The organism is Sphingomonas changbaiensis NBRC 104936, assembly GCF_000974765.1.
Classification (GTDB): Bacteria; Pseudomonadota; Alphaproteobacteria; order Sphingomonadales; family Sphingomonadaceae; genus Sphingomonas_B; species Sphingomonas_B changbaiensis.
Genome location: NZ_BBWU01000029.1, coordinates 1 through 112,739, shown reverse-complemented (window position 1 = coordinate 112,739; position 112,739 = coordinate 1). Strand labels below are relative to the sequence as shown.

The window sequence follows — 112,739 nt, the reverse complement described above, 5'->3', positions numbered from 1 at the left end:
AGCGGATGAACCGCCAGGCCTGGGAAGACGTGATCGACACGAACCTGGGCGGCTGCTTCAACATGGCGAAGGCAGTGTGGGACGGGATGAACGCGCGCAAATATGGGCGCATCGTCAATATCGGCTCGATTAATGGCCAAGCCGGTCAGTACGGGCAGGTCAATTATGCGGCGGCCAAGTCCGGCATCCACGGCTTCACCAAGGCGCTGGCGCAGGAAGGCGCGCGCGCCGGCATCACCGTCAACGCGATCGCGCCCGGCTATATCGATACCGACATGGTCGCCGCGGTGCCGCCCGACGTGCTGGAGAAGATCGTCGCCAAGATCCCGGTCGGCCGGCTTGGCAAGGCAGAGGAGATCGCGCGCGGCGTGACGTTCCTGTGCGCGGAGGATGCCGGATTTGTGACAGGGTCGACGCTGTCGATCAACGGCGGGCAGCATATGTATTGACGGGTAGGCGGGCGGCATAATGCCGCCCGGCCCCGAACATTATTCGATGGTCACGCCGGCAACGCGCCAACCATTGCCTTCGCGCTCAAGGCTGACCTTCTCGATCGCATTCGCCTTGTTTGCGAAGGTCGTGCGAAATTTGACCACTTCATAGCCGTGCGGCGGTGTCGGCACGTCGTCGTGACTGATCATCGTGCGTGAAACCAGCGCGCCGAGCGGCGGGCGGGCCTGTTCCGACACTTCGGCCCAGACTTTGCTGGTGTTGAGCTTTTGGAACGATGCGGTGGTCAGCGCATAGCTTTCCTCCCATTTGCCTTGATCGATCAACATGAGAAACTGCCGCGCGGCCGCCTCAACCTCGGCGGTCCGAGCGGTAGCGGAGGAAGTGTTGTCGGCGGGCGCCTGCATCGCCTGCGGCATGGAGGCAATGGCGGCGAGCGCCAGAATGAGGGACATGAGTGCGACTCCTGCGATGATCCAGGCGGGACGCTTCGCCCCGCCGCCGTTCTCCGGCGATGACTGCTGTCCCACAGCTTCGCCGAGCAGCGCTTCCCCGATTTGCTTGTCCCCCACGGAATAGGGGGCCGCGCCTTCACGTTCGAGCAGCAGGCGCGCGGCTTCCCGGCTGCTCGAAACGGCAAGCTTGCGCCTGGCATCGCGCAGCCGTTCGTTGATTGTATGCACCGAAAGCCCGAGGTGACGCGCCGTCGACTTGGCATCGTGGCCGCGCACGATCAGGCGCAGCGTCTGCTTTTCCTTCTCGGTCAGCGCCGTATAGCCGTCCGTAATATGGTCCCGCATCATCGTATCGATTACGGTTCTCCCGCGACGTCAGCCACCCTCAAAAAATTGTATCTCTGGGGCGCAGCCTATTAGGCTCCTGCGCGATGCCCGTGCCCTACTCGTCCCCCGTCAAGCGCTCGATCACGATCGCCGGTCATCCGACCTCGGTGAGCCTGGAGCCCGTCTTCTGGTCGGCACTGGAGGAAGCGGCGCGCCAGGCTGAGTTGCCGCTTTCCGCGCTGGTCGCCCGTATCGATGCGGAGCGCATCGCCGCGCCTGATCCATCCAATCTCGCCAGCGCGCTCCGCGTCTGGCTTTTCACGCGCGCCCCACGCTAAGTCTTCGCATCCATAACGGGGGTTCCTAAATGCGCCTGCTCGCCCTTGCCCTTCTGCTCACCACTGCGAGTGCTTCCGCCCAGATGACCACGACTGCCGTTTCGCCCACTGCGCTCGCCTATCCCAACACCGAGACCGTGCCGCTGGTTGAGGATCATTTCGGCATCCAGGTGTCGGACCCTTATCGCTGGCTGGAGAACGACGTCCGCCAAGACCAGAAAGTCCGCGACTGGGTGACGGCCGAAAATGGCGTCACCGAGCGCTATCTGGCGACGCTGCCGGCGCGCGACGCGTTCAAGGCGCGGCTGACGGCGCTGTTCGATTATGAGCGGTTCGGCGTCCCTGCGAAGAAGGGCGGGCGCTATTTCTATCAGCACAACAGCGGTTTGCAGAACCAGTCGCCCCTCTATGTTCGCGACAGCGTCGACGGGCCGGCGCGGCTGCTGATCGACCCGAACCTGTGGGCGAAGGACGGGGCGACGGCACTGGCCGAATGGTTGCCCTCTGAAGACGGCCGCCATCTCGCCTATGCTGTGCAGGACGGCGGCACCGACTGGCGGACGATCAAGGTGCTGGATGTCGGGACGGGCAAGGAGACCGGCGACAGCGTCGAGTGGGCGAAGTTCACCGGCCTTGCCTGGGCCAAGGACGGCTCCGGCTTCTTCTATTCGCGTTTCCCGAAGCCCGAAGGGGCGCAGTTCCAGGCGCTGAACGAAAATCACGAAGTCTATTTCCACAAGCTCGGCACGCCACAGAGCGCGGACCGCAAGGTCTTCGCGACGCCCGATCACCCGAAATGGAACAACACTGCCGAAGTGACCGACGACGGCCGCTGGCTGGTGGTCACGTCGTCCGAAGGGACGGACGAGCGGTATCAGGTCAGCGTGATCGACCTGCAATCGGCAGACCTGACGCCACGCACGCTGATTCCGGGTCTCGACAACAATTGGCAGCTGATCGGCAACGCCGGCAGCAATTTCTATTTCCTGACCAACAAGGATGCGCCGCGCCAGCGTATCGTCGCGATGGCGGCTGGCGGCACGGAGCCGCAGCTGCGGGAGATCGTGCCGCAGGATGCGGCCACGCTGCAGGGCGCGTCGATCGTCGGAAATGAGATCGTTGCGTCCTACCTCGTCGATGCGAAGAGCGAGGTGCGGCGATACGGTGTCGACGGCACGCCGAAAGGCAAGCTGGCGCTGCCCGGCATCGGCACGGCGGCGGGTTTTGACGGCGAGGCCGGCGATCCGGAGAGCTTCTTCTCCTTCACCAGCTTCGCGACGCCCACGACCATCTATCGCTATGATGCGAACACAGGGAAGGCGATCGTCTGGGAGCAGCCGAAAGTCGCGTTCAACCCGGCCGATTATTCGGTCGAGCAGCGATTCTATGCGTCGAAGGATGGCACGCGCGTGCCGATGTTCGTGGTGCGGAAGAAGGGGGCAACCGGCCCGGCGCCGACGTTGCTCTACGCCTATGGCGGGTTCAACGCGTCGATGCTGCCGGCTTTTTCGGCCTCGCGCCTCGCCTGGGTGGAGGCGGGCGGCACCTTCGTGCTGGCGAACATCCGCGGCGGCGGCGAATATGGCAAAGCCTGGCACGATGCCGGCCGGCTCGCGCACAAGCAGAACGTGTTCGACGATTTCATCGCCGCCGGCGAGTATCTGAAGAAGGAAGGGCTGACCGGTCCCGACCAGCTCGCGATCCAGGGCGGCTCCAATGGCGGGCTGCTGATCGGGGCGGTCGTCAACCAGCGGCCGGATCTGTTCGCGGCGGCGCTGCCGGCGGTCGGCGTGATGGACATGACCCGCTTCGACCGCTTCACCGCGGGCCGCTACTGGGTCGACGATTATGGCTATCCGTCGAAGGAAGCCGATTTCAGGACGCTCTGGGCCTATTCGCCCTATCACAATGTGAAGGGCGGGCGGGATTATCCGGCGATCCTGGTGACGACGGCCGACACCGACGACCGCGTCGTGCCCGGCCACAGCTTCAAATACACCGCCGCGCTCCAGAATGCCGCGACCGGCCCGAAGCCGCATTTGATCCGCATCGAGACCCGCGCCGGCCATGGCTCCGGCAAGCCGACCGACAAGATCATCGAGGAAACCGCAGACCAGTGGGCGTTCATCGCCAGGTGGACAGGGTTGGAGGTTGGACATCCTCCCCGGAACGGGGAGGGGGACCGCGCCCGCTAGGGCGTGGTGGAGGGGTCGCGAGCGATAGCGAGCCCTACGCCGAACCGGCCCCTCCATCAGCCTGCGGCTGGTCCCCCTCCCCGTTCCGGGGAGGAGCTCGGTTATTCATGCGCCACTCATTTGGAACCGCTATACCGCTCCGGGTTTGTTTCTCGGGGATTTGGGAGTGGTTCCTATGAAGAAGCTGGTTCTGTTCTCGGCGGTGGCGGCGATGGTCAGCAGCACGGGCGCGTCCGCGCAGGTCGTCGATCCCGCCCTGTCACACGACATTGGCCGCGCGGTCGGCCAGGCGGCGGTTGCCGCAGAGCGCGCCGCGGCCGAAGCGCGGATCGCCGCGCGCGAGGCGATGCGCGCCGCACGCCAGGGTTATGCCGAGGGAACGGCCGAGGCCTATGGCTCGGCACCGGCCGGCGGCTATGCCCGCCCGGCGATGATCGACACCGAGGACGAGGCGGTCGACGCCTGCGCGATGGCGGCCGAGGACCGCGGCTATGGCGACGGCTATCGCGCCACCGTCCGCGATATCGACGGTGTCGACCGCCGGCCTGACGGCTGGGACGTCGACGGTTCGCTGGACGCTCGCCGCAGCTGGCGCGACCAGCCGGCCAGCTGGGGCTTCCGCTGCCAGGTGCGGGGCGGCCAGGTGGTGAACGTCGATATCGGGCACGACCTCGCGCGGCGGTAGGCGCGTTCCCCTCCCGCAAGCGGGAGGGGAGGTTTGGGCTTTCCCCTCTCGCCTCTTCTGCTAACAGCCTCGGCGCATGGATACTCATGCGCATGACTCGATCCTGATCATCGACTTCGGCAGTCAGGTTACCCAGCTGATTGCCCGGCGGGTGCGCGAGGCCGGCGTCTATTCCGAGATCGCGCCGTTCAATGCCGCCGCCGAGGCATTCGAGCGGCTGCAGCCGAAAGGCGTGATCCTGTCGGGCGGCCCTTCGTCGGTAATGTGGGAAGATTCCCCGCGCGCGCCGCAGCACATCTTTGATGCCGGGCTGCCGATCCTCGGCATCTGCTACGGCCAGCAGACCATGTCGCATCAGCTGGGCGGGATCGTCGCGCCGTCGGAGAACCGCGAGTTCGGCCGCGCCTATATCGAGATCAGCGGCCGTTCCGCGCTGTTCGACGGCTTGTGGAGCGAAGGCGAGAAGCACCAGGTCTGGATGAGCCACGGCGACCGCGTCGAGCGGCTGCCCGAAGGCTTCAGCGTCGTCGCCCAGTCCGAAGGCGCGCCCTATGCGATTGCGACCGACGAGGCGCGGCGCTTCTACAGCCTGATGTTCCACCCCGAAGTCGTGCACACGCCGGACGGCGGCCGGCTGCTCGCCAATTTCGTGCGCCACATCTGCGGCTGCCCCGGCGACTGGACGATGGCCGAATACCGCCAGACCAAAATCGCCGACATTCGTCAGCAAGTGGGCAAGGGCAAGGTGATCTGCGGGCTATCGGGCGGGGTCGACAGCGCCGTCGCGGCGGTGCTGATCCACGAGGCGATCGGGGACCAGCTCACCTGCGTGTTTGTCGATCACGGCCTGATGCGCAAGGGCGAGGCGGAGCAGGTCGTTGGTCTATTCCGCAACAGCTACAACATCCCGCTGGTACACGTGAACGCGGAGACGCTGTTCCTCTCCGGCCTGAAAGGCGTTTCGGACCCCGAAGCCAAGCGCAAATTCATCGGCAAGACCTTCATCGACGTGTTCGAGGAGGAAGCGAAGAAGATCGGCGGCGCCGATTTCCTGGCGCAGGGCACGCTGTATCCGGACGTGATCGAAAGCGTCAGCTTCACCGGCGGCCCGTCGGTGACGATCAAGAGCCACCACAATGTCGGCGGCCTGCCTGAGCGCATGAACATGAAGCTGGTCGAGCCCCTGCGCGAGCTGTTCAAGGACGAAGTGCGCGAGCTCGGCCGCGAGCTGGGCCTGCCCGATGCGTTCGTCGGCCGGCACCCGTTCCCCGGCCCGGGCCTCGCGATCCGCATTCCGGGCGAAGTGACCAAAGACAAGTGCGACATCCTGCGCAAGGCCGACGCGATTTACCTCGAGGAGATCCGCAACGCCGGTCTGTACGACGCGATCTGGCAGGCGTTCGCGGTGCTGCTGCCGGTCAAGACCGTCGGCGTGATGGGCGACCACCGCACCTACGAGCATGTCTGCGCGCTCCGCGCCGTCACCTCGACCGACGGCATGACGGCGGACATCTTTCCGTTCGACCCCCACTTCCTCGCGCGCGTCGCGACGCGGATCGTCAACGAAGTGCAGGGCATCAACCGGGTGGTCTACGATTTCACGTCGAAACCGCCGGGGACGATCGAGTGGGAGTAAACCGATCTGCGTTACCCTTACGCGCGGATTGTAATCTCGATTGCACTTGCAGGGACCATGAACCTGGCTGCGAGACCTTGCTTAGCCTCTTCGATCGTAAGCGGCTTGATGTAAGGTGCGTCTTTGAAGTCCACGCGATTGCGAACTACACGAGCGAAGGTTACTGACCGCCGCTTCATATCCACATCCTGGGTTTCCCACCCGACTGATTGCCAACCAGCATTCTGGGCATCGTTGCCGTCGAACCGATTGGCCCACCAAGGACGATATTCGAAAGCGCTCTTCGGAAGCGTACCCCCAAGCAGATCATTGATCTGAGAAAAGGTCATTGTCACGGCATCGGCCTGCTGCTCAGAAAGGTGGCGTGCGAGTGGGTCATATTTGGACATGAACTTTCTCCCATACAAATACGCTCGTACTATAAGTGTATTTGTATGTCAATAGCAGAATAACAGGACGAGGTATGAGAGCGACCCTTTACGGCATCAGGAACTGCGACACGGTGAAGAAGGCGCGGGCGTGGCTCGATGGGCGCGGAGTCGCTTACGTGTTCCATGACTACAAGATGGTCGGCGTCGACGAAGCGCGATTGCATGGTTGGGCGGCGGAGCTGGGCTGGGGGACGCTGCTGAACCGCGCCGGGACAACTTTTCGCAAGCTGCCCGAGGCTGACCGGCAGGACTTGGACGAGGACAAGGCGGTCGCGCTCATGGTTGCGCAGCCGTCGATGATCAAGCGGCCGGTGCTGGATCTCGGTGACCGGCGGCTGGTCGGGTTTAAGGAAACAGAGTGGGCTGAGGAGCTCGCAACATAGTCGGCGAGCAGGTGCGTCCAGCTCTGTTCCGAATTCCATCGTCATTCCCGCGAAAGCGGGAATCCCGCTTCTTTGTGCTCTTCGTGTTCTTCGTGCGAGCCAAAATAATCTCGCACGAAGAACACCAAGGACACAAAGAAGCGGAGAAGAAGCGTCATTCCCGCTTTCGCGGGAATGACGGGAGTGGTTCGGAGCAAACCGATCCTGCTCTAGCGGCCCCTCGACAGCGCGCTTTGCGCTCCGCTCGGGACGAGCGATTAGGGTTGGTGCGTGGTCTGGTTCGGGGGGCGGCTGCAGACGTCCGTCCATTCTGCGCCGATCAGGCTGGCCAGCCGCTCCGGCGGCAGCTCGACCGAGCTGGTCAGCGAGCCCGCCGCGGGGAAGACGGTTTCGAATGCCCTCAGCGACAGGTCGCAATAGATCGGCAGCGGCGTCGCGAGCCCGAATGGGCAGACGCCGCCGATGGGGTGGCCGGATACTGCCAGCGTTTCTTCGGGAGACAGCATCCGCGGGCGCTGGCCGAAGGCGGCCTTGGCCTTCGCATTGTCGAGCCGAACGTCGCCGGCGGCGAGCAGCAGCACGATCCGGTCGCCGAAGCGCAGCGCCAGCGTCTTGGCGATCCGCGCTTCCGGCACGCCGAGCGCGAGCGCCGCGTCGCGCACCGTCGCGGTGCTGACGCCGTGATCGATCAGGCGGAGGTCGGGCGCATGTTCGGAAAGCCAGGTGCACGCGGATTCGAACGACATGGCGGCCTGTTAGCGCGACTTGATACAAAAATCGCCGCCGGTCGGGTGACCGGCGGCGACTTTGTTCGGTTACCGTCGACGCTTACGCGAAGGTAACGGCAGTCGTCTGAGACCGGCGACGCATCGCGGCGCCGACGAAGCCGAATCCCGCGATCATCAGCGCCCAGGTCGCCGGCTCCGGCACGCCCATCGCCTGCAGATAGATCTGCGCGGTGCTGCGGGTGTAGCCGAGGTTGTTGAGGACGTCGAAGTTCAGGTTCCAACCCATCGCGTCATACGCGGCCAGGTCGAGGCCCTTCACCACGCCCATTTCCCCGTAGCAGAAGGTCGGGTCGAGGATGCCCAGCTGCTTGAAGCCGCTGCAGCCGCCCTGCGCGCTCGCCGTGTCCTTGAAGTGCGAGGCCTGGCGGCCGTCGCCATTGTAGGCACCCGTCGAGAAGCGCGAGTCGGCGCCGACCTGGGTCAGGCCGCCGTCGATCGAGAAATAGCTCGCGGTGCCGACGGTCAGGTCACGGGTCGGGCCACCGCCCGGCGCCAGGTTGTTCGGATCATTGCTGTACCGGAACATGTCCAGCGCCGAGAAGATCGACGTGTCGTTCAGGTCGTAGCCGAGCGTGCCCGCGCCGGGACCGTTCGGATAGCCGTAAGCATCCAGGAAATCGACGCCCGAGACGAAGCCGAGCGCGTGGCCGATCTCATGGATCGCGACGCCGATGAAGTCCATCTTGCCGGCGGTGATGCCGTCCGTCGGATCGAAATCGAAGTTGAAGTTCGTGCTGAACGTGACGTTGCCGTCGCGCTGGTTGGCGGGACCGTTATAGATGCCGACCGCCTTCTGAACCGACGTGTTCAGATACAGGACCTGGCTGCTGTGAGACGTGCCATCGTCATAGACCTGGATGGCCGTGTCGTTGTTGCCATCGGCGCGCGCGCCGTTGGTGACGAAGCTGGCGCCGCCCTGGGCATTCAGCGTCGGCAGAACGGCGGTCTGGTCGAGCGAGAAGTTGCTGCGGGTCGCGATGACCGCATTCTTCCAGGCGGCAACGGTCGTGTCCGCACGCGTGCTGCCGGTCGAGCCGATCACATTCGGTGCGAGCGGCGCGAACTTGACGCCCAGGTTGATCGTGGCGTTGTTGGCGAGCGTCTTGCCCCAAAAATAGGCGGCAGTCTTGAAGCCTTGTTCAGCCTGCGACCCGGTCACCCCACCAAGGTCGATCAGGTTGATCGTGGCCGCGTCGGCGGTGGACGCAAGCAGTCCCGCTGCGGCAATGCCGCAGAAAAGCATACCCTTCTTCATGTAACCCCTCTTCCCCTTCACCCGGAAATAAGCCCGGGCTGAGCGTGGGAGATTGTCGCGGTGAACAGCCAAGGTCAACGTGCTTAATCAAATATTTACAGTTAACACCGTGACTGTGCCGTTATCGGACAGGGTCGCGCCGACTTGCCGGTTGGCGCTGGCAGAGCAGGGCCGGGCTCCGCTAGAAGAGAGCCATGACCGCTCCCTGGATGACCGATGTCGAAAAGCTGAGGCAGGCGCTGGCGGCCAAGGACAGGGCCGGGGCGAATGACGCCGTCGCCGCGCTCCTCGATGCGAAGGCGCCGCTCGGCCAGCAATGGCGGCAGATCGCCGAACTGATGCGCGTGAGCGGAGAGCTGACGCTGGCGCTGCGGGCGATCGATGCGTTCGTGGCTGCGGCGAAGGGCGCGCCGGCGGCGCGCTACTCCAAGGTCGTGCTGCTCACCCAGGCGGGGCGGCTGCGGGAAGCGCATGAGCTGGCCGAGACGTTGCCGGCGCACATCCCGGACCCGGCGGGACGCGCGTACCTGCTCGGCAACACGGCCCTTACGCTGGGACGGGTCGAGGAAGCCCGTGCCTATCTGCTGACCGCGGTCAAGCATCGGCCCGGCTGGGGCCCGGCCTGGCTGACGCTCTCGTCGAGTGGATCGCTCAAGGACAACCCGATCGGCGAGCAGATGCTGGCCGATCGCGCCGCCGCGGAGCGTCAGCCGGAAGGCGATCTCGCCCGCTATTGGTATGCGGTCGGCAAGCTCCACGCCGATCGCGGCGAGCATGACGACGCGTTCGCGGCCTTCGCGCAGGGCGCCGCCCTGCTGCGCAAGCTCACCCCCTATAGCCGCCAGGGCAACGAAAAGGCGGCGCATGCGGCGATGAGCGGCTTTCCGGCCGGTTTCATCGAAGAGCTGAACAGGCAACAGGGCATCGACACCAGCCGCCCGATCTTCGTGACCGGGCTGCCGCGGTCCGGCACCACGCTGGTCGAGCAGATCCTCGCCAGCCATTCGAGAGTGGCCGACGGCGCGGAACTGAACCTTCTTCATCACGCCGCGGTCGCGACCGGCGGTGTTTCGGGAGAGGCGATCGCGCAGCACCTGGCGGCGGGCGGATCGATCGAGAAGCTGGGCGGCCTTTACCTGCACCTGATGGCGGAGCGGTTCGGGCCGGAAGGACGGATCGTCGACAAGACGATCGACGCCAGCCGCTTCCTGGGCCTCGCATCGTCGATCCTGCCCGAGGCGCCGCTGGTCTGGATGCGCCGCGATCCCCTCGATTCCGCCTGGTCGTGCTTCCGCACCTTCTTCATCCACGGCGTCGCCTGGAGCTATGACCTGACCGACATCGCGCATCACTTCATGCTGGAGGACCGGCTGCTCTCCTTCTGGCAGGAGCGGCTGGGCGAGCGGCTGCTGGTCGTGCCCTATGCCGAACTGGTCGACGCGCCCGAAAGCTGGACGGCGCGCATCGTCAAGCATTGCGGGCTTGGCGAGGAAGCGGGCGTCTATGCCCATCACGAAACCGATCGCGCCGTGGCGACCGCCAGCTCGCTGCAGGTTCGGCGGCCGATCAATCGCGACGGCCTGAACGTCGCCGCGCCCTATCGGAAGCACCTCCAGCCCTTCATCGACGCCTATCGCGGCTGAGGCGCGGGCACCCCGAAGGACGATCAGGCGGGCTTCGGCTTGCGTGTCTTCCTGAGCGCCGCGCCGACCGCTGCGAACCCCGTCAGCATCAGCGCCCATTCGGCGGGCTCCGGCACCGGCGGGGGCGGTGGAGGCGGCGGCGGCGGGGGAGGTGGTGGCGGCGGAGGCGGGGGCGGCGGCCCCATGCCGCCCGGCGTGAACACGCCGACGGTCAGCAGGTTGAAGTTGGTCGCGACCGGCACCGCGTTGCCCTTGCCGGTCGTGGCGGTATCGCTGTCGAACACGTCGAACAGCAGCTGGAACCGGTAATCGTGTCCGCCTTGCAGCGTATTGCCGGGCAGGAACACGCTGGTCGCCGATGGATCGAGCGCGCCCGAGCTGAACTCCGGCATATTATCCGTCAGGTCAAAGATGTCGAAGAACGTCAGTCCGCCCGAGGTCGAGGGATCGGGCGTGAAGCTGTTGAAGCTGATCGTGACGTCCTGGCTCGGATCGAGGTTTTGCAAGGCATCGAAGGTCGACGCGGTCAGCATCGGGCGTGTGCTGGCATAGACGTCGTCCGGCCGCAGGAAGATCGACACCGTGTCGAAATCGGCGGTCAGACCATTGACGACGGTCAGCGTGTAGAGCTCGTTGTTAGGGTAGGCTGCGTCCATCGCGCTCTTCGTGATCGGCGGGCTTCGGTAGCGCTGAAACGCCCCCTGCGGCGACACGCCCGAGCCGTTGAACAGGTATGAATCGACGGAGTTCGACACGTCGCCGCCCTCGAAATCACCCGGATTGGGATAGAAGGCCCGCGCGAGGAAGAAGGCGTTGCTGCCGCCGAACGACGGCGCGATCATCGTCCCGCTTGTCTGATCGAATTGCAGATTCTTGGCGAGATCGGCAGCGGTGATCGCGGCAGCAGTGGCCGGGGTGATCGCGGTGCAAGCGAGGCAGGCGGCGAGCAGCGAGCGCATGGTTCCAACCCCTTATTTCGCGCCCAGGCCCAGGCTGAACGGCGCGTGAATGTTTCGGGAGCCGAACACCCTTACGCATCGCGCGAACTCTGGTTCCGGGCGCCTGCGGGTTGGTCAGGCGGCGGAAAAGGCGCCCGGCGGTGTCGCCGGGCGCCCCGTTCAGGTCATGTCCTGGCGTGGTCGCAGCACGGCATGTCGCAGTCCGGCATGTCGCACGAACCGCAATCGCAGCAGGCGGCGATCGCCTTGTTCACGGCTTCGGGTGCCGCGGCATAGGCGGCCGATCCGGCCGAGAGCAGCGCGAGGGCTGCGATGACGAGTTTCTTCATGATGTGAACTCCTGTTGGAGAAATCGGAATGAACAGACTGTCACCGGGCCCGCGGCGGCGGCGGATCGGGTGGGGTCACGCGCCCGGACAGGCTGGCCAGGCTGGGGCGGAACAGGAGGGCTTCGGCCGGAAGGGGCGCTCGCCCGGCCTGCCGCACGTCGCGGAGTGCCGCGCAGCCGACGCACGTCATCGCGCCGGCATGACCGGCCTTGGTCTTGCCCGGCTGATCGGGGCAGGCATTTTCGCTGTGCGGCGTCTCGGCGGACGCGATCCGCGCCATCGCCATTTCCGGCATCGCGCACCCCATCATCGCGACGGCAAGCGCAGCGCAAAGGGCAATCCAGGCGCGACGAAGGAGCATCGCCGCGACCTTAGCGCGGAAACGGCCGCCTGGCCATCGCCAGGCGGCCACCCTTGATCAGGCAAAGGTCACGTTGGCCCGCTTGCGCCGCCGCACCGCCATGCCCAACAGGCCGAAGCCGCCGAGCATCATCGCCCAGGTCGCCGGCTCGGGCACCGCGGGGCCGCTGATCAGGTAGAATGCCGGCGTCTGCGCGCTGGCGCCGCTGTTGCCGAGATTGCTGCCGCCCCAGCCGAGCACGTCCAGCGCCGTCAGATCGACCGCGGTCAGGTTCTTGCGCTGGCCCTTTGAGATAAAGGCGTCGGAGACGTCGTGCGTGGCGGACGTGGTCAGCCAGTCGCCGCGATCACCGCCGGTGCTGCTGTTGTTGAACGTGGCCAGGCGGGTCCGCCCGCCGTCGATCGAGAAATAGGATGCCTGGTTGTAATTGTAGCTGAGCACGCCCGGCGCGCTGTAGCGGAACAGGTCGAGCGGCGACCGCCAGCTGCCATTGTCGACGCCGCTGATCCGGCCGAGCACTTCCGCCAGCTCGTGCGCGGCGACGGCCTGGAAATCATAGACGCTCGCGGTGGTCTGCGACGGAGTGAACGCATAGCCCGAGGGGCTGCCGGCAAAGCCGATATAAGCGTCGGGCGAGCTTTGTGTCCCCGATACGATGCCGAGCGCCTTGGCGTTGGCCGAGGTGATCGCGAAGTTGGTCGGGCCCGAGGTGAGCGACGCCGGCATCGAACGCAGCGCGGTCGCCAGCGACGTGTCCGACGGGTTGCTCTGCGATGCGCGGGTCAGATAGCTCTTCACCTGCGAATAATTGAAATAGCCGTAGAGATTGTTTGAGCTCGCGCCGACCGCCGTGCTCGGCAGCGGCGAGCCGGCGACCTTGCCCCAGCTCACGCCGACATTGACCGTGACCGGCGAGACGAAGGACTTCGCATAGTCGTTCGCGATCGTGTTGAACGCGCTCTGGATTTGCGCCGAATTCGAAAGCGACGTGATGCTGCTGTCATAGATCGGCCTGATGACCAGCGCGGACGCCGGCGCCGACACAAGCACGGCTGTGGCGCTGGCGGCAAGCAATGAAACACGCATGATGTGGACCCCGGAATTCTGCGCCGTTCCTGCCGAGCGACGCTCGCGCCCAGATTAGGAAGTCTTGCACTAAATCAAATGTTTGGTCGCCAAGCTGCGCTGAATTTCCGACTATCGGCGGGCGTATTCGATTTTTTCGGTAGGACTCCGGGAACGAGCGCGGCTTGACGGAGCCGAAGTGCCGGCGGATCGGGACTTGTGATCCAGAGTCTCTTCCCCACTCTTCGCGCCGGGTTTCGCGGCGACCTGTTCCGGCCCGCGCTGATCGAGGCTTCGGGCGCTGTGCTGTCCTATGCCGACCTGCTGGCCCGGTCCGGTGCAATGGCGGCGGCGCTTCTCGCCCGCGGCCTCAAGGCCGGCGACAGGATCGTGGTGCAGACGTCCAAATCCGTGGACGCGCTGCTGCTTTACCTGGCGGCGCTGAGGGCGGGCATCGTCTATGTGCCGCTGAATCCGGCCCACACCCGTGCGGAGCTGGACTATTTTCTTGAGGATGCGGAGCCGGGGCTGTTCGTCGACGATGCGGAGCTGGCGCGGCTGGCGGCGGCACCGGTGGCGGACTTTGCCGAGCCGGCGCTCGGGCCGGACGACCTGGCCGCGATCCTCTACACGTCGGGCACGACCGGGCGGTCCAAAGGCGCGCTGCTGAGCCAGGGAAATCTGGCGTCGAATGCGGCGACGCTGATCCGGGAATGGCGGTTCACGGAAGCGGACCGGCTGATCCACGCGCTGCCGATCTTCCATGTCCATGGCCTGTTCGTCGCGACGCACTGCGTGATCGGATCGGGCGCGGCGATGCTGTGGCAGCCAGGGTTCGACGCCGATGCGATCGTACGCGCGCTTCCCGACGCGAGCGTGCTGATGGGCGTGCCGACCTTCTATACCCGGCTGCTGGCGAAGGACGGGCTGACGCCGGACCTTTGCGGCAATATGCGGCTGTTCGTCTCCGGATCGGCGCCGCTTTCGGCGGAGACGCACCGGGAGTGGCAGGCGCGGACCGGGCACCGCATTCTCGAACGCTATGGCATGACCGAGACGGGCATGCTGAGCTCCAACCCTTATGACGGCGATCGCCGCGCCGGGAGCGTCGGGCCGCCTCTGCCGGGCGTGGCGATTCGGATCGCCGGGGCAGATGCGGACGGCGTCGGCGGGATCGAAGTGAAAGGGCCGAACGTCACGCGCGGCTATTGGCGGAACGCGGAGAAGACGGCGGAGGCGTTTACCGCGGACGGTTGGTTCGAGACCGGCGACCTCGGCCGGTTCGACGGCGACGGCTATCTGTGGATCGTCGGGCGCGCCAAGGACCTGATCATCTCGGGCGGGTTCAACGTGTACCCCGCCGAGGTGGAAGCGGCGATCGAAGTGCTGGACGGCGTGGCCGAGGTCGCGGTGATCGGCGCGCCGCATCCCGATTTCGGCGAAGGCGTGGTCGCGGTGGTGGTGCCGCGTGCGGGCGCGGAGGTCTCGCCCCACGCCGTGAGTGACGCGCTGCGCGAGACGCTCGCGGCATACAAGCGGCCGAAGACCGTGCTGATCCGCGACGCCCTGCCTCGCAACGCAATGGGCAAGGTGGAGAAAGCGGTGCTGAGGCGGGAACTGGCGAGCGCGTTTGACTGAAGAATCCAGGCCGTCGGCTCACGCAGATTGGACGTTATGTAATCTCGTCATCCTGGGCTTGACCCGGGACCGACCTGCTTTTCGACGCCAGGCGTTCGCAACAGAGGCTCAAATCCGAAATCCTCGGCCAGGTCGCGCCACGTCGGATTGTCGGCCTCGATCAGCGCATATTTCCACTCACGCCGCCAGCGCTTGATCCGCTTCTCCCGCACGATTGCCTCTTCCATCGTTGCGTGAATCTCGAACCAGACCAATCGCTTGCAACCGTGTTCGGCGGTAAATCCGCGAAAAGTTCCGTTCCGATGCTGATAAACGCGGCCGGGCAGGTTCGACGTGACGCCGGTGTAAAGCGTGCCATGAAAGCTGTTTGTGACGATATAGACCGCAGGCGTACGTTCCACAGCCACAAGGAAGAAGAAGGTAGGTCCCGGGTCAAGCCCGGGATGACGACGGTCAAGCCCGGATGAGGGTCAGGGCGTCTGCGGTACCGGGCCATCCGAGGTGGCGTCGAGTTGAGAGTCGCCGCCCAGGGTGCGGTAGAGCTGGACCAGGTTCTGGATCTTGAGGAGGCGGGTGGCGACCAGCGTGCGTTCGGCGCTGTAATAGCTGCGCTGCGCGATCAGCGTGTCGAGGAACGGGTCGATGCCACCGCGGAAGCGCGCTTCGCTGAGCTGATAATTATCCTGGGCGGCCGCGAAGAAATTGCGCTGGGCCCGGAGCTGTTCGTCGATCGTGCCGCGGCGGGCGAGGGCGTCGGAGACTTCGCGGAAGGCGGTCTGGATCGCGCTTTCGTACTGCGCGACCGCGGCGTCGCGCTGGGCCTGGGTCAGGCGGACATTGGCCTTTGCGGCGCCCCCCTGGAAGATCGAATAGCTCGCCTGCGGGCTGATCGACCAGTTGAAGCTGCCGCCCGAGAACAGGTTCGACAGTGCCGTGCTCGCGAAGCCCAGCACCGCGGTCAGGCTGATCCGCGGGAACAGCTCGGCACGGGCTGCGCCGATCTCTGCATTGGCGGCGCGGAGATTGTATTCGGCCTGCACCACATCGGGGCGGCGCAGCAGGATCGTCGAATCGAGCCCGGCGGGCAGTTCGGCGACGCTGTTCTCGACCTCGGCAATCGAGGCTGGAAGCAGGGCGGGATCGACGGGCGCGCCGACCAGCAGCTGCAGCAGGTTGGCGTCCTGCGCGAGATTGGTCCGGCTTTGGGCGACGTCGGCGCGCGCCTGCTCGAGCGTCTGCTCGGCCTGGCGCAGGTCGGTGCGGGGCGCGATGCCGCCGTTCAGGCGGGCGCGGGTGAGATCGACCGATCGCTGGGCGGACGCGACCGTGCGCTCGCCGACGGCCAGCAGGTCCTTGTCCGCCGCGTAGGTGAACCAGGCATTGGCGATGTCGCCGACCAAAGTGAGGCGCGTCGCGCGGGCACCGGCTTCGGTCGCGAAATAGCGGTTCTGCGCCGCTTCCGAGAGCGCGCGGATGCGGCCGAACAGGTCGAGCTCGAACGCGGTGATGCCGCCCTGCACGCTGTAGGTCGTGCGCCGGCCCGAGGCTGCGCCGCCGACGCCGCTCTGGGCGCCGCTGCCGCGATCGGCCTCGGTATAGGTCGCGTTGGCGCCGATGTCCGGCAGGATCTGCGCGCGCTGGATGCGGTACTGCTCGCGCGCGGCGGCGATGTTGGCGGCCGCGAGGCGCAGGTTGCGGTTGTTGACGAGCGCCTCCTCGATGATCCGCTGCAGGCGCGGGTCGCGGAAGATGTCGCGGTAGGTGACTGCCGGCAGCGCCGCCTCGCTCTGGCGGAGATAGGCGTCGCCGACCGGCCAGGATTGCGGCACCGGCGGCGCGGGCCGCTCGTAATGCGGAATCATCGAGCAGCCCGGCAGGCTGACGATCAGGGCGAGGGCGACGGCGCGCTTCATGCCGCACCCTCCGCGCGGTGCCGGCGGCGTTCGCGGAACCAGGCGAGCGTGTCGCGCGTGCCGCGGCGGACCAGCACGAAGAACAGCGGGATGTAGAAGATCGCCAGGATGGTCGCGGTCAGCATGCCGCCGATCACGGAGGTGCCGATCGCAACGCGGCTCTTGGCGCCCGCGCCGGTCGAGATCGCGAGCGGCAGCACGCCGAAGATGAAGGCAAGGCTGGTCATCAGGATCGGCCGCAGGCGGATGCGCGCGGCTTCCAGGGCGGAGTCGATGACGCGCTTGCCGGCCTTTTCGGCGGCTTCGGCAAACTCGATCATCAGAATCGCGTTCTTGGAGGCGAGGCCCATCGTCGTCAGCAGGCCGATCTGCAGATAGACGTCGTTTTCAAGGCCGCGCAGCGTCACCGCGAACACGGCGCCGACCAGGCCGAGCGGCACGATCAGCAGCACCGCCACCGGGATCGACCAGCTTTCGTAGAGAGCGGCGAGGCAGAGGAACACGACCAGCAGCGACAGGCCGTAGAGCAAAGGCGCCTGCCCGGTCGACAGGCGTTCCTGATACGACAGGCCGCTCCAGGCCACCGACACGCCCGGAAGCTGCGACGCGAGCTCCGCGATCCGGTCCATTGCCTCGCCCGAGCTGGCGCCCGGCGCCGCCTGGCCCTGGATTTCATAGGCCGGCACGCCGCCGAAGCGGCCAAGCGAAACGGGGCCCGTCTGCCACGACGTGGTCGCGAACGACGAGAAGGGCGCCATCTCGCCCGTTTTGCCGCGAACGAACCACTGGCTCAGATCTTCCGGCGCCGATCGGAAGGGCGCGTCGCCCTGGACATAGACGCGCTTGACGCGACCGCGGTCGACGAAGTCGTTCACATAGCGGCCGCCCCAGGCGGTCGAGAGCGTGCTGTTCACGTCGGTCTGGGCCAGCCCGAGAACAGAGAGCTTCTGCTGGTCGATATCGACGTGCAGATTGGGCGTGTCGGGAAGCTCGCTGGGCCGCACGCCGGTCAGCTTCGGGTCGTTCTCGGCCATTTGCAGCAGGCGGTCGCGCGTCGCCTGAAATTCGTCGCGGGTGAGGCCGCCGGTATTCTGGAGTTCCAGCGTGAAGCCGTTGGATTGGCCGAGGCCGCGGATCGCGCCCGGCACCAAAGCGAACACCTGCGCGTCGCGCAGGCCGCCGAACGCCCGGCTCATCCGCTCGGTGATCGCGTCGGCGCCGTTCTGCTTGCCCGGCCGTTGGTCCCAATCCTTCAGGTTCAGGAAGGCGTTGCCCGCATTCTGGCCGGACGGACCGCCGCCGCCGCCGCCCGCAACCGTGAACAGCACGTTGATGTTCTTCGATTCCGGGCCGCGCAGCAGATAATCCTCGACCCGCTTCTGAATCTCCTGCGTGCGCGCAAGCGTCGCGCCCGGCGGCAGGCGGATCTGCGCACTGGCGAAGCCCTGGTCCTCCGTGGGCAGGAAGCTGGTCGGCAGCCGGAAGAACAGAATCACCAGCAGCACGGCGGTGAGCGCATAAATGCCGAGGAAGATCAGCTTCCTGTCGATCACCCGCTGCACGCCCACCGTGTAGCGATCGACCATCGTCGCAAAGCCGGTGTTGAACCGTTCACGTGCGCGCTCGGTCGCTGCCGCCAGCCGCGGGAAGCGTTTGGAATGGACGGTGCCGTCGTGCTCGCGGCGTTTCAGCAGCGTCGCCGTCAGCGCCGGACTGAGCACCAGGGCGACGATCACCGACAGCACCATGGCCGAGACGATCGTAAGCGAGAATTGGCGATAAATGACGCCGGTCGAGCCGCCGAAAAACGCCATCGGCAGGAACACGGCAGACAACACCATCGCGATCGCGATCAGCGCGGTCGAGATTTCACTCATCGACTGGATCGTCGCCTCGCGCGGCGTCATCTCGGGATTCTCGTCGAGCAGGCGCTCGACATTCTCCACCACCACGATCGCATCGTCGACGAGCAGGCCGATCGAGAGCACCAGCCCGAACAGGGTCAGCGTGTTGATCGAAAAGCCCGCGATCGCGAACACGCCGAACGTGCCGAGCAGCACGACGGGAACGGCGATCGCCGGAATGAGAGTCGCACGCCAGCTCTGCAGGAAGACGAACATGACGATGACGACGAGGAGGATCGCCTCGAACAGCGTCTTCACCACCTCATCGATCGACAGCTTGATGAAGGCCGTCGAATCGTTCGGATAGGCATAGGCGAAGCCGGGCGGGAAATTCTTCGACTGGCTGGCGACTTCCGCCTTCACCAGCTCCGCCGTGGTGAGCGCGTCGGCGCCGGGCGCGAGCGAGACCGCGAAGCCGGCGCCCGGATGGCCATTCACGCGGATGATCGAATTGTAGTTCTCCGAACCAAGCTCGACCCGGGCGACATCGCCTAGGTGAACGGTGGCGCCGTCCGGCTGCGTCTTCAGGATGATGTCGCGGAATTGTTCCGGCGTCTGCAGCCGCGACTGGGACGTGACCGTCGCGTCCAGCATCTGCGTCGCCGGCATCGGCTGCGCGCCGATCTCGCCCGCCGTGATCTCGGTATTCTGCGCCTGGACAGCCGCGACGACGTCGCTCGGCATCAGCTGGAAGGCAGCCAGCTTGGCGGGATTTAGCCAAATCCGCATCGCATATTGCGAGCCGAACACATTGGTGTCGCCGACGCCGGGCAGGCGGCTGATCGGGTCCTGAAGGTTCGACGACAGCCAGTCGGACACGTCGCGATTGGTCTGACGGTCGGTCGTGTCGTAGACGGCGACGATCATCAGGAAGTCGGGGTTCGACTTGCTGACGCGCAGCCCCTGCTGCTGGACCTGCTGCGGCAGCCGCGGCAGCGCCTCCTGCACCCGGTTCTGGACCTGGACCTGCGCCGTGTCGGGGTCGGTGCCTTTCTTGAACGTCAGGCTGATGCCGACCGAGCCGCGCGAGGAGGAGGTCGAGGTGAAATAGAGCAGCCCGTCGATGCCCGAAAGCTGCTGCTCGATGACCTGGGTGACGCTGTTTTCGACCGTCTGCGCGTTCGCGCCGGGGTAATTGGCGCGGATATTCACCTGCGGCGGTGCGATGTCCGGATATTGCTCGATGGGGAGCGAAAACACGCTGCCGAGCCCGACCAGCATGATCAGGATCGCGATCACCCACGCGAAGATCGGGCGGTCGATGAAGATGCGGGAGATCATCGGCGGGACCTACGCAAACGCATCGTCACCCCGGACTTGATCCGGGGTCCATCTTCCTTCTGTCCCGCCGCCGGGAAGAAGGTGGATCCCGGCTCAAGGCCGGGATGACAGGACATTCCCGCGTTCAATGTTCAGCCCCGCCGCCCGCCGTGGCGGCCGCCGGGCGCCGGACGGTTCGGGTCGATCTTCTGCGGGGTGCTGGCGGGAACGGCGTGGACCGGCTGATTCGCCCGCACCTTGTTCAGGCCCTGGGTGATGATCTTGTCGCCGGGATTGAGCCCCTCGGTGACGACCCAGAACGGGCCCTGCGTGCGCTCGGTCTTGACGGTCTTCTGAATCGCCCGGTTCTTAGGCCCGACGACCATCACCGTCGCGTTGCCCTGCGGATCGCGGCTGACGGCTTCCTGCGGCACCAGGAAGGCGCGCGTGTCGATCGCCTGGGCGAAGACCGCGCGCACGAACATGCCGGGCAGCAACACGCCCTTGGGATTGGGGAATGACGCGCGCAGCGTGACGGTGCCGGTGTTCGGGTCGACGACGACTTCGGCGAACTCGATCGTGCCGGCGAGCTCGTAATCGCTGCCGTCCTCCAGCTTCAGGTGGATCGCAGCCTTTGCCGGCATCACATCGCCCCGGGCGAGCGACCGACGGAGCGCGAGCAGCTGTGCCGTCGATTGCTGGATATCGACATAGATCGGATCGAGCTGCTGGATCGTCGCCAGCGGGTCGGCCTGGTTGGCGGTGACCAGCGCGCCGACGGTCACCGCCGAACGCCCGATCCGGCCGCTGATCGGCGCCGGCACCCGCGTGAAATTCAGGTTGATCTTCGCCGTCTGGAGTGCCGCCTTTTGCTGCTCCACCGCGGCAGCCGTCTGACGCGCCTGAGCGGCGGCGTTGGTATATTCCTGCTGGCTGACCGCCTGCATCTGGGCGAGCGGCTTGTAGCGATTGGCGAGCGTGCGCGCCGCTTCGGCATTCGCCTGCGCGGCCGAGACATTCGCTTCTGCCTGGGCCGCGCTGGCGCGGTAGAGGCTTGGATCGATCTGATAGAGAGTCTGGCCGGCGTGGACGAAGCTGCCTTCGGTGAACAGCCGCTTCTGGATGACGCCCGACACCTGGGGGCGAACTTCGGAGACGGCGTGCGGCACGGTGCGGCCGGCGAGCTCCGTGGTCATTGCGACGGCGGTCGGCTGGACGACGACGAAGCCGACTTCGGGCGTGCCGCCCTCGCGGCCGCCAGCTCCGCGGCCGCCCTTCGTTTCCGACGAACTGCCGCAGCCAGCGAGGACCGCGATTGCCAGGAAAAGGGAGAGTGCCGACGCCGCGCCTTTGTACATTATGTCTGAAATCCGGAACGAGTCGACACGGCCGTCCCCGTTAATGAATCCACGCGATAAGTCGAGACGGCGCGCCCTGGTTCCCGGACGTTCATCGCACCCTTTGGACGTTCAACCCGGCCGGCGGCGGATCAGCCCGATCGAGGTCAGCGTCATCACGGGTTTGTCATGTTGATTGAACACGGTCGTGCGGCCCCGGTACGATCCCATGTCCGGCCGGCTTCGGGACGGCGTCTTGTCCAGAACCTCGCTTTCGGCACGAAGCGTGTCGCCGGGATAGACGGGCTTAAGCCATCGCAGCTCGTCGATGCCCGGCGAGCCGAGCCCGGCCTGCTGCTCGGTCTTCATATGATCGACCAGCATCCGCATCAGCATCGCGCAGGTGTGCCAGCCGGATGCGGAGAGGCGGCCGAAATAGGTCTGGGCGGCGGCGTCGTCGGACAGGTGAAAAGGCTGCGGATCGTATTTCGACGCGAACGCGATCACTTCGTCGCGCGTCACTTCATAGCGGCCGAATCTGGAGCGCGCGCCGACCTCGATATCTTCCCAGTAACGCAAATTCCCCTCCCGCTTGCGGGAGGGATAAGGGGTGGGCGAGCCCCGCCCACCGCGCGCTTCACGTCAGGCCCACCCCCGCCCCCTCCCGCAAGCGGGAGGGGAGATCAATGCTTGAGAGCCCGCGAAAAGGTGGCGATCGTCCCGTCGCCGGGGTTTGCCTTCACGCCGGCGAGGCGCGCGATGAGCGGATACACGTCGACATTGTCGAAAGCGCCGACCTTCACGCCGGGCCGGAACGCGGGGCCGTTCGCGATGAACAGGGCCGTCATTTCCGTGTAGCGCGGATCGTATCCGTGCGCGCCGCCCGCCCGCGGCTTCTCGGCGGCCGTCTTGCGGATCGTCCAGCCGAGATCGGCGAGGCACTGGTAGGGTGGCACGCGGGGGTTGGCCCCGTAATGAAGGGCTGGCGGCAGCTCCGATTTCTTCATGCAGCGGACATGGTCATGGGGCCTGGACAGAGCGGCCTCCAGCGCCGCTTCATGGCCCGGCACCGCGAACAGGGATGCGTAAGGGCCCGTCTCCAGCAGCCGGTAGTCGGCGGGATCGGCGAGCTGATCCATCGGGATCGAGCGATCGGCGCTGATCGGCGCCATGCCGTGATCGGCGACGATGACCAGATTGACGGGCTGTCCGAGCGCGGCGAGGCCGGCGCGGAGCTTGCCGATCGCGATGTCGACGTCGTGCACCGCCTGGGTCGTGCGGGGATCATCGGGGCCGTATTCGTGACCGGCGGCGTCGACCTCGTCGAAATAGAGCGTGATCAGCTTCGGCCGGATCGCGGCCGGGCGGCGGAGCCAGTCGAACACGGCGTTCACTCGCTGCTCGTCCGACACATAGCCGCTGAATTGCTGCCAGTCGGCCGGGCGCACGCCGCCTTCGAACGGACTATGGTAGCGGTTCGCCTTGTGACCGCCCCAGGTGACGTTCGAGCCTGGCCAGAACATCGTCGCGGTGCGGATGCCCTGCTTTTCGGCGCTCACCCAGATCGGCTCGGCCTCATCCCACCAGAACGGGTCTTCGCTGGCCATCGTGAACACTTCGCCGGGGCGGCGCGGGTCTTCCATCGTGTTGCCGACGATGCCGTTGCGGTCGGGACGGCGGCCGGTGACCAGAGTCCAGTGATTGGGAAAGGTGAGGGACGGGTAGGACGGGTGCATCGGCCCGGTCACGCCCGCCTTTGCCAGCGCCGACAGGGTCGGGCTGGCGCCGCGGTTCAGGTAATCGGACCGGAAGCCGTCGATCGAGACCAGGATCGTGACCGGCGTGCGTGCGGGCTGGCGCGTCGCCTTCGCCGGTGCGGCGGAGGGCAGGAACAGGGCGAGGAGGGCGAGGAAGGCACCCACCCAACTCCGTTCGCTTCGAGCGAAGTCGAGAAGCGCAGCTCCGCGCTGGTGGCGCACTCGTTTCTCGACTTCGCTCGAAACGAACGGATTTCGTTGCGCATGCAGCATCTTATACATTGAACCGGAACAGCATGACGTCGCCGTCCTGCACCACATAATCCTTGCCTTCCTGACGGAGTTTGCCGGCTTCGCGAGCGCCCGCCTCGCCGCCGTATTTGACGTAATCGTCGAACGCGATCGTCTCGGCGCGGATGAAGCCGCGCTCGAAATCGGTGTGGATCGCGCCGGCGGCCTGCGGGGCCTTGTCGCCCTTGTGGACGGTCCAAGCCCGCGCTTCCTTGGGGCCGGCGGTGAAGAAGGTGATCAGGTGCAGCAGCGCGTAGCCGGCGCGGATCACCCGGGCGAGGCCGGTTTCGGCGAGGCCCAGATCGGCCAGGAACGCCTGCCGCTCTTCGGGATCCAGCGTGGCGATCTCCGCCTCGATCGCGGCAGAAACGACCACGGCTTCGGCACCTTCGGCCTTCGCTTTTTCGAACACGCGGGCGCTGAGCGCATTGCCTTCGGACGCGTCGCCCTCGTCGACGTTGCAGACGTAGAGCACGGGCTTTGAGGTGAGCAGCTGCGCCTGATCGAAATGGCGGCGCTCTTCTTCGTCCTTGGGCTGGGTGAGACGTGCGGGCTTACCCTCGCGCAGCAGTTCCAGCGCCTGCCCCAGCACGGCGGCGGCGATTTTCGATTCCTTGTCGCCGGCCTGGCCGCGCTTGACGAGGTTCGGCACACGCTTCTCGAGGCTTTCCAGATCGGCCAGCATCAGCTCGGTCTCGACCGTCTCCGCGTCCGCAATCGGATCGACCTTGCCCTCGACATGCGTCACGTCGCCATCCTCGAAGCAGCGCAGCACGTGCACGATCGCGTCCACTTCGCGGATGTTGGCGAGGAACTGGTTGCCGAGCCCCTCGCCCTTCGACGCGCCGCGCACCAGGCCGGCAATGTCGACGAACGCCAGCTGCGTCTCGATCTTCTTCGCCGACTTCGCGATCTCCGCGAGCTGGTCGAGGCGCGGATCGGGGACGGCGACCTGACCCACGTTCGGCTCGATCGTGCAGAACGGGTAATTGGCCGCCTGCGCCGCCGCCGTTTCGGTCAAGGCATTGAACAAAGTGGACTTGCCGACATTCGGCAAGCCGACGATACCGCAACGAAAGCCCATTGGTCGCCTGGATTTGTGGAAGCGCGCAGGCGATAGCGGCGACACACCGCGAATGCTACCGCGAAGTTTGGGGAGGGGGCATGGAAGAGTACGAGGAGCAACGGCGATCTTTGGGCGCGCGCATTGGAATTGCTGTCCTCAATATACTGACGCCGGGCTTGGGACTGCTGCGACTGGGGCGGTTGCGCCTCGGTCTTGCATTTGCCTTTGGCGGGCTTGCGCTGATCCTCATGCTGACGGGGGCCGCAGCGGTGCTACCGGAACTTACGCCGAATGCTCTACTGGCGCTCCTGCCCGTTTTGCTGATCGCGTTTGGGGTCTTGTATGTGGCACCGATCCTGATTGGCTGGAAGCAGAGCCGGACAAGACCCGCACGTCGTGCATGGTGGTCCAAATGGTACAGCCTGGTGGCGCTGTTCGCACTGGCCGCTGTACTGAGTTCGCCCGCAATTGATTTGGCGCACAGCTACTATCGACCTTTCTATATTCCAGCGGAATCGATGGAACCGACCTTGAGCGTCGGCGAACGATTTGTGGCGGACATGCACAACAAGAGCTTGCCGAAGCCGGGCGAGGTCATTCTCCTGAATGTGGGCGGACAGATTTACATTAAGCGGGTCGCCGCGATGCCCGGTGACAGGGTGGCCATGCGCGGCGGCGTGCCGATCGTGAATGACATTCCGGCCATGCAACGCCAGATCGGCAAAATGCCGGTGAAAGATCTCGGAGGCGTCCTCCAGGCGCGCATTCTGGTCGAGCGACTGCCGAGCGAGGTGGGCGAGCACCGCGTCCTTGACCTCGGTGAGAGCCGTACAGATGACATGGCGGAAACCACGGTTCCGCCTGGCCACCTGTTCGTGCTGGGCGACCATCGCGACCGCTCCGCCGACAGCCGGGTCTCGCGTGACGAGGGTGGTGTCGCAATGCTGCCCATTGGCGACGTCCTTGGTCGGCCGTTGTTCAAGACCTGGACAAAGTGGCGCTGGTTGGGAACGCCGATCCGCTGATCAATCCTTTGACAGCCGCAGCGCCACGTCGTTCATGAAGCGCGCGTCATCGCCTTTGGCCAGCCATTCGGCTTCGGCGGCGATGGCGCCGAGCAGGTCGGAGAGGGGGTCGATCTCGGCCTTTGCGAAATTGCCGAGGACGTGGCCGGTGACCCTGTCCTTGTGGCCGGGGTGGCCGATGCCTAGCCGCACGCGGCGGAAATCCGGCCCGAGGTGGGCGTCGAGGCTGCGGATGCCGTTGTGGCCGGCGGTGCCGCCGCCCGTGCGGACCTTCACCTTGAACGGGGCGAGGTCGAGTTCGTCGTAAAAGGCGGTCACGTCTTCGGGCGCGAGCTTGTAGAAGCGCATCGCCTCGCCAGCGGCGCGGCCGCTTTCATTCATGAACGTCGCGGGCTTGAGGATCAGGATCTTTTCAGCCCCGATCCGGCCTTCCTGCACCCAGCCCTGGAATGCGCGCTTCGGCGCCGAAAAACCGTGCACCTCGGCGATCGCATCAACCGCCATGAAGCCGACATTGTGCCGGTGCATCGCATACAGCGCGCCCGGATTGCCGAGGCCGACCCAGATTTGCATCGTGCTGGCGATCGCTCGCAATCGTCATCCCGGGCTCGACCGGGACCCACCTGCCTTTCAAAGAAGGTGGGCCCCGGATCAAGTCCGGGGTGACGAATGGGGATCAGCCTTCTTCGCTCTCGCCTTCGGCGGCGGCGGCGGTTTCGTTGTCGCCTTCGGCGCTCTTCAGGCCGGACGGCGCGACGATGGTGGCGATGGTGAAGTCGCGATCCTCGATCGCCGACTTGCTGCCTTCGGGCAGGGTGACGGCCGATACGTGCACCGAATCGCCGACATCATAGCCCTTGAGGTCGATCACGATCTCGTCGGGGATGCTCGCCGCGTCGCACACCAGCTCGAGCTCGTGGCGGACGATGTTGAGCACGCCGCCGCGCTTCAGGCCCGGCGATGCCTCTTCGTTCTCGAAGCGGACGGGCACGTTGACGTGCACGGTCGAATGCTCGCCGATGCGGAGGAAATCGACATGGAGCGGACGGTCGGTGACCGGGTGGAACTGGACGTCCTTCGGCAACGTGCGCATGCCGTTGATCATCACGACCGAGTTCATGAAGTGGCCGGTGTTCAGGAGCTTCATTAGCTCCCGTTCCGCCACATGGATGCCTTGCGGTTCTTCCTTGTTGCCGTAAATGACGGCGGGCACGCGGCCTTCGCGGCGAATGGCACGGGAGGCTCCCTTGCCCGCCCGATCGCGCGCCTCGGCCGACAGCGTCAGCGTCTCGCTCATCGCATGTCTCCAAATAGCTGGTTGAGTTCAGTTCGCTCCGCCACGCCTCCAGGGATGACCATGACGGAAGCCGGCGCGCATAGCGGGGGAGGGGGGAGAATGCAACAGAGGGTGTTGGGAGGGTGGCTGGCTTGTACCACAGCACCCTCTCCCCGCTCGGCCCCGCAGGGCCGAGTCGCCCTCTCCCCTGGAGGGAGAGGGGTTGGGTTACTGCACGCGTTCGACTTTCAGGCCCTGTTTTTGCAGCAGGTCGATGACCGAGCCCTTGCCGGCGAGGTGGCCGGCGCCGACGGCGACGAGGACGGTGCCGGGCTTGTCGAGGCGGTGTTTCAGCCAATTTGCCCAATTTGCGTTGCGTTGATCAATTAGGACGCGGGCGATTTCGGGCGCGCTCTTCAGCTCGTCGTCGAAGGTGCGGGCGATGGCTCCGGTGTTGCCGGACGACCAAGCCGCGACCATTTTCCGGAAGTCCACATCGGCGTTCTTCACGTCGTCGACCATGCTGACCAGCAGCTTGCGCTGGACTGCTTCGGGCATGGTATCGAAATAGCCGAGCTGCTGCGCGGTCGTCTCGAGGCCCGCGACCGGCTTGTCCTTGAAGCTGGACCGGAGCTGGCTTTCGACGCCGTTGTCGACCGAGGCGCCCATGCCGGCATACATCGACGCGCCAAGTGTTACCGCGACCGCCCAGGTTTCCATGCCGTCGAGCTGCGCGGGCTTGAGCCCGGCCTTCTCGATCGCGGCGGCGAGAGCGGCGCGCTTGTCGGCGGGAACGCGATCGAGGATCGGCGGCAGGCCCGGCGAGAAGGCGATCCGTTTGTAGAGCTGAGCGATCGCGGCCTTGTCGCCCTGATCGTTGATCTCGAGCACCAGCTCCTTGGCCTGGCCGACCGTCTGGTCGAATCGCGTGGTCCGCCATTTGAGGTCGCTGGGCAGCACATGGACGGTGCCGAACAGGTAGATGGTGGTGTCCGGATCAGACAGCTTCCACATGGCGGGCTTTGCCTGAGGAGCGGCGGGCGCCGCGCTGCCGCAAGCGGCAAGGGCGATGGTGAGGAGGAGGGAGAGAGGCTGGCGCATCGCGCGGGCTTATCGCCGCAAGGATGAACGAAGCGCAACCAGGGTCGGGAAAACGGCTCGTCCGGAGGGAACCCGCGTCAGCGCCCGATCGCGCCCTTGCACCCTTCGCCGTTGCCGCGCGGAATGAGGAATGCGGGAATCGTCGGCAATGTGCGGTCGACGCAGCGTTCGGCACGCTGGATCAGCACCGGGCGCAGGCCGGCCGGAAGCCCCGGCTGGCGAGCCAATTGCCGATAAAGCGCCTCACGCCATTCGAGACCGGTCATGCCACCCATGCCGCCTCAAACGTGCGGCGCAGCTTTGGGATGCGGTCGTTACGGGGCCGCGCGAAAGATTTTCGCGCGTTCGTCCAATCAGTTGGTGCGGCGCGCCGAGATGATGACGACCGGCGCGGCAAGGAACTGCCCCTTCATCACGCCTTCGCCCTTGTTCGGGTCCGTCGGGGCGGCGAGGATCTGCCTGATCAGGTCCATGCCTTCGGTGACGTGGCCGAAGGCGGCGAAGCCCTGATTGTCACCGCTCTGCGCCGGATTGGCATCGAGCGCGGGCGTGTCGCCGACGATGATGAAGAAGTCGCCGGCGCCGGTGCCGGGTGCATTGCGGGCGAGCGAAATGGTGCCGTTCTTGTGCGTCAGCCCGGTCTTGGTGGTCGGCTCATGCGCGATCGGCGGCAGGGTCCTTTTCGGGTCGTTCTGCGTGCCGAACTGGACGAGGCCGTATTCCGGCGCGTTCGGCGCCTTGGCCGCGCGGTAGAAGGTCGTGCCGTCCAGCCTTTTCTGGTCGACATAGCGCAGGAAATTCGCGGTCGTGATCGGTGCGCGCTCCTTTTCCAGCTCCAGCACGATCGGGCCCTGACTGGTTGTCAGCGTGACGCTGGTGGTCGCCGGAGCGGGCGTCGGAGCGGGGCTCGGCGCTTGCGAAAGGGCCGGCGTGGCGAGCGCGAAGGCGCAAAAGAGGGTAAATAACCGGTTCATTCGTCGCTTTTAGCTGGACCCGCGGCCGGTTGCGACCGTCTTGAAGTGCCATGCGCTCAAGCACATATCCGTTCGGGCCAGATGAGTGGTCCACAGTTAACGATGATTGGCGGGGAACGAGCCCGCACATTCGGCATTGTGGTTTCGGGAGCGAGGGCTAACATGGCCCGAGCTAGCGATGGCCTGCGCTCAGCGGGCTCAAGGGTGAACTGATGACGAAATTGAGCGGCGGGGATTCCAAGAGCACCCTCTACTGCTCCTTCTGTGGGAAGTCGCAGCACGAGGTGAGGAAGCTCATCGCGGGCCCGACCGTGTTCATCTGCGACGAATGCGTCGAGCTCTGCAACGACATCATTCGCGAAGAAACCAAGTCCGCGCTCGTCTCCAAGAAGGACGGAGGCGTGCCGACGCCGCAGGAAATCTGCGACGTGCTGGACGATTATGTGATCGGGCAGAAGCAGGCGAAGCGCGTGCTCTCGGTCGCGGTGCACAACCATTACAAGCGGCTCGCTCACGGCGCGAAGGGCGCCGACGTCGAGCTTGCCAAGTCGAACATCCTGCTCGTCGGCCCGACTGGCTGCGGCAAGACGCTGCTCGCGCAGACGCTGGCGCGCATCCTCGACGTGCCGTTCACGATGGCCGACGCGACGACGCTCACCGAAGCCGGCTATGTCGGCGAGGACGTCGAGAACATCATCCTAAAGTTGCTCCAGGCCAGCGACTATAATGTCGAGCGGGCGCAGCGCGGCATCGTCTACATCGACGAGATCGACAAGATCAGCCGCAAGGCCGAGAACCCGTCGATTACGCGCGACGTATCGGGCGAAGGCGTGCAGCAGGCGCTGCTGAAGCTGATGGAAGGCACGACCGCGAGCGTTCCTCCGCAGGGCGGGCGCAAACATCCGCAGCAGGAGTTCCTGCAGGTCGACACGACCAACATCCTGTTCATCTGCGGCGGCGCCTTCTCGGGCCTTGAGAAGATCATCGGCGACCGCCTGCAGGGCAAGTCGATCGGCTTCGGCGCCTATGTCGCAGCGCCCGAGGAGCGGCGCACCGGCGAAGTGCTGCGTCAGTGCGAGCCGGAGGACCTGCTGAAGTTCGGCCTGATCCCCGAATTCGTCGGCCGCCTGCCGGTGATCGCGACGCTCGAGGACCTGGACGTCGACGCGCTGGTCAAGATCCTCTCCGAGCCGAAGAACGCGCTCGTCAAACAGTATCAGAAGCTGTTCGACATGGAGGATGTCCGCCTGTCGTTCACCGACGACGCGCTGGTGACGGTCGCCAAGAAGGCGATCGCCCGCAAGACCGGCGCCCGTGGCCTTCGCTCGATCCTCGAAGCGATCCTGCTCGACACCATGTTTGACCTGCCCAGCATGGACGGCGTCGACGAAGTGATGATCGACAAGGACGTGGTCGAGGGCCGCAAGGACCCGGTCCGCGTCTATGCGAAGAAGAAGGAAAGCGGGGCGGCGTGATTGCAACCCCTCTCCCCTTGGGGAGAGGGCGACTCGCGCGTCGGCGCGAGCGGGGTGAGGGGGCGCAGAGCGAAGCGTAGCGAGCGTGGACGGGCATGCCCCTCACCCTCCCACCGCTTCGCGGCGGGCCCCTCCCTCTCCCGTTCCGGGAGAGGGGCTAAATGCCCGCCCCGCAACCTCCGCTGACCGCAGCCATGTCTCCCGTCTGCTCGCCGCCGCATTCTTTGACGACGCGGCGATCAGTTACATTTTCCCCGATCCCGCGATCCGCCGCGCGCGACTGCCGCGGTTCTTTGCGATCCTGTTCGATAGCGACGGCAAGGCCGGGCCGCGGTTCGTGACGGCGGGCGGCGAGGCGGCGACCTTGTGGCGCGGGCCCGGCCGGGCGAAGGTCGGCTGGCTGGAAATGCTGGCCGAGGCAGGCCCGCTGCTCCGCACGCTCGGCACCGCACTACCGCGCGCGCTGCGGGTCGGCGATGCGATCGACGCGCATATGCCGGCCGGCGACTTCCATTATCTTCACATCGCCGGCTGCGATCCTCGCCACCAGGGCCGTGGCTATGGCTCGCAAGCGATCGCCGCCGGGCTGGCGCTGGCGACCGATCTGCCGGCCTATCTCGAAACGCCGAACCCGCTCACGCTCCCGCTCTACGCCGGGCACGGCTTCGAGGTGACCGGCGAATGGGAGGTGCCGAAAGGGGGGCCGCGCTTCTGGTCCTTGCTGCGGCCGGCCGGCGGTCAGACCGAAGGTGCGATGCACGAGTTGCGGATGTGAGGCGCGGCGGCCTAAGCGGGCCGGATGTGGTATCTCGCACTTAAGGCCGCGCTGTCGGGCATCATCATTGCCGTCGTGTCGGAGGTGGCGAAGCGGTATCCGGGGTTCGGCGCGCTGATCGCGTCCCTGCCGCTGGTCTCCGTGTTAGGGATGATGTGGCTGTGGCATGATCGCCCTGACGCCGGGAACATGGCCGCGCACGCCGAAGGCACCTTCTGGTTCGTCCTGCCGTCGCTTCCGATGTTCCTGCTGATCCCGGCGCTGCTTCGGCACGGCGTCGCCTTCTGGACGGCGCTGGTCGCTGGATGCCTGCTCACGATCCTGCTCTACAGCGTCATGGTCTGGCTTGGGCCGCGCTTTGGCCTGAAGCTCTGATTCCAGGTTCGCCGGCCACAGCCCCGTGACGCGCCGGCTCGGGACGGTGTAGCACTGCCAGGCAACCGCGATTCAGGGAGCGTTGGGATGCTCGATGGCGCGCCGCGGCTGAGCCGCCTGGTCTTGAACACAGCGAATGCCCTGCTTGCGCTCGCGGCGGTCGTATCGACCTCTGCCTGCGGCGCCGCTCCGACGATCGTTGCGCCGGGCGATGCCGCGTCGCCCCTGTCGCTGCGCCGAACGATTGCGCTGCCGGATGTGAAGGGACGAATCGACCACCTCGCAATCGATGTCGAGCACCAGCGGCTCTATGTTGCCGAGTATGGCAATGGGACGGTCGACGAGATCGACCTGAAAGCGGGCCGCGTGAGCGGCCGCATCGCCGGACTGAAGGAGCCGCAGGGTGTCGGCTTCCTGCCGAAGCAGCAGCAGATCGTCGTGGCCAGCGGCGACGGGTCGGTGCGCTTCTATGCCGCGGCCGACAGGCGGGAAGTCGCCCGGCTGCAACTCGGCGACGACGCGGACAATGTCCGGATCGATGCGCGGAACGGGCATGTGCTCGTCGGCTACGGGTCGGGCGGCATCGCGACGATCGATCCGGCGACTCACCAGTTGCTGTCGCGCCTGGTCCTGCCGGGCCACCCCGAGGGGTTCCGGCTGATCGGATCGCGGGCATTCGTGAACGTGCCCGATCGCGGGTCCGTCATCGTTGCCGATGTCGACCAGGTGCGCGTGCTGGCCAAGTGGTCGACCGGCCTGAACCGGCTTAATTTCCCGCTGGCGGTGATGCCTTCGGGAAAAGACATCGCGGTCGTCTATCGGCTGCCGGCCAAGCTTTCGCTGATGCAGGCCGATACGGGCGCGTCGCTGTCCAGCCGCGCGACCTGCGGGGATGCGGACGACCTCTTCCTAGCCGGCGACACGATCCTGGTGGTGTGCGGCGCCGGACAGGTCAATGTGGTCGCGTCGGGCAAGGACGTCAGGGTCGCGACGGCGCCCGGCGCTCGAACAGGCCTGTTCGTGCCCGAGCTCAAGACCCTGTTCGTCGCAGCCCCGTCGCGGGTACACCCGGCCGCGATCTGGGAGTTCGGCCTGAAGGGCTTCTGAGCCCGGATTGGAGCCTTTCCAGAGGGGCTTCGTTGCTGATGATCCATGTAAAGGAGAGTCCGCATGAAGAGATTGCTCATGGCCGTTGCGCTGGCGGTCTCAGTCACCGGCGTGGGCGCGGCCACGCGGGCAGCGGCGCAGCCCTATGGCTATTCCGGCCGGTATTACGATCGCGACTGGCGCGATGGTCGCCATGATCGGCGCGACTGGGATCGCGGACGCGAATGGGATCGTCGGGGCGGCTGGGATCACCGACGCGGCTGGAACCGGGCCCGCTACGGCTATGGCGGCTGGCGCAATCATCGGCGTTGCCATTGGGAATGGCGCCATCACGAGCGGGTCCGCCGCTGCTGGTAGGGCTGCGACACTTCGCGACACTTTTGTGCCCTCGCGACATAGTCCTGCGACAGGGCGGTGCGATAAGATCGTTCGACGGCGGTTGACCCCCCGCCCGCGCATGAAACTCCCTGAACCGGCCCCGCTCCAATGACCCCTGGAGCGGGGCTTTTTCGTCAGGCGCTGCGCGTGGATCCGGGAGTTGCCCGCGCGGCGAGCAGCGCCAAGCCGTAAAGCATCGCGCCCGCCCAGAATATCCACAGATCAAGCGTCGAAACCGGCATATTAACGCATCCCCCCTATGGTCTGCGGCCGCGAAGTGATTGATGCTCTTGGCGTCGGCCCCATATAAAAGGGAACGGCGCGGATCCGCGCAACCGGAGTTTGCATGACCCAGAGTTTCCCTGTTCTTCCGCTTCGGGACATCGTTGTCTTCCCGAACATGATCGTGCCGCTGTTCGTCGGCCGCGACAAATCGGTCGCGGCGCTGGAACAGGCGATGACGAACGACAAGCAGATCTTCCTGGTCGCCCAGCTCGACCCGGCCAATGACGATCCCGACCGCGACGATCTTTACGATCTGGGCGTGGTCGCGACCGTGCTGCAGCTGTTGAAGCTGCCCGACGGTACCGTGCGCGTGCTGGTCGAGGGCAAGCAACGCGCCTCGCTGGACGGGCTGGAGCGCGAGGGCGAGCATTTGGCCGCCAACGTCACGCTGATCGATGAAGCAGGCGGCGAGAGCGTCGAGGCCAAGGCGCTGATGCGCTCGGTGGTCGAGCAGTTCGAGAATTACGCGAAGCTGAACCGCAAGCTGCCGGCCGAAACGGCGGTGCAGCTGGCGGACATCGAGGAGCCTTCGAAGCTTGCCGATGCGGTCGCTGCCAACATCACCGTGAAGGTCGCGGACAAGCAGTCGCTGCTGGTCGAGCTCGATCCAGCGCGGCGGCTGGAGATGGTGTTCGCCTTCATGGAAGGCGAGCTGGGCGTGCTCCAGGTCGAGAAGAAGATCCGCAGCCGCGTCAAGCGCCAGATGGAGAAGACGCAGCGCGAATATTATCTGAACGAGCAGCTGAAGGCGATCCAGCGCGAGCTCGGCAACGAGGCGGAAGAGGACGGCGACGAGATCGCCGAGCTGACCGCCAAGATCGCGAAGCTGAAGCTCAGCAAGGAAGCGCGCGCCAAGGCGACCGCGGAGCTGAAGAAGCTCAAGACGATGGCGCCGATGTCGGCCGAAGCGACGGTCGTGCGCAACTATCTCGACGTGCTGCTGGGCCTGCCCTGGGGCAAGAAGTCGAAGCTGAAGCGCGACATCCCCGAAGCCGAGCGGGTGCTCGACGAGGACCATTATGGCCTCGAAAAGGTCAAGGACCGGATCGTCGAATATCTGGCGGTCCAGGCGCGCACCAACAAACTGAAGGGCCCGATCCTGTGCCTGGTCGGCCCGCCGGGCGTCGGCAAGACGTCGCTCGGCAAGTCGATCGCGCGCGCGACCGGCCGCGAGTTCGTGCGCCAGTCGCTGGGCGGCGTGCGCGACGAGGCGGAGATTCGCGGCCACCGCCGGACCTATATCGGCTCGCTGCCGGGCAAGATCGTGACCAACCTGCGCAAGGCCGGTGCGTCCAACCCGCTGTTCCTGCTCGACGAGATCGACAAGCTCGGCCAGGATTTCCGCGGCGATCCGGCCTCGGCGCTGCTGGAAGTGCTCGACCCTGAGCAGAACAACAAATTCCAGGACCATTATCTGGAGATCGACGTCGATCTGTCGGACGTCATGTTCGTGACGACGGCCAACTCGTTGAACCTGCCGCAGCCGCTGCTCGACCGCATGGAGATCATCCGGCTGGAAGGCTATACCGAGGACGAGAAGGTCGAGATCGCCAAGCGCCACCTGGTCGACAAGCAGATCGAGGCGCATGGCCTGAAGGCCGACGAGTTCGTGCTGACCGAAGCCGGCCTGCGCGACCTGATCCGCTATTACACCCGCGAAGCCGGCGTCCGCACGCTGGAGCGCGAGATCGCGAAGCTCGCCCGCAAGGCCCTGCGCCGCATCCTCGAAGGCAAGGCCGAGCGGATCGAGATCACGCCCGACAACCTGTCCGACTATGCCGGCGTGCGGAAATTCCGCCACGGCATCGGCGAGGAAGAGCATACGATCGGCGCGGTCACGGGACTTGCCTGGACCGAGGTGGGCGGCGAGCTGCTGACGATCGAGAGCGTGACGGTGCCCGGCAAGGGCCAGGTGAAGACCACCGGCAAGCTGGGCGAAGTGATGCAGGAATCGGTGCAGGCCGCCTTCAGCTTCGTCCGCGCCCGCTCGCCCGGCTATGGCATCAAGCCGAGCCTGTTCGCGCGGAAGGACATCCATATCCACTTGCCCGAAGGCGCGGTGCCGAAGGACGGGCCCTCGGCCGGCATCGGCATGGTGACGTCGATCGTCTCGACGCTGACCGGCGTGCCCGTGCGCAAGGACGTAGCGATGACCGGCGAAGTCACGCTTCGCGGGCGGGTGCTGCCGATCGGCGGCCTGAAGGAGAAGCTGCTCGCGGCGATGCGCGGCGGCATCACCACCGTCTTTATCCCGCAGGAAAATGAGAAGGATCTGGCCGAAATCCCGGCGAACATCCGCGAAGGGCTGGAGATCATCCCGGTGTCGCATGTGGACCAGGTGCTGGCCGGCGCGCTGACGCAGAAGCTGACGCCGATCGAATGGACCGAGGCCGACGAACTGGCGGCGCAGCCGCCGAGCGCGCTGCCGCCGGTGCTGGGCGAAGGCGAGGCCGCCGTCCGCCACTGATCCGAAATGAACCACGGCTGCGCCGCCTTCCCGGTTGACGGGGGGGCGGCGCTTCGCCTTACTGGTCGCTTGCGTCGCGCCGATTCCCTAAGGAAATCCGCGCGCCACAACGAGGGGAAAGGGTCCGATGAACAAGCAGGAACTGATCGGCACCGTCGCGGATACGGCAGGCCTGGGCCGCGGCGACGCGGCGAAGGCGGTCGAGGCCGTGTTCGATACGATTTCGTCAGCATTGAAGAGAGGCGACGAAGTGCGTCTGGTCGGGTTCGGCACGTTCACCGTCACCCGGCGCAAGGCGTCGACCGGCCGCAATCCGCGCACCAAGGAACCGATGTCGATCCCGGAAAGCGCCCAGCCGAAATTCAAGGCCGGCAAGAACCTGAAGGACGCCTGCAACAGCTAGACCGGCTGGACAGGCTCGCGCCGCTCGCCTAAGGGCGGCGCTCCGTCGCGTGGGCGCGTAGCTCAGTGGTAGAGCACACCCTTCACACGGGTGGGGTCGCAAGTTCAATCCTTGCCGTGCCCACCACGCACAAGCCCCTCGGAAGACGCAGGTTTTCCGGGGGTTTTTGTTGGCCCGGGCGATGGGCTCAGGCGGGGCGAAACCAGAGTTTGCGCGGGGGCGAAACGATCGCGCGGCTCAGTCGCTGGAATAGACCAGCGACAGGATCCCGATCGGCTCGGCGGATTCGACGCCGATGCGGCCTTGGTCGTGCCACTGGATTCGTCCCGCGACCGGAGGACGATTCCCGAGCTTCACCAGGATGTGCTGGCCCTTGCAAAGGCCCGGGTCGGTCTCGAGCAGCATGCCCGACTGCGACAGGTTGCGGACGCTGCCGGGCTGCGGCGGGCGGCCCAGGCAAAGGCGTGCGGGAATGCGCAGATTGACGCGCTTCTGGCGCGGCTTGTGATCGTCTTCGGTGCCGAAATCGAGATCGTCGCCGGCACCCGTTCGGGCCAGCGGGCTTTCGAATGAGGCGCCGAATTGCTGCCCTTCGGTCCACCGAACCGTGGCGGCTTGATAGGCCTTGTCGTCCAGCGTCAGATGCAGGGACTCGCCGACCGTCAGCTCGACATCGGCTTCGCCCATGAAGCCGTTTGCGGAGACGTTATGGATGACCACATCGGAGAAGAAGTCGATCGGATAAATCGATGCGTCCAGAAACACGGTCCGGCGCGCGTGCCTGCGCTGCTCAGCACCCGCCATGTCTTGAGCGCGCGATCGGTCCGCGAAGGCGCTCCTGATCTTGTTCAACACTAGCCTACTCCTAATTCTTAGGAGGAGCGGTTTTGCATTCTCCAGTTTTGTTTTTGTGGACAGGCGTGGCCGTAGTTCTGCGGTATTGGCGGCCTTCTGGCCGCCTGCGCTAAGTCAGCACAGCCTCTACCTTTTCCACGAGTCGCTTCGCCGGGTAGGGCCGGTCGAGCACCGCGTTGAACAGGTCCGGATGGTTGCGGCCAACTGCCCCGTTGGCGCCGCTGACCAGAATGATCGGCAGGTCTGCGAATTTTTCCTGCGAGCGGATCGCGCGCGCCAGCTCCAGGCCCGTCATCCCGGGCATGAGGAAATCGGTGATGAGGAGGTCGGCGCCCGTGCGCTGAACCAGTTCCAGAGCCGCCAGGCCGTCATGCGCCTGCAGGATGGTATAGCCCTCATCCTCCAGCTCGCTCGCCATGATGTCGGCCAGGGGGGCTTCATCGTCCACGACCACGATCGTTCCCGGCTGATGTCGCGTTGCGGAGGCGATGGCCATCATCGGCGCGCCCTCCGGACAGCGGTCATGCCGGCGCGCGACTCCCGATCCAAAGATGTCTTCATTTTTGCGGCCCTCTTGTTGTCATTTTCGTATACGATCTGCGCGGACTGGTGTCACGACGCGAGCGGCAGCCGGACGTTGAAGCGCGCGCCGCCCAGCGGGCTTTCGCTGGCCCAGATCTTTCCGCGATGCGCTTCGACGATCGTCCGGGAGATCGCCAGGCCGACTCCCAGACCTCGGTCCTTCGTCGTGAACAGGGGCGTGAAGATCTGATCGACCGTCCCCGGCTCGATGCCGGTTCCCGTATCGTCGACCTCGAGCACCGCGAATCCCCGCAGCCGGCACACCGTGATGCCAATCTCACGGCGGCTGCACGAGGCCGTCGCTGCCACCGCGTTGCGCAGCAGATTGACCACGACCTGCTGAATCTGGACCTTGTCGACGTGGACTGGCACATCGTCGGCGATGTCGACGGACGTGCGGACGCCTTCATCGGCGAGGCCGAGCGAGGCGAGCGATACGGCCTCGCGCACGATCGGGCCCAGATCGGCGAACTCGACCTCGGGTTCGCCGCGGCTGACCATCCGGCGCAGGCGCTTGATGATCTCGCCCGCTCGCGTCGTCGCGGAACCTGCTTCCACAAGCGCCTTCTTTGCCTCCGCCAATCCGTCGGAGCCCTGCTCGAGGCAGCGGCGGGCGCCGGCGATATAGGCTTTGGCCGCGGTCAGCGGCTGGTTCAGTTCATGCGCGAGGGTTGCCGCCATCGCGCTCATCGCGCCCACGCGGGAGACGTGGATCAATTCCGACTGGAGGGCGAGAAGCTCTTCCTTCGCCTTTTTCTGCTCGGAAACGTCATAGCCTTCGGTCAGGATTCCGACGACGACGCCGTCGCGTTTGATGGGCTGGAAGACCATGTCGACGTAGCGGGCTTCGAGACCTTTGGGCAGCTCGCGCGCAAGCATGACCGGCACCTCGCGCCCGACAAACGGCTTTCCCGAAGCAAAGGCCTGGTCGATCAGCTCGAAAATGCCTTGTCCCTCAAGCTCCGGGAGGGCCTCGCGCAGCGGCTTGCCGAGCACGTCGCGATCGCCGATCAGCGAGAAATAGGCGTCGTTCGCAAATTCGATGACATGGTTCGGGCCGAGCGCCATCGCCATGAATCCCGGTGCCTGCTGGAACAGGTCCCGAATGAGGGCCTGCTCAGTGACCATCCTCTCGGTGCCGAGGGCGGAGGCCGTCATGACGTCACCGGCGCCAAATCCGCCCCGGGAGCGATCGCCGCCGTTGCTGTCGGGCAGAGGGGAGGTGACACAGCCGGCGCCTTCTTCGCGAGTCCGCAATTCGGGCCTGACACTCTCGGACACCGAGCCGGCATTTGCGAGTTTATTTGCGGTTAACAGGCCGGGACGGACGCCAAAGGCCTTGCGGGCAGGGAGGGCGCGGCCTCCGTCGATCAGTCGTCCAACTCGGCAGGCCGCTCGTATTCCGAAGCGACGAGCCCCGCCTCGACCGCGCATGCGGCAGCCTCGGCGGTGTTCCTGACGCCAAGCTTCTTGATCAGATTCTGCCGGTGCATTTCGACGGTTCGGACGCTGATGTCCGCCGCGCTCGCGATCTCCTTGTTCGCCTTTCCTTCCACGATCGCCTTCAGCACGAAGATTTCGCGCGCCGTGAGCGTGTCGAGACGGCTTCGGGCGGCATCCATCCGCTCCCGCGCCGCGCGGCGGCGGCAAAGTTCAGCGAACCCTCGCTCCAAGACCGAGCCAAGGTCTTCATCCTCGATCGGCTTTTCGAGAAAATCGAAGGCGCCCAGCTTCATCGCGTTGACGGCAAGCTTCACGTCGCCGTGACCGGTGATGGCGATGACCGGCCAGTCGATATTCCGCCGGCGGAGTTCGCGAAGGACGCCCAGCCCGTCGGGGTCGGGCATCCGCATGTCGAGGAGCACCAGGCCAGGGCTGAGTCCGTCCAGCCCGTCGAGAAAGTCGCGCCCTCCGGCAAAGGGCCAGGAATGGGCGTTCATGCTGCGCAACAGGAAGGAGAGCGCGGTCCGTACCTCTCCGTCATCGTCGATGACGTAGATCGTCCCCAACCCATCCGCCTGGACGCGAGCCCCTTCGATCTGCGCTCGAGATGCCATTTGCCCCTACGTCAATCGCGCTTCCGGACGGAATGCTATCCGGAACGCAACCTTATGCAGAGTTTTGGGAGGCGTCGATTCAGAAACTTATTCCCGTTCGCGATTGACCCCGTCGGGCGATACGCTCCACGATTGTCCCGTGACGACCATTGGCGGATGCGTCGCGAGGGAGGAGAGTTTGGAACTGCCGCCGGCCAACCTTGATGAGGCCGTCGATGAGCTGGCCGATCACGCACGACTGGTGCGCGAGCAAGCGGCCGTCATCGCCCATTACAAAAAGATGTACGAGCGGTCGTCCGCGCTGGCGAGGATCGGCGTCTGGGAGTGCGACCTCGCGACCGAAGAGCTGACCTGGACGGACGGCGTCTACGACCTGTTCGAACTGCCAAGAGGGTCGACGATCCAGCGGGCGCACATCGTCGATCTCTATTTCGACGAGTCGCGCCGCGAGATGGAGCGCCTTCGTGCCCAGGCCATTCGCGAGGCGGGCAGCTTCAGCCTCGATATCCATGTCCGCACCGCGAAAGGAAACGAGCGGTGGATCAGGCTGACGGCCGACGTCGAGCAGGAAGACGGGAAGGCAATCCGGATTTTCGGGACGAAGCAGGATATTACCGAAGAGAAATGGGCGCAGGAAAAGCTGCAGCGGCTTCAGACCGAGCTGATCCATGTATCGCGAAAGAGCGCGATGGGGGTGATGGCCACCACGCTGGCGCATGAAATCAACCAGCCGCTCGCCGCGATCAGTTCCTATGCGGCCGGCGCACGGCGCGCGCTGGGGAGCGCGGCGATCGATGCCGAAACGCTGGACATCACTCTCCGCGCGATCGAACGGAACGCGATCCGGGCCGGCAAGATCATTCGCAGCCTGCGCGCGGTGACGCACGAGAGTGCCGCGGGGCATCAGGCGATCGATCCCAACCCGTTGATCCGCGAGGCTGGCGCGCTTGCGGCGGCAAGAAGCCAGACGATTGTCATTCGCTACGGCCTGGCGGACGGCGTCCGGATCGTGATCGACCCGGTTCAATTCCAGCAGGTCGTCATCAACCTGCTTCAGAACGCCGCCGATGCCGTGCGCGATCGCCCCGATCAGGAGATTTCCGTCGCGAGCACGCTGCTGGAAGCGAGTGTCGAGATTCGTGTCGAAGACAATGGGGACGGGATAGGCGAGGAAATGCTCGATGCCGTCTTCGACACCTTCACGTCCTCCAAGGCGGACGGAATGGGCCTTGGTCTGCCGATCAGCCGCACGATCATCGAAGCGCATGGCGGCAAGATTTCCGCCGAGAACGGAGCGGGCGGCGGAGCCTGTGTTTGTATTTCGCTCCCGGTATTTCGCGAGGATTAGCGGGAGGCGAACCTCGCGTCGGCCACGTGGCGAGCGCAGGCGAGGTCCTGCACGATCGATCCGAGCGACTTGTAGATCGTCACGTCTCCGGGGCCGAGGCGGCCGGGACTGAGACCCGCGAAGACGGTGCCGATTTCCGGCAGCACGTGGGCCTCCGTCACCACGCCGGCGTCGCGGGCGCGGAGGAATTCGGCGCCTTGGGCGAGCACGCCGTCGCGATGGTCCGGAATGAAGCGCGCGCGAGCGACCAGCGCATTGTCGATTTCGGCAGGGCCGGCGCGGCTGGAGCCGACCAGGTTGATGTGCGTGCCGTCGGCGATGTCGGCGGAGCTGAGTATCGGTTCCGGAGCTGCGGTGGTGGTGCAGACGATCGATGCCCCCGCCACGGCATCGGCGACCGATGTCGCGACCTGCGCCGCGATGCCCAGCTGTGCCTCTATCCTGCGGGCAAGGCCCTGCGCCTTGTCCGGTGAGCGGCCCCAGATTCGGATCGTGTCGATCGGCCGCACCAGCGGCACCGCGACCGCGTGCTGCCACGCCTGCTCGCCGGTGCCGAGGATCGCAAGCGTGCGCGCATCGGGCAGCGCCAGCGCGCCCGTCGCTGCCGCCGAAGCGCAGGCCGTGCGGATGGCCGTGACCTGGCCGGCATCGATTGTCGCGGCGGGAGCGCCGCTCACTGAATCGAACAGCACGATCACGCCTTGGTGCGAATGCTCCTCGCGGGGGAAAACGCTGACGAGCTTGGCGCCGAAGCCGGCGCCTTCGAGCGCGCCCGGCATCACGCCGAACGCATTGCCGCCGTCCAGGTCGATGATGCCGCGGAGCAGCTGCTTCGATCGGCCGGTCGCGAGAGCGATCATCGCCTCGCGCATCAGGGCGATGCAGGTCCGGTGATCGAGGCGGCGGCGGACCTCGTCCCGGTCGACGACGATCATGCGCCCCAGATGTCCGTCGCAAAGCGCAGGAAATTGAGACCCAGGATCTTCTCGACCTGGCGCGGGGTATGGCCGCGTTCGCCGAGCAGCCGCGCCAGCTTGCGAAACTGGTCAGGCCCGCGCAGGTCGACGGTGAACGGATAGGTATCCGGCCCTTCGCCCGGCGCCGCGACGCCGGTCGCGCGCCGCTCGGCATTTTCCTTGGCCAAGGCGGCCGCATATTTCTGGAGGTCGTCGATCTGGGTGACCGAGCCGTCGGTGCCGATGCCGACATGATCCTCGCCGCAGATCTTCACCGCGTGATCGATGTGCGCGACCACGTCGGCGGCATGGGCGTGGCCGTGCGGATCGAGGAATGGCATGAAATAGATGCCGACGAACCCGCCGCGCGAGGCGACCAGCCGTAGCTCCTCGTCCGTCTTGTTGCGCGGCAGGTCGACGAGCGCACGGCAGCCGGTGTGGTTGATCGAGATCGGGGCCTTGGACGCGCGTGCGGCATCCAGGCAGGTTTGCGTGCCGCTGTGCGACAGGTCGACCATCACGTGCCGGTCGTTCAGTCGCGCGACCACGTCGCGGCCGAACGGGGTCAGGCCCGGGTTGCCGGGCGCCATCGATCCGCCGCCGAGCTGGTTCAGCGGATTGTAGGTGAGCTGGAAGATGCGCACGCCCATATTGGCGAACAGGTCGACGCGCGTGACGTCGTTGCCCATCATCGCGCCGTTCTGGAAGCCATAGATGATGCCGATCCTGCCCTGGTCGCGGGCGCGCCGGATGTCATTAGCGGTGAAGACCTTCAGCAGGTCGTTCGGATGGGCGCGCAGGAACGCATCATATTCGGCGACGTCGCGCACGCTTTTTTCGAACGGATCGCCGGGCCCGGCAACGTAGCCGAGCGTGGTGTTCACCGCCGTCAGGCCCGAGGCATGGGCTTCGGCAAGCACGCGTGGCGTGAACGGATCGCCTTCGCCCTCGATGTTCGGGTCGCCGAGGCCGCCGAGCGCGTTTACCACGATCTTGCCCGCCAGCGGATCGGCGGGCGAAAGCTCTGCCACGGCCGGCGCGGCGGCAGCAGTAGCCGCGAGCGCCAGGAAGCTGCGGCGATCGTGCATCATTTCTCCTTCGGCTTGAAATCGGCGCGGGGATATTCGTGCCCACGCTTCACGGTCATGGCGATGCTGCGGATGTTCTCGATCGCCGCAAGCGGGTCTTCGGTCAGCACCACGAAATCCGCCAGCTTGCCGGCCTGGACGGTGCCCGTTTCCTTTGCCCGGCCCATCGCCAGCGCGCCGTTCAGCGTCGCCGCGCGGATCGCCTGAAGGGGCGGCATGCCCGCCTGATGGACAAGGAAGAAGATCTCGTCGTGCAGCGCGGGCCAGGGGAAGTCGGGCGGCCCGCCATTGTCGGTGCCGGCCGAAATAATGACGCCGGCGCGGTAGGCCTGCGCGGTCAGGCGCGCCGTGGTCTTGCCGGTGCAGCGAAGCGGCGGCCGGTTCGGCTCCTTCGCCCGCTCGGCATCCGCGCGGACGAACAGCGATCCGGTCGCATCGAGCACCATGCCGCGCCGCCGCATCTCCGCGAACAGCTTTGCCATCACAGGATCGTCGCCCTTGGCAGCGAGCAGGTTCTCGTGGACCGGCGTGTGGTCTTCATAGTTGGCGAGCATCACCGGCTCGACCTGATAGGCCAGATAGCAGACATGGCTGATCGCGTCCGGGCCGGCGGCGATCACATCTGCGGGCCGTGTCGGGAAAATGGCGGAATGGGTCCAGACGAGCAGGCCCTGGCGATGCGCTTCGGCGGTGATCGCCGCGACCAGCGCGGGCGACAGGTCGGCGTAGATCTTGATCGCGTCGGCGCCGGTGCCTTTGGCGCGGGCGACTGCGAGCGGCAGGTCGGTGCGCGAATCGATCGCCTGCATCCAGGGCGCGGTGCCGCCCACCCAGCCGCGGCTGGCTGCAGCCACGCGCGGATCGGCGAAGAAGGAGGGACCGGCCATCAGCGCGGCGAAGGCGATATCCGGGGCGGCAATCTCACTCGCCTTGGCTTCGCGCGCCAGTTCGGCGACGGCACGAAGGTCATCAGCCATGTCGCGCACGCCGGTGACGCCGCCGTACAGGTCGCGGCGCAGCTCGGCCAGGGCTGCGGGGCGGTCGGGCGGGGTGGCGAGATGGACATGGCTGTCGATGAGGCCGGGGATCACATAACGGCCGGCAAGGTCCACCGCGCGAGCACCCTCTGCCTTGACGCTGCCGTGCGGGCCGACGGCCGCGATGCGGTCGCCGCGCACCAGCACGTCGGTGTGCGGCCGCGGCGGGGCGCCGGTGCCGTCGATCAGCGTCAGGTCGCTGTAGAGGACGTCCTGCGGATCGGCGGCGGATCCCGTTGCCGGCAGGCACAGCGCCAGGGCGGCGAGGAGTATACGAAAAGACATGATCCCTGCTAACCAGCGCGGGGATTTTCGCAAACCCCTCCCGGACGTCTTCTTCTCCTATTCTCCTACGCGCGCGCGGGAGAAGGCCGATACGGTTGACACCCTCCGACTCCTTGCCTAATCGGGCGCCGCGCTGGCGGGGACGCTGGCTTGAGCCGTCGCCGCGACCCCGAGTCGGGCGACGTTTTCTTATTCTCAAGGTGCTTTCTTGGCGGACGATCGCAACAAGGACGAGCTTGACCGGCGCATCGCGAAGGCGAAGGCGGCGACCCAGCACGGCGTGACCGATGCCGAAGGCCGCGCGGAAAGCCGCGGCTGGGCGATCGGCATCGAGTTCGTCGGCGCGGTGCTGGTGGGTGCCTTTGCGGGTTATCTGCTCGACAAGTGGTTGGGCACGACGCCCTGGCTGATGATCGTGCTGTTGATCCTTGGATTCGCGGCCGGCCTGCGCCGCGCGATGAAGACGTCGAACCAGTACGACACCGATCCGACCAACGACCAGCAGTAGGAAGACCAAAGTGGCCGCTGGCAACAACCCGATGGAGCAGTTCGCGATCCGCGTGATCCACCCGTTCAACGCGGGCGGATACGACGTGTCGTTCACCAACTCCTCGTTGTGGATGCTGATCGCGCTGGGCGTGATCGCGGTGTTCCTGTTCGTCGGCACCGCGCGTCCGCAGCTGGTGCCTGGCCGCGCGCAGGCAGCCGTTGAATATGTCTACGACTTTGTGCGCGGCATGCTCGACGACAATGTCGGGCCGGAAGGCAAGCGCTTCACGCCGCTGATCTTCTCCGTCTTCATCTTCGTGCTGATCCTCAATCTGCTGGGCCTGATCCCCTGGGTCGGCGCTTTCACGCCGACCAGCCATGTCGCGGTGACGCTGGCGCTGGCGCTGATCGTGTTCCTGATCGTCTGCATCGTCGGCTTCTGGAAGCACGGCCTGCATTTCCTGACGCTGTTCTGGCCGAAGGGCGTTCACCCGGTGCTCGGCCTGTTCATCATGCCGATCGAGGTGATCAGCTTCCTCGTGCGGCCGTTCACGCTGGCGATCCGGCTGTTCGCGAACATGACCGCGGGCCACGTGCTGCTGAACGTGTTCGGCACCTTCGTCGTGGCGCTCGGTTCGTTCGGCGCGCTGCCCTATGTGTTCGGCGCGGTGCCGCTGGCGGTGAACGTGGCGCTGACGGCGCTCGAGCTGCTGATCGCGGTCATCCAGGCCTATGTTTTCGCCCTCCTCGCGTCGATCTACCTGAACGACGCGGTCAACCTCCACTAAGACAAACAGGAAAAGGAAATCATCATGGATCCAGCAGCAGCGAAGCTGATCGGCGCCGGCCTTGCCGCGATGGGTGCGGGTCTCGCCGCGATCGGCGTGGGCTTCATCTTCGGCAGCTATGTGCAGGGTGCGTTCCGCAACCCCGAGGCCGACGGACGCGTTTCCGGTCGTCTGTTCCTCGGCTTCGCGGTGGTCGAAGCGCTCGGCCTGATCGCGGCCGTCGTCTCGCTCTACCTCGCGTTCGCGGGCTGATCCGAGCACATAAGCGAGCCGTCCGATGCCTCAGTTCGAAGTCGTCAATTTCGCGCCCCAGTTCGTCTGGCTCGTGATTTCCTTCGCGATCCTGTATTTCGGGATCGTGCAGTTCACCGTGCCCAAGATCGGGCGGGTGATCGGCGAGCGCGAACAGACGGTGTCGGACGATATCCAGTCCGCCGAAGCCGCGAAGGCCGAAGCGGACCGGATCGAGGCCGATTACGCGGCGAGCGTCGCCGCGGCCAGGGAGCAGGCGCGTGAGGCTCTGAATGCGGCCCGCGGCCAGGCAGCCAAGGCCGTCGAGCAGCGGCTCGCGGCAGCCAACGAGGAAGTCGAACGCAAGCAGAATGCTGCCCAGACCCAGCTCGACGCGGCGCGCGCCAAGGCGCTCGCCGATATCGAAGCGGTCGCGGCCGAGGCTGCTGCCGACATCGTCGAGCGGCTGACCGGCGCACGGCCCGATTCACGGACGGCGGTGCAGGCCGTCCAGTCTGTCGCCCTGGCGGCGGAGTAAGACGATGGCAGAAAACACTGTCGCCCTGACCGAGACCGAGCATCATCAGCCGACGCTGCTTGGGCTTGAGGCCGAAGGCTGGGTCTATGTCGGCCTGACCATCTTCCTGCTGCTGGCGATCTTTGTCGGCAAGGCGCCGAAGCGGATCGCCGACGCGCTGGACCTGCGTATTGCCGAGACCCGGCGCCAGCTCGACGAAGCCAAGGCCATCCGCGCCGAGGCCGAAGCGCTGCTCGCCAAAGCAAAGGCACAGCACGCCGCGAGCGCCGGCGACGCACAGGCGATCCTGGCCCATGCCGAGCAGGAAGCGGGCGACATAATCTCCGAAGCCGAGAAGAACGCGACCGAGCTGACCGCGCGCCGCGCCAAGATGGCCGAGGACAAGATCGCGGCGGCCGAGCGGAGCGCCGTCGCCGAAGTCCGCGCCCGTGCGGCCGAGGCGGCGACCAGCGCGGCCGCGCGGCTGATCGCCGAACAGCACGATGCTGGCGCGGACAAGGCGCTGGTCGACCGCACGATCGCCGGCCTGAACCGGGTCCACTAAGGCTCCAGCTTCAATCCCGCACGCGCGAGCCGGCCGAACAGGTCGGCTCGCAGCGTTTCCAGCCCAGCCTCGTCCCAGGCCTCGATCCGCGCGGTCAGCTTCGGCTCCGTGCCGGACGAGCGGAGAAGCCACCAGCCTTCCGGCCGCGTGACGCGTAGGCCGTCGGTGCGATCAATCGCGCCATCCAGGTCTGCTTCGACTGAGGCGAGAATGTCCGCCTTTTGTGTGTCGGGGCAGGAGAGGCGCAGCTCCGGTGTCGCGATGGTGCGCGGCAGGCCGGATCGAAAACTCTTCAGATCGATCCTGCCAAGCGCCGCGAGCAGTCGCATCGCGACGTGCAGCGCGTCGTCGGTGCCGGTCCAGCGATCGGCGAAGAAGATATGGCCGCTCATTTCGCCAGCCATCGGTGCGCTTTCGCGCAGCATCGCCTCGCGGATCAGGACATAGCCCGAGGGCGCCATGACCTGCCGGCCGCCCGCCGCGGCGATGCCGTCGAACAGGACACGGCTGGACTTCACGTCCGCGACGATCGCCGCGCCGGGGTGGGAGCGGAGCAGGTCCGTGGCCAGGAGCAGGATCAGCTGGTCGGGCCAAAGGATTTCGCCTTGGCCATCGACAACGCCGATGCGGTCGCCATCGCCATCGAACGCTATTCCGAGGTCGAGCCGTTCGGCCGTGACGAGTTCCTGCAGCTGCTTCAGGTTTTCCGGAACCGATGGGTCCGGATGGTGCGCGGGAAAGCGGCCGTCGATCGCGCCGTTGATGATCCGGTGCTCGCCGGGCAGGCAATCGACCAGGCGCGCCAGCACCTCGCCAGTTGCGCCGTTGCCTGGGTCCCAGCCGACGCGGAGCGAGGGCGCGCCTTCGCTCGCGGCGAGCAGGCGGGCGATATAGCCGTCGAATACAGACACGGGCCCTGCCGAACCGCCGTCGAGCGCTTCAGCACGCTGCCTGACCAGAGCCGTCAGCGTGGCGCCATAGACCGGCTCCTTTCCCAGCAACAGCTTGAACCCGTTCTGGTCGGGCGGGTTGTGCGATCCGGTGATCATGATCCCGCCATCAAGGTCGCGGGAATGCACGACGTGGTAGAGCATTCCCGTCGGGCCGCGGCCGATCCGCTCGACGGTGGCGCCGCCTGCAACCAATCCGGCGACGAGCGCTGCTTCGAGCGCGGGGGAAGAGAGACGGCCATCATAGCCGACAGCCACGCGGCGTCCGCCCTGAAGAGCGGCGGCGTAGGACAGGCCGAGCGCTGTTGCGTCGGCGTCGGTGAGATCGGTGCCGACTTGGCCCCTCAGGTCATAGCTGCGGATCAGCTTCGGGTTGGCCAGAGGGGCGTCGCGGGCGCTCACGTGGCGGGAACGCGGGGGTGGGGGAGTGGTTGCCTAGCGCCGCTAGGAGAGGGTGATTGGCCAAGTACCACAGCACCCTCTCCCCGCTCGGCCCCGCAGGGCCGAGTCGCCCTCTCCCCTGGAGGGAGAGGGTAGGCTCTACCGTCGCTCCGCCGCGGTCTTGTCGCGTTCGCGGCGGAATTCGGAGTCTGCGCTCCAGTTCGGCCATTCGCGGCTATTCGCGAGGTCTTCGCCCAGCTTGTAGAGCAGGCCGAGATCGTTCTGCATGCCGGTCAGGTCCCAGTCCGGGCTCCATTCGTCGGCGGGCTGGTGATAACGGTCCTTCACATAGGCTGCGCCCAGTTCCTCGCCGCGCTTGATGCCGCCGCTGACCAGATCGTTGCCGCCGTCGAACGAGATCGCCGGAACGCCCCGCTTTGCCATCGAGAAATGGTCGGAGCGGTAGAAGTGGCCGGCTTCCGGGTGCGGATCGGGGCTGTAGGTGCGGCCGCGCTCGGCAGCGAGCTTGGTCAGATCGTCGAGCAGGCCGAGCTTCGCGCTGCCGGAGATGGTGAAGTTCTTCGTCGCGCCCGCGATGGAGCCACCGTCCATATTCAGCACGCCGACCGTCTTGGCGAGCGGGTAGAGCGGATTGGCGGCGTAATATTCGGAGCCGAGCAGGCCCTTCTCTTCGGCGGTGACGGCCAGGAACAGCACCGAACGCTCCGGCTGCGGGCCTTTTGCGAAGGCGCGGCCGAGCTCGAGCAGCTGAGCGATGCCGGTCGCGTTGTCGACGGCGCCATTATAGATGCGATCGCCGCGCGCGTCGGGCTCGCCGACGCCCAGGTGATCCCAGTGCGCGGTGTACATGACCAGCTCGTCGGGGTGCGTGGAGCCGGGCACGATGCCGGCCACGTTGTGCGACGTGATCACTTCGGAATCGACGTCATAGTCGGCCGAGAAGGTCGCCTTCAGCGGCTCCGGCTTGAAGGCGCGGGTCTGCGCCTTCTTCTTTTCCGCGTCGAAATCCAGACCGGACGCCTTGAAGATCGCTTCCGCCTCGTCGCGCTGGATCCAGGCTTCCACCGGCGTGTGCTCGGCCTTCGGGTCCTTGCGGACGATGTCGAACATCGCGTTGGTGTTGGAGTTCTTGACCGTGTTCCAGCCGTAGGAAGCGGGAGCGGTTTCGTGGACGATCAGCACGCCCGCGGCGCCGCGGCGGGCCGCTTCCTCGTACTTGTAGGTCCAGCGGCCGTAATAGGTCATCGCCCTGCCGCCGAAATCAGCGCCATCAGGAGTCTTGGTGCCGGTCTCAAAATCCGGATCGTTGACAAGGACGACCAGGATCTTGCCCTTGACGTCGACGCCTTTGAAATCGTCCCAATTCCGCTCGGGCGCGGTGACGCCGTAGCCGACGAACACCAGCGGCGCGTTGTTGATCGTGACGTGCTTCTGGCCTGTCAGCGGGGCGCGCACGGCGATCTGCTCGCCCTGCGTCAGCGGCATGGCCTTGCCGGCGATGGTCAGCACCAGCTTGGGATTCGGGTCCTTGATCGATGCACGCAGCAGCGGGACTTTCTGGTACCAGCTGTGCTTGCCGTTCTCGATATCGCCGGCCGGCTGAAGCCCCGCGGCCTGCATCTGCTGCGCGATATAAGCGATCGACTTGTCCTCGCCCGGAGTGGCAGGCCCGCGGCCCTCGAACGCATCGGAAGAGAGCGTCTTGATGTCCTGCGTCAGCCGGTCCGTGCTGAACTGAGGCGCCTGCGCGAGCGCGGCGGTGGAGAGAAGGGCGAGGACAAGCAGCGATCTTTTCACGGAAATTCCTTGGGGCTGGAGGAGCAGGCGTCATGCCGCGCGAAGCCCATCAGTTCAACTTTACGGCTGAACCTGCCATGAAAACGCCCAAAACGAAGACGTTACGGTAGCGTTTCCAATCTATTCGGGAACCGCCGAACCCGCGATTCGTTCTGCCGGGCGGAGCTTGCCTTCCCCCCTTCGCAAGCTCCGTGTGCCAAGTTGGACGCCCCGCTGCCCACCCCCCCTTGGCAGCGGGGCGCTTTGTCTCTGGTTCAGGCGGCTCGCAACCGGCTCAGGAAGTCGCCGGCGGCCTCGGTCAGGGCGCGACTCTGCGCATCGAGGGTGCTTGCAAGCGCGCGCATCGATTCCGTCAGCGCATCGGTTTCGCGGGCGCGGTCGGCGAGCTGGGCAATGTTGCTGTGCACGTTCTCGGCGTCTTCGGCGGCGTCCAGCGAATTGCGGCCGATATGGTCGGACGCCTGGCGCTGGTGGGTGACCGCTTCGGCGATCGCATTGGCGCCATCGCTGACCGATTCGACCTGGACGGCCGCCTTTTCGACAGCGGCGAGAGCGTCCGCGACGCGGGACTGGATCGCCGCGGTCGTCGAGCCGATGCGGCCGATCGCGGCGCCTGTTTGCGTCGCCAGGTTCTTCACTTCGTTCGCGACCACCGCAAAGCCGCGGCCGGCCTCGCCCGCCCGTGCGGCCTCGATCGTCGCATTGAGCGCGAGCAGGTGGGTGCCGGTCGCGATATCCTGAATGAAGGTCGCGACGCTGGCGATGTCTTCGGCGCTCGCCGCAAGCTCCTCGAGCGTGCGGCGCGTGTCGTCGGCCGACGCGCGGGCGGCGGCGCTCGCCCGGACCTGGTCGGCGACCTGGGCGGACACGTGATCGACGGCGGCGACCATCTGCTTCGAGGCTTCGGCAACCCCTGCCACGGCGAGGGTGGCGCCGGTTGCGCGGCTGGACGCAGCCACCGCCTTCGCGGTGGCATCGCGTCCGATCTCGCTGAGCGTCGCGGACGAACCCTGGAGGTCGCCCACCGCCGCTTCCAGGTTGCGCGCGACGGCGACGACACTGGCTTCGAATTCCTCGGCCAAGTGCAGCAACTCGTCGCGGTGACGACGTTGCGTCTCTGTGCGGGTCAGTTCCTGTTCGCGCTCCGCCGCCAGCCGCTCAGCCGCGCGGCGTTCGATCTGCAGGCGTTCCTCCTCCCGCTTGGCGCGCTCGGCAGCCTTCAGGTCGCTGGCCGACTGGAGCTGGTTTACGAGGAGATTGGCGAGGTCGAAGTAGACGCGGCCGAGCATCAGGATGAACAGCGCGTCGGCGCAGTACATCGCGGCGGGAACAGGTGTGGGCTGCAGCCAAAGCGTCAGGGCGAGCGTCGCGCCCAGAATGCTCGTGTAGAGAAGCGCCGCCAGCGGCAGCATCGCAAGGACCAAGCCGCCCATGCTCATCGCCGCGACCAGCGTGCAGAACAGATAGATCCGATCGCCCTCCGCCGCCGTGAGCAGGGGGACGCCCATGATGCCGCTCCAGACGATGCCGGTCAGCGCAGCATAGACATGGACCATGTGCCATTCGACGGTCCCGTCGCGGTATCGAACACGCGCGTAGCGGGTGCGCGGCAGAAGCAGGAGGCCGCCGATCGTCGTCGCCAGCAGCGCGATGCAGCTCAGCAGCAGGGCGGCGTGGCCGCTTGCGCCGTAAAGATAAGCGATCACGAGGGCTGCGGCGCAGTTGACGGGCGCCGTCTGCTCGATCTGGCGGACGACCTCGTCGATCTGGGCGCGCGCGATCTCCGGACTGGCGCCCAGGTGGCGCGTCACGCGGCGGCGCTCGGCGCGCATCGCGAGCCGAAGCCGTATCGCCAGTCGCGCCAGGGCCGAACGTCGAGCCATCCGGCGGCCGTTCTGGAGGTGGAATGGTTAAAGACACGTCAACCATACGGCGTCGCGTGCGAATTGCGCGGAACGAACGGCCGCCCTATCTGCACCGGCGAAGGGATTCTCGATCGCCATGACCATTCACAAGACGCGCATGCTTATCCTCGGCTCGGGACCGGCCGGCCTGAGCGCCGCCATTTACGGCGCGCGCGCGGGCCTGAAGCCGATCGTCGTCCAGGGCATCCAGCCCGGCGGGCAGCTGATGACGACGACCGACGTCGAGAATTATCCGGGCTTCGCGGATGTGATCCAGGGTCCCTGGCTGATGGAGCAGATGCAGAAACAGGCCGAGCATGTCGGCACGACCTTCATGTACGACATCGTCACGGGCGTGGACCTGTCGCGGCGGCCGTTCCGGCTGACCGGAGACGGCGGCGACGTCTACGAAGCCGACACGCTGATCATCGCCACCGGCGCGCAGGCGAAGTGGCTGGGGCTCGACAGCGAACGGCATCTCGCGGGCAAGGGCGTCTCCGCCTGCGCGACCTGCGACGGCTTTTTCTATCGCGGCAAGAAGGTCGTGGTGATCGGCGGCGGCAACACGGCGGTCGAGGAAGCGCTGTACATGACCAACCATTCGCCGGACGTGACGCTGATTCACCGGCGGGATTCGCTGCGCGCCGAGAAGATCCTGCAGGAGCGGCTGTTCGCGAACGAGCGCATTTCGGTGCTCTGGGACAAGACGGTCGAGAAGTTCGTGGCCGGCGGCTCGCCGGAAGGGCTGGTCGGGCTCGACCTGAGGGACACGCGGACGGGCGAGCACAGCCACATCGCCTGCGACGGCGCGTTCGTCGCGATCGGCCATTCACCGGCGACCGAGCTGTTCCAGGGCCAGCTGGCGCTGGACGAAGGCTATATCACCGTCGAGCCGGGCACGAGCCGCACCGCCATCCCCGGCGTGTTCGCGTGCGGCGACGTTATGGACAAACATTACCGCCAGGCGGTGACGGCGGCGGGCACCGGCTGCATGGCCGCGCTGGATGCCGAGCGGTTCCTGGCGGAAGCGGAGTTTGCAGCGAAGCGGGCGGAAGCGGCTTAAGGGGAGACAGCAAGAAGTCCGTTCGTTTCGAGCGAAGTCGAGAAACGATTTGGCTCGGAGCTGGCGCTTCTCGACTACGCTCGAAGCGAACGGGATTTATTATCCGGCCGCTCCGTTCCTACTGAACCTTCCGGTCCAGGAACGAGACCAGCGCGCCGAAGGTGGCGAGCATGTCGCTTTCGACCTCGTCGTCCTCGATGACGATGCCGAGCCGGTCCTCGATTTCGGTCAGCAGGCCGGCGACGGCCATCGAATCGAGTTCCGGCAGCGACCCGAACAGCGCGGTTTCCGCGTGGAAGGCGGTCGCGCGCTCGGGCGTCAGCCCAAGCACATCGACCAGGACGGCGCGCACGGTCTGTTCGACCGTCTCGTGATATTCCGGAACCATCGCCGCGCGCGCTAATCCAGCGGCGAACGACGGACAAGCCCTGCCGCAGAGGCGGCCAATGCCGGCGCCCAGGCGGAGGGCGCGCGGGGGTTGAACAGGTCGAGCCGGCGCAGCACCCGGCGATCGTCGGCCCAGTCGGCGAGTTCGGCTTCGTCGCCGTTGCCGAGGTCGATCGTCTGTGCGTGGTCGACGTTGATCAGATAGCGGAGCATCGATGCCGTCAGTTCGGCCGAGGGATGGACCTGGCGCGCTTCGCGGTCCTCGACCCGCCAATGGGCCAGCGCGAGACCATCCTCGAACGTCCAGAGCTGGGCGGCGACAGGCGCATCGCCGACCCGAGCGATGCCGAGCCGGAGCGTGCGGTCGACGCTCGCATCCTGGGCGAGCGCGCGGAGGAACGGATCGGGGCCGCCCACCAGCTCGACCTCTTCCCACAGGCGGGGCGTGATCAGGTCGGTGATCTCGACGTGCAGATGGCGGCTGCCGGCGGCAACCTGCTCGTGCAGCTGCGCAGGGCAGCTTTCCCAATACTCCTCGAAATGCCGGCCGGCGACGTCGAGCGTGAAATTGGCGGGGCCGGCCCGGTCGCGCACCGTCCAGCCCCCGGCCTGGAAAGCCTGGCGGAGCAGCGCCGCGTCTTCGGGCAGCAGAGGTTCGAATGTGAGCCGCGCGAGACCGAACAGCCGCAGGCGGCGCGCCAGGGCACGCAGCAAGGCCCGCTTCATCGAGTCGTCGGCATCGCCGGCGAACACCGGTGCGAAGTGGATGCTGTGGTTGCCCACCAGGGACACGGCCCGGTTCGGCCGGCTGCGGGCAAGGAACAGCCAGGCCTCCGCCTGGCCGGCGCGGGCGCGCGCGATCAGCAGCCGCGCGTCGGGAAGGGCGTGCTCCCAGGTCCGGCCGAACCATTCGAGGCGGAGCAGCGGATCGGGCTGGGCAGGCGCGTCGAGCCGGCCGCGTGCGGCGAGCTGCGCGGCGCGGAAGGAGTCAAAATATTCCCCGGTGACCCACAAGACGCTAATCCCCGTTACCGGCGCGACGTTTGGACGGGGAAGGGCGGAGGTTGCAAGAGCTTGATCCCGTTCCCCGGCCGATCGACCATCTTCCCTCGTGTGGGGGCCCGGATGGGCCGGCGCTGATCGTCGGCGGCGAGACGCTGACCTATGCCGACCTGGAGCGGCGAGTCGGGCGGTTGGCGGCGTGGCTGCGCGATTTGGGAATCGGACCGGGCGACCGGGTGGCGAGCTGGCTGCCCAAGACGCTCACCGCCTGCCTATTGCCGCTCGCGGCGCCGCGGATCGGAGCGGTGCATGTGCCGATCAATCCGGTGCTGAAGCGGGCGCAGGCGGGATATATCCTGGCGGACAGCGGCGCGCGGCTGCTGGTGACGCAAGAGGCCCGAGCGGCAACGTTCGAGGCTGGGGATGTGCCGGACGAGTGTGAGGTGGTGCTTAGTCCTCCCCTGCCTTGGCAGGGGAGGGGGACCGTCCCCGCGCAAGCGGGGATGGTGGAGGGGCGGAGCGTAGCGACGAACGCCGACCCTCCGCTTCGCTTCGGGCCCCTCCACCATGCTTCGCATGGTCCCCCTCCCCAAGCAGAGCTTGGGGAGGAGCTTATTGGGCCTTCTTCCCTCGATCCCGACACCCTTGCTGCGCTGCTCTACACCTCCGGGTCCACCGGGCGGCCGAAGGGGGTGATGGTTTCGCACGCGAACCTGTGGCTTGGGGCGGTTTCGGTCGCGCACTACCTGAAGCTACGGCCTGACGACCGAACGTTGTGCGTGCTGCCGCTTGCGTTCGATTATGGCCAGAACCAGCTGCTCTCGACCTGGGCCGCCGGCGCCTGTGCGGTGCCCCTCGACTATCTGACGCCGCGCGATGTGGTGAAGGCGGTGGAGCGGCGTGGGATCACGACGCTGGCCGGCGTGCCGCCGCTCTGGCTGCAGCTGGCAGAGGCAAATTGGCCCGCGGAAACGGCACTCAGGCGCCTGACCAATAGCGGCGGGGCGTTGACCGAGCCGCTCGTGCGCAGGCTGAGGGCGCTTTTGCCGGGCGCGGACCTCTACGCGATGTACGGCCTGACCGAGGCGTTCCGGTCGACCTATCTCGATCCGGCGCTGATCAGCGAGCATCCGACTGCAATCGGGTCGGCGATCCCGTTTGCCGAAGTGCTGGTGGCGCGGCCGGACGGGAGCGTCGCGGCTGCCGGCGAACCGGGCGAGCTGGTCCATTGCGGACCGCTGGTAGCAAAAGGCTATTGGCACGATCCCGAACGAACCGCCGGGCGGTTCCGGCCGGCGCCGGCCGGTTCTCATTATGGCGGGACGGCGGTCTGGTCGGGCGACACGGTGGTGCGGGGTGCGGACGGCCTGCTCCGCTTCGTCGGGCGTGCGGACGAGATGATCAAATCCGCAGGTAACAGGATCAGCCCGACGGAGATCGAGGAGGCGGTCGTCGGGACGGGCTTAACCGGCGAAGCGGTCGCGCTCGGCACCGCCGATCCGCGACTGGACCAATCGATCCTGGTGATTGCGCGTGGCGACGGAAGCGCCGAGGAGGCGCTGCGCATGAGCCTCAAACGCGATCTTCCCAACTTCATGCAGCCGGCGCGGATCGTCTGGCTGGCGCAGCTGCCGCGTGGACCGAACGGCAAGCTGGATCGCGCGGCGCTGCGGGCGGAGCATGCATCGTGAAGCCGATGGGACCAATCCCTGCGGATTTCGGGGTGCGCGACGGTGCATTGCTGATCGGCGGCCGGACCGCGACGGCGCTGGTTCGCGATGCCGGCGAAACGCCGCTGTTCGTCTATGACTTTGCCATGATCGAGCGGCGGATAGCACGTTTCCGCGCGGCGTTTCCCTCGATCGACTTGCATTACGCGCTGAAGGCCAATCCGTTCGCCGGCCTTGTCCACCGGATCGCGCCGCTGGTTGACGGGATCGACGTTGCGTCGATGGGGGAAGCGCGGACGGCGATCGGCGCCGGGATGGCCGCCTATTGCCTGTCCTTTGCGGGTCCCGGAAAGCGCGATGCCGAGCTGGAGTTCGCGATCGCGCACGGCGTGACGATCAACCTGGAGTCGGTGGGCGAGGCGCAGCGGGCGCTTGCGATCGCCGCACGGCTGGGCCTGAGGCCGCGGCTGGCGGTGCGCGTCAATCCGGATTTCGAACTGCGCGGATCGGGCATGCGGATGGGCGGCGGTGCGAAGCCGTTCGGAATCGATGCGGAACGGGTGCCGGAGCTGGTGCGGAGCCTGGCATCGGAAGACGTGGAGTTTCGAGGCTTTCATATCTTTGCCGGGTCGCAGTCTCTGGACCCGGACGCGATCATCGAGGCGCAGGCGGCGATGGTCGCGTTGGCAGCCCGCTTGGCCGAGCAGGTCGGGGTCGCGCCGTCCCGTCTGAACCTGGGCGGCGGGTTCGGCATTCCCTATTTCGCGGATGATGTGCCGCTGGACGTGGAGCGGATCGGGGCCGCGCTGGAGGCACAGTATCGCGCCCGGCCGGCGGTGCTTGCGAACACCGGCTTTTGCCTTGAACTCGGCCGCTGGCTGGTCGGCGAGGCTGGCGTGTACCTGACGCGCGTCGTCGACCGGAAGGAAAGCGGCGGCCAGACTTTCCTGATCGTCGACGGTGGGCTGCACCATCAGCTTGCCGCGTCGGGCAATTTCGGGACGGTGGTGCGCCGGAATTATCCGTTAGCCGTCGCGCACCGGTTCGGCGCGGAGCCGGACGAGGTCGTCACTGTCTGCGGCTGTCTGTGCACGCCGCTCGACCGGCTGGGCGACCAGGTCGCGCTGCCCCGCGCGGAGGCCGGCGATCTGATCGCGATCTTTCTGGCGGGCGCCTATGGGGCCAGTGCGAGCCCGTCGGCGTTCCTCGGGCACGGGCCGGCGCCCGAAATGCTGGTGGGAACCCCCTAGATCGAGTCGGGCGGCTGGCCGGGGTCATCCGTGTGCGTGCCCGGGTCCGGCTGGTCGATGTCAGGGCCCGGCGTGGTGACTTCCGGTGTGCTGTCCGGACCGGGTGGCGGCGATTCGGGCGTGGAGTCGGGCGGCGGGACGGTGGCCATGGTGCGCTCCTTGATCGGCAAAAAGCTGGAACGCAGCGCGCTCTTGCGGGTTGCCCATTATCGGTGGCTGGTATAGACGCCCGCGACCGGCGGTCCGGCCGCGGGCGTGGCGGAATTGGTAGACGCGCTGGATTTAGGTTCCAGTATCGCAAGATGTGGGGGTTCGAGTCCCTTCGCCCGCACCAATTCCCAAGCCTCCGCAGGGCCAGGACTCCCTCAGGATTTTGAAAAGGCGAGACATGCAGACTGTCGAGACGTTGAACGAGGGCCTGAAGCGGGCGTACACGTTGAAGATTGCCGCCAAGGACATCGATGCGCGCGTCGATGGCGAGTTGAAGAAGATGGCGCCGCAGATCCGGATGCCCGGCTTCCGCCCCGGCAAGGTCCCCGCCAACCTCGTCCGCAAGATGCATGGCCCGGCGCTCGAGCAGCAGGCGCTGGAGACGGCGGTGCAGGAAGGCGTGCAGCAGTTGCTGGCCGAGAAGAACCTGCGTCCGGCGATGCAGCCGTCGGTCGAGCTCGACGAAAACTTCGCACCCGGCAAGGACGCCGAAGTGAAGGTCTCGCTGGAAGTGCTTCCGGAGGTGCCGGCGGCCGATCTCGACGGGCTGAAGCTCGAACGCCTGACGGTGCCGGTCGAGGACAGCGAAATCGACGAGGCGCTGACCCGGATCGCTTCGGGCAACAAGCAGTTCCAGGCTGCCGAGAAGCCGACCTACAAGGCGAAAAACGGCGATCTGGTCGTGATCGACTTCGTCGGCAAGGTCGATGGCGTCGAGTTCGAGGGCGGCAAGGGCGAGGGCGTCTCACTTGAGCTCGGCTCTGGCCAGTTCATCCCCGGCTTCGAAGACCAGCTGGTCGGCGTGAAGGCGAACGACGAGAAGACCGTCAACGTCACTTTCCCCGAAAATTATGGTGCCGAGCATCTGGCGGGCAAGGCGGCGTCGTTCGACGTCACCGTAAACGAGGTTCGCACGCCGAAGGAAACGGCGCTCGACGACGATTTCGCGAAGCAGCTGGGCCTTGAGGGCATCGACAAGCTCCGCGAGTTGATCAAGGGCCAGCTGGAGCAGGAGCATAATGGCCTGACGCGCACGCACATGAAGCGCAAGCTGCTCGACCAGCTCGCCGCTTCTCACGATTTCGAAGTGCCGCCGTCGATGGTCGACGCGGAATTCAACCAGATTTGGGCGCAGCTGGAGCATGAAGCCAGCCATGAGGCCGATCCGGAGAAGGCGCGCGCCGAGATGGAAGCGGATCGCGATGATTACCGTCGCATCGCCGAGCGCCGCGTGCGCCTAGGCCTGCTGCTGTCGGAGATCGGCACCAAGAACGGCGTCGAGATCACGTCGGCGGAAATGAACCGGCTGATCGCCCAGGCGGCCCAGCAGTATCGGCCCGAGGATCGCGACCGCTTTATTCAATATATCCGCCAAGAGCCGATGGCGGCCGCGCAGCTTCGCGCGCCGCTGTTCGAAGACAAGGTCGTCGACTTCCTGTTCGCGAAGGCCGACGTGACGGATCGGACCGTCACCCGGGCGGAAATCGAGGCCGAGATCGAGGCGGACGAAGACGGGCACGTGCACGGTCCGGGCTGCGGCCATGACCATCACGACCACGACCACGCGCCGGCCGCGCCCAAGGCGAAGAAGGCCGCGGCCAAGAAGCCGGCCGCGAAGAGCGAAGCCGACGCGGGGGCGGTTCAGGCCGAGGCGCCCGCCAAGCCGAAGAAGGCCGCAGCGAAAAAGGCGGCCCCTGCTCCCGAAGCGGCGGTCAGCGAGGAAGCGGCCGCCGAAGCCGCAGCTGCCAAGCCGAAGCGGGCGAAGAAAACCGCCGCGAAATAAAATCACCGCGCCGGCGCTCCTGCTCAGGAGCGCCGGCCGCGTTTGTTACTTTCTTGCAACAATGTTGCAGGAATCGATCAATGGCAGCGGACGCCCGCTTCCGCGCGAGTCTCGTCGCATCTATGTCCTGTCCCGGGACTCCGCATCGCAATGCTGCGGAGGTGGGAGGATGTATGAATCGACCAGCCACTCTGCTTGGCGGGACGGCGCTTGCTGTCCTGATGACGTTCACTGCGAGCCCTTCGCTCGCGCAAGTGCCGGTGGACACGGCCGCCGAGGCCGGACCGCAAGAGACCATCGTCGTCACCGGATCGCGCATCCGCCGCGATCCGCTGGACCAGAGCTCACCTGTCGTCACGCTCGACCAATCGTCGCTCGCGCAGACGGGCCTGTCGTCGGTCGCGGACATCCTGCAGCGGCTGCCGAGCGCGTCGGGTGGATTGAACTCCAAGGTCAACAACAGCGGCAATCTGGGCAACCCGCCCGATGGCGGCGGCGTCGGCGCCGGATCGGCCGAGATCGACCTACGCTATCTGGCTGCCAAGCGGACGCTGGTGCTGGTCGACGGCCTGCGCTTCGTGAACGGCACGAGCGCCAGCGGCATTCCCGCGACCGTCGACATCAACGCGATTCCGGCGAGCATGGTCGAACGGATCGAAGTGCTGCAGGCGGGCGCGTCTCCGCTCTATGGCTCGGATGCGATCGCGGGCGTGGTCAACATCATCACGGTGGCGCAGCAGGAGGGACTGCGCGCCTCTGCCCAGTATGGCGCGTTCCGCCAGGGCGACGGCGACACGTTCAACGCGGACGTGAGCTATGGCATCAAGGGCGAGACCACGAACCTGGTGTTCGGCGCGAGCTATGTGAAGCAGGACCCGGTGCGTTCGGGAGATCGTGCCATTTCGCGATTCCCGAACCCGGGCCAGACCAGCTGCACCGACGCGATCGGCGGCTGCAGCAGTGCGGCGGTCAACGGACGTTTCCTGACCAGCTTCGGCAACCAAACGATCTCCAACCCGCCGAACGCTCATCCGACCCTCGCCGATTTGCGGCCCTTTACCTCGGCCGATCGCTTCAACTTCGCGCCGTTCAATTACCTGCTGACGCCATCAGAGCGGTACGGCGCGTGGCTGAGCTTCCGTCAGGAACTGTCGGACAGCGTCAATTTCCGGGTGAAGGCGCTCTACAATCGCCGCAATTCGCAGAACCAGGCGGCATTCGAGCCGCTGTTTATCGGGCCTGACGCCGGCAACGGCGCGGGGAGCCTGTTTGACACGCTGTCATTCGACGCGACAAACCCGTTCAACCCGTTCGGCGTCACGCTGGAATCGGGGCTGAACCCGAACGGCACGTCGAACGGCAGGACGCCGAATTATTCGTTCGTGGCGCGCCGTCTGGTCGAGGCCGGGCAGCGCACCTTCAACCAGCGCGTCAACACGATGTCGGCGACCGCGACACTGGACGGCTCGTTCGACGTCGGCAATCACAAGTGGTTCTGGGACCTGAATGCGTCGTTCGGCATCAATGATGCGCACCAGAGCTTTACCGGCAACGTGCGGGCGGACCGCGTCGCGCAGGCGATCGGGCCGATCGCGAACTGCACCGCGCCGTGCGTGCCGCTGAACCTGTTCGGCGGCCTGGGCTCGATCACGCCTGAAATGCTGGACTTCATCGCTTTCACCGAACGCGACAAGAGCAACCAGCAGCTTTACGATTACACGGCGAACCTGAGCGGCGACCTGCTCGACCTGCCGGCAGGGCCGCTGGGCTTTGCGGTCGGCTATGAGCACCGCATCCAGATCGCGAGCTTCACGCCCGACCCGATCGTGGCGGCCGGCCTGGGCGCCGACATTCCCGCCCAGCCGGCGGCGGGGCGCTACCATGTCGACGAAGTTTACGGCGAGGTGCGCGTTCCGATCCTGAAAGACACGCCGTTCTTCTACTCGCTCGAATTCGACGGCGCGGCCCGCTATTCGCGCTATTCAATCAGCGGATCCAAGACGACCTTCACCGCGACGGGGCTGTGGAAGCCGATCGAGGATCTGCTGTTCCGGGGCGCCTATACGACCGGTTTCCGCGCGCCCAGCCTGGGCGAGCTGTTCGGCGGCCGCTCGCGCTTTGACCTGCCGGTCGTCGATCCCTGCACCAGCGATGCCTCCGGTCAGTTCCAAACGAATGCGACGGTTCGCGCGAACTGCATCGCGACCGGAGTGCCGGCCGACGGCAGCTATGCCGAACCGCCGGGCCAGCTGCCGGTGATCACGCAGGGCAACATCAACCTGAAGCCGGAGACGTCACGCAATATCACGTTCGGAGCGGTCTATGCGCCGCTCTGGGCCCGCAACAGCGGCTTTGCGTCGAACTTCAGCATCGAGGCGAATTATTATGACATCCGCGTCAAGAAGGCGATCGGCGTCGTCGATCCCAACCTGACGCTCAGCAACTGTGCAGTGCGCGGCGATGCAGCCAGCTGTGCGCTGGTGGTCCGGACCAAGAACGGCTTCGTCAACCAGATCAGCGGGACGCTGCAGAACCTGGACAGCATCAGCACGCGCGGCATCGACGTGACCGCCCTCTACCGGACGCCGGAGACGGGCATCGGCACGTTCGGACTGGCTGCCAACGCAAGCTGGCTGCTCCATTACGTCCTGACCGCGTCGAACGGCTTCGTGGTGATCGACCGCAGGGGCACCGAGCGCGGCAGCCCCGACCAGGCATTCCCGAAGTTCAAGGGGAATGCGACGATCGACTGGTCGCTGAACGACACGATCGCGGCGTCGTTCACGGGCCGGTATATCGCCGGCGTGACCGAAGTGCGGGATCCGTTCTCAACCCCGATCGTCACCAACCGGCTCAACAGCCGCTTCTATGGCGACGTGCAGCTGACCTTCACGCCGGGATTTGCCCAGCACCGGTTCGCCTTCACGATCGGCGTGAACAATGTGTTCAACCAGGATCCGCCGCCGTGCTTCTCGTGCAGCCTGAACAATTTTGACCCGACCACTTACGATGTGCCGGGCCAGTTCGGGTACGCGCGGATCAGCTATAAGATGTGATGAGAATGCCGGGTGGGGCGATGAGACAAGCCCCACCCCAACCCCTCCCCTTAAGGGGGAGCGGCTTTTTTGGGGGGCTTGAACGCCTTCACCTTCCGTCCGATGTAGGGGGTCTGAACACCTACGAAGGACGCATTTCCCCATGAACAATCCGTTCGAGAACGGTCAAATCCACGACGCGCTCGTTCCCATCGTCATCGAGCAGTCGAACCGGGGCGAGCGCAGCTTCGACATCTATTCCCGCCTGCTGCGCGAACGGATCGTGTTCGTGACCGGCCAGGTCGAGGACCATATGGCCTCGCTGATCACCGCCCAGCTGCTCTTCCTCGAGTCCGAGAACCCGAAGAAGGACATCTACATGTACATCAACTCCCCGGGCGGCGTGGTCACGGCGGGCATGGCGATCCACGACACGATGCAGTACATCCGGCCGCGGATCGGCACGGTCTGCATCGGCCAGGCGGCGTCGATGGGCAGCTTCCTGCTGTCGGCTGGCGAGCCCGGCATGCGCGTCGCGCTGACCAACAGCCGGATCATGATCCACCAGCCGTCCGGCGGCGCGCAGGGCATGGCCGCGGATATCGAGATCCAGGCTCGCGAGATCCTGCGCATGCGGCACGACCTCAACCAGCTCTATGCCAAGTACACCGGCAAGCCGCTCGAGGAGATCGAGCGGGCGATGGACCGCGACAAGTTCATGTCGGCGTCGGAAGCGAAGGAATTCGGGCTGATCGACGAAGTGTTCGACAAGCGCCCGACCCCGGCCGAGGAGCCGACCGCGGCGGCTGCCTGAGCCACGCAGGTTCGTAGATCGAAGCCGCGCCTTGGTCGCAACCGGGGCGCGGCTTTTTCTTTGCGCCGCTAGCCGGCTGCCCATGAAGAGCCTTCTTGCCGCGGCGCTGGCCGCCATCGCCATGCCGGCCGCAGCCGTGACGCCTGCCGAACTGGACATCGTCGCGCGCGAGCAGGGCGTGTGGGACGCCGCGATCACATTTCCCTCGCAAGAGCCGGGCAAGCCCGACCAGCACGCGAAAGGCGTGCAGGAGAATGAGCTGCGATCCGGCGGCATGTGGATGCTGAACCGCTTTGCGGTGGAGGGCACACCTTATCAGGGAACCGGCGTCTGGGGCTTCGACCGCGTGACCGGCCGCTACAAGGGAATCTGGGTCGACAATAACGACCAGCAGATCCGCTTCGACGATGGCCGCTGGGATCCGGAGACGAACACGCTGACCTGGACCGCGGACGTGGCGCAGGCCGACGGCCGGCACATGCGGATGCTGGCGACCGAGGAGTTCAAGGGCGACAAGCGCGTGTTCCGATCGGTCGCGCTGACCCGCAAAGGCGAGGTGCCGCTGGTGACGATCGAGTTCACGCGACGTGCGGGCGGTTAGCTTGTAATAACCACATTGGTTAAATTCACTTGACATCGTGACCGCGATATTATACTTGACGTACCCAACTGCGCTCGGTAGAAGGTTCTCATTAGGGAGCCTTGTACCATGTCGGCACTTTCTGCACCACACTTCCACAACGAAGAAGCGGCTTACGCCTTCGTAGAAGCGCGCGTGTGGCCGGAAGGTCCGGTGTGCCCGCATTGCGGTGGCATTGACCGCATCGGTAAGATGGGCGGAAAGTCCACCCGGATCGGCACCTACAAGTGCTACCAGTGCCGCAAGCCGTTCACCGTGAAGGTCGGCACCATCTTTGAGAGCAGCCACGTTCCGCTGCGCATCTGGCTTCAGGCGATGTATCTCGTTGCCGGTAGCAAGAAGGGCATCAGCTCGAACCAGCTGCACCGCACCCTAGGCGTCACCCTGAAGACCGCCTGGTTCATGTCGCACCGCATCCGCGAAGCAATGCGCGACGGTGGCCTTGATCTGCTCGGCACCAGCGGTGGACGCGTGGAAGCAGACGAAACCTACATCGGTCAGAAGGCCGGTTACGTCCGCGAAGCTGGCGAGCGTGGTTCGCAGCACAAAATGCGCGTTGTCTCGCTTGTTGACCGTGACAGCGGCAAGGCTCGCTCGTTCCCGGCCAACTCGCTTCAGCGCGATCAGGTGGCGCAGATCGTCCGCGCCAACGTCGCCAAGGAAGCCAAGCTCACCACCGACGAAAGCCGCCTGTACGCCGCCGTTGGTCGCGAGTTCGCCGCGCACGATACCGTGCTGCATGGCGCTGGCATCTACGTTCGCGGCGACGTGACCACCAACACCGTCGAAGGCTTCTTCTCCATCTTCAAGCGCGGGATGCGGGGCATCTACCAGCATTGCGCGGAGAAGCATCTTCACCGGTATCTGGCGGAGTTCGATTTCCGCTATAGCAACCGCGTGGCGCTTGGCTTCAACGATGCCGATCGCACCGACACCATGTTGAAAGGCATCGTCGGCAAGCGCCTCACCTATAGGCAATCTCACATCGGAGCCTGAGGGCCATGCCGAAGAAGAAGGTTCCCGAAAGCGAGGCGGAGCAGAGCGAGCGCTTCCGACGCGACGCGCAAGCAATGATCGACGCTGGCGAACTCAGCCCCACCGACGCGGAAAGAGGGCTCGACGCTCTCGTCCGGAAGGAACGGAAGAGGCCATAACCTTCGAAAGGATTCGCCTGCATCATTCGATCTATCTAGATGTTCGAATGTTTCCGGCGAAAACTTTCGAAGGTTGAAACGTGCCAATCGAAATTGAGCGCATCTCCGATGAGCTCTGGCAACCCACGAAACGATCAAGAACTCCCAAGCTAGGGCAATTACGCACATTAGAGCGGACTATCAGGTCAAAATCATCTTTGGGCGGATGGTCGACAAAGGCCTGATTGAGCAAGTTCCGGGTACGCGTACGAGCAACACCGCTTACAGAAAGGTTTCCAAACCCACCCCGCCGCAAGCCGCGGAGCCAGATCAACCCAAGCTAATCTGACTGGGTACGGGAAGTATAATAACGCCCATCGTGACGATGATCTGGCACTAAGAGCGCGATTATGTAGTTTACAAACCCATCGGTTGAGGGTATAAGAAGCCCATCAACTAAGGGTTCTCACCATGTCGGTTCTTTCCTCTCCCCACTTCCACGACGAAGCTAAGGCCTTAGCGTTTCTGGAGAGCATCGTTTGGGCCGATGGGGTTGTTTGCCCGCATTGCGGTGTTGTCGGTGGCCGCGTGTATGACCTGTCCGGCGTTCGCTCCAAGCCGAGCGTGAAGAACCCGGAAGGCGTCGTTCGCCACGGCCTGAAAAAGTGTGGCGAGTGCCGCAAGCAGTTCACGGTCAAGGTTGGCACCGTGTTCGAGCATGCGCGCATGCCGCTGCACAAGATGCTACAGGCCGCTCATTTAATGGTGTCGAGCAAGAAGGGCATTTCCGCTCACCAGCTCGCCCGCGTTCTGGAGGTTCAATACAAGACGGCGTGGTTCCTGGCTCACCGCATCCGCGAAGCCATGCGCTCGGGCGACCTTGCCCCTTTTGGCTCTAACGGTGGCGCTGTTGAGGTCGATGAAACCTATTTCGGCGTGAAGCAGGGCCGCACCCGCAACACGGGCGGCGGTCACGCTCACAAGTTCGGCGTTCTGGCGCTGGTCGATCGCGACACCCGCACCATGCGGACGTTCACGTTCGACCGCTTCCGCGCCGACGAGGTTCACCCCATCGTGCGCGCCAACATCAGCCGCGAAGCCCGCCTAATGACGGACGAAGCCCGTATGTATTCCAAGATCGGCAAGGAGTTCGCCGAGCACGGCACGACGCTGCACGGCATCGGCCAGTACGTCGATTACGAGGATCGCACGATCCACACCAACACGGTGGAAGGCGCGTTCTCGATCTTCAAGCGTGGCATGAAGGGCGTCTATCAGCACTGTGGCGAACAGCACCTGCACCGCTATCTGGCGGAGTTTGAGTTCCGCTATAACAACCGCATCGCCAATGGTGTTGATGACCGTCAGCGGGCCCGTAACGCCCTGTCCGGCATCGGCGGTAAACGCCTCACTTATCAGGGGCCTTGTGAACTCGCCTAAGGTGGCGAGCCAATTGGAGTTGCCGATTCCACTGCCAAGGTTTCGCCGTCGCGCAAAAAATAACTCTTGACAGCAATTGACCGGAACGAGGTTAGCCCGTAGGCGTTGAGTTTGAGGTTTTGCTTAACGCGCGAGTCAGATTCGTCAGTTTTTGTCAAGAGTTAAATTGACAAGCTCATGCGAATCGCTTATATGGCCGGTTGAGGTCACTAGGTGCCGAAAATCCTGATGATGTCAGGAGAAGGGTAAGCCGGGGCCCCAAGCCGAAGGCTTGGTGTCATAGGCATCTAGGGCCTCATTACCCCCTGCCGCCGCCGTTAAAGTTCCACACCGTGAAGCGGTGTACGCTTCTTGGGCTGTTGTTTTCAAACGACCTAAGGCCACTCTTTTCCAGCACGAACTGAGCCAGGTCGCGCTTTGCCGCGCGAGTTTCGACCAGCAAATGCTTGCTGTTCCTCGCCGCGCAGACCGCACCCAAGATCACGTCGTTAAGCTGCAGGATGTCGTCGTCACATGAGTCCTGCGATACAAGTTGTTTTACTGGATTGTGGGGGATGGCATGATCGCGAGCGAGGGTAGCATTGATCATGCGTCGTAAATCTTCCAGCGGTGTGCTGCTGTTCCGGTGGTCGAGACAGACGCACATGCCAACGTCATTAGGATATAGCTTCGCGAATTTGTGAACGAGAAGCTGGTAATACAGGCGCGATAGAACCTTGTCGTGGTCACGTTCGCCGATGCGACTGAAATCAACCTTATGGCTGTCGAACACCAGGGCGTGGAAATGGATATGGTTCGAATTATTCAGCGCGAAGAACAACTCCGCCAGAGCGGTGTATTCTGAGCTTTTTTGGTTGGATACCTTTGACCATTTCAGCTCAGCACGCATATTGTGCTTGACCCGGAATGCCTCGATATTCGCATGCAGAAATGGTATGATAGCGCTGCGGACGCAAACGCCGCCCACGACCGTAAATCGATCGTTCGAAATACCTGCTTCGTCCGCGAAAAAGACGTAGTCTTGGGGTGGGCAAAAACCGGGCATGAATATGACAGCTGAATCTAACTCCGATCAGAGTCAACTCGACAAGTTCAAGGAAGCCGCCCGCCAGCTAGAGACGGATGACGATCCGGAGCGCTTCAAGGACAGGCTCCGGAAGCTTGTGAAGCACAAGCCCGTTGAAGGTAGGCCTACGCCCGAGTGATCTGGGCGGGCGCTATCGTCGCAATGGCCAGTTGGGCGACAGAGGGCGCTAGATCGCCCTTCTTGACCTTGCCGTCCAAATATCCCGCAAACTTGCCGCCATCGATGTAGCTGTCCTGAAGCCACTGGCGGTATGCCCCTAGGGCAGCGAGCGGGTAGCACCATGACTCCTGAGGGTTTGAGCGCGCTTGCGGATGATCGTCGGGGTAGCGATGCGGATATTTCTGTCGGGGACCGTAATGGCGCTCTAGGCCGTTGTCTTCCCAGTGGCGGCCCCAATGCTGACCTATTGAAATGTCCACGACAGTCTTTTCGCCGATCTGCGCGCCAGCAACGACAAGCTCATAGATGATCGTGTGAGCCTCATTAAACACATGGAAGTGTCCACGCGGGGCGGATTGGTAGTTAAGCGCGATGCGATCATGCCACTTCTTGAAGCGATCGGCTCCGGTTGGGTCATATCCGACGCGACTATAGATCATGTCGCGGAGCTTCGACCCGGCCAGCAGACGGAAGTTCTGCCTGGCTTGCTCTTGAACGTTCGCACCCGCGTCAAAGGCGTAATACTCAAGGATCGCGAGGCAGACGCTCGCGGGGTAGCAGAAATGAGTGCGGCCTACATGAGTGATCTCGACATGGGCCGATGACGCCGTGAGGCCGGATTGCTCTAGGATTGCCTTGATCTTGGCAATGCGCGGCTTTGGTTCGGTCTCGTTCCATTGGGAGCTTATTGTGCCAATGTGGGCGTTTTCGACACCGCACAGGATCGCTAGGCCACGCTGGTTTAGATATGGGGTTCCATCGGAGAGAACTCCCATACCAATCTCGCCGAAATCGCCGCTCTTTTCGATGCCGAGTGGCAATTCCTGACTGATTTCCTTTTGGCTCGAATTCTGCGCTAAGATACTGATTCGATTAGCGGAAAGACTGATTTCCTTTGGGCCTTCAGATGCCATTGCGAGTGCTCCCCCGAGCGCTAATGTGCTGGGAAGCTATCGCATTCTGAGGGGGAGTCGAGTCATGGTTACTGCCAAAACGGTGGAGAAGCCGGAGTGAGGGGCGTTCTATGCGCACTGCCGCTAGCCATTGTCCTAAGTGGGTGCATGAAATCGGACGCGGAGAAATGCGTTGATGCGCAGATGGCAGCCTGGGACCAACAAAACCCGAACGCGAAATCCGAAGACCGAGTTGATTATCGCGCATACGCTTTCAAGGAATGCCAAGGTCGCCGCTAGGTCTGTCCTACATGCCCGCTGTTGTGCTTACGCTTGGGGCGTGGACCGTGAACCGAATTGGAAAGCGCGCGCTGAAGCCATGGAATGGTGGGCGGCGGCGGCGATCGTCGCTGGAGCGCTGTTCTACGGAGTGGCACTAGGTCTGGCTGGATTGCTGGGTGTGTAAACTACATAATCGCCACTAAGAGGCCACGCTGAAGAACTGTGAGTCGCGGCCCGACACCCACTGCCGGGCCGTTTCTCGTCTGGCGAAAGGCTTCGCATGAGATGGTTCGGGAAGAAGGCGGCGCATGGCAACGCGCGGCCGGCGCTGGCGCGCGGATTCGGCCTTGCGTTCGGGAACGGGGAATGGCCGCGCTCTTACGAAGCGCAGGTACGGGATGCCTATGCGCTGAACCCGATCGCGCAGCGCGCGGTGCGGCTGGTGGCGGAAAGCGTCGGATCGGCACCGCTCGCCTGCTCCGAACCGGAGGTGGCGCGGCTGATTGCAGCGCAGTCGGGCGGCCAGGGGCTGGTGGAGACGGTCGCGTCGCATCTGTTGCTGCATGGCATGCGACGACCGGCCTCGATTGTGTTGGCTTGGTGGCGCTTGCGACCGGTGTGGAGGCGCCGAACGGATACGCCTTGCGAGGCGGCGATGTGGCGGCCGTTTCGACGCTGATCGAGACTGCCGGGCTTGTGCATGTCGATGAACAAGCGCCCGGCGACGTGATGCTGATGCGGGCCGGGCCGGCGCAATTGCACCTGGCGATCCGGACCCGACGCGGGATCGTTCACGCCGATGCCGCGCTGCGACGGGTTGTCGAACGGCCGGGCGCGCCGGAATGGGAGGTTTTGGGACTATGGCGACGCTTGTTCTGATGGCCGCGGGGTCGGTGCTTGGCCCCGCGGGCCGCGCCGTGGGAGCCCTGATTGGCCAGTCGATTGATGCGCAGATTTTCAAACTCAAAGGCCGCGAAGGACCGCGACTGCAGGATCTGAAGATCCAGATGTCGAGCTATGGCGCTCCTATCCCGAAGCTGTTCGGCACGATGCGCGTCGCCGGCACGGTGATCTGGGCGACCGACCTGGTCGAGCACCGATCGAAGCAGGGCGGCGGCAAGGGCCGGCCGTCCACCACGACGTACAGCTATACCGCATCCTTTGCAGTGCTGCTGTCAGCTCGGCCCATCCGGTCGGTCGGACGGATTTGGGCCGATGGGAATCTGCTGCGGGGCATCGCCGGCGATTGGAAGAGCGAGACGGCGTTTCGGCTTCACCTGGGCGACGAAGATCAGGATGCTGATCCGTTTATCGCCTCCGCGGAGGGCCTGAACGGAACGCCGGCCTATCGCGGGTGCGCCTATGCCGTTTTCGAGAACATGGCGCTCGGTCCCTTCGGGAACCGCATCCCATCGCTCAGCTTCGAGATCGAGGCAGATTCGGGCCCGACCCCTCTCGGTCCAATCCTGGCCGAGTTGAGCGGGGACGCGTTGGTCGCCAGCGGCGGCACGGCACTGCGCGGCTTTGCGGCTTCCGGGGACAGTGTGCGGGCGGTGGTCGAAACGCTCGGCCAGGCCGTGCCGATCATCCTCCGCACGGAAGACGATGGGCTCCGCATGGTTGAAGATCTGGATGAGCCGTTCGTCCTTGATGCGGAGGAGCTGGCTGAAGCGCGAAGCGAGACTTTGGCAGCGGACAGTGAGGTGCCGGGCCTTCTCGCGCTCAGCTATTACGAACCGGCGCGCGACTATCAGGCCGGTGTCCAGCAGGCTCGGCGGCCGGCTGGACGGCGCACGGATCGCATCGAGCTTGCTGCCTCGCTCGAAGCCGGCGAGGCGCGCGCACTGGCTGAAGCGGCATTGGCGCGGCGCGTGCGCGAGCGCGGGCAGCAATCGGTGAAATGCGGCTGGGCACGGCTGCCGCTCTCGCCGGGTGCGATCGTTCGCGTGGCCGACCAGGCCGGGCTCTGGCGCGTGACGGCGCGCAGCATCGATCGCGAAGGCGTGCGGCTCGACCTGAAGAGGGTGGCGATTGAGAGCATGGCCGTCCAGCCGGCCGAGCCCGGGCGCAACGTCACGGCGCCCGACCGGGTGCATGGACCGACCGTCCTCCACCTGCTCGATCTGCCGAACCTGACCGACAGTGCGCCGACAACGCCCCGCCTCTACATCGCGGCCGCCGGCGCCTCACCCGGTTGGCGACGCGCGACCCTGATGGCAAGCCTCGATGGAGGTGCGAGCTGGGCCGGCATCGGCGGCACTGCAGCTCCGGCGGTGATCGGCACAACGATTTCGGCGCTGCCGCCCGCAGGCGAAGCGCTGCTCGACACCGCACATAAGTTGGACGTCCAGTTGCTGCACAATGAGATGCAGCTCGAGGACGCCGATCCGGACCGGCTGATCGGCGGGGCAAACCTCGCGCTGGTCGGCAATGAATTGATCCAGTTCGGGCGCGCCGCTCCGCTGGGCGAGGGATGCTGGCGCCTCTCGCAGCTGATGCGCGGACGACGGGGAACGGGGTGGGCCGCAGTCGAACATGCGGCCGGCGATCGGTTCGTCCTGATCGAGCCGGAGACGCTGTTTGCTTATGACCCACCGCTCAGCGCTGCGGGCGCCGATGTGCAGATACTCGCATCAGGGATCGGCGATCCGATACCCGTGGTCGCAAGCGCGGCGGCCATTGGCGAGGCGTTGCGGCCGCCGCCACCGGTTCACGTCTCTGCAGAGCGTCGGGACGACGGTGGATTTGCGCTGCACTGGATTCGCGAGAGCCGTGTCGGCTGGTCGTGGCTGGACGCCAGCGATGCCCCTCTGGGCGAGGACAGCGAGCGCTATCGCCTCACGATCATGCGCGCCGATGGCACCGAGCGAAGCTACGAACTCGGCAGCGCCGGCTTCGACTATGCTGCCGCAGACGTCTCCGTTGATGCGAGCGTCGGCCCCACTGTGACGATATCGGTCGTCCAGATCGGCACCAGCGCTGCTTCGCGGGCAGCGGCGATCACCCTCACATTGTAGGAGAGACACTATGAGCCTGGAGAGCGCCCGACTGGCCCTGCCCTTCCTCGCGGCGGGGCAAGCGCAAAAGGAGCTGACGCACAATGAAGCGCTTGCGCTTATCGACATGGGGATTGCCGCCGCGGCGAAGAGTGCGGGCATCGAGACGCCGCCGTCGACACCCGTGATCGGCGAATGCTGGATCCTTGGCGATGCACCAACGGGCGCGTGGGTGGATCGCGCCGGCGCGCTGGCATGCTGGACCGAAAGCGGCTGGCGTTTTCTGGCCGGCAGGGAAGGGATGATAGTCTGGGTGCAGGATCAGCAGCTCTGGGCGGTTCGCGAGGCGGATGGCTGGACGATCGGCGCAGCTCGCGCGGCGCGCGTGATGGTCAATGATCTACAGGTGCTCGGGGCGCGTGAAGCCGCCGTGATGCCTCCCACCGGCGGCAGCGTGGTCGACGCTGAGGCGCGATCCGCGATCACTGCCATCCTCGATCGGCTGATCGCGCACGGCCTAATCGACACCTGAGCAGGCCATTTCCATTCCGATCCGATCCGCAGAAAAGCGTCACGCCTGTGACACTTATGCAACAGTTTCGACAAATGCGGGCTTGCACCGAAACAATGCAGCCGATAGTGAGTTTTCGCTGTCCGAGTGACACCAAGAAAGGGGATTTCTATGCGGAAGCTTGCCATTGCGATGGCGCTGGCCTCCACGGCGATTGCCTCGCCCTCGTTGGCGCGAGACAAGTCGTGGTACATCGGCGTCGAAGGCGGCGCGATGATCGTTGAGGACATCACGTTCAACCTGAGCCGCGGCACGGGCGCGACTGCAGTGCCGGGCACGGCGACTGCCAACCATGACTATGGCTACGACGTCGATGGCATTGTCGGCTATGACTTCGGCGTGTTCCGCCTCGAGGCCGAGGTTGGATACAAGCGTGCCGATCTCAATGCCTATGAGAGCACGCTCCCTGTGCCGGTATCGAGCACGGGTACTGCCCCGGCCAACCTTCTTTACAACAAGGTCGGCGGCTCGTCGTCTTCCGCGCTCAGCTTCATGGTCAATGGCTTGCTCGATTTCGGCGACGAAACGGGCATCTCGGGCTATATCGGCGGTGGTGCCGGTGTTGCTCGCGTGAAGTTCAGCAACTACTCGATCAATCCGGGCTTCAACTTCCTCGACGATTCCGACACGCGCTTCGCGTGGCAGGGCATCGCGGGCGTTCGGGCGCCGCTGACGGACAATATCGACGTCGGGCTGAAGTATCGCTTTTTCAACGCGTCGCGCCTGCGGCTTGTCGGAGCGACGGGTGACCAGGTTACCGGCCGCTTCCGGTCGCACAGCCTGCTCGGCAGCCTGACCTACAACTTCGGTGCGCCGCCGCCTCCGCCGCCTCCGCCGCCGCCGCCTCCCCCGCCGCCTCCGCCGCCTCCGCCTCCGCCGCCTCCGCCGCCGGCCGTGGTGTGCACGCCGGGACCGTATATCGTGTTCTTCGAATGGGATAAGTCGGACATTACGCCCGAAGCGGCATCGATCCTCGACAACGCAGTGTCGGCTTACCAGAACTGCGGCAACGCCCAGGTCATGCTGGCGGGCTATACCGATACGTCGGGTACGCCGCGCTACAACCTCGGCCTGTCCCAGCGTCGTGCGGACTCGGTGAAGGCGTACATGACCAGCCACGGCATTGCCGATGGCGTGATCACGACGCAGGCCTTCGGCGAGACCAACCTGCGCGTGCAGACCGCGGACGGTGTCCGCGAACTGCAGAACCGCCGTGTGGAAATCACCTACGGGCCTGGTTCGGGCATGTAAGCCTGAGGCTTCGGCCAACTGATTGGGGCCGGTCGGAAACGACCGGCCCTTTTCTTTTTGCGCGCCTTGTCCTTACGCGTAGGCTCGTCGATAAGTCTCCGATCGGACAGCTTCGGAGGCCTCCATGCCGCGCGCGCTCGCTCTTATTCCGCTTTCCCTCCTTGCGGTGGGCTGCTCGACCGAGATGAGTTCATCGGCTCCGTCGGCCGGGGGCGCCCATGCATCGCTGGCAGACGCGACCGGCGCGGCCCGAGGGAGTGCGACCTTCGTCGAAACGTCAGGCGGCCTGGAGGTGCGGATCTCGGGCGAAGCCCTGCCGGCCGGCACGCACGGCGTTCATCTGCACGCCGTAGGCCGCTGCGATCCGCCGGATTTCAAATCGGCCGGCCCGCACTGGAACCCGATGATGAAGCAACACGGCCGAGACAATCCCGAGGGCGCACATGCTGGCGACCTTCCCAATCTGGTCGTCGGCGCCGACGGTCGCGGGATGGTTCGGTTCACCGTGCCCCAGGGGTCGCTTTCGGGCCTTTTGGATGCGGACGGTGCGGCCGTAATCATCCACGCCGACGCCGACGATTACCGAACCGATCCGAGCGGCAACAGCGGTGGACGGATCGCCTGCGGTGTGATCGAGCGCCGTTAGCTTAGCCGGTCTCGATGGACCAAACGGAGCCTTTCCGCCGGCCGAGCCAGTCACGCCTGAAATGGGGCGCCTGATGCTTGCATCTGCGCTCGAGGAGATTGTCGTCAGGCACGCTGCTCGGGAAGGGCCGCTCCTGCCCATCCTGCACGACGTGCAGCGCGAGCAAGGCTATATCGGCGAAGCCGATGTCCGGCGGATCGCCCAGGCGCTCAATCTCAGCCGCGCCGAAGTCTCCGGCGTGGTCTCATTTTATCACGATTTTCGCCGTGCGCCGGAGCCGCTTCCCGTCCTGAAGCTGTGCCGGGCTGAGGCTTGCCAGGCGCGAGGCGGCGAGGCGCTTGCGCGCCGGGCCGAGGAGCGGTCCTCGGGCCGGGTCAAGGTCGAGCCCGTCTATTGTCTGGGCCTGTGCTCGGTCGGGCCTTCGGCGATGGTTGGGGATACGGTTCACGCCCGACTCGACCCGGACGCGCTCGACGCTCTGATCGAGACCATCGCGTGAGGCTGTTCATTTCCGACGATGCCGCAGCTGTCGCATGCGGTGCCGATCGGGTCGCCGCTCGCGCCGAAGCGCTTGGACTCAAGGTGATACGCACGAGCAGTTGGGGCCTGCATTGGCTGGAGCCGCTGGTCGAGATCGAGTCGGCGGACGGCCGGACTGGCTATGGTCCGGTGGACCCGTCCGACCTGGAGGCGCTGCTCAGGGGCGAACTGGAGCACAAGCGGGTCGGCGCCATTGCCGAGCATCCGTTCATGGTCCGCCAGGATCGGTTGACCTTTGCGCGAGCCGGCAGGACACGGTCGCTGAGCCTCGACGACTATGCTGCGACCGGTGGCTGGGCGGGACTTGAGCGCGCGCGTGCGATCGGCCCCGCTGCGATCCTCGAAGATGTTACGGCTTCGGGCCTGCGCGGCCGTGGCGGTGCGGGATTTCCGTGCGGGATCAAGTGGACCACGGTCCGCCAGGCGACGGGCGCGCGCAAATACATCGTCTGCAACGCCGACGAGGGCGACAGTGGAACCTTCGCGGACCGGATGCTGATGGAAGGCGATCCGTTCTGCCTGATCGAGGGGATGGCGATCGCCGGCCTCGCGGTCGGGGCGGGCAGGGGCTACGTCTATATCCGTTCCGAATATCCGCATGCGATCGCCAAGATGGAGGCTGCCGCCCGCCTTGCCGCGCCGTTGATCGCGCCGTTCGAGATCGAGGTCCGCGTCGGCGCCGGCGCTTATGTCTGCGGCGAGGAGACCTCGCTGCTGAACTCGCTGGAGGGCAGGCGTGGCGAAGTGCGCGCCAAGCCTCCGCTTCCGGCAGTTGAGGGCCTCTTCGGCTGCCCGACGGCCGTCAACAACGTGCTGACGCTTGCGGCCGTGCCCTGGATCCTTGCCCACGGCGGCGAAGCCTATGCCGGTTTCGGGAGGGGCTGCTCGCGCGGAACCATGCCTATCCAGTTGGCCGGCAACGTAAAACATGCCGGGCTGTTTGAGGCTGCATTCGGCCTGACGCTTGGCGAACTGGTGTACGACATTGGTGGCGGCACCGCGTCAGGGCGGCCGGTCAAGGCGGTCCAGGTCGGCGGGCCGCTCGGCGCCTATTTCCCGCCCACGCTGTTCGATATTCCCTTCGACTATGAAGCCTTCGCCGCGCGTGACGGGCTCATCGGTCATGCCGGCATCGTGGTGTTCGACGATACCGCCGATATGGCCCAGCAGGCGCGGTTCGCCTTCAAATTCTGCGCCGCCGAAAGCTGCGGAAAATGCACGCCTTGCCGCCTGGGCGCGGTCCGCGGCCGCGAGACGATCGAGCGCGTGATCGCCGGAGAGGATCGTGCCGCCAATCTCGCCCTGGTCGAAGAGCTGTGCGAGACAATGAAATTCGGCTCGCTCTGCGCGTTGGGCGGTTTCACGCCCTATCCGGTGATGAGCGCAATCACTCACTTTCCGCAAGATTTTGAGAGGTGACGGTTTTGGGGGCGGTGCTGGCGGGCGGCCAATCGCGCCGGTTCGGCAGCGATAAGGCCGCGGCGTCGTTTCGCGGACAACCGCTGATCGCCCACACACTCGCCGCACTGTCGCGCCAATGCGATGCAGTCGTGGTTGTCGGGCGCGATCAGCCAGGCCAGGTGAGCGTTCCCGATTGGCCGCGTGCCGGCTGCGGACCGCTCGGTGGCTTTGCGGGCGCATTCCGCTATGCGGTGGCGCGCGGCTTCGATCTCGTGCTGACGGCCGGCGTCGACAGTGTCGACTTGCCCGACGATCTCCGCGCCCGGCTGACGCCCGCGCCTGCCTATGTCGCCAGCCAGCCGGTGCTCGGGCTCTGGCCAGTAGCAGGCGTCGGTGCGCTGCAAGAGATTCTGCTCGGCAGCGACTCTCATTCCGTGCGCGCCTTTGCCGATCGCATCGGCGCGCGGGCCGTGAAGCTTGCCGCCGAACCTGCTAATGTGAACACGCTCGACGATCTGACGCGATTGGAGCAACGGCATGGGCTATGAACCGCAGGCCGATTTCGGCACGCCCGCCTCGCGCGCAAGCGGTACGGTGACGCTGACGATCGACGGATATGATGTGACGGTTGCGGCCGGCACGACGGTTATGCGCGCCGCGGCCGAAGCCGGCCTCGCGATCCCGAAGCTCTGTGCGACCGACAGCCTGAAGCAGTTCGGGTCGTGTCGGCTCTGCTTGGTCGAAATCGACGGAGTGCGGGGCACGCCTGCTTCCTGCACTTTGCCGGTAGCCGAGGGCATGGCCGTCCGCACGCGGAGCGATCAGGTGGACCGGCTCCGCCGCAACGTGATGGAACTCTATCTCACCGATCACCCTGCGGACTGCACCGCCTGTGCTGAGGGCGATTGCGAGGTTGCCGCGATGGCCGCGACGGTCGGTCTGGAGGCAATTCGATACGCGCCGGGCGAGAATCATCTGTGCGAGGATATTGACCGCTCCAATCCCTATTTCGATTTCGACCCGGCCAAGTGCATCGTCTGCTCGCGCTGCGTGCGTGCCTGCGATGAAGTGCAGGGCACGTTCGCGCTGACGATCGACGGGCGCGGTTTCGCTTCGAAGGTCTCGGCGGGCCTGCCGAGCGACGATTTTCTCACCTCCGAATGCGTCTCCTGCGGTGCTTGCGTGCAGGCCTGTCCCACCGGGGCGCTGCAGGAGCGCACCGTGAAAGAGCTCGGCATGCCCGAGAGCGCGACGGTCACCACCTGTGGCTATTGCGGCGTCGGCTGCACCTTCCGAGCGGAAATGAAGGGCGAGCAGCTGATCCGGATGGTGCCCTGGAAGGATGGCAAGGCCAATCGCGGCCATAGCTGCGTCAAGGGTCGCTTCGCCTGGGGCTACGCCAATCACAAGGAGCGGATCCTGAACCCGATGGTCCGCGCCTCGATCGACGAGCCGTGGCGCGAGGTGAGCTGGGAAGAAGCATTGGCCCATGCGGCGTCCGAGCTGAAGCGGATTCAGGCGACGTACGGCCGGCTCTCGATCGGCGGCATCACCTCGTCACGTTGCACGAACGAAGAGACGTTCCTGGTCCAGAAGCTGGTTCGCGCAGGGTTCAGCAATAACAATGTCGATACGTGCGCGCGGGTCTGCCACTCCCCGACCGGATATGGTTTGAAGACGACCTTCGGCACCTCTGCAGGCACCCAGGATTTCGACTCTGTCGATCAGGCGGACGTGGTGATGGTCATCGGCGCCAATCCGACCGACGGGCATCCCGTATTCGCCAGCCGGTTGAAGCAGCGGCTGCGGCAGGGCGCAAAGCTGATCGTCGCCGATCCGCGCCGCATCGACCTGGTTCGCGCGCCTCACATCGAAGCCGCCTACCATCTGCCGCTCAGGCCCGGCACCAACGTCGCGGTGCTGACCGCGATGGCGCACGTGATCGTGACAGAAGGCCTCGCCGACGAAGCCTTCATCCGAGACCGCTGCGACTGGAACGAATATCGCGAATGGGCCGAGTTCGTCGGCGATCCGAGGCACAGCCCGGAAGCGCTTGCGCCAGTCACTCTGGTCGAGCCGGACGCGCTTCGGGGGGCGGCGCGGCTTTACGCCACCGGCGGCAATGCGGCGATCTATTACGGCCTGGGCGTTACCGAGCATAGCCAAGGCAGCTCGACCGTGATGGCGATCGCCAACCTTGCGATGGCGACCGGCAACATCGGCAAGCCCGGCGTCGGCGTGAATCCTCTCCGGGGCCAGAACAATGTCCAGGGCAGCTGCGACATGGGCAGCTTCCCGCACGAGCTGTCGGGCTATCGCCATATCTCCGACGCGTCGCTCCGCCGGATGTTCGAGGACGATTGGGGCGTGCCGCTCGATCCCGAACCGGGCCTGCGCATCAACAACATGCTCGACGCCGCCGTCGATGGCGTCTTCAAGGCGCTGTACATACAGGGCGAGGACATTCTTCAGTCAGACCCGAACACGAAGCATGTCGCGGCCGGGCTGGCGGCGATGGAATGCGTGATCGTCCACGACCTGTTCCTGAACGAGACCGCGAACTACGCGCACATCTTCCTGCCCGGTTCGACGTTCCTCGAGAAGAATGGGACCTTCACCAATGCCGAGCGGCGGATCCAGCCGGTTCGCCGCGTGATGACACCGCTGAACGGTTTCGAGGATTGGGAAGTCACGCAAGAGCTCGCCAACGCGCTCGGCCTCGGCTGGTCTTACACTCACCCGTCGCAGATCATGGACGAGATCGCCCGGCTGACGCCGACGTTCGCCGGCGTGTCGTTCGCGAAGCTCGACGAACTCGGCTCGGTCCAATGGCCCTGCAACGATGCAATGCCGGAGGGAACGCCGGTGATGCACATCAACGGCTTCGTTCGGGGCAAGGGCAGGTTCGTCGTCACCGATTATATTCCGACCGACGAGAAGACCGGTCCGCGTTTCCCGCTGCTGCTGACCACCGGCCGCATTCTCAGCCAGTACAATGTGGGCGCACAGACGCGTCGGACGGCGAACACGGTCTGGCATCCGGAGGACCTGCTCGAGATCCATCCGCACGACGCCGAAGAGCGGGGCCTGAGAGAAGGCGACTGGGCGCGTCTCGCCAGTCGTGCGGGGGAGACGACGCTGCGCGTCACGGTGACGGACCGGGTTGCGCCGGGCGTTGTCTACACGACCTTCCACCACCCCGCGACGCAGGCGAATGTCGTCACCACCGAATATTCGGATTGGGCCACCAGCTGCCCCGAATACAAGGTGACGGCCGTCCAGGTCTCGCCATCCAACGGCCCCAGCGACTGGCAGGAAAGCTATGAGGCGCTGACGGAACAGTCGCGCCGGATCGCAGGTGTCGAGGCGGCCGAGTGAGCTACACGCTCGATCGTCTGGTCTACACGGTGAACCAGATCGCCCGGAACCTGGCTCGCGAGCATGACCCGGAAGCCGCGGTTGCCGATCATGTCGCGAAGTTCTGGGATCCGCGGATGCGGACTCTGATGTTCGATCACCTGGCGGCGGGCGGTAAGGGGCTCGACCCGCTTGCTAAAGCGGCGCTGCGACGCCTCGCCAGTGCCCGCATAGGCGGGCTGGACGCCGGATGAGGGAATCAACGCCGTCGCGCTTCACCGAGGTTCGCGCCGATGGCGGCACACTACCGATCGAGCGTGAGATCGCGGCCGAGTGCCCCTGCGCGATCGAGGTGAACGGCCTCGGCTACGCGGTGATGATGCTCACGCCCGCTTATCTCGATGATTTCGCTTACGGCTTCTGCCTTTCGGAACGCCTGATCGACGCCGCTGTCGACGTCGAAGCAGTCGATCGCCATGCAACAGAACATGGCGTCGTCGTCCGCGTTACCACCCGCGCGGCTCTGCGCGAGCGCGTGCTGGATCGGGTGCGCCATCGCGTTTCCGACAGCTCCTGCGGGATTTGTGGGATCGAGAATCTGGAGCAGGCGCTCAGGCCATTGCCCAAGCTGGTTTCGAGCGCTCCTCCACTTGCAGCCACGGCCGTCTTTGCGGCTCTGGCACGGATGCGGGATCACCAGCCGCTCAATCGCGCGACCGGCGCCGTCCATGCCGCGCTCGCCTGCGATGCGGACGGCAGCGTCCTCCTCGCGCGCGAGGATGTCGGGCGCCACAACGCGTTCGACAAGCTGATCGGTGCCATGGCAAGCGCCGGCGAGAGTTGGGACGGCCGCTTTGCGCTGCTTTCTTCCCGCTGCTCCTACGAGCTGGTCGAAAAGGCCGCGCTCGCCGGCTGTCCGGTCCTCGTCACAGTATCCGCTGCGACCAGCCTGGCGATCGAACGCGCGCGCGAGTCCGGCATCCGGCTGATTTCACTTGCGCGCCCGGACTCCTTCCTGGAGCTCTCGACGAGCGCCTGAGAGAACGGACGCCAGAGCCCTGTTTATGGCAATGCGATCGCGCGCTGAGCCGCGATCGCCGACAGGAACGCCGGGTCATGGCTGACGACCAGTAGCGCGCCGTCATAGGTCTGGAGTGCCTGCTCCAATGCTTCGATGCTGGTGAGATCGAGGTGATTGGTCGGCTCGTCCAGCAGCAGCATCTGCGGCGGCGCGGCTGAGGACATCACGCAGGCGAGGCCGGCGCGCAGCCGCTCGCCGCCGCTCAAAGTGCCGGCGAGCCGGGAAGCATCGCGATTGCGGAACCCAAAGCGCGCCAGCGCCGCATGGGCCTGATTGGCGGTCAGTTCGCGCTGCTGGCGGCGCAGATTGTCGAGCAGCGAAAGATTGTCCGCGAGCAGTCCGACGTGCTGATCGAGAAGTGCGCAGGCGACGCCGCGCTGGACGGTCCCGCCACTTGGATCCAGCTCGCCGGTGACGAGCTTCAGCAGGCTGGATTTGCCCGAGCCGTTCGCACCCGCGATCGCGATCCGTTCCGGACCGCGCACCGTGAAGGTGAGCGGACCGAAAAGCCGCCGCCCGCCGCGGTCGAGCACGACATCGTCGAACGCCAACACGGTGCGGTTGGCCGCGAGTCCGGTCTCCGGAAGGCTCATTGTGAGTGGCGTGACGCGCTCGACGCTCGCACGGGCCTCATCAAGTGCATCCTGCGCCTCCTCGATCAGCCGAGCCGAGAGGCGCTCACCTTTCCCGGCGGTGGCTTCGGCCCGCCGCTTGGAGAGGCCCAGGGCGATGCGCGGCGCGCTGCCGCTCGCTGCATAGGCGCGTCCGCCCGAATCCCGCCGGGCCTGACGTTCGCGCACGGCCTGTGCCTCTCGCGCGGCGCTGCGTGCCGCTGCTTCGCTCCGCTCCAGCGCCTGGGCGGCACGCTCGCGCTCCGCTTCTCGGGCGTCGGCGAAGGCGGACCAGCCGCCGCCGAACTGGCTAACGCCCACCGGTGAGAGGGCGACGATACGATCGACACGCTCCAGCAATTCGCGGTCATGGCTCGCGATCAGCGCGCCGCCGCGCCAGCCTTCGATCAACCGCGCAACCGCATCGCGGCCCTCGCCGTCGAGATTATTCGTCGGCTCGTCCAGCAGGATCAGGTCCGGCGCTTCGATCATCAGCCGCGCCAGCCCGAGCCGCATCCGCTCCCCGCCGCTGAAGCTCGCGATCGGCCGCGCGAGATCGACCGTGCCCAATCCGATCGCGGCAAGAGCGGTTTCGATTCGGCCGGGCAGCGTCCAGTCGGCAAACTCGAAATCGACCTCCGTGCCTGCGCCGCCCTCGATCCGCGCCAGCCGTGCAAGCGCCGGCGCGACGCCCAGCAGGTCGGCCGCGGTCGATCCGCCAACCTCCTGCCAAAGCGCACCGATGCTGCCGCCGAGTGTGATGGTCCCGGCGATCGGCTGGATCTCGCCTGCGACCGCGCGAAGCAATGTCGATTTGCCGGAGCCGTTGCGGCCGACCAGCCCGACCCGCTCGCGGCCGATCGCGAGCGTCAGGTCGGAAAAGAGCTGCCGGCCGTCAGGGGCGGCGAGTGAAACCCGGTCGAGAGTGAGAAGCGCGGACATGGTGAACCTGGACGAGAGCAAGGGAACGGGATCTGCGGTTCCGGTCCTGGTTCATCTCGTCCTCGCGCTTGAAGTGATGGTGCGATGTAGCGGCGGGCCGGCGCGGAGGCAAGCGAGGACCGGACATTGGCGGATTTTGCCAACCTTTGGCGGCCTGTTCCTGCGCCGCCGCTCCCCTTCAAGCTCCGTTAAGCTCCGATCCCATAGAAACCAGTCACTTACTGATTTTGGCACAGCGCCTGCAAAGCGGTTCGCGACACAGCGGGGCGCTAAGCTCCGCTTCGCCAAGGAGCCATTCGATGCAAGCGTCCCGTTTCTCGTTCATCACCCGCGAAGACACGCTGCTCGGCGTTTGCGCCGCGCTGGGCGAGGATTTCGGCTTCAACCCGACCTGGCTGCGGATTGTGTTCGCTTCGTTGCTGCTGTGGAATCCTACGGTGGTGCTGAGCACCTATTTCGGGCTGTTCGCGCTGGTCGTCGCCTCGCGCCTCGCGTTCCCGAACCCCCGCCGTGCAGAGCAGCCCCAGACGGAGGCCGCGGCGCCCGCGCACGATAACGATACTGCGATCGAGCTGCCGCTCGCCGCCTGATCTACCCCCCGCACCGTTCGGCCTTCAGCGCCGGACGGTGCGGATCTCGAACAGATAGGGCCAGTTCTTCCCCGTCACGAACAGCCGGTCGCCTTTGGCATCGTAAGCGATGCCGTTCGGCACGTCGTCGCTGCCCCGGCGCGGCACCTTGGCGACCAGCGGCGCCAGGTCGATCCAGGCTTTCACGCGGCCGCTGGCGGGATCGATCCGTGCGATCCGGTCGGTCTGCCAGATGTTGGCGAGCACATCGCCTTTCACCCATTCGAGTTCGTTCAGCCGTGTCACCCGGCTGCCGCCCGCGGTAACGGTGACACGGCGCAGTTCCTTCAACGTGTTCGGATCAAGGAAGCGCAGCTGCGGCGTGCCGTCGCTCATCACGATCTCGCGGCCGTTTCGGGTCAATGCCCAGCCTTCGCCGGGGTAGCGCCATTCGCCGGTGCGCTTGAGTGTCGCCCGATCCCAGATGAAGCCGAGCCCGTTCTGCCAGGTGAGGCTGATCAGCTTCGTGCCCCAGTTGACGATGCCTTCGCCGAAATACTGCGGCGGGATCACGGCCTGGCGGACGACTTTTCCATCATCCAGCCGGACCTCGCGGATCGACGAGCGGCCCTCCAGCCCGGTGCTCTCGTAGAGCTTGCCGTCGAGATAAAGCAGCCCTTCGGTGAAGGCCGAAGGGTCGTGCGGGAACGTGCGGACGATCTCGACACGCTCGACCGGTACCCGGGCCGGCTGCGAGGCGCCGACGAGCAGCAGCGGCAGGACGGACATCAAGGCTTTCACGCGACGGCCTCGGCAAGCCACGCCGGGACGATCGGCTTGCCCCAGGCGAGCGGCCGGCCGATCTCCTCGACGCGCATCCGCGCGACCGCGAGCCCGAGTTCCGGATACCAGGCGTGCGCCGCCTCGCCGGGATCGCTGTCCGTCTCCACCACCACCAGCCTCCGGTTCACTTTCTGCCGCCAGTTCATCCGCGCGGTATTTTCCTGGCCGACATAGCAGCCCTTGTCGAAACTGACGCCGTTCAGCTCCGCCGCGTTGCACTCGAGCCAGAGCGTTGCATTGTCGCCCAGCTCCGCGCGTCCTTCCGCGACGCCGAGCCGCAGCCGATGCGCGCGCCAGCCGGTCGCAGGCGCGTCGGCGGGCGCGAGCCAGCGCGCGCCCAACTCCGGCAGGCGCGGGTCGCGCGCGCCGTCGCCGTCCGGACGCCAGTGCACGGCAAGCTTGTCGTCGGGCGCGATCGTGATTGCCCGGCGCAGGCGGTACATCGTCAGCCGCTTCGCCAGTGCGTCCGCCGCCTCGGCCTCGCAATCGAGCAGCAGATCGTCGCCATCGGCCCAGACGATGAAATCGAACAGCGCCTTGCCTTGCGGGCTCAGCAACCCAGCCCAGACGGGAAGGGCGCCTGCCACGTCGTTGGTGACCAGGCCTTGCAGGAAGCCGCGCACGTCCTCTCCGGACAGGCGGAGCAGCGCGCGATCGGTAAGGGTGGTCCCGCTCATTGGGCTCAGTTAAGGGCTCCGCCATGGAATCCCAAGCGACAACGCGTCTGACGATCCGCCGCCCCGACGATTGGCACGTGCATCTGCGCGACGGCGACATGCTGAAGGCGGTTGCGCCTTATACGGCGCGCCAGTTCGCCCGCGCGATCGTGATGCCGAACCTGGTGCCGCCGGTGACCAGCGTCATCGCGGCCGAAGCCTATCGGGATCGCATCCTCGCCGCGGTGCCGGAAGAGAGCGGCTTCACCCCGCTGATGACCTGCTATCTGACCGACGGCGCCGATCCGGCCGAGATCGCGCGCGGGCACGAAGCGGGCGTGTTCACCGCGGCCAAGCTTTACCCCGCAAACGCCACGACCAACTCCGCGTTCGGCGTCACTGACGTGCGCAACATCTACCCGGCGCTCGAGGCGATGCAGCGGATCGGCATGCCGCTGCTGGTGCATGGCGAAGTGACGGACAAGGACGTCGATGTCTTCGACCGCGAGGCGGTGTTCATCGATCGCGTGCTCTCGGAGCTAGTCCGCGACTTCCCGGAGCTGAAGATCGTGTTCGAGCACATCACCACTGCCGAAGCCGCCGCGTTCGTGGCAGAGAGCGGGCCGCTGATCGGCGCCACGATCACACCGCAACACCTGATTATCAACCGAAATGCGATCTTCGACGGCGGCATTCGTCCGCACGCCTATTGCTTGCCCGTCGCGAAGCGGGAAGCGCACCGGCTCGCCGTCCGCCGCGCCGCCGTTTCAGGCTCGCCCAAATTCTTTCTCGGCACCGACAGTGCCCCGCACGCCCTTGCCGCGAAGGAAGCCGCCTGCGGCTGCGCCGGGATCTTCAATGCCCCGTTCGCACTGGAGAGCTATGCAACGGTCTTTGAGGATGAAGGCGCGCTCGACCACTTCGAAGCCTTCGCCAGCGAGAACGGCCCGCGCTTCTACGGCCTGCCGCTGAACGAGGGCACGGTCACGCTGGAACGGGCCGAGGTCGAGGTCCCGGACGCAATCACCGCCGCCGGAACGACGCTGGTGCCGTTCCATGCAGGGCAGGTGATGCGGTGGCGGGTTCAAACTCCTCCCCGGAACGGGGAGGGGGACCGCGCCGCCTAGCGGCGTGGTGGAGGGGGCGCGACGCGGCGGAGCCGCGTCGTCGGTCGGGCGTGATCGCCCGCCGGCCGGCCTTGCGCGAGTCCAGGCGGACGTAGCCGCCAGCCGCGCTGCAGCTAGAACGGCAGCCAGCGGTGCTTTTCGGTGAACTTCATGTACCCGACATTCGCGCCCAGCCTCAGCCCGGCGCCGACACGGATCGGGATCAGCACGATGTCGCCGGATCGCATATAGCTGGCGGTCAAGCCCCCGACGAAATAGGCGTTGCCCTCGCCGGCCGGGAAACGCTGGTACAGCTCATGCGCGTCGTTCAGATTGTAGACGAGAACGAACGTGCTGCCGGCATTGGCGCCCGCGTCGAAGCCGATCGAGGGGCCGGTCCAATAGACGGGCAGCTTGCCTTCGATCTTGTGATACAGCGTGCCGGAGCCATAGCGCAGACCGACGACGAAGGCGCCGCTCGCCTCGCGCCCGGCGATATAGCCGGTCGGCTCGCCCTGGTCCTTCAGGATTTTCTCGATCAGCTCGGCCAGACCCTTCGCGCCCTTGCCGAACACGCCCTCGGCCGCGGCGATCAGGTCGTCCTTCTTGTAGGTCTGCGGCGCACCCGGCACCGGAGCCGTCAAGCCAGCCGTTTCCGCCGGCGGAGCCTGGGTCGGTGCGCTCGGCGGTGCAGTCGGGGTCGGCGTCGCGGGCGGCGCGGTGTCGCCATAGTAGACCGGATCGGAGGGCGCGGGGGCCGCCCGCGCGGGGGTGGCCGGCGCCGGACCGAGATCGGCGTCGATCACCGCATTCGGGTCGACTGCCTGGATCTGCGCAACAGTCGGGGCAGCCAGCACCGCCAGGCCAAGCACCGTGCCGTGCCAAATCCACCTCATCTTTTCGCTCCCCACGCTCTATGCCTCTGGAAGAATAGCCGGAATCCGCCTTTCGCCACAATGAATGCGCGGCAGGGCGAATCGAAATCGCGCTGGATTGAATCGTTCGGCCCCCCGTTGATCGGCCGCAAAGCCCCTGCTATCGCCGCGCTTCGCCGCATCCGGAGACGTGGGTGAGTGGCTGAAACCAGCGGTTTGCTAAACCGCCGTAGGGGGATTACTCCTACCGAGGGTTCGAATCCCTCCGTCTCCGCCATGGCTGTTCGTTGGGCAACTTGCGGCGTTCCCTCATTTTTTCCTGTTATTCCCGCAAGCGATCTGCTGTGCGCTTTGGGCACATGATCCGATTCAAATCGGACAGCCTCGGGGAGACAGCATGATCGGGAAGCGCCACTTCGTCCTTTTTGCCACTTGCGCGCTGATTGCGCCTCCGCTGCAGGCGAAGACGGCCCCGTCGCAATATGACGCGGCGCAATGGTCGGGGCTGCATTTCCGGCAGGTTGGTCCGTGGCGCGGCGGGCGCGTGACGACGGTGACCGGCGTGCCCTCCCAGCCGAACACTTTCTACATGGGCACGGTCGGCGGCGGCGTGTGGAAGACCACCGACGCGGGGCAAAGCTGGACCAACACCAGCGACGGACAGATTCCCGTCGGCTCGATGGGCGCGGTCGCCGTCGCCGAGTCCGACCCGAACATCGTCTATGCGGGCACCGGCTCGTCCAAGATCCGCAGCAACGTCTCGATCGGGCGCGGCATCTACAAGTCGGTCGATGCGGGCAAGACCTGGACCTTCGCGGGCTTGCGCGACGTCGGCCAGATCGCGACCGTGCGCATCAATCCCACCAACCCGAACGAGGTGTTCGTCGCCGCCGTCGGCAACCCCTTCACGGATTCCAAGGAGCGCGGCGTCTATCGCACGCGGGACGGCGGCAAGACCTGGACGAAGGTGCTTTACCTGAGCGAGCGGCTCGGCGCCGCCGACCTGGAGATGCAGCCGGGCAACCCGAACATCCTCTACGCAACGATGTGGCGCGGGCAACGCAAGCCTTGGACGATCATTTCGGGCAGCGAAGACGGCGGCATCTACAAGTCGACCGACGGCGGCGACCATTGGACGAAGCTCGGCGGCGGATTGCCAACCGGGCTGTTCGGCCGCGCGAACGTCGGCGTTTCGCCGGCCGCACCCGATCGGCTTTATGCCCTGATCGAGGCGAAGCCCGGCGCTGGCCTCTACCGATCCGATGACGCCGGCGCGACCTGGCGGCTGGTGAACGGCGATGAGAAGCTGACCACGCGGCCTTTTTATTACGATACCTTGGGCGTCGATCCGGCCAATCCGGACATCGTCTATGTGGGTGACGAGGATTGGTTCAAATCGGTGGACGGCGGCAAGACGTTCAAGACGGAGCGGACGCCGCACGGCGACAATCACGACGTCTGGATCAATCCCAAGAACCCGCGGATCATGATCCAGTCGAACGACGGCGGCGCAAACGTGTCGCTCGACGGCGGCGAGACGTGGAGCAGCCAGGCAAACCAGCCGACGGCAGAGATCTACCAGGTCGCGGTCGACGACCAATTCCCGTATCGGCTCTATGGCGCTCAGCAGGACAATACGACGGTGATCGTCCCGTCGCTGCCGCTCGGCAACGGCCAGTATTTCCGTGAGGGGCCGGGCTGTGAAACCGGGCCGATCATTCCCAAGCTGAAGGACCCGCAGACCGTCTGGGGCGGATGCAAGGGACAATTCTCGCGCCTCGACCTCGGCACCAACAACAACGAGCAGCGCTATTGGGTCGGGAGCCAATCGCTCTACGGCAACGAACCGACGAACCTGATCTATCGCTTCCAGCGCGTCGCGCCGATGGAGATTTCGCCGACCGATCCGAATACCGTCTATTACGGTTCGCAATATCTGCACCGCTCGCGCGATGGCGGCGTGTCCTGGGAACGGATCAGCCCCGACCTGACCGCCAAGCCTGAGGGCACCCAATATGGCTCCGGCGAGCCGATCACCCGCGATGCGACCGGCGAGGAAGTTTATTCGACGCTCTACGCGATCCGCGAATCCGCGGTGAAGCCGGGCGTCATCTGGACGGGCTCCAATGACGGCCTGGTCTATGTGACCGAGGATGACGGCAAGACGTGGCGCAACGTCACGCCCAAGGGCCTGCCGCCGGGCGGCCGCGTCCAGAATATCGAGCCGGGCGTGCGCGACGCGGGCACGGCCTACGTGGCGATCTATCGCTATCTGCTCGGCGATTTCGCGCCGTACATCTACCGCACCGACGATTTCGGGAAAAGCTGGACGCGGCTGACCGACGGCCGCAACGGCATCGCACCGGACGAGCCGACCCGCGTGGTGCGCGAGGACCCGGTCCGGCCCGGATTGCTCTACGCCGGCACCGAATTCGGCATGTACGCGTCTTTCGATCGGGGCGCGCATTGGCAGCCGCTGCAGTTGAATCTGCCAGCCACCCCCGTCACCGACATCCGCCTTGCGCATGGCGACCTGGTGCTGTCGACGCAGGGCCGCGGCTTCTGGATTCTCGACAATTTGAGTGCACTGCGCCAGCTCCCGCCGGCCGGCGAAGCGAGCCGCACGAGCCGACTCTACCGGCCCGCCGTGGCGGTGCGAATCCCGTCGAGCGGCGATGACGGCCCGGCACCTTGGGCCGGCCCCGAATTCCCGCTGATCGGCGCGCAGATCGACTATTATGTTTCAGCCGATCTGGCCGGTGCACCCCTGACGCTGACGATCCTGGATGCCCAGGGTCATGCGATCCGCAGCTTTACGAGCGGCGCGGCGGGCGACACGTCCCGCGGCGGCGACACCGATGAGCTTGGGCGCTTTCATGTGAGCTACCCGACCTCGCTCGATGCCACGCCCGGCATGCACCGCTTCACCTGGGACCTGCGCTACTCCGGCGCGCCGGTCGCGCCGACGCCCACCGCCGAAGCCAAGCCCTCTGCCAGTCCGACACCGGGCGAGACGGCGCCGCCCAAGCCTGCCGCGCGGCCGCATTATCCGGCCGGCCCGGTCGCGGCGCCCGGTGACTACACGGTGGTCCTCAGCGCCGGCACGTTCACGCAGCGCCAGCCGCTTCACATCATGGAAGACCCGCGCGTGACCGCGTCCGGAGTCACCGATGCCGATCTGGCAGCGCAGCTCGATCACAATCTGCGCGTGCTGAAGCTGGTCCACGACACCAATTTCGCGGTCGCGCGGGTCAAGGCTGCGCAGAAGGAGCTGAAGGAGCGTCCCGATCCGGCCAAGGCAAAGGCGCTGGAGACGGTGGCCGACAAGCTGATCACGCCGCTCATCCGCTACAGCCAGCCGGGGCTGCAGACGCATGTCGGTTATCTGTACAGCGAGACCAATTTCACCGACCAGAAAGTCGGCCGCGACGCGATCGAGCGCTACGAGGTGCTGCGGCGCGACATCGATGCTGTGGTCGCGGAACTGAACGCGGTGCTCGGCCCGCCGACGGATGCGGACATAGCACGTTACTACAGCGGCGGCGCGCCCGAACCCGCGCGCAACGAGGATGACGACGAGAGCTAGGCTGTGTCGATCTTCGGCGGTCCTCCCCTTCGAGGGGAGGTGGCAGCCCGAAGGGCTGACGGAGGGGTGTCAACCTTCGAGAATAAATTTCCGGCGCCGACACCCCTCCACCACTCGCCTTCGGCGAGCGGTCCCCCTCCCCTCGAAGGGGAGGATTTGACGCTCATCTGCGACCTCAATCTAAGCGCGCGACATCCGGATCAGCGCGAACAGGGCGATGCCGGCCCAGACGACGTTCAGCGCCGCGGACGGCACCGCGCCGTGCCAGCCGCTGTTGATCGCGAAGGCGATTGCGCCGAGCAGGTTCGCGCCTTGATAGGCGACGGACCTGGCCGGCAGCCGCCCTGCGCTGAGCAGCAAATAGGCGAGCAGGATCAGCGCCGCGCCGGTCCAGCCGATGATCTCGATCGAAAGGCTGAGCGCCGTCATCCTACCAGCTGCGGCCGTCAACCAGGCGAACCTCGATGCCGTCGAGCACGCCCGGCTCGAAAAGCTGTGCGTTCACGCCCGCGCGCGGCGGGTCATAGGGGCGGATCAGCCGCCAATGCGTGACGCATCCGCAATGCGCGCATCGAAACGTGCGGAGAAAGGCCTCGGCCAGGTCCGACCGTACGAAGCTGTCCAGCCCGGTTTCATCGACGATCAGCTCGTCAGGCGCGTAATAGACCCAGGTCGTCCCGAGCTTGGTGCACAGGCTGCAATTGCAGTCGTTGATATAGTCCGGACGCCTGGGGACGGTGACCGTCACCGCCCCGCAGGCGCACGAGGCCGTGAGGCCGCTCAAGCAGCCGCGAGCTTTCGCAGCACGTACTGCAGGATGCCGCCGTTCAGGAAATAATCCAGCTCATTGACGGTATCGATCCGGCAGCGGGTGGTGAAGGTTTCGGTGCTGCCGTCCTTGCGGGTGAGCGTCACCTCGACGTCCTGCCTCGGACGCAGGGCGGCGACATTATGGATCGTGAAGGTCTCGTCGCCCTGAAGCTTCAGCGTGGTGCGGTCCACCCCTTCCGCGAACTGCAGCGGCAGCACGCCCATGCCGACCAGGTTCGAGCGGTGGATGCGCTCGAAGCTTTCGGCGATCACGGCGCGAACGCCCAGCAGGGTGGTGCCCTTCGCCGCCCAGTCGCGCGACGATCCGGTGCCGTATTCCTTGCCGGCGATGACGATCAGCGGCGTGCCGTCAGCCTTGTGACGCATCGCCGCGTCGTAGATCGGCATCACCTCGCCATTATAATGGGTCATGCCGCCTTCGATGCCGGGCACCATTTCGTTCTTGATGCGGATATTGGCGAAGGTGCCGCGCATCATCACTTCGTGGTTGCCGCGGCGCGCGCCATAGCTGTTGAAGTCGGCGCGGCTGACCTGATGCTCCAGCAGATACTTGCCGGCCGGGCTGTCCGCCTTGATGGAACCGGCGGGAGAGATGTGGTCGGTGGTGATGCTGTCGCCGAGGATCGCCAGCGGCTTCGCGTCGACGATGTCGGCCACCGGCGCCGGCTCCATGCCCATGCCCTCGAAATAGGGCGGGTTGGCGACATAGGTGGATCCCGCGCGCCAGCTGTAGGTGTCGGAGCCCTCGACCTGGATCGAGCGCCACTTCACGTCGCCCTGGAACACGTCGGCATAGCGCGACTGGAACATGTCGCGCGTCACGTTCGCGTCCATCAGCGCGCGGACTTCGGCGTTGGACGGCCAGATATCCTTCAGGAACACATCCTCGCCGTCCGACCCCTTGCCGATCGGCGTGTTTATCATGTCCTGCGTGACGGTGCCCTTCAGCGCATAGGCGACCACCAGCGGCGGCGAGGCGAGGAAGTTGGCGCGCACGTCGGGTGACACGCGCCCTTCGAAATTGCGATTGCCGGACAGCACCGATGCCGCGACCAGGTCGTTGTCGTTGATCGCCTTGCTGATCGGAGCGGCGAGGGGCCCCGAATTGCCGATGCAGGTCGTGCAGCCGTAACCGACCAGGTTGAAGCCGATCGCGTTCAAATCCTCGGTCAGGCCGGCCTTGTTCAGATAGTCGGTGACCACCTGGCTGCCCGGCGCGAGGCTGGTCTTGACCCAGGGCTTGCGGGTCAGCCCCTTTTCGCGGGCCTTGCGCGCGACCAGCCCGGCCGCGACCAGGACGGAGGGATTGGAGGTGTTCGTGCAGCTGGTGATCGCCGCGATCACCACGTCGCCATTGGCGATGCCATGTTCCTCACCCTCGACCGCGTGGCGGGGATGGCTGGTGACGTCGCTATAGGCGCCGGCGAGCGACTCGTTGAAAACCTCATCGACCTGTGACAGCGGCACCCGGTCCTGCGGGCGTTTCGGCCCCGCGAGCGACGGCTGCACCGACGACATGTCGAGCGAGAGCGTATCGGTGAACACCGGATCGGGCGTGTCGGCCGTCCGCCACATGCCCTGCGCCTTGGCGTAGGCCTCGGTGAGCGCGATCGTCTCCTCCGGCCGGCCGGTCAGGCGCATATAGTCGAGCGTTTGGCTGTCGACCGGGAAGAAGCCGCAGGTCGCGCCATATTCCGGCGCCATGTTGGCGATCGTCGCGCGATCGGCGAGCGACAGCGCATCGAGGCCGGGGCCGTAGAACTCGACGAAGCGGCCGACGACGCCCTTGGCGCGGAGCATCTGCGTGACGGTCAGCACCAGGTCGGTCGCGGTGATGCCTTCGGCGAGCTCGCCGGTCAGCTTGAACCCGACCACTTCGGGGATCAGCATCGAGACCGGCTGGCCCAGCATCGCCGCTTCGGCCTCGATGCCGCCCACGCCCCAGCCGAGCACGCCCAGGCCGTTGACCATCGTCGTGTGGCTGTCGGTGCCGACCAGAGTGTCGGGATAGGCAACTTCCACCGCATCGCGCCGGTCACGGTCGTCGCGACGGTCGAAGGCGACGAACTCATCCTCCTGGCGGCGGTCCGCATCGGACCGATCCGCGGCCGACGTCTGCGTCGACGACCAGACGGCGCGCGCGAGATATTCCAGATTGACCTGATGGCAGATGCCGGTGCCCGGCGGCACGACGCGGAAATTGTTGAGCGCCTTCGATCCCCATTTCAGGAACTCGTAGCGCTCCATGTTGCGCTCATATTCGAGGTCGACATTGGCCTCGAACGCCTTGGGGGTGCCGAATTCGTCGACCATGACCGAATGGTCGATGACCAGATCGACGGGCACGAGCGGGTTGATCTTCTGCGCATCGCCGCCAAGCTTGTTCATCGCGTCGCGCATTGCCGCCAGGTCGACGACGCAGGGCACGCCGGTGAAATCCTGCATCAGCACGCGCGCGGGGCGATACTGGATTTCGCGGTTGATCCGCTGCTCCTTCTGCCAGTCGGCCAGCGCGCGGATATCCTCGACCGTGACCGTCACGCCATCTTCGAAGCGCAGCAGATTTTCCAGCAGCACTTTCATCGAAAAGGGCAGGGCGGAGACGTCGCCGATCTTCGCCGCCGCCTTATCGATCGAATAATAGGCGTAGCTTTTGCCGCCCGCCTGAAGCGTGGAGCGAGTGCTGAGCGTGTCCTGGCCGACGGCGGTCATGGGATCCCCCTTGGTTGTTTGGCGGCGGCTCAAGCCACGCGAGCGGCCGCATGTGTCTCGGCGCGGCTCTAGCAAGCGCCGGGGCGGGCGAAAAGGGCGGGTTTGTTGGACTTGGGCAAGGCGGAAGGCTAGTCTGCGCTGAAAGCCGTGCGTTTCTAACGGGCAGGGGGTCTGCAGTATGGTGAACGGAGCGCCTCGCGCTTCCGATCTCGACCCGGAGGCCGAGCGGCTTTCCGCTCTGGTCAAGGCGATCGGCGAGTCGTCGCCCAACCTCATTTACGCCAAGGATCGCGAGCGGCGGATGCTCTACGCGAATCCTGCCACGGCCGATGCGATCGGATTGCCGCACGACCGGATCATCGGTCGTTCGGAAGCGGAGTGGGCCCGCGATCCGGAGGAAGCGCGCGCGATCGCTGAGGCCGACGAGCAGGTGATGGCGAGCGGTGGCCAGATGGTGGTGGACGAGGTCTTCACCTCCGCCGAAGGCATCCAGCGCGTCTATCGCACATCCAAGACGGCGCTTCGCGACGCGAGCGGCGCCGTTGTCGGCCTGGTCGGCGTCTCCACCGATGTCACGTCGATCCGTCGCTCCCAGGAGGCGGTCGAGCATAGCGAGGAGCGGCTGCGCTTCGGGCTCGAAGCAGCGCGGATGGCGGCCTGGGATTTCGACCTGGCGACCGGCGTCGGCCGCCGCTCCGCCAATTCGCTCGAGCTGTTCGGCCTCGCGCCCGAAGGCGTGGGGGATTTCTACCAACTCGTTCACCCGGACGACCTCGCGCGGTTGAAAACGATGCAGGCGGCGGCGGTTGCCGGCGACGTGCCTTACGAGATCGAATTCCGGCTCAATCACCCCGACGGCCGTCTTTTGTGGGTCGCCATACGCGGCAAGCTGAAGCGTGACGCGGACGGCGTGCCGGTGGCGGTGGCCGGCGTCCTGATGGACATCACCGCGCGAAAGGAGGCGGAGCTGGCCGCCGAGCGCGCCGCCGCCGAATATGAGACACTTGCCGAAAATGTGAGCCAGCTCGCCTGGATGGCCGATCCGGACGGTAACGTCTTCTGGTACAACCGTCGCTGGTACGCGTACACGGGACGCTCGCCGGATGCGCCTGCAGGGGAGGGGCAGGACAATGTCGTCCATCCCGATCATCGCGAACGCGTGATCGCCAACTGGGTCGGCTGCTTTGCGCGCGGCGAGTCGTGGGAAGATACGTTCCCGATTCGGGGCGCCGACGGCCGTTATCGATGGTTCCTGTCCCGCGCCGAACCGATCCGAGACCAAGACGGCGCCATCGTGCGCTGGTTCGGCACCAATACCGATGTGACGGAGCAGATCGAGACTGCGGAGGCGCTTGTCCGGTCCGAGGCGCAGTTCCGGACCATGGCCGAAGCGCTTCCAGGTCTGTTGTTCGTCTCCAGTCCGACCTCGGGCAATATCTTCGTCAGCGAGGGCTATCGGGTTTTCACCGGCTGCTCGACCGAGGAACTGCTCGGCCATCGCTGGGCGGAGGTGCTTCATCCCGACGATCGCGAACGCGCCCGCCAGATCTGGAGCGGCGCCTTGCGCGCTGGGACGATCTATGTGGCGGAATATCGGTTCCGGCGCAGCGACGGCGTTTATCGGTGGCACATCGTTCGCGGCCTGCCGGTGCGCGACGACCAGGGACGGATCACCAATTGGGTCGGCGTCTGCATCGATATCCACGACCGCCGCGCCGCCGAGGAGGAGCTGAAGCGCCGCGTCGACCAGGCAGTCGAGGAACGCGAGAAGGCGCTGTTCCAGCTCCACGAAGCGCAGAAGCTGGAGACGGTCGGCCAACTGACCGGCGGCGTCGCCCACGACTTCAACAACCTGTTGACGCCGATCGTCGGCAGCCTCGACCTGCTGCGCCGCAATGCGCAGGACGACCGCTCCGCCCGGCTGATCGACGGGGCGCTTGCGTCGGCAGAGCGGGCGCGAACGCTGATCCAGCGGCTGCTCGCTTTCGCCCGCCGCCAGACGCTGCAGCCTCGCGCGGTCGATCCGAATGCGCTGGTTCACGGCATGCGCGAGCTGATCGAGCGCTCGCTCGGTCCTCGCATCGAATTTGCGACCGATATCGCGTCCAATCTGCCGGCGGCGCTGGTCGATCCCAATCAGCTCGAGCTCGCGCTGCTCAACCTGTCGGTCAATGCACGCGATGCGATGCCGGCCGGCGGCCGGCTGGAGTGGCGGCTGTCCGAGGAAACGGTCGTCGGCAGCCGCGCCGACCTCAGGCCCGGCCGCTACATTCGCATCGCCGTCAGCGATACCGGCGCCGGCATGGACGCCGACACACTCGCACGCGCGGTCGAGCCCTTCTTCTCCACGAAGGCAGCCGGCAAGGGCACCGGGTTGGGGCTGTCGATGGTGCACGGCCTTGCCGGCCAGTCCGGCGGCGCGTTCCGGATCGAAAGCACGCCGGGCGAGGGCACGACCGCGGTCCTTTGGTTGCCGGTCGCTGCCGAGAAGGTTGCCGATCCGGTGCGCGAGCCAGACGCGCGGGCGGCATCGCGCCGCGCCCGCGTGCTGCTGGTGGACGATGAGGAGCAGGTGCGCTTCACGACGGCGGAAAGCCTGACGGAGCTCGGCTACGATGTCGTGCCGGCAGGATCGGGACAGGACGCGCTCGACGCCGTTGCCGCGGGGCTGGAGCCCGACCTGCTGGTGACGGACCAGCTGATGCCCGGCATGACCGGCGCCCAGCTGGCGATGGAACTGCGCCGCCGCATGCCCACGCTGCCGGTGTTGATGATCAGCGGCTACGCCCAGCTCCGTCCCGAGGAGATCGGGGATTTCGAGGTGCTGGTGAAGCCCTATCGCCATGCGGAGCTCGCGCTGCGGATCGCCGAATTGCTGTTCGAAGAGCCGGTGCTGCAGCGGGCGCTCAGCTAATCGACGCAAACACGATCTTCCATGCACCCTGAATCCGGATTGTGCGTTGTGAGGGCCGCACGAGGAGGATTTTGGGCATGGCCAAAGCACTTTCGCGGTTCACGATCGAGCGCGACGGCGACGAATATGTACTTCATATCGAGGATGAGGACGGAGACACGCTGGAGCTGACCGCGAGCTTCGAACAACTCGACCTGATCAGCGAATCGCTTGAAGAGCATCTCGCCTTCGACGCCGACGATCCCGATCTGCTCGGCGATGATGAGGAGGAAGAGGAGGAATAGTCTCGATCCTCGTCGGACGGGCGCCGGCTCTCAGGCTGGCATTCAGGCGTTCAACACCGATGCGACCGCCCGCGCCCAGCCGTCCAGCCGCGCCTGCCGTTTTCCCTGGGGCAGTTCCGGCCGGAAGACACGCGTTTCGCCCCTGAGCGCGGCCGCGCCCTGCAGCGATCCGAAGATCCCCGCGCCGACCCCCGCCAGCATCGCCGCGCCCATCGCGGTTGTCTCGACAAAGGTCGGCCGCTCGACCTCGATGCCGAGCACATCGGCGAGATCCTGGGCCAGCCAGTCGTTCGCCGCCATGCCGCCGTCGATGCGCAGCCGCGTCCAGTCGCATCCGTCCCCGGCGAAGGCTGTCTTCAGGTCGTGCGTCTGGTGCGCCTGGGCCTCCAGCGCAGCGCGGATGACGTGCGCGCGATTGGCGGAGAAGCTGAGGCCCGTGATTGCCGCGCGCGCGTCCGGCCGCCACCAGGGGGCGCCAAGGCCGGAGAGCGCCGGAACCAGATACACGCCGCCATTATCGGCGACCGATCGGGCGATGCCCTCGCTCTCGCCGGCGCTGGAAAGCAGGCCGAGATCGTCGCGCAGCCATTTGATCAAGCTTCCCGCCACGAAAACGCTGCCTTCGAGCGCATAATGGCGCTGGCCATGCAGCTGCCACGCGACCGTCGCGAGCAGCCGGTGGCGTGAGGCGGGAAGGGTGGTGCCGGTCGCAGTCAGCACGAACGCGCCAGTGCCATAAGTTGCCTTGGTGTCTCCCGGATCCAGACAGGCCTGGCCGACCGTGGCCGCCTGCTGGTCTCCCGCGAGCCCGCAGATCGGGATCGGCGCGCCGAATAGCCGGGTTTCGCCGAAGCGTCCGGCGCAGTCGACGATTTCGGGGAGGATCGCGCGGGGCACGCCGAACAGGGCGAGCAGCCCGTCGTCCCAGCCGCCGCTGCCGATCGCCATCAGCGCCGTGCGCGACGCGTTGGTCGCGTCGGTGAGGTGCAGGCCGCCGGTCAGCTTCCACACCAGCCAGGACTCGATCGTGCCGACCGCGAGCCGGTCTCCGGCTTCGCGCAGCTGCGGCCAGTGGGTCAGCGCCCACCCGATCTTCGACGCCGAGAAATACGGATCGAGGAGCAGCCCGGTCTTCGCCTGGACGGCGGGCTCATGGCCTTGTTCCTTGAGCTCCGCGCACAGCCCGGCGGTGCGGCGGTCCTGCCAGACGATCGCTGGGGCGAGCGGCTCGCCTGTGGCTTTGTCCCAGAAGACGATCGTCTCGCGCTGGTTGGTGATGCCGATCGCCGCGACCTGGCTCGCGCCGCCGGCGTGCTCGACCATCTCGCGCGCGCATTCGAACGTCCGTTCCCAGATCTCGGTCGCGTCATGCTCGACCAGCCCGGGCTGCGGGTAATGCTGGGTCAACTCCCGTTGCGCGCAACCCAGGCACTGCCCATCCAGCGCGAACAGCATCGCGCGGGTGGACGTCGTACCTTCGTCGATCACCAGGATGGTTTCGGCCAATTTTAATCCTCCCCCAGCTTGCTGGGGGAGGGGGACCGCGCATCGCGCGGTGGAGGGGCGTCGCGGCAGCGACGAACCCAAGCCTCCGCTTCGCTCCGGCCCCTCCACCAAGCTTTGCTTGGTCCCCCTCCCCTGCTAGCGCAGGGGAGGATTTTCTGCGCATAACGTCGCCATGCGCGTCGAACAATCCGAGCGGGTGGAACCGCGGCCGCGTCCGTCCTCGCTGGATCGCATCCGGCGCGCTGCCGAGCCGAGTCTTGAGCGTCAGCGGGTGCGGCTGCTCGCCGGGCTGACGCTGATGGCCGGGGTTGGCCTGCTGCTGGGCCTTCCGTTCGCCCTTCGCGCCGGTGCCGAGTTCCTGCTGCCGGTGACCGCGGCGATGGTGATCGCGATCGCGCTGGTGCCGCTGCTCGAATGGCTCGAACGTCGGCGCGTGCCGTCGGGCATTGCCGCGTTCCTGTGCCTGTTCATCTTTCTGGTGATCGCGAACGCGGCCCTGGCCTCGATCGTCGTGCCGGCGACCGAGTGGTTCCAGTCATTGCCGGAGCGGATTCCGCAGATTCAGGCGAATCTGGCGCCGGTGATCGACTTCTATTCGAACCTTCAGAAGTTCGTGGACGATACGGTCCAGATGCTTGCCAAGGGGCCGGTTGCCGCCGCCCAGGCCTCTGCGGTCCGGGCGCCGGCATCGATCATGGACTATGTCTCGTCCGCGCCGCACGCGGCGATCCAGCTCTTTTTCGGCATTCTCGTCGTCTATTTCTTCCTGTGCGGCTGGACCCGCCTTCGGGAGCGGACAATTACGTCGCGCGGCAGCTTCGGCGGTGCGCTCGCAACCGCTCGCGTGATCCAGGACGTGGTCGATTCGACCTCCGCCTACCTGGGCACGATCACGCTGATCAACGTGACATTGGGCTTGCTGGTCTCGGCCGCGCTGTGGCTGATCGGCATGCCCTCGCCCCTGATGTGGGGCGGCATCGTCGCGCTGCTCAATTACATCCCCTATATCGGCCCGATCCTCGCCGCGATCCTGCTGGCGCTGGGCGGACTCATGACCTTTTCGGACGTGTGGCTGGCGCTGACGCCCGCAGCCATCCAGATCGGTCTGCATATTGTGGAGGCGAATGCGGTCACGCCCACGATTCTCGGCAAGCGGCTGACGATCAACCCCCTCCTGATCCTGTTGTCGCTGAGCTTCTGGGGTTGGGTGTGGGGCACGCCGGGGGCGCTGCTCGCGGTGCCGCTGCTGATCATCATCCAGACGATCGCGGGTGCGGCCGGCAAGCCGGACATCGCCGGATTCCTGTTCGAGGAGGGGACGCTGGTCGCCCGTTCGCCCGATCCGGGCGATCCCGACGATTGAGCGTTGACACAGCCAAGGCGCTCCCCTAACCGGCGCGCCTCAACCGAAGCGCGGGTGTAGCTCAGTTGGTTAGAGCGCCGGCCTGTCACGCCGGAGGTCGCGGGTTCGAGCCCCGTCACTCGCGCCATTTCCGGTCCATAATAGGGACTGTCCCTATTTTCTTCGCCAGCGGCCGGTGACGATCCAGCGCATGATCGGCATCGCGGGGAAGATCCATGCGATCCCCGCGGCGATGTAGATCAGCAGCTGCAACGGGAACCAGAGCTGGGCGATCTGTGCGCTGAAGCTGGCGACGATCACCGCCCAGAGGGCGATCAGCGCCAGCACGGCGAAGATGCCGACGACGCTGCGGGCGGCCGGATCGGTCACTGAATCCACTCCCGCTCCGTCAGCACCGCATGCAGGGGCACGTCCCATGGATCGTCCGGCACCATGGCAACCTCCTGAACATGCCAGGCGATGCCGACCCGTATCGCATCCGGATAGCGGGCGAAGGCGCGGTCGTAATAGGCAGCGCCCTGGCCCAGCCGATGCAGCCGCCGATCGAATCCGAGCAAAGGCGCGAGGAACAGGTCCGGCGCGACCTCCGGCGCCGTTGCGATGTCCGGCTGTTCCAGTCCCCATTGCCCCGGAATCAGCGGATCGCCGGGCGCCCAGGCGAGAAAGCGCATCGGCACGCTCCGCCGCTCGACATAAGGCAGCGCAATCGTCTTGCCCGCTTTCGCGGCATGGGCGAGCAAGGCGCCGGGGTCGGCCTCGCTCCCCGCGGACCGGTAGCCTGCGACGCACTGCGCGCGATCGATCAGCTCCTTGAGCGGAGTCGGGGCTGCGTGAAAGGCGAACAGCCGCGCGGCCGAGTCGAGCCCGGCGACCATCGCATCGCGCCGCGCGCGCAGTTCCGTGCGCAGCTGCGCCTTGGTATCGGTCGAATCCATTCATCGCGCCTTAAGAGAGGGCTTTCCGCTAGGCCAGCCCGCGGAACCCGCGCAGGGCTTGCCAGCGTTCGGGCGGCGGATTAGGTGCGGATCAAAGATCAACACAAAGGATACTCCATGAGCGAGACTGCCGACCGGGTGAAAAAGATCGTCGTCGAACACCTCGGCGTCGAAGCGGACAAGGTCACCGAGGACGCCAGCTTCATCGACGATCTCGGCGCCGACAGCCTCGACATTGTCGAGCTCGTCATGGCTTTCGAGGAAGAATTCGGGGTCGAGATTCCCGACGATGCCGCGGAAAAGATCACGACCGTCAAGGACGCGATCAACTATATCGACAGCAACAAGGGCTGAGCCCGCGGGCGGGGTTCCTCGCCCAGCTTGATCGAACGGCTCTCCGGCCCACATGCGGGCAGGGGGGCCGTTTCGCTTTACGGACCCGTTTGGATTTACGGACTGGAGTTTGCGCATGCGCCGTGTCGTCGTCACCGGAATCGGCCTCGTCACCCCCCTGGGCGGCGACGTCGAGACGAGCTGGTCGAACATCAAGGCCGCCAGATCGGGCGCGGGCACGATCACGCGCTTCGATGCGAGCGACTTTCAATGCCGCATCGCCTGCGAAGTGAAGCCGGCCGGCCACGAATACGGATTCGATCCGAACAAGCGCGTCGACCACAAGGTCCAGCGCCAGGTCGATCCGTTCATCATCTATGGCATCGACGCGGCCGGCCAGGCGCTTGAGGACGCCGGCCTGACCGACATGAGCGAGGAAGAGCGGTTCCGCGCCGGCTGCTCGATCGGCGCCGGCATCGGCGGCCTGCCGGGCATCGAAAGCGAATCGCTGGTGCTGGAGCACAAGGGCCCGCGCCGCGTTTCCCCGCACTTCGTCCATGGCAGGCTGATCAACCTGATCTCGGGCCAGGTCTCGATCAAATACGGGCTGATGGGGCCGAACCATGCGGTGGTCACCGCCTGCTCGACCGGCGCGCACTCAATCGGCGACGCGGGGCGGATGATCCAGCTCGGCGATGCGGACGTGATGGTCGCGGGCGGCGCCGAAGGCGCGATCTGCCCGATCGGCATTGCCGGCTTCGCCCAGGCGCGGGCGCTGTCCACCAACTTCAACGACACGCCGCAGCGGGCGTCGCGCCCTTACGACAAGGACCGGGACGGCTTCGTGATGGGCGAAGGCGCGGGCGTCGTCGTGCTCGAGGAATATGAGCGCGCGAAGAAGCGCGGCGCGAAAATCTATGGCGAGCTGGTCGGCTATGGCATGTCGGGCGACGCCTATCACGTGACTGCACCGCACCCGGAAGGAGCGGGCGCGTTCCGGGCGATGAAGGTGGCGATGGAGCGCTCGGGCCTGGAGCTCAGCGATATCGATTATATCAACGCGCACGGCACCTCGACGCCTTTGGGCGACGAGCTGGAGCTGGGCGCGGTGCGGCGGCTGTTCGGCAACAATATCGCCAATCTGTCGATGAGCTCGACCAAGTCGGCGATCGGGCACCTTCTCGGCGGCGCCGGCGCGGTCGAGACGATCTTCTGCCTGCTGGCGATGCGCGATCAGATCGTGCCGCCGACGCTCAACCTGGACCATCCGAGCGACGGCGTGCAGGGTGTCGATCTGGTGCCGCACCACGCCAAGGAGCGCAAGGTGAAGGCCGTGCTCAACAACAGCTTCGGCTTTGGCGGCACCAACGCCAGCCTGGTGCTGAAGGCGATCTAGCTCTCCTGCCATGCGCCGCCTCGTTCTTCTCGCTCTCGCGCTGATCGTCATCGCGGGCGGGGCGGCTTTCTACGCCTGGAACGGCCCGGGGCCGGCGCCGAAGCCGGTCTCGGTGATCGTGCCGGAAGGCGGCACGCTCCGCACCGCGGCGCGCGAGCTGGAAAAGACTGGCGCCGTTGCGTCGGCCAGGCGCTTCCTCCTGCTCGCAAAGCTGTTCGGCGGCGAGGGGATCATCCGGGCCGGCGAGTATGAAGTGCCCGGCCACGCGAGCGAGCGCACGATCCTGGACCTGCTGCAATCGGGCAAGACGATGCAGCGCTTCGTCACGATCCCCGAGGGCACGCCGTCGATTGTCGTCTACGAAAAGCTGAAGGACAATCCGCTGCTGACCGGCCCGGTCACGGTCCCGCCGGAAGGGTCGGTGCTGCCCGACAGCTACAGCTATTCGCGCGGCGAGCCCCGTGCGGCGGTGCTGAAGCGGATGACGACCGCGATGGACAAGACGCTCGCCACGCTCTGGGCACAGCGCAAGCCGTCGACGGTCGCGCGGACGCCGGAGGAAGCGATCACGCTCGCCTCGATCGTCGAAAAGGAAACCGGCGTGCCCGCCGAGCGGCGCATGGTGGCGGGCGTCTATTCGAACCGCCTGCGCATCGGCATGCCGCTCCAGGCCGACCCGACCGTCATCTACCCCGTCACCAAGGGCAAGCCGCTCGGCCGCCGCATCCTCCAGTCGGAGCTGCACGCGGACAATGGCTATAACACCTATGCAAGGCCCGGCCTGCCGGAAGGCCCGATCGCCAATCCCGGTCGCGCGTCGATCGAGGCGGTGCTCGACCCGGCGCCGGCCAAGGCGCTCTACTTCGTCGCGAACGGCAAGGGCGGGCATGTGTTCGCCGACACGCTCGCCGAGCACAATGCGAATGTAGCGAAATGGTACGCGCTCCGCCGCGCGCGGGGCGAGATGTAAGAGGTCAGTCGCTCGCCCCGAGCGGAGCGCGCAGCGCGTAGTCGAGGGGCGCGAGGCTCGGAGCAGCGCCCCTCGACTTCGCTCGGGACGAGCGGGTCAGGCCACTTGCAAAGGCCTTACCTCAGCCATCCCCGTTTTGCCGCGACTCCGCTGAACCACACCAGCAGGACGGCGACCACGACGATCAAGGCCGGGAGTCCGTAGGCCGATGGGCCCAGCACCGAAGCTGCCTTCTGCACGAGGAACCACCAGCCGAACTGGATCAGTACCGCGATCAGAGAAACGATGAACAGCGATCGCGCCCAGGCCCGGCGCATCAGCAGCGAGACGGCGCCCAGCAGGCCGACCCACACCGCCACTGCAAAGACGGCGTAGAGCCAGGCGGGTGTCGACTGCATGAGCGTCCGCTCGGCTTCCGGCAAGGCCGCAACCCGTGCGGAATTCATCGACACTTCCATCAGGTAGGAATAACAGCCCATCGCTTCCCAAAGCAGCGCAACACCCGACACGATCCAGAACCATACCGGCACGCGGATTTCAGAAGCCGTCGCCATCACAACCTCCCCGTTTGTGGCAGCGGCCAAGATGCGCCGTTATGGAGGAGTTGGCAACTTGTCCGGCGGCGCCTCTCTCTAGGGCAAAGAGGTGATGAGCGCCGCTCCAGCGGCCGGCCTGCATACGTGGATCATCACCGGCTTGCCGTTCGGCGGACGGTAGTCGCGGCGGACGGCGTCGATGACGGGGTCCACCCGCTCCTGCGGCAGCAGGGCGATCACGCAGCCGCCGAAGCCGCCGCCGGTCATGCGGGCGCCGCCTTCGCCGCCGATCTCGCGCTGGAGGATGGCGACCAGTTCGTCGATCGCGGGGACGGTGATCTCGAAATCGTCGCGCATCGAAGCGTGGGAGTCGGCCATCAGGCGCCCGAGCCGCGCCATGTCACCGCCGGCGAGCGCTTCGGCGGCGTCGAGGGTGCGGGCGTTTTCCGTCACCACGTGGCGCGCGCGCATCCGGGCGAGTTCGTCCAGCTCCTCGGCGCTCTCTACCTGCCCTTCGTCGGCATCGCGGAGGGCGAGAATTCCGAAATGGCCGGCGGCCTGCTCGCATTGCTGACGGCGCTCATTGTACGCGCTGTCGACCAGTCCGCGCTCGACGCCCGAATGGACGATCAGCACGGCCGCATGCTCCGGCAGCGGCACCGGGCGGCATTCGAGCGAGCGGCAGTCGATCAGCAGCGCTTGTTCCGGCTCGGCGCGGGCGGAGACGAGCTGATCCATGATCCCGCACGCGCAGCCCGCGAACTCGTTCTCCGCGCGCTGGGCGAGCTGGGCGAGCAAGGTCAGGTCGATCTGAGCGCCCGCAAGGCTTGCGACCGCCAGCCCGACGGCTACTTCGAGCGAGGCGGAGGATGAGAGGCCGGCGCCCTGCGGCACGTCGCCGCCGATCACCAGCTCCATGCCTTGGGGCGCCATTTCCTGCTCGACCAGCATCGCGATGATGCCGCGCACGTAATTGCGCCAGTCGCCGGGGCCGGCATCATCGATCCGCTCGGCGAAGGTGAAGCGGTCTTCTTCGTCGAAATCGGCGGCGTAGACGACCGTCTCCGATCCTGCCCGGCGCGCGGCAACCACCGTGCCGCGGTCGATCGCCAGCGGCAGCACGAAGCCGTCATTATAGTCGGTATGCTCGCCGATCAGGTTCACCCGGCCCGGCGCCTGCGCGATCAGGTCCGGCGCGCCGCCGAAGCGATCGGCGAACGCCGCTTTCACCCGCTCGATCGTCGCCTGCTCAGCCATTCGTCCCGTCCAGATAATGGGTCGCGCTCACGTCCCGCAAACGCGCGGCGGCCTGTTCGGGCGTCAGGTCGCGCTGTGCCTCGGCGAGCAATTCGAAGCCGACCATGAATTTGCGCACTGTCGCGGAGCGCAGCAGCGGCGGGTAGAAGTGGGCGTGGAGCTGCCAGCCGCTGGTGTCACGGCCGTCGTAAGGCGCGCCGTGCCAGCCCATCGAATAGGGGAAGGAGCAGCGGAACAGATTGTCGTAGCGGGTCGTCAGCTCTTTCAGCACGCGTGCGAGGTCGTCGCGATCGGCGGGCATGAGCTCCTCGATGCGCGCGACCGGGAAGCGGGGCAGCAGCAAAGTCTCGAATGGCCAGCTCGCCCAGAAGGGAACGATTGCGAGCCAGCGATCGGTCTGCACCACCACGCGCGGGCCGTCCGCCTCGCGCTCCGCCACTTCGACCAGCATCGGCCGACCGTGCTCGGTCGCCCAGGCGCGCTGGCGCTCGTCCTCCTTGGCCGGCTCGTCGGGCAGCCAACTCGTCGCCCAGACCTGGCCGTGCGGATGCGGGTTGGAGCAGCCCATCATCGCGCCCTTATTCTCGAACAGCTGGACCCAGGCATGGCTGCGGCCGAGCTCTTCGGCCTGTGACGCCCAGACATCGACCACTGTCCGGATCTGCGCGACCGACAGCAAGGGCAGGCTGGCGCCGTGATCGGGCGAGAAACAGATCACGCGGGCGGTGCCGGATGCTGGCTCGGTGGCGAACAGCGGATCGCGGCCATCCGACTCCGGCGTGTCGGGGAGCAGCGCGGCAAAGTCGTTCGGGAACACATGCACACCGGCGTAATCGGGGTTGCGCTCGCCGGTCACCCGCACATTACCGGGGCAGAGATAGCAGGTCGGATCGTGCGTGGCCCCGCGCGCCTCACATGCCTCGTCTGTCTGGCCCAGCCAGGGCCGCTTCATCCGGTGCGGCGACACCAGCACTTCGCTGCCGTTCAGCGGGTTGATCCTGCGGTGCGGATGGTCGGCCGGGTCGAACGCCACTGATTGCTCTCCGGAATAAGGCCGTAGAGAAACGTGCCGGACAAGCAAAGAGCCCCGTCGCTTGTCGGCGGCGGGGCTCCGTTTGAGATCTTCGGCCTCGCGTGGAGTCCGAAGCACTCATCCGCCCGGTTTTTCAGGCCGGTTGGAGACGATCAAACGCGCGTCGGCAGCCCAGGTTCCCAATCCCGATCCAAAGCGACGCAACCATATCGTTGGGCAAGCGTTACGGCGAACGACTAGGCCATATGGGTCGCAAGCGGCTCGATGACTCCCGATGACGGGACGGTGAGCCGAGACAAGGGGACGCAGCCGAATTCGGCGCGCCATTTTCCAGGTTCGAGTGGGCGTGCGTAGCTCCGGCGCGCGGCAAGTGCGTTGCAGCCGGCCGCAACCGGAGTGTCCCATAGCCTTCTAAAAGGGAGGTTCAGATGCGTCGTTCGGTGATTGCCGTTGCCGCAGTGATGGCCTTGAGTTCTGCTCCTGGCACGGCGGCGTTATTGGGTCCGACCCCTTATCTTTCGCAGGCGGACAGTCCGTTCAATCCGGCGTCGTTCTCAAGCTTCTTCCTCGAGGATTTCGAGGATGCGATGCTCAATTCGCCCGGGCTATCAGTGACGGGGGGCGGCGTGTGCGTCACCGGCGTGGGCGGCGGCTGCCCGTTTATCGGGTCGATCGACTCGGTCGGAAACGGGGGCAATCCCGCGCTTGGCCATTCGCTCTTCGGTGAGTCGTTCGACATCACCTTTGATGCGGCGGCCCTGGGCGGTCATCTTCCCACCGCGGCAGGCGTGGTCTGGACCGACGGGTCCAATCCGATCCGGTTCGAAGCGTTCGATCAGTCCGGCACGTCGCTCGGCGTGCTGATGGGCGACCATGCCGACGGCAGTTTTGCTGGCACGACGGCCGAGGACCGCTTTTACGGCGCCACGAACCCGGGTGGAATCTCCCGGCTCACGATCTCCAATCCCGGCGCGACCGAGATCGACCATATCCAATATGGAATCGCGGCGGTTCGCGGCGTGCCTGAACCGGCGGCTTGGGCGCTGATGCTCGGCGGCCTTGGTGTTGCGGGCGGCGCCCTCCGGGTGCGCCGCCGTTCGGCTCGCTTTGGCTGATCGTCAGTCCAGGTTCGGGCGGAGCCAGCGCTCCGCCTGGGCCAGCTCGATCCCGCGCCGGCCGGCATAATTCTCCAATTGGTCGCGGCCGATCCGGGCCACGCCGAAATAGCTGGCGTCCGGATGACCGAAATAGAAGCCGGACACCGCCGAGGTCGGCAGCATCGCGAAGCTCTCGGTCAGGGTCGCGCCGGCGGGCGCGGGGCCGAGCAGGTCGAACAGGATCGGCTTCAGGCTGTGATCCGGGCAGGCCGGATACCCGGGCGCCGGGCGGATGCCGCGATATTGTTCCTTGATCAGCGCCTCGTTGGTCAGCTGCTCGCCCGCCGCATAGCCCCACAGCGTCGTGCGGACATGCTGGTGCATCGCCTCCGCGAACGCCTCCGCTAAGCGGTCGGTGAGCGCCTTCAGCAGGATATCCGAATAATCGTCATGCCCTTCCTTGAACCGGGCGAGGTGCGGATCGGCGCCGTGGATCGCGACCGTGAAGCCGCCGATCCAGTCGCCTGCCGGATCGATGAAGTCGGCAAGGCACATGTTCGCCTTGGCGGTACTTTTCGCCATCTGCTGGCGAAGCATCGGAAGGCGGATAAGCCCCTCCCCTTCAGGGGAGGGGTTGGGGGTGGGGACTGTCTGGTCGGGCGTGGAGCTTATGACAGGCCCCACCCCATCCCCTCCCCTGAAGGGGAGGGGCTTCAGAATAATATCATCCCCCTCACGCCGGCACGGCCACAGTCCGGCGACGCCGCGTGCGGTCAGCCAGCCTTCGGCGATGATCGTGTCGAGCATCGCGTTCGCGTCGGCGAACAGGCCGCGGGCGCTTTCGCCGACCACCGCATCGTCGAGAATGGCGGGATAGGTGCCGGCCAATTCCCACGCACGGAAGAAGGGCGTCCAGTCGATGAACTCGCGCAGCTTCGCGATCGGCCAATCGTCGAAGCGGTGCACGCCCGGCTGCAGCGGGGCAGGGGGCTTATGCGCGAAATCGGCCTTGAATCGCCGCGCGCGGGCTTCGGCGATCGGCAGCAGCTCGTTCTGCCCCTTGTTCTCGCGCGCGGCGCGGACGGCGGCATAATCCGCGGCGGTCTTGTCGACGAACTCCTGCGTCAGCGTGTCGCTGACCAAGGTCGAGGCGACGCCGACCGCGCGGCTGGCGTCGAGCACGTGGATCACGGGTCCGTCGTAAGCCTGGTCGATGCGAAGCGCCGTGTGGACCTTGGACGTCGTCGCGCCGCCGATCAGCAGCGGCATCGTCATGCCCGCGCGCTTCATCTCTTCCGCGACGGTGACCATCTCGTCGAGCGACGGGGTGATCAGGCCGCTGAGGCCGATCATGTCGGCATCGTTCTCGTTCGCGGTTTCCAGTATCTTCGTCCAGGGCACCATCACGCCCAGGTCGATCACCTCGAAGCCGTTGCACTGCAGCACGACGCCGACGATGTTCTTGCCGATGTCGTGAACGTCGCCCTTGACGGTCGCCATCACGATCCGGCCCTTGCCGCGGGCATTCGGGTCCTTCTCCGCCTCGATGAAGGGGAGGAGATGTGCGACCGCCTTCTTCATCACGCGGGCGGACTTCACGACCTGCGGCAGGAACATCTTGCCCGATCCGAACAGGTCGCCGACGACGTTCATGCCGTCCATCAGCGGGCCTTCGATCACTTCGATGGGACGAGGGAACTGGAGGCGTGCTTCCTCGGTATCGTCGATCACATAGGCGTCGATGCCCTTGACCAGCGCGTGCTCGAGCCGCTTCGCAACCGGCCAGCCGCGCCACTCCTGCGCCTGCTTCTCGGCCGCCGGATCGCTACCGCGGAAGCGCTCGGCGAGGGCGATCAGCCGGTCGGTGGCGTCGTCGCGCCGGTCGAGGATGACGTCCTCGCAGGCGTCGCGGAGCTCCGGGTCGATCTCGTCATAAATGTCGAGCTGGCCTGCATTGACGATGCCCATGTCCATGCCCGCCGGAATGGCGTGGTAGAGGAACACCGAGTGCATCGCGCGCCGCACCGGCTCGTTGCCGCGGAAGCTGAAGCTCAGGTTCGACAAGCCGCCGGAGATATGGACGTGCGGGCAGCGCGCCTTGATCTCGCGCGTCGCTTCGATGAAATCGATCGCGTAACGGCGATGCTCGTCGATCCCGGTCGCGATCGCGAAGATGTTGGGATCGAAGATGATGTCCTCAGGCGGGAAGCCGATGCCGGTCAGCAGCTTGTAGGCCCGCTCGCAAATCTCGACCTTGCGCTCCTTGGTGTCCGCCTGGCCGGTCTCGTCGAAGGCCATGACCACGACGGCCGCGCCATAGGCCATCACCTTCCGCGCCTGGTCGAGGAAGGCCGCTTCCCCTTCCTTCATGCTGATCGAGTTGACGATCGGCTTGCCCGAGACGCACTTCAGCCCCGCCTCGATCACCGACCATTTGGACGAGTCGACCATCACCGGCACGCGCGCGATGTCGGGCTCGGCTGCGATCAGCTTCAGGAAGGTCGTCATCGCCGCTTCGGCGTCGAGCAGGCCTTCATCCATGTTGACGTCGATGATCTGCGCGCCGTTTTCGACCTGCTGCCGGGCGACCTCGACCGCGCGCGCATAGTCGCCGGCCATGATCAGCTTCTTGAACGCAGCCGATCCGGTGACGTTGGTGCGCTCGCCGATATTGACGAACGTGGCGGATTGCGGAGCCGCTTCGGGCTCTTCCTTGTAAGCGGTAGCCATAATCTGTTCAGGCGGCGATGCGCATCGGGTCGAGGCCGGCCAGGAAGGTCTGACGCCGGGCCGTCGGGATCGCGCGCGGGGCCTTGCCGGCGACCGCGTGCGCCATCGCGCGGATGTGGTCCGGCGTGGTGCCGCAGCAGCCGCCGACGATGTTCACAAGGCCCTCGTTTGCCCACTCGGCCATGAAGGAGGCCGTGGTCTCCGGCGTCTCGTCATAGGCGCCGAGGTCGTTCGGCAGGCCGGCATTCGGATAGGCCATCAGCAGCGCGTCGGCGATCGGCGACAGCGCGGTGACGCTGGGCCGAAGCTGCGGCGCGCCGAACGAGCAATTGAGCCCGATCGTTAGCGGCCGGGCATGGCGCACCGAGGCCCAGAAGCTCTCGATCGAATGGCCGGACAGGTTGCGGCCCGACATGTCGGTGATCGTGAAGCTGATCATCAGCGGCACTTCGGTCCCGCGCGCCTCGCCGGCCTCGATCGCGGCGAGGATACCCGCCTTGGCATTCAGCGTGTCGAAGATCGTCTCGATCAGGATGAAATCGACGCCGCCGTCCAGAAGCGCATCCGCCTGTTCGCGATAGACCGCCTTCAGCTCGTCGAAAGACACGGCGCGGAAGCCGGGGTCGTTGACGTCGGGCGACAGCGACAGCGTCTTGTTGGTGGGCCCAAGCGCGCCGGCGACGAAGCGCGGGCGGCCGTCCGCGGCTTCGGCGGTGCGCGCCGCGTCACGCGCGATCTGCGCCGAGGCGATGTTGATGTCGCGGACCAGATGCTCGGCGCCGTAATCGGCCTGGCTGATCGCGTTCGCGTTAAAGGTATTAGTCGAAACGATGTCGGAGCCGGCGTCCAGATAGGCTTCCGTGATCTCGGCGACGACATGCGGCTGCGTCAGCGCCAGCAGGTCGTTATTGCCCTTCTGGTCATGGCCGAGATCAAGGCTGCCGCGATAATCGGCCTCGGTCAGCCGGTACGACTGGATCATCGTCCCGAACGCGCCGTCGGTCAGCAGGATGCGCTTGGCGGTTTCCGCACGGAGGCGGGCGGCGGCTTCGGACTTGATCATGCGGCCTTCTCCTGTGCCGTCGCGACCGGCCGGAGCCCGAGCAGATGGCAGATCGCGTAGGCGAGCTCGGCGCGGTTCAAGGTGTAGAAATGGAAGTGGCGGACACCGCCGGCGTAGAGCTTGCGGCAGAGCTCCGCGGCCAGAGTAGCGGCGATCAGCTGGCGCGCGGCCGGGCGATCGTCGAGCCCCTCGAACAGCCGGTCCATCCAGCCGGGAATCTCCGCTCCGCACAACCCCGCGAATTTGCGGGTCTGCGCGACGTTCGAGACCGGCAGGATGCCCGGCACGATTTCGGACTCGATCCCCGCCGCCGCCGCTGCATCGCGGAAGCGGAAGAAACAGTCGGGAGAGAAGAAGAATTGAGTGATCGCGCGCGTCGCGCCGGCGTCGAGCTTGCGCTTCAGATTGTCGAGGTCGGCCACCTGCGTGCCCGAATCCGGGTGGCACTCCGGATAGGCGGCGACCGAGATTTCGAACGGATGCAGCTTGCGCAGGCCGGCGACGAGGTCGGCTGCATTGGCGTAACCTTCGGGATGCGCACGGAAAGGCTCGCCCGCGACCGGCGGATCCCCGCGCAGCGCCACGATGTGCCGCACGCCTGCTGCCCAATATTCCTCGGCGACCGCGTCGATCTCCGCCCGGCTCGCCTCGACGCAGGTCAGATGCGCGGCAGCCGCCAGGCTGGTCTCGCGCTGGATGCGGGCGACAGTCGCGTGCGTCCGCTCACGGGTCGAACCACCGGCACCATAGGTCACCGACACAAAGCGTGGTCCGAGCGGCGCCAGCGTCTGCACCGCGTCCCAGAGCTGCGCCTCCATCTTTTCCGTCTTCGGCGGGAAGAATTCGAACGAGACGCCGATATCGCCCGGCAGGCCGGCGAACAGCGGCGTGTCGAGCGCGCGGCGCGCCTCTTCCATCTGGGACAGCGAGAGCGTCATGCCGCCTTCTCCCGGACTGCGCTGGGCCGTTCGGCCAACCAGAGCTTCACAGTCAGTTCGCCCCCTTCGAGTTCGCGGATCGCGGTGAGTTCGAGGCCGGCGACCTTCAGCCACGCCTCGATCTGCGCGTCGGAAAATCCGAGCCGCTGATGCGCGTCGCGGGTCCGCAGATCTTCACGTTCGTGCGGCGCGAAATCGACGATCAGCATTCGCCCGCCGTCCGCGACCAGCCGCGCCGCCTCGCCCAGCGCCGCGCCGGGCTGGGGCACGAAATGCAGCACCTGGTGCAGGATGACGGTGTCGGCGAGCCCGTCGGCCAGCGGCAGTGCGGTCAGATCGCCCTGGCGCAGCTCGGCCGCGGGCACGGCCTCGGCCAGCTTGGCGCGCGCGAGGCGCAGCATTTCCGGAGAGCGATCGACACCCAGCGCACGCGTCGCGGACGCCCCGAACAGCTCGATCATGCGGCCGGTGCCGGTGCCGAGATCGACCAGTCGTCCGACCGGGCGATCGGTCAGCAATTCGGCCATGGCCGATTCGACCTGCTGTTCGGAAACATGGAGCGAGCGGATCGCATCCCATTCCTCGGCGCGCTCGGCAAAATAACGTTCGGCCGCTTCCGCGCGCTCGGTGCGGACCGCGGCGAGCCGGGCGGCATCTTCCTCGATCCAGTCGCCGGCGGCATGTTCGATCGCGGCAAGCAGCGGTTCGTTGCGCGGGTCCTCGGCGAGCGCCAGGAACACCCAGCTGCCTTCGCGGCGGCGCGTCGTCAGCCCGGCATCGGCAAGGATGCGGACGTGCCGCGACACGCGGGGCTGGCTCTGCCCCAGCACCTGCGCAAGCTCACCCACCGACAGCTCCATCCGCCGCAGCAGCGCGAAAATACGCAGCCGCGTCGGGTCGCCAAGCGCACGGAAGATGTCGAGCAGCCGATCCACAAATCAGGACATAAAGATATCTTTATGTGTGAGCAAGCCTAAAGCTCCTCCCCGGAACGGGGAGGGGGA

Annotated in this window: 103 protein-coding genes, 4 tRNA genes and 3 pseudogenes (1 of these 110 running past the window's edge); 57 read left to right on the top strand and 53 right to left on the bottom strand. The window is 65.9% G+C overall.

Features of this window, described 5'->3' with window-relative positions:
• Window positions 1–449, top strand: partial view of an acetoacetyl-CoA reductase gene (gene phbB / locus SCH01S_RS07835; RefSeq protein ID WP_046348224.1) — the 3' portion only. Its footprint begins 274 nt before the window's first position; only the last 449 of its 723 coding nucleotides appear in the window; the start codon falls outside the window, past its left edge; the stop codon is at window positions 447–449.
• 39 nt (window positions 450–488) lie between these two features.
• Here phbB and SCH01S_RS07830 read toward each other — a convergent pair whose 3' ends face one another.
• Entirely contained in the window at window positions 489–1,250 is a 762-nt protein-coding gene (locus SCH01S_RS07830; protein ID WP_046348265.1) for a helix-turn-helix domain-containing protein, read from the bottom strand.
• An 86-nt stretch (window positions 1,251–1,336) separates the two neighbouring features.
• On the opposite strand from SCH01S_RS07830, the gene SCH01S_RS07825 reads away from it, so the two are divergent.
• The 4 genes from SCH01S_RS07825 (at window position 1,337) to guaA (ending at window position 6,086) form a co-directional block, all read left to right on the top strand.
• Window positions 1,337–1,570 carry a ribbon-helix-helix domain-containing protein gene (locus tag SCH01S_RS07825; RefSeq protein WP_046348223.1) on the top strand — a complete coding sequence of 78 codons (234 nt, stop codon included), beginning with the start codon at window positions 1,337–1,339 and terminating at the stop codon, window positions 1,568–1,570.
• Window positions 1,571–1,653: 83 nt separating this feature from the next.
• Window positions 1,654–3,765: a prolyl oligopeptidase family serine peptidase gene (locus tag SCH01S_RS07820; protein ID WP_245612192.1), complete on the top strand. Its 2,112-nt coding sequence runs from the start codon at window positions 1,654–1,656 to the stop codon at window positions 3,763–3,765.
• 175 nt (window positions 3,766–3,940) lie between these two features.
• Window positions 3,941–4,450, top strand: coding sequence for a hypothetical protein (locus SCH01S_RS07815; protein ID WP_046348221.1), 510 nt, complete (start codon window positions 3,941–3,943; stop codon window positions 4,448–4,450).
• A 76-nt stretch (window positions 4,451–4,526) separates the two neighbouring features.
• A complete protein-coding gene (gene guaA / locus SCH01S_RS07810) occupies window positions 4,527–6,086 on the top strand; it encodes a glutamine-hydrolyzing GMP synthase (protein WP_046348220.1) in 1,560 nt (519 codons plus the stop codon).
• A gap of 17 nt (window positions 6,087–6,103) precedes the next feature.
• On the opposite strand, the gene SCH01S_RS15810 is transcribed toward guaA, so the two are convergent.
• Window positions 6,104–6,475: a DUF7662 domain-containing protein gene (locus SCH01S_RS15810; RefSeq protein ID WP_052733847.1), complete on the bottom strand. Its 372-nt coding sequence runs from the start codon at window positions 6,473–6,475 to the stop codon at window positions 6,104–6,106.
• 74 nt (window positions 6,476–6,549) lie between these two features.
• Between SCH01S_RS15810 and SCH01S_RS07800 the strand changes: the two genes are divergently transcribed.
• Entirely contained in the window at window positions 6,550–6,900 is a 351-nt protein-coding gene (locus SCH01S_RS07800) for an ArsC family reductase (protein ID WP_046348219.1), read from the top strand.
• A 257-nt stretch (window positions 6,901–7,157) separates the two neighbouring features.
• Here the strand turns inward: SCH01S_RS07800 and SCH01S_RS07795 are convergent, their stop codons facing one another.
• A complete protein-coding gene (locus SCH01S_RS07795; RefSeq protein WP_046348218.1) occupies window positions 7,158–7,646 on the bottom strand; it encodes a YbaK/EbsC family protein in 489 nt (162 codons plus the stop codon).
• Between the two features lie 82 nt (window positions 7,647–7,728).
• Window positions 7,729–8,943, bottom strand: a complete 1,215-nt coding sequence (locus tag SCH01S_RS16860; protein ID WP_245612191.1) for an NF038122 family metalloprotease — start codon at window positions 8,941–8,943, stop codon at window positions 7,729–7,731.
• A gap of 194 nt (window positions 8,944–9,137) precedes the next feature.
• Here SCH01S_RS16860 and SCH01S_RS07785 point away from each other — a divergent pair, with 194 nt between their 5' ends.
• Complete coding sequence (locus tag SCH01S_RS07785; RefSeq protein WP_084689459.1) at window positions 9,138–10,586, top strand: tetratricopeptide repeat-containing sulfotransferase family protein; 1,449 nt, start codon at window positions 9,138–9,140, stop codon at window positions 10,584–10,586.
• A gap of 23 nt (window positions 10,587–10,609) precedes the next feature.
• Here SCH01S_RS07785 and SCH01S_RS16765 read toward each other — a convergent pair whose 3' ends face one another.
• From SCH01S_RS16765 to SCH01S_RS17120, 5 genes and pseudogenes are all read right to left on the bottom strand, one after another.
• Window positions 10,610–11,545 (bottom strand): PEP-CTERM domain protein, encoded by a 936-nt coding sequence (locus tag SCH01S_RS16765; protein ID WP_046348216.1) that lies wholly within the window; start codon window positions 11,543–11,545, stop codon window positions 10,610–10,612.
• A 164-nt stretch (window positions 11,546–11,709) separates the two neighbouring features.
• A complete protein-coding gene (locus tag SCH01S_RS16760) occupies window positions 11,710–11,874 on the bottom strand; it encodes a hypothetical protein (RefSeq protein WP_169746372.1) in 165 nt (54 codons plus the stop codon).
• Between the two features lie 40 nt (window positions 11,875–11,914).
• Entirely contained in the window at window positions 11,915–12,235 is a 321-nt protein-coding gene (locus tag SCH01S_RS07775; protein WP_046348215.1) for a hypothetical protein, read from the bottom strand.
• Window positions 12,236–12,292: 57 nt separating this feature from the next.
• A pseudogene (locus SCH01S_RS17475) lies at window positions 12,293–12,403 on the bottom strand (PEPxxWA-CTERM sorting domain-containing protein); the annotation flags it as partial.
• A gap of 72 nt (window positions 12,404–12,475) precedes the next feature.
• Window positions 12,476–13,321 (bottom strand): annotated as a pseudogene (locus tag SCH01S_RS17120) (NF038122 family metalloprotease); the annotation flags it as partial.
• Between the two features lie 198 nt (window positions 13,322–13,519).
• On the opposite strand from SCH01S_RS17120, the gene SCH01S_RS07765 reads away from it, so the two are divergent.
• Entirely contained in the window at window positions 13,520–14,938 is a 1,419-nt protein-coding gene (locus tag SCH01S_RS07765; RefSeq protein ID WP_157032854.1) for an AMP-binding protein, read from the top strand.
• Between the two features lie 47 nt (window positions 14,939–14,985).
• Here the strand turns inward: SCH01S_RS07765 and SCH01S_RS07760 are convergent, their stop codons facing one another.
• The 7 genes from SCH01S_RS07760 to ychF all read right to left on the bottom strand — a co-directional run bounded on the left by SCH01S_RS07760 (window position 14,986) and on the right by ychF (window position 24,484).
• The gene (locus tag SCH01S_RS07760) at window positions 14,986–15,339 is read right to left on the bottom strand and encodes a GIY-YIG nuclease family protein (protein WP_046348213.1); all 354 of its coding nucleotides are present in this window, start codon (window positions 15,337–15,339) and stop codon (window positions 14,986–14,988) included.
• Between the two features lie 69 nt (window positions 15,340–15,408).
• The gene (locus SCH01S_RS07755) at window positions 15,409–16,851 is read right to left on the bottom strand and encodes an efflux transporter outer membrane subunit (protein ID WP_046348212.1); all 1,443 of its coding nucleotides are present in this window, start codon (window positions 16,849–16,851) and stop codon (window positions 15,409–15,411) included.
• Window positions 16,848–20,036, bottom strand: a complete 3,189-nt coding sequence (locus SCH01S_RS07750) for an efflux RND transporter permease subunit (RefSeq protein ID WP_046348211.1) — start codon at window positions 20,034–20,036, stop codon at window positions 16,848–16,850. The genes SCH01S_RS07755 and SCH01S_RS07750 overlap by 4 nt, the downstream gene beginning before the upstream one ends.
• A gap of 131 nt (window positions 20,037–20,167) precedes the next feature.
• Window positions 20,168–21,373, bottom strand: a complete 1,206-nt coding sequence (locus tag SCH01S_RS07745; RefSeq protein WP_046348210.1) for an efflux RND transporter periplasmic adaptor subunit — start codon at window positions 21,371–21,373, stop codon at window positions 20,168–20,170.
• A gap of 111 nt (window positions 21,374–21,484) precedes the next feature.
• A complete protein-coding gene (locus SCH01S_RS07740; protein WP_046348209.1) occupies window positions 21,485–21,931 on the bottom strand; it encodes a MaoC family dehydratase in 447 nt (148 codons plus the stop codon).
• Window positions 21,932–22,035: 104 nt separating this feature from the next.
• The gene (locus SCH01S_RS07735; RefSeq protein WP_052733850.1) at window positions 22,036–23,274 is read right to left on the bottom strand and encodes an alkaline phosphatase family protein; all 1,239 of its coding nucleotides are present in this window, start codon (window positions 23,272–23,274) and stop codon (window positions 22,036–22,038) included.
• A gap of 109 nt (window positions 23,275–23,383) precedes the next feature.
• On the bottom strand, window positions 23,384–24,484 hold the full coding sequence (gene ychF, locus SCH01S_RS07730; protein WP_046348208.1) for a redox-regulated ATPase YchF: 1,101 nt from the start codon (window positions 24,482–24,484) through the stop codon (window positions 23,384–23,386).
• 80 nt (window positions 24,485–24,564) lie between these two features.
• Here ychF and lepB point away from each other — a divergent pair, with 80 nt between their 5' ends.
• Entirely contained in the window at window positions 24,565–25,491 is a 927-nt protein-coding gene (gene lepB / locus SCH01S_RS15805; protein ID WP_052733846.1) for a signal peptidase I, read from the top strand.
• Here the strand turns inward: lepB and pth are convergent, their stop codons facing one another.
• The 5 genes from pth to SCH01S_RS07700 form a co-directional block, all read right to left on the bottom strand.
• Window positions 25,492–26,064: an aminoacyl-tRNA hydrolase gene (gene pth / locus SCH01S_RS07720; protein WP_046348207.1), complete on the bottom strand. Its 573-nt coding sequence runs from the start codon at window positions 26,062–26,064 to the stop codon at window positions 25,492–25,494. It lies immediately after the preceding gene.
• A 103-nt stretch (window positions 26,065–26,167) separates the two neighbouring features.
• The gene (locus SCH01S_RS07715) at window positions 26,168–26,788 is read right to left on the bottom strand and encodes a 50S ribosomal protein L25/general stress protein Ctc (RefSeq protein ID WP_046348206.1); all 621 of its coding nucleotides are present in this window, start codon (window positions 26,786–26,788) and stop codon (window positions 26,168–26,170) included.
• Between the two features lie 207 nt (window positions 26,789–26,995).
• Window positions 26,996–27,868 (bottom strand): TraB/GumN family protein, encoded by an 873-nt coding sequence (locus SCH01S_RS07710; protein WP_046348205.1) that lies wholly within the window; start codon window positions 27,866–27,868, stop codon window positions 26,996–26,998.
• Between the two features lie 77 nt (window positions 27,869–27,945).
• Window positions 27,946–28,134, bottom strand: coding sequence for a hypothetical protein (locus SCH01S_RS07705; RefSeq protein WP_046348204.1), 189 nt, complete (start codon window positions 28,132–28,134; stop codon window positions 27,946–27,948).
• 87 nt (window positions 28,135–28,221) lie between these two features.
• Entirely contained in the window at window positions 28,222–28,842 is a 621-nt protein-coding gene (locus SCH01S_RS07700; RefSeq protein WP_046348203.1) for a peptidylprolyl isomerase, read from the bottom strand.
• Window positions 28,843–29,054: 212 nt separating this feature from the next.
• On the opposite strand from SCH01S_RS07700, the gene clpX reads away from it, so the two are divergent.
• The 8 genes and pseudogenes from clpX (at window position 29,055) to SCH01S_RS07660 (ending at window position 36,233) form a co-directional block, all read left to right on the top strand.
• On the top strand, window positions 29,055–30,317 hold the full coding sequence (gene clpX, locus SCH01S_RS07695; protein ID WP_046348202.1) for an ATP-dependent Clp protease ATP-binding subunit ClpX: 1,263 nt from the start codon (window positions 29,055–29,057) through the stop codon (window positions 30,315–30,317).
• Window positions 30,318–30,402: 85 nt separating this feature from the next.
• Window positions 30,403–31,092 carry a GNAT family N-acetyltransferase gene (locus SCH01S_RS07690; protein ID WP_245612190.1) on the top strand — a complete coding sequence of 230 codons (690 nt, stop codon included), beginning with the start codon at window positions 30,403–30,405 and terminating at the stop codon, window positions 31,090–31,092.
• 24 nt (window positions 31,093–31,116) lie between these two features.
• Window positions 31,117–31,467 (top strand): DUF3147 family protein, encoded by a 351-nt coding sequence (locus tag SCH01S_RS07685; protein WP_046348201.1) that lies wholly within the window; start codon window positions 31,117–31,119, stop codon window positions 31,465–31,467.
• An 87-nt stretch (window positions 31,468–31,554) separates the two neighbouring features.
• Window positions 31,555–32,574: a YncE family protein gene (locus tag SCH01S_RS07680; protein WP_157032852.1), complete on the top strand. Its 1,020-nt coding sequence runs from the start codon at window positions 31,555–31,557 to the stop codon at window positions 32,572–32,574.
• Window positions 32,575–32,637: 63 nt separating this feature from the next.
• Window positions 32,638–32,931 (top strand): hypothetical protein, encoded by a 294-nt coding sequence (locus tag SCH01S_RS07675; protein WP_046348200.1) that lies wholly within the window; start codon window positions 32,638–32,640, stop codon window positions 32,929–32,931.
• Window positions 32,932–33,298: 367 nt separating this feature from the next.
• The gene (gene lon, locus SCH01S_RS07670; RefSeq protein WP_046348199.1) at window positions 33,299–35,704 is read left to right on the top strand and encodes an endopeptidase La; all 2,406 of its coding nucleotides are present in this window, start codon (window positions 33,299–33,301) and stop codon (window positions 35,702–35,704) included.
• 118 nt (window positions 35,705–35,822) lie between these two features.
• Window positions 35,823–36,107, top strand: a pseudogene (locus SCH01S_RS07665) (HU family DNA-binding protein); the annotation flags it as partial.
• 51 nt (window positions 36,108–36,158) lie between these two features.
• Window positions 36,159–36,233 (top strand) — tRNA-Val (locus tag SCH01S_RS07660).
• A 111-nt stretch (window positions 36,234–36,344) separates the two neighbouring features.
• Here SCH01S_RS07660 and SCH01S_RS07655 read toward each other — a convergent pair.
• The 4 genes from SCH01S_RS07655 to SCH01S_RS07640 form a co-directional block, all read right to left on the bottom strand.
• Window positions 36,345–36,911 carry a PilZ domain-containing protein gene (locus SCH01S_RS07655; RefSeq protein WP_157032851.1) on the bottom strand — a complete coding sequence of 189 codons (567 nt, stop codon included), beginning with the start codon at window positions 36,909–36,911 and terminating at the stop codon, window positions 36,345–36,347.
• Window positions 36,912–37,071: 160 nt separating this feature from the next.
• Complete coding sequence (locus tag SCH01S_RS07650; RefSeq protein ID WP_245612189.1) at window positions 37,072–37,461, bottom strand: response regulator; 390 nt, start codon at window positions 37,459–37,461, stop codon at window positions 37,072–37,074.
• A 113-nt stretch (window positions 37,462–37,574) separates the two neighbouring features.
• Complete coding sequence (locus SCH01S_RS07645) at window positions 37,575–38,702, bottom strand: sensor histidine kinase (RefSeq protein ID WP_052733844.1); 1,128 nt, start codon at window positions 38,700–38,702, stop codon at window positions 37,575–37,577.
• A 212-nt stretch (window positions 38,703–38,914) separates the two neighbouring features.
• Complete coding sequence (locus SCH01S_RS07640) at window positions 38,915–39,601, bottom strand: response regulator transcription factor (protein WP_046348196.1); 687 nt, start codon at window positions 39,599–39,601, stop codon at window positions 38,915–38,917.
• Between the two features lie 178 nt (window positions 39,602–39,779).
• Between SCH01S_RS07640 and SCH01S_RS15800 the strand changes: the two genes are divergently transcribed.
• The gene (locus SCH01S_RS15800) at window positions 39,780–40,949 is read left to right on the top strand and encodes a sensor histidine kinase (RefSeq protein ID WP_052733843.1); all 1,170 of its coding nucleotides are present in this window, start codon (window positions 39,780–39,782) and stop codon (window positions 40,947–40,949) included.
• Here SCH01S_RS15800 and SCH01S_RS07630 read toward each other — a convergent pair.
• The 3 genes from SCH01S_RS07630 to SCH01S_RS07620 are packed head-to-tail and all read right to left on the bottom strand — an operon-like array spanning window position 40,946 to window position 44,315.
• Entirely contained in the window at window positions 40,946–41,884 is a 939-nt protein-coding gene (locus SCH01S_RS07630; RefSeq protein ID WP_046348195.1) for an ornithine cyclodeaminase family protein, read from the bottom strand. The genes SCH01S_RS15800 and SCH01S_RS07630 overlap by 4 nt on opposite strands.
• Complete coding sequence (locus SCH01S_RS07625) at window positions 41,881–42,996, bottom strand: dipeptidase (protein ID WP_046348194.1); 1,116 nt, start codon at window positions 42,994–42,996, stop codon at window positions 41,881–41,883. Before SCH01S_RS07625 ends, SCH01S_RS07630 begins: the two co-directional genes overlap by 4 nt.
• Window positions 42,993–44,315, bottom strand: a complete 1,323-nt coding sequence (locus tag SCH01S_RS07620) for an amidohydrolase family protein (protein WP_046348193.1) — start codon at window positions 44,313–44,315, stop codon at window positions 42,993–42,995. The genes SCH01S_RS07625 and SCH01S_RS07620 overlap by 4 nt, the downstream gene beginning before the upstream one ends.
• Window positions 44,316–44,523: 208 nt before the next feature.
• Here SCH01S_RS07620 and SCH01S_RS07615 point away from each other — a divergent pair, with 208 nt between their 5' ends.
• Genes SCH01S_RS07615 through SCH01S_RS07595 form a run of 5 tightly spaced genes read left to right on the top strand, consistent with a single transcriptional unit; the run spans window position 44,524 to window position 46,905 of the window.
• Window positions 44,524–44,823, top strand: a complete 300-nt coding sequence (locus tag SCH01S_RS07615; protein ID WP_046348192.1) for an AtpZ/AtpI family protein — start codon at window positions 44,524–44,526, stop codon at window positions 44,821–44,823.
• A gap of 10 nt (window positions 44,824–44,833) precedes the next feature.
• Window positions 44,834–45,592 carry a F0F1 ATP synthase subunit A gene (locus SCH01S_RS07610; protein WP_174436030.1) on the top strand — a complete coding sequence of 253 codons (759 nt, stop codon included), beginning with the start codon at window positions 44,834–44,836 and terminating at the stop codon, window positions 45,590–45,592.
• Window positions 45,593–45,616: 24 nt separating this feature from the next.
• Window positions 45,617–45,844 carry an ATP synthase subunit C-like protein gene (locus SCH01S_RS07605; protein WP_046348191.1) on the top strand — a complete coding sequence of 76 codons (228 nt, stop codon included), beginning with the start codon at window positions 45,617–45,619 and terminating at the stop codon, window positions 45,842–45,844.
• 25 nt (window positions 45,845–45,869) lie between these two features.
• Entirely contained in the window at window positions 45,870–46,361 is a 492-nt protein-coding gene (locus SCH01S_RS07600) for a F0F1 ATP synthase subunit B (protein ID WP_046348190.1), read from the top strand.
• A gap of 4 nt (window positions 46,362–46,365) precedes the next feature.
• Window positions 46,366–46,905 (top strand): F0F1 ATP synthase subunit B family protein, encoded by a 540-nt coding sequence (locus SCH01S_RS07595; protein ID WP_046348189.1) that lies wholly within the window; start codon window positions 46,366–46,368, stop codon window positions 46,903–46,905.
• Here SCH01S_RS07595 and SCH01S_RS07590 read toward each other — a convergent pair.
• From SCH01S_RS07590 to SCH01S_RS15795, 3 genes are all read right to left on the bottom strand, one after another.
• Window positions 46,902–48,257 carry a phosphomannomutase/phosphoglucomutase gene (locus SCH01S_RS07590; RefSeq protein ID WP_084689454.1) on the bottom strand — a complete coding sequence of 452 codons (1,356 nt, stop codon included), beginning with the start codon at window positions 48,255–48,257 and terminating at the stop codon, window positions 46,902–46,904. The genes SCH01S_RS07595 and SCH01S_RS07590 overlap by 4 nt on opposite strands.
• A 138-nt stretch (window positions 48,258–48,395) precedes the next feature.
• The gene (locus SCH01S_RS07585; RefSeq protein ID WP_046348188.1) at window positions 48,396–50,054 is read right to left on the bottom strand and encodes a M28 family metallopeptidase; all 1,659 of its coding nucleotides are present in this window, start codon (window positions 50,052–50,054) and stop codon (window positions 48,396–48,398) included.
• A 254-nt stretch (window positions 50,055–50,308) separates the two neighbouring features.
• Window positions 50,309–51,937, bottom strand: a complete 1,629-nt coding sequence (locus SCH01S_RS15795; RefSeq protein WP_084689453.1) for a methyl-accepting chemotaxis protein — start codon at window positions 51,935–51,937, stop codon at window positions 50,309–50,311.
• A 118-nt stretch (window positions 51,938–52,055) separates the two neighbouring features.
• On the opposite strand from SCH01S_RS15795, the gene trxB reads away from it, so the two are divergent.
• Complete coding sequence (gene trxB, locus SCH01S_RS07575; protein WP_046348187.1) at window positions 52,056–53,021, top strand: thioredoxin-disulfide reductase; 966 nt, start codon at window positions 52,056–52,058, stop codon at window positions 53,019–53,021.
• A gap of 118 nt (window positions 53,022–53,139) precedes the next feature.
• Here trxB and SCH01S_RS07570 read toward each other — a convergent pair whose 3' ends face one another.
• Window positions 53,140–53,409 (bottom strand): acyl carrier protein, encoded by a 270-nt coding sequence (locus SCH01S_RS07570; protein ID WP_046348186.1) that lies wholly within the window; start codon window positions 53,407–53,409, stop codon window positions 53,140–53,142.
• Window positions 53,410–53,420: 11 nt separating this feature from the next.
• Complete coding sequence (locus SCH01S_RS07565; protein ID WP_046348185.1) at window positions 53,421–54,422, bottom strand: GNAT family N-acetyltransferase; 1,002 nt, start codon at window positions 54,420–54,422, stop codon at window positions 53,421–53,423.
• 50 nt (window positions 54,423–54,472) lie between these two features.
• Between SCH01S_RS07565 and SCH01S_RS07560 the strand changes: the two genes are divergently transcribed.
• On the top strand, window positions 54,473–56,101 hold the full coding sequence (locus SCH01S_RS07560) for an AMP-binding protein (RefSeq protein WP_046348184.1): 1,629 nt from the start codon (window positions 54,473–54,475) through the stop codon (window positions 56,099–56,101).
• A complete protein-coding gene (locus SCH01S_RS07555) occupies window positions 56,098–57,330 on the top strand; it encodes a pyridoxal-dependent decarboxylase, exosortase A system-associated (protein ID WP_046348183.1) in 1,233 nt (410 codons plus the stop codon). The genes SCH01S_RS07560 and SCH01S_RS07555 overlap by 4 nt, the downstream gene beginning before the upstream one ends.
• On the opposite strand, the gene SCH01S_RS16755 is transcribed toward SCH01S_RS07555, so the two are convergent.
• Entirely contained in the window at window positions 57,327–57,479 is a 153-nt protein-coding gene (locus SCH01S_RS16755; protein ID WP_169746371.1) for a hypothetical protein, read from the bottom strand. The two genes, SCH01S_RS07555 and SCH01S_RS16755, sit on opposite strands and share 4 nt — an antisense overlap.
• Window positions 57,480–57,579: 100 nt before the next feature.
• On the opposite strand from SCH01S_RS16755, the gene SCH01S_RS07550 reads away from it, so the two are divergent.
• From SCH01S_RS07550 to SCH01S_RS07520, 7 genes are all read left to right on the top strand, one after another.
• Window positions 57,580–57,664, top strand: a tRNA-Leu gene (locus tag SCH01S_RS07550).
• Window positions 57,665–57,718: 54 nt separating this feature from the next.
• On the top strand, window positions 57,719–59,323 hold the full coding sequence (gene tig, locus SCH01S_RS07545) for a trigger factor (protein ID WP_046348182.1): 1,605 nt from the start codon (window positions 57,719–57,721) through the stop codon (window positions 59,321–59,323).
• Window positions 59,324–59,544: 221 nt separating this feature from the next.
• Window positions 59,545–62,379: a TonB-dependent receptor domain-containing protein gene (locus SCH01S_RS07540; protein ID WP_157032849.1), complete on the top strand. Its 2,835-nt coding sequence runs from the start codon at window positions 59,545–59,547 to the stop codon at window positions 62,377–62,379.
• Between the two features lie 142 nt (window positions 62,380–62,521).
• Window positions 62,522–63,172 (top strand): ATP-dependent Clp endopeptidase proteolytic subunit ClpP, encoded by a 651-nt coding sequence (gene clpP, locus SCH01S_RS07535; RefSeq protein WP_046348180.1) that lies wholly within the window; start codon window positions 62,522–62,524, stop codon window positions 63,170–63,172.
• A gap of 82 nt (window positions 63,173–63,254) precedes the next feature.
• Window positions 63,255–63,773: a DUF1579 family protein gene (locus SCH01S_RS07530; protein WP_046348179.1), complete on the top strand. Its 519-nt coding sequence runs from the start codon at window positions 63,255–63,257 to the stop codon at window positions 63,771–63,773.
• 108 nt (window positions 63,774–63,881) lie between these two features.
• Window positions 63,882–64,808: an IS1595 family transposase gene (locus SCH01S_RS07525; protein WP_046348178.1), complete on the top strand. Its 927-nt coding sequence runs from the start codon at window positions 63,882–63,884 to the stop codon at window positions 64,806–64,808.
• A gap of 608 nt (window positions 64,809–65,416) precedes the next feature.
• On the top strand, window positions 65,417–66,385 hold the full coding sequence (locus SCH01S_RS07520; RefSeq protein WP_046348177.1) for an IS1595 family transposase: 969 nt from the start codon (window positions 65,417–65,419) through the stop codon (window positions 66,383–66,385).
• Window positions 66,386–66,683: 298 nt separating this feature from the next.
• Here SCH01S_RS07520 and SCH01S_RS07515 read toward each other — a convergent pair whose 3' ends face one another.
• Complete coding sequence (locus SCH01S_RS07515; RefSeq protein ID WP_046348176.1) at window positions 66,684–67,430, bottom strand: DUF3800 domain-containing protein; 747 nt, start codon at window positions 67,428–67,430, stop codon at window positions 66,684–66,686.
• Window positions 67,431–67,576: 146 nt separating this feature from the next.
• On the bottom strand, window positions 67,577–68,545 hold the full coding sequence (locus SCH01S_RS07510) for a BstA C-terminal domain-containing protein (protein WP_052733841.1): 969 nt from the start codon (window positions 68,543–68,545) through the stop codon (window positions 67,577–67,579).
• A gap of 541 nt (window positions 68,546–69,086) precedes the next feature.
• Here SCH01S_RS07510 and SCH01S_RS16750 point away from each other — a divergent pair.
• The 12 genes from SCH01S_RS16750 to fdhD all read left to right on the top strand — a co-directional run bounded on the left by SCH01S_RS16750 (window position 69,087) and on the right by fdhD (window position 80,607).
• Window positions 69,087–69,485, top strand: coding sequence for a hypothetical protein (locus SCH01S_RS16750; RefSeq protein WP_169746370.1), 399 nt, complete (start codon window positions 69,087–69,089; stop codon window positions 69,483–69,485).
• Window positions 69,464–69,685, top strand: coding sequence for a hypothetical protein (locus SCH01S_RS07505; protein ID WP_174436029.1), 222 nt, complete (start codon window positions 69,464–69,466; stop codon window positions 69,683–69,685). The genes SCH01S_RS16750 and SCH01S_RS07505 overlap by 22 nt, the downstream gene beginning before the upstream one ends.
• Window positions 69,667–71,823: a GTA baseplate fiber-binding domain-containing protein gene (locus SCH01S_RS07500; protein WP_046348175.1), complete on the top strand. Its 2,157-nt coding sequence runs from the start codon at window positions 69,667–69,669 to the stop codon at window positions 71,821–71,823. The genes SCH01S_RS07505 and SCH01S_RS07500 overlap by 19 nt, the downstream gene beginning before the upstream one ends.
• A gap of 10 nt (window positions 71,824–71,833) precedes the next feature.
• Window positions 71,834–72,334 carry a DUF2793 domain-containing protein gene (locus tag SCH01S_RS07495; RefSeq protein WP_046348174.1) on the top strand — a complete coding sequence of 167 codons (501 nt, stop codon included), beginning with the start codon at window positions 71,834–71,836 and terminating at the stop codon, window positions 72,332–72,334.
• Between the two features lie 150 nt (window positions 72,335–72,484).
• A complete protein-coding gene (locus tag SCH01S_RS07490) occupies window positions 72,485–73,624 on the top strand; it encodes an OmpA family protein (protein ID WP_046348173.1) in 1,140 nt (379 codons plus the stop codon).
• A gap of 124 nt (window positions 73,625–73,748) precedes the next feature.
• On the top strand, window positions 73,749–74,270 hold the full coding sequence (locus SCH01S_RS07485) for a superoxide dismutase family protein (RefSeq protein WP_046348172.1): 522 nt from the start codon (window positions 73,749–73,751) through the stop codon (window positions 74,268–74,270).
• Window positions 74,271–74,343: 73 nt separating this feature from the next.
• Window positions 74,344–74,769, top strand: coding sequence for an NAD(P)H-dependent oxidoreductase subunit E (locus SCH01S_RS07480; RefSeq protein WP_046348249.1), 426 nt, complete (start codon window positions 74,344–74,346; stop codon window positions 74,767–74,769).
• Complete coding sequence (locus tag SCH01S_RS07475) at window positions 74,766–76,229, top strand: NADH-ubiquinone oxidoreductase-F iron-sulfur binding region domain-containing protein (RefSeq protein ID WP_046348171.1); 1,464 nt, start codon at window positions 74,766–74,768, stop codon at window positions 76,227–76,229. The genes SCH01S_RS07480 and SCH01S_RS07475 overlap by 4 nt, the downstream gene beginning before the upstream one ends.
• Window positions 76,226–76,759 (top strand): molybdenum cofactor guanylyltransferase, encoded by a 534-nt coding sequence (gene mobA, locus SCH01S_RS07470; RefSeq protein ID WP_046348170.1) that lies wholly within the window; start codon window positions 76,226–76,228, stop codon window positions 76,757–76,759. The genes SCH01S_RS07475 and mobA overlap by 4 nt, the downstream gene beginning before the upstream one ends.
• A complete protein-coding gene (gene fdhF / locus SCH01S_RS07465) occupies window positions 76,749–79,589 on the top strand; it encodes a formate dehydrogenase subunit alpha (RefSeq protein WP_046348169.1) in 2,841 nt (946 codons plus the stop codon). The genes mobA and fdhF overlap by 11 nt, the downstream gene beginning before the upstream one ends.
• Window positions 79,586–79,822 (top strand): formate dehydrogenase subunit delta, encoded by a 237-nt coding sequence (locus tag SCH01S_RS07460; protein WP_046348168.1) that lies wholly within the window; start codon window positions 79,586–79,588, stop codon window positions 79,820–79,822. Before fdhF ends, SCH01S_RS07460 begins: the two co-directional genes overlap by 4 nt.
• The gene (gene fdhD / locus SCH01S_RS07455; RefSeq protein ID WP_046348167.1) at window positions 79,819–80,607 is read left to right on the top strand and encodes a formate dehydrogenase accessory sulfurtransferase FdhD; all 789 of its coding nucleotides are present in this window, start codon (window positions 79,819–79,821) and stop codon (window positions 80,605–80,607) included. Before SCH01S_RS07460 ends, fdhD begins: the two co-directional genes overlap by 4 nt.
• Window positions 80,608–80,630: 23 nt before the next feature.
• Here the strand turns inward: fdhD and SCH01S_RS07450 are convergent, their stop codons facing one another.
• Window positions 80,631–82,202 carry an ABC-F family ATP-binding cassette domain-containing protein gene (locus SCH01S_RS07450; RefSeq protein WP_046348166.1) on the bottom strand — a complete coding sequence of 524 codons (1,572 nt, stop codon included), beginning with the start codon at window positions 82,200–82,202 and terminating at the stop codon, window positions 80,631–80,633.
• Between the two features lie 299 nt (window positions 82,203–82,501).
• Between SCH01S_RS07450 and SCH01S_RS07445 the strand changes: the two genes are divergently transcribed.
• On the top strand, window positions 82,502–82,792 hold the full coding sequence (locus SCH01S_RS07445) for a PspC domain-containing protein (protein ID WP_046348165.1): 291 nt from the start codon (window positions 82,502–82,504) through the stop codon (window positions 82,790–82,792).
• Window positions 82,793–82,816: 24 nt separating this feature from the next.
• Here SCH01S_RS07445 and SCH01S_RS07440 read toward each other — a convergent pair whose 3' ends face one another.
• Both SCH01S_RS07440 and ygfZ read right to left on the bottom strand, forming a co-directional pair.
• Window positions 82,817–83,560: a glutaminyl-peptide cyclotransferase gene (locus tag SCH01S_RS07440; protein WP_046348248.1), complete on the bottom strand. Its 744-nt coding sequence runs from the start codon at window positions 83,558–83,560 to the stop codon at window positions 82,817–82,819.
• An 8-nt stretch (window positions 83,561–83,568) separates the two neighbouring features.
• Window positions 83,569–84,291, bottom strand: coding sequence for a CAF17-like 4Fe-4S cluster assembly/insertion protein YgfZ (gene ygfZ, locus SCH01S_RS07435; RefSeq protein ID WP_046348164.1), 723 nt, complete (start codon window positions 84,289–84,291; stop codon window positions 83,569–83,571).
• A 23-nt stretch (window positions 84,292–84,314) separates the two neighbouring features.
• On the opposite strand from ygfZ, the gene pyrC reads away from it, so the two are divergent.
• Window positions 84,315–85,397 (top strand): dihydroorotase, encoded by a 1,083-nt coding sequence (pyrC, locus tag SCH01S_RS07430; RefSeq protein WP_046348163.1) that lies wholly within the window; start codon window positions 84,315–84,317, stop codon window positions 85,395–85,397.
• Between the two features lie 113 nt (window positions 85,398–85,510).
• On the opposite strand, the gene SCH01S_RS07425 is transcribed toward pyrC, so the two are convergent.
• Window positions 85,511–86,272 (bottom strand): DUF1134 domain-containing protein, encoded by a 762-nt coding sequence (locus SCH01S_RS07425; RefSeq protein WP_046348247.1) that lies wholly within the window; start codon window positions 86,270–86,272, stop codon window positions 85,511–85,513.
• A 163-nt stretch (window positions 86,273–86,435) separates the two neighbouring features.
• Between SCH01S_RS07425 and SCH01S_RS07420 the strand changes: the two genes are divergently transcribed.
• Both SCH01S_RS07420 and SCH01S_RS07415 read left to right on the top strand, forming a co-directional pair.
• Window positions 86,436–86,528: transfer RNA gene (locus SCH01S_RS07420), tRNA-Ser, on the top strand.
• 120 nt (window positions 86,529–86,648) lie between these two features.
• On the top strand, window positions 86,649–89,837 hold the full coding sequence (locus SCH01S_RS07415; RefSeq protein ID WP_157032848.1) for a VPS10 domain-containing protein: 3,189 nt from the start codon (window positions 86,649–86,651) through the stop codon (window positions 89,835–89,837).
• Between the two features lie 180 nt (window positions 89,838–90,017).
• On the opposite strand, the gene SCH01S_RS07410 is transcribed toward SCH01S_RS07415, so the two are convergent.
• The 3 genes from SCH01S_RS07410 to acnA are packed head-to-tail and all read right to left on the bottom strand — an operon-like array spanning window position 90,018 to window position 93,380.
• Window positions 90,018–90,266 carry a CBU_0592 family membrane protein gene (locus tag SCH01S_RS07410; protein WP_046348162.1) on the bottom strand — a complete coding sequence of 83 codons (249 nt, stop codon included), beginning with the start codon at window positions 90,264–90,266 and terminating at the stop codon, window positions 90,018–90,020.
• A 1-nt stretch (window position 90,267) separates the two neighbouring features.
• On the bottom strand, window positions 90,268–90,621 hold the full coding sequence (locus SCH01S_RS07405; RefSeq protein WP_046348161.1) for a GFA family protein: 354 nt from the start codon (window positions 90,619–90,621) through the stop codon (window positions 90,268–90,270).
• A complete protein-coding gene (gene acnA / locus SCH01S_RS07400; protein WP_046348160.1) occupies window positions 90,618–93,380 on the bottom strand; it encodes an aconitate hydratase AcnA in 2,763 nt (920 codons plus the stop codon). The genes SCH01S_RS07405 and acnA overlap by 4 nt, the downstream gene beginning before the upstream one ends.
• 178 nt (window positions 93,381–93,558) lie before the next feature.
• Between acnA and SCH01S_RS07395 the strand changes: the two genes are divergently transcribed.
• Both SCH01S_RS07395 and SCH01S_RS07390 read left to right on the top strand, forming a co-directional pair.
• Window positions 93,559–96,294 carry a hybrid sensor histidine kinase/response regulator gene (locus tag SCH01S_RS07395; protein WP_052733839.1) on the top strand — a complete coding sequence of 912 codons (2,736 nt, stop codon included), beginning with the start codon at window positions 93,559–93,561 and terminating at the stop codon, window positions 96,292–96,294.
• A gap of 77 nt (window positions 96,295–96,371) precedes the next feature.
• Window positions 96,372–96,578 (top strand): hypothetical protein, encoded by a 207-nt coding sequence (locus SCH01S_RS07390; protein WP_046348159.1) that lies wholly within the window; start codon window positions 96,372–96,374, stop codon window positions 96,576–96,578.
• A gap of 42 nt (window positions 96,579–96,620) precedes the next feature.
• Here the strand turns inward: SCH01S_RS07390 and glpK are convergent, their stop codons facing one another.
• Complete coding sequence (gene glpK / locus SCH01S_RS07385) at window positions 96,621–98,084, bottom strand: glycerol kinase GlpK (RefSeq protein ID WP_046348158.1); 1,464 nt, start codon at window positions 98,082–98,084, stop codon at window positions 96,621–96,623.
• Window positions 98,085–98,256: 172 nt separating this feature from the next.
• Between glpK and SCH01S_RS07380 the strand changes: the two genes are divergently transcribed.
• Together SCH01S_RS07380 and SCH01S_RS07375 are read left to right on the top strand one after the other, a co-directional pair.
• Complete coding sequence (locus SCH01S_RS07380; RefSeq protein ID WP_084689452.1) at window positions 98,257–99,447, top strand: AI-2E family transporter; 1,191 nt, start codon at window positions 98,257–98,259, stop codon at window positions 99,445–99,447.
• Window positions 99,448–99,497: 50 nt separating this feature from the next.
• Window positions 99,498–99,574: transfer RNA gene (locus SCH01S_RS07375), tRNA-Asp, on the top strand.
• Between the two features lie 26 nt (window positions 99,575–99,600).
• On the opposite strand, the gene SCH01S_RS07370 is transcribed toward SCH01S_RS07375, so the two are convergent.
• Both SCH01S_RS07370 and SCH01S_RS07365 read right to left on the bottom strand, forming a co-directional pair.
• On the bottom strand, window positions 99,601–99,825 hold the full coding sequence (locus SCH01S_RS07370; RefSeq protein ID WP_245612188.1) for a DUF2842 domain-containing protein: 225 nt from the start codon (window positions 99,823–99,825) through the stop codon (window positions 99,601–99,603).
• Window positions 99,813–100,382: a 5-formyltetrahydrofolate cyclo-ligase gene (locus tag SCH01S_RS07365; RefSeq protein ID WP_046348157.1), complete on the bottom strand. Its 570-nt coding sequence runs from the start codon at window positions 100,380–100,382 to the stop codon at window positions 99,813–99,815. Before SCH01S_RS07365 ends, SCH01S_RS07370 begins: the two co-directional genes overlap by 13 nt.
• Window positions 100,383–100,499: 117 nt before the next feature.
• Here SCH01S_RS07365 and SCH01S_RS07360 point away from each other — a divergent pair, with 117 nt between their 5' ends.
• The 3 genes from SCH01S_RS07360 (at window position 100,500) to mltG (ending at window position 103,081) form a co-directional block, all read left to right on the top strand.
• A complete protein-coding gene (locus tag SCH01S_RS07360) occupies window positions 100,500–100,736 on the top strand; it encodes an acyl carrier protein (protein WP_046348156.1) in 237 nt (78 codons plus the stop codon).
• A 115-nt stretch (window positions 100,737–100,851) separates the two neighbouring features.
• Window positions 100,852–102,111, top strand: a complete 1,260-nt coding sequence (gene fabF, locus SCH01S_RS07355) for a beta-ketoacyl-ACP synthase II (protein WP_046348155.1) — start codon at window positions 100,852–100,854, stop codon at window positions 102,109–102,111.
• A 10-nt stretch (window positions 102,112–102,121) separates the two neighbouring features.
• Window positions 102,122–103,081, top strand: a complete 960-nt coding sequence (gene mltG, locus SCH01S_RS07350; protein ID WP_046348154.1) for an endolytic transglycosylase MltG — start codon at window positions 102,122–102,124, stop codon at window positions 103,079–103,081.
• A gap of 116 nt (window positions 103,082–103,197) precedes the next feature.
• On the opposite strand, the gene SCH01S_RS07345 is transcribed toward mltG, so the two are convergent.
• The 3 genes from SCH01S_RS07345 to SCH01S_RS07335 form a co-directional block, all read right to left on the bottom strand.
• A complete protein-coding gene (locus SCH01S_RS07345; protein WP_046348153.1) occupies window positions 103,198–103,635 on the bottom strand; it encodes a hypothetical protein in 438 nt (145 codons plus the stop codon).
• Between the two features lie 78 nt (window positions 103,636–103,713).
• On the bottom strand, window positions 103,714–104,874 hold the full coding sequence (gene galK / locus SCH01S_RS07340) for a galactokinase (RefSeq protein ID WP_046348152.1): 1,161 nt from the start codon (window positions 104,872–104,874) through the stop codon (window positions 103,714–103,716).
• A complete protein-coding gene (locus tag SCH01S_RS07335) occupies window positions 104,867–105,907 on the bottom strand; it encodes a UDP-glucose--hexose-1-phosphate uridylyltransferase (RefSeq protein ID WP_046348151.1) in 1,041 nt (346 codons plus the stop codon). The genes galK and SCH01S_RS07335 overlap by 8 nt, the downstream gene beginning before the upstream one ends.
• 428 nt (window positions 105,908–106,335) lie before the next feature.
• Between SCH01S_RS07335 and SCH01S_RS07330 the strand changes: the two genes are divergently transcribed.
• Window positions 106,336–107,022 carry a PEPxxWA-CTERM sorting domain-containing protein gene (locus SCH01S_RS07330; RefSeq protein WP_084689451.1) on the top strand — a complete coding sequence of 229 codons (687 nt, stop codon included), beginning with the start codon at window positions 106,336–106,338 and terminating at the stop codon, window positions 107,020–107,022.
• 3 nt (window positions 107,023–107,025) lie between these two features.
• Here the strand turns inward: SCH01S_RS07330 and metH are convergent, their stop codons facing one another.
• From metH to SCH01S_RS07310, 4 genes are read right to left on the bottom strand one after another with little or no spacing between them, the layout of a single operon-like run.
• The gene (gene metH, locus SCH01S_RS07325) at window positions 107,026–109,734 is read right to left on the bottom strand and encodes a methionine synthase (protein ID WP_046348149.1); all 2,709 of its coding nucleotides are present in this window, start codon (window positions 109,732–109,734) and stop codon (window positions 107,026–107,028) included.
• 7 nt (window positions 109,735–109,741) lie between these two features.
• Window positions 109,742–110,797 carry a homocysteine S-methyltransferase family protein gene (locus SCH01S_RS07320; RefSeq protein ID WP_046348148.1) on the bottom strand — a complete coding sequence of 352 codons (1,056 nt, stop codon included), beginning with the start codon at window positions 110,795–110,797 and terminating at the stop codon, window positions 109,742–109,744.
• A complete protein-coding gene (gene metF, locus SCH01S_RS07315; RefSeq protein ID WP_046348147.1) occupies window positions 110,794–111,735 on the bottom strand; it encodes a methylenetetrahydrofolate reductase [NAD(P)H] in 942 nt (313 codons plus the stop codon). Before metF ends, SCH01S_RS07320 begins: the two co-directional genes overlap by 4 nt.
• Window positions 111,732–112,670 carry an ArsR/SmtB family transcription factor gene (locus tag SCH01S_RS07310; RefSeq protein ID WP_046348146.1) on the bottom strand — a complete coding sequence of 313 codons (939 nt, stop codon included), beginning with the start codon at window positions 112,668–112,670 and terminating at the stop codon, window positions 111,732–111,734. The genes metF and SCH01S_RS07310 overlap by 4 nt, the downstream gene beginning before the upstream one ends.
• Window positions 112,671–112,739: the final 69 nt, after the last annotated feature.

Coding starts and splice junctions, on each gene's coding strand:
- ygfZ (WP_046348164.1), bottom strand. CDS start 84,291: ATGAGCGGGACCACCCTTACCGATCGCGCGCTGCTCCGCCTGTCCGGA.
- SCH01S_RS16755 (WP_169746371.1), bottom strand. CDS start 57,479: ATGGCCACCGTCCCGCCGCCCGACTCCACGCCCGAATCGCCGCCACCC.
- acnA (WP_046348160.1), bottom strand. CDS start 93,380: ATGACCGCCGTCGGCCAGGACACGCTCAGCACTCGCTCCACGCTTCAG.
- SCH01S_RS07410 (WP_046348162.1), bottom strand. CDS start 90,266: ATGACGGCGCTCAGCCTTTCGATCGAGATCATCGGCTGGACCGGCGCG.
- SCH01S_RS07675 (WP_046348200.1), top strand. CDS start 32,638: ATGAAGAGATTGCTCATGGCCGTTGCGCTGGCGGTCTCAGTCACCGGC.
- SCH01S_RS07345 (WP_046348153.1), bottom strand. CDS start 103,635: ATGGCGACGGCTTCTGAAATCCGCGTGCCGGTATGGTTCTGGATCGTG.
- SCH01S_RS07830 (WP_046348265.1), bottom strand. CDS start 1,250: ATGCGGGACCATATTACGGACGGCTATACGGCGCTGACCGAGAAGGAA.
- SCH01S_RS07380 (WP_084689452.1), top strand. CDS start 98,257: ATGCGCGTCGAACAATCCGAGCGGGTGGAACCGCGGCCGCGTCCGTCC.
- SCH01S_RS07365 (WP_046348157.1), bottom strand. CDS start 100,382: ATGGATTCGACCGATACCAAGGCGCAGCTGCGCACGGAACTGCGCGCG.
- SCH01S_RS07715 (WP_046348206.1), bottom strand. CDS start 26,788: ATGAGCGAGACGCTGACGCTGTCGGCCGAGGCGCGCGATCGGGCGGGC.
- SCH01S_RS07685 (WP_046348201.1), top strand. CDS start 31,117: ATGTGGTATCTCGCACTTAAGGCCGCGCTGTCGGGCATCATCATTGCC.
- SCH01S_RS07600 (WP_046348190.1), top strand. CDS start 45,870: ATGCCTCAGTTCGAAGTCGTCAATTTCGCGCCCCAGTTCGTCTGGCTC.
- metH (WP_046348149.1), bottom strand. CDS start 109,734: ATGGCTACCGCTTACAAGGAAGAGCCCGAAGCGGCTCCGCAATCCGCC.
- SCH01S_RS07655 (WP_157032851.1), bottom strand. CDS start 36,911: ATGGCGGGTGCTGAGCAGCGCAGGCACGCGCGCCGGACCGTGTTTCTG.
- SCH01S_RS07785 (WP_084689459.1), top strand. CDS start 9,138: ATGACCGCTCCCTGGATGACCGATGTCGAAAAGCTGAGGCAGGCGCTG.
- SCH01S_RS07520 (WP_046348177.1), top strand. CDS start 65,417: ATGTCGGTTCTTTCCTCTCCCCACTTCCACGACGAAGCTAAGGCCTTA.
- SCH01S_RS07680 (WP_157032852.1), top strand. CDS start 31,555: ATGCTCGATGGCGCGCCGCGGCTGAGCCGCCTGGTCTTGAACACAGCG.
- SCH01S_RS07815 (WP_046348221.1), top strand. CDS start 3,941: ATGAAGAAGCTGGTTCTGTTCTCGGCGGTGGCGGCGATGGTCAGCAGC.
- SCH01S_RS07330 (WP_084689451.1), top strand. CDS start 106,336: ATGCGTCGTTCGGTGATTGCCGTTGCCGCAGTGATGGCCTTGAGTTCT.
- SCH01S_RS16765 (WP_046348216.1), bottom strand. CDS start 11,545: ATGCGCTCGCTGCTCGCCGCCTGCCTCGCTTGCACCGCGATCACCCCG.
- SCH01S_RS07320 (WP_046348148.1), bottom strand. CDS start 110,797: ATGATCAAGTCCGAAGCCGCCGCCCGCCTCCGTGCGGAAACCGCCAAG.
- metF (WP_046348147.1), bottom strand. CDS start 111,735: ATGACGCTCTCGCTGTCCCAGATGGAAGAGGCGCGCCGCGCGCTCGAC.
- lon (WP_046348199.1), top strand. CDS start 33,299: ATGACCCAGAGTTTCCCTGTTCTTCCGCTTCGGGACATCGTTGTCTTC.
- SCH01S_RS07510 (WP_052733841.1), bottom strand. CDS start 68,545: ATGGCATCTGAAGGCCCAAAGGAAATCAGTCTTTCCGCTAATCGAATC.
- SCH01S_RS07620 (WP_046348193.1), bottom strand. CDS start 44,315: ATGTCTTTTCGTATACTCCTCGCCGCCCTGGCGCTGTGCCTGCCGGCA.
- SCH01S_RS07495 (WP_046348174.1), top strand. CDS start 71,834: ATGAGCCTGGAGAGCGCCCGACTGGCCCTGCCCTTCCTCGCGGCGGGG.
- SCH01S_RS07540 (WP_157032849.1), top strand. CDS start 59,545: ATGACGTTCACTGCGAGCCCTTCGCTCGCGCAAGTGCCGGTGGACACG.
- SCH01S_RS07820 (WP_245612192.1), top strand. CDS start 1,654: ATGACCACGACTGCCGTTTCGCCCACTGCGCTCGCCTATCCCAACACC.
- pyrC (WP_046348163.1), top strand. CDS start 84,315: ATGGAATCCCAAGCGACAACGCGTCTGACGATCCGCCGCCCCGACGAT.
- SCH01S_RS16750 (WP_169746370.1), top strand. CDS start 69,087: ATGAGATGGTTCGGGAAGAAGGCGGCGCATGGCAACGCGCGGCCGGCG.
- SCH01S_RS07705 (WP_046348204.1), bottom strand. CDS start 28,134: ATGACCGGTCTCGAATGGCGTGAGGCGCTTTATCGGCAATTGGCTCGC.
- SCH01S_RS07755 (WP_046348212.1), bottom strand. CDS start 16,851: ATGAAGCGCGCCGTCGCCCTCGCCCTGATCGTCAGCCTGCCGGGCTGC.
- SCH01S_RS07605 (WP_046348191.1), top strand. CDS start 45,617: ATGGATCCAGCAGCAGCGAAGCTGATCGGCGCCGGCCTTGCCGCGATG.
- SCH01S_RS07570 (WP_046348186.1), bottom strand. CDS start 53,409: ATGGTTCCGGAATATCACGAGACGGTCGAACAGACCGTGCGCGCCGTC.
- SCH01S_RS07710 (WP_046348205.1), bottom strand. CDS start 27,868: ATGCGCCAGCCTCTCTCCCTCCTCCTCACCATCGCCCTTGCCGCTTGC.
- SCH01S_RS07480 (WP_046348249.1), top strand. CDS start 74,344: ATGCTTGCATCTGCGCTCGAGGAGATTGTCGTCAGGCACGCTGCTCGG.
- SCH01S_RS07640 (WP_046348196.1), bottom strand. CDS start 39,601: ATGGCATCTCGAGCGCAGATCGAAGGGGCTCGCGTCCAGGCGGATGGG.
- SCH01S_RS07390 (WP_046348159.1), top strand. CDS start 96,372: ATGGCCAAAGCACTTTCGCGGTTCACGATCGAGCGCGACGGCGACGAA.
- fabF (WP_046348155.1), top strand. CDS start 100,852: ATGCGCCGTGTCGTCGTCACCGGAATCGGCCTCGTCACCCCCCTGGGC.
- SCH01S_RS07645 (WP_052733844.1), bottom strand. CDS start 38,702: ATGACGGCCTCCGCCCTCGGCACCGAGAGGATGGTCACTGAGCAGGCC.
- lepB (WP_052733846.1), top strand. CDS start 24,565: ATGGAAGAGTACGAGGAGCAACGGCGATCTTTGGGCGCGCGCATTGGA.
- SCH01S_RS07525 (WP_046348178.1), top strand. CDS start 63,882: ATGTCGGCACTTTCTGCACCACACTTCCACAACGAAGAAGCGGCTTAC.
- SCH01S_RS16760 (WP_169746372.1), bottom strand. CDS start 11,874: ATGAAGAAACTCGTCATCGCAGCCCTCGCGCTGCTCTCGGCCGGATCG.
- SCH01S_RS07515 (WP_046348176.1), bottom strand. CDS start 67,430: ATGCCCGGTTTTTGCCCACCCCAAGACTACGTCTTTTTCGCGGACGAA.
- SCH01S_RS07500 (WP_046348175.1), top strand. CDS start 69,667: ATGGCGACGCTTGTTCTGATGGCCGCGGGGTCGGTGCTTGGCCCCGCG.
- SCH01S_RS07450 (WP_046348166.1), bottom strand. CDS start 82,202: ATGTCCGCGCTTCTCACTCTCGACCGGGTTTCACTCGCCGCCCCTGAC.
- SCH01S_RS07395 (WP_052733839.1), top strand. CDS start 93,559: ATGGTGAACGGAGCGCCTCGCGCTTCCGATCTCGACCCGGAGGCCGAG.
- fdhD (WP_046348167.1), top strand. CDS start 79,819: ATGAGGGAATCAACGCCGTCGCGCTTCACCGAGGTTCGCGCCGATGGC.
- SCH01S_RS07440 (WP_046348248.1), bottom strand. CDS start 83,560: ATGTCCGTCCTGCCGCTGCTGCTCGTCGGCGCCTCGCAGCCGGCCCGG.
- SCH01S_RS07800 (WP_046348219.1), top strand. CDS start 6,550: ATGAGAGCGACCCTTTACGGCATCAGGAACTGCGACACGGTGAAGAAG.
- SCH01S_RS07595 (WP_046348189.1), top strand. CDS start 46,366: ATGGCAGAAAACACTGTCGCCCTGACCGAGACCGAGCATCATCAGCCG.
- SCH01S_RS07485 (WP_046348172.1), top strand. CDS start 73,749: ATGCCGCGCGCGCTCGCTCTTATTCCGCTTTCCCTCCTTGCGGTGGGC.
- SCH01S_RS07490 (WP_046348173.1), top strand. CDS start 72,485: ATGCGGAAGCTTGCCATTGCGATGGCGCTGGCCTCCACGGCGATTGCC.
- SCH01S_RS07630 (WP_046348195.1), bottom strand. CDS start 41,884: ATGATCGTCGTCGACCGGGACGAGGTCCGCCGCCGCCTCGATCACCGG.
- trxB (WP_046348187.1), top strand. CDS start 52,056: ATGACCATTCACAAGACGCGCATGCTTATCCTCGGCTCGGGACCGGCC.
- tig (WP_046348182.1), top strand. CDS start 57,719: ATGCAGACTGTCGAGACGTTGAACGAGGGCCTGAAGCGGGCGTACACG.
- SCH01S_RS07825 (WP_046348223.1), top strand. CDS start 1,337: ATGCCCGTGCCCTACTCGTCCCCCGTCAAGCGCTCGATCACGATCGCC.
- SCH01S_RS07650 (WP_245612189.1), bottom strand. CDS start 37,461: ATGATGGCCATCGCCTCCGCAACGCGACATCAGCCGGGAACGATCGTG.
- SCH01S_RS16860 (WP_245612191.1), bottom strand. CDS start 8,943: ATGAAGAAGGGTATGCTTTTCTGCGGCATTGCCGCAGCGGGACTGCTT.
- SCH01S_RS07415 (WP_157032848.1), top strand. CDS start 86,649: ATGATCGGGAAGCGCCACTTCGTCCTTTTTGCCACTTGCGCGCTGATT.
- pth (WP_046348207.1), bottom strand. CDS start 26,064: ATGCAAATCTGGGTCGGCCTCGGCAATCCGGGCGCGCTGTATGCGATG.
- SCH01S_RS15810 (WP_052733847.1), bottom strand. CDS start 6,475: ATGTCCAAATATGACCCACTCGCACGCCACCTTTCTGAGCAGCAGGCC.
- ychF (WP_046348208.1), bottom strand. CDS start 24,484: ATGGGCTTTCGTTGCGGTATCGTCGGCTTGCCGAATGTCGGCAAGTCC.
- SCH01S_RS07425 (WP_046348247.1), bottom strand. CDS start 86,272: ATGAGGTGGATTTGGCACGGCACGGTGCTTGGCCTGGCGGTGCTGGCT.
- mltG (WP_046348154.1), top strand. CDS start 102,122: ATGCGCCGCCTCGTTCTTCTCGCTCTCGCGCTGATCGTCATCGCGGGC.
- SCH01S_RS07795 (WP_046348218.1), bottom strand. CDS start 7,646: ATGTCGTTCGAATCCGCGTGCACCTGGCTTTCCGAACATGCGCCCGAC.
- SCH01S_RS07445 (WP_046348165.1), top strand. CDS start 82,502: ATGCAAGCGTCCCGTTTCTCGTTCATCACCCGCGAAGACACGCTGCTC.
- galK (WP_046348152.1), bottom strand. CDS start 104,874: ATGGCTGAGCAGGCGACGATCGAGCGGGTGAAAGCGGCGTTCGCCGAT.
- SCH01S_RS07700 (WP_046348203.1), bottom strand. CDS start 28,842: ATGAACCGGTTATTTACCCTCTTTTGCGCCTTCGCGCTCGCCACGCCG.
- SCH01S_RS07775 (WP_046348215.1), bottom strand. CDS start 12,235: ATGCTCCTTCGTCGCGCCTGGATTGCCCTTTGCGCTGCGCTTGCCGTC.
- SCH01S_RS07360 (WP_046348156.1), top strand. CDS start 100,500: ATGAGCGAGACTGCCGACCGGGTGAAAAAGATCGTCGTCGAACACCTC.
- SCH01S_RS07625 (WP_046348194.1), bottom strand. CDS start 42,996: ATGATGCACGATCGCCGCAGCTTCCTGGCGCTCGCGGCTACTGCTGCC.
- SCH01S_RS07750 (WP_046348211.1), bottom strand. CDS start 20,036: ATGATCTCCCGCATCTTCATCGACCGCCCGATCTTCGCGTGGGTGATC.
- clpX (WP_046348202.1), top strand. CDS start 29,055: ATGACGAAATTGAGCGGCGGGGATTCCAAGAGCACCCTCTACTGCTCC.
- clpP (WP_046348180.1), top strand. CDS start 62,522: ATGAACAATCCGTTCGAGAACGGTCAAATCCACGACGCGCTCGTTCCC.
- SCH01S_RS15795 (WP_084689453.1), bottom strand. CDS start 51,937: ATGGCTCGACGTTCGGCCCTGGCGCGACTGGCGATACGGCTTCGGCTC.
- SCH01S_RS07530 (WP_046348179.1), top strand. CDS start 63,255: ATGAAGAGCCTTCTTGCCGCGGCGCTGGCCGCCATCGCCATGCCGGCC.
- SCH01S_RS07745 (WP_046348210.1), bottom strand. CDS start 21,373: ATGTACAAAGGCGCGGCGTCGGCACTCTCCCTTTTCCTGGCAATCGCG.
- guaA (WP_046348220.1), top strand. CDS start 4,527: ATGGATACTCATGCGCATGACTCGATCCTGATCATCGACTTCGGCAGT.
- fdhF (WP_046348169.1), top strand. CDS start 76,749: ATGGGCTATGAACCGCAGGCCGATTTCGGCACGCCCGCCTCGCGCGCA.